Genomic DNA, 115,343 nt, shown 5'->3' with positions numbered 1-115,343 from the left:
GTCCATCCTTCTGGCAAACGAATGACACGACGGTCACAAAGCGGAGTCGTTCTTTGAAATAGAAAAAAGCCAATCGGTTTAGAGCCGATGTGCTGAAATATACGCGCTCTTTTTTGTAAGCTTTGAATTGGAAAAATACTTTTTGCTTTCACCCACGGCTCTGCTTCACAACCATATAAATAGGTTTCCCTAACCCATGAAGTATGAGCATGAGGCATGTTCATCCATTGACTATCTGCCAAAGTTAAACGCTGAAAGTGCTCTTTAAAGGGCTTCACACTAAACTGGCCACCACCAAGCTCAGTGAGTTGTTGAGTCAGAGAACCAGAAGCATACAACCATGTTTTCAACTCAGGATTTAAAGTCTTTTCCTGTTTAAGTACTGGTTGTCGTTTACGCATAATCTGCTCACATGAAAACTCGCACCTAGTTTACTCCAAATTTTTGATAAAAAACGTAGAGAATTCAATCAACATTCCAAGCAATAAAAAAGCCTGCATAAGCAGGCTTTTTTACAAAATATGTATTACAAGCTGTAGTACATATCAAATTCAACTGGGTGAGTAGTCGTGTTAAGACGACGTACATCTTCAGTTTTAAGTTCAATGTATGCATCAAGCATTTCTTTAGTGAACACGCCGCCTTTTAACAAGAACTCGTGATCTGCTTGAAGTGCTTCAAGAGCCATATCTAAGCTATGAGCAACTGTTGGGATTTTTGCTTCTTCTTCTGGAGGAAGATCATACAAGTTCTTATCAGCAGCTTCGCCTGGATGGATCTTGTTTTGGATACCGTCGATACCAGCCATTAACAATGCAGCGAAACCTAAGTACGGGTTCATCATTGGGTCTGGGAAACGAGCTTCGATACGCTTACCTTTAGGGCTAGAAACGTATGGAATACGGATAGAAGCAGAACGGTTACGTGCTGAGTAAGCAAGCATGATTGGCGCTTCGAAGTGAGGAACCAAACGCTTGTATGAGTTTGTAGATGGGTTTGTGATTGCATTCAATGCACGAGCGTGCTTGATGATACCACCGATGAAATACAATGCCATTTCTGAAAGGCCTGCATATTCATCACCAGCAAACAAGTTCTTGCCATCTTTAGAGATAGACATGTGAACATGCATACCAGAACCGTTATCGCCTACCATTGGTTTAGGCATAAACGTAGCTGTTTTTGCATATTGATGTGCAACATTCCAAACAGCATATTTGAACTGTTGAACTTCATCAGCTTTACGTACAAGTGTATTGAAGCTCACACCAATTTCTAACTGGCAAGAAGCAACTTCGTGGTGATGTACTTCTACACGACCTGGGCCCATGATGTCTTCGATTTTTGCACACATTTCTGCACGCATATCTTGTGAAGAATCAACTGGAGGAACTGGGAAGTAACCGCCTTTAACACGTGGACGGTGACCAGAGTTACCAGACTCGTAGTCTTTACCCGTAGACCAAGCAGCTTCCTCAGCGATTAATGTATGACGAGCGCCAGACATATCGATGTCCCATTTCACTTCATCAAATACAAAGAATTCTGGTTCTGGACCAAAGAATGCAGTATCACCGATACCTGTAGATTTTAAGTATTCTTCTGCACGGCGAGCAATCGAACGTGGGTCACGCTCATAACCTTGACCAGTTGAAGGTTCAATAACGTCACAAGTCACAACTACAGTTGGTTCAGCAAAGAACGGGTCGATAAAACCAGTTTCCGCATCTGGACGTAAAATCATGTCAGATGCTTCAATGCCTTTCCAACCAGCGATTGAAGAACCATCAAACATTTTACCGTCTTCAAAAGTATCTTCATCAATAGAATCAGCTGGGTAAGTTACGTGCTGCTCTTTACCCTTAGTATCAGTAAAGCGAAAATCGACCCATTTTGCGCCACTTTCTTGTATGAGTTGAAGGACCTTGTTCGCCATGCTCATTTTGCTCCAATGAAATTTTGTTGCACTTGTTAAGTGCGTGTTAGTTGCTGGTATTTATATAGCAATTCTCATACCAACTTTATAAGACTTACCTAAAACATTGAATTGCTTATAACTATCCATGATTTAGGCCCCTTGTCTTGAACCCATTATACTGTTTGCATAGTTAAATGCACCATATTCAGACATTTTCAAATTATGGCATACAAGAATAGCTCGAAATCGCCCTAATTTAGTGCAAAATTGTTGCGCTAATATGAATCACCGCATCAATATCTAACAGTAATTTGTGATCATAATACTTTCTTATATAGAAATCTGACTTTCTTACTGTAATGCTTAAAAATAATAATCTATTCCCGATAGAACTGTTAATTTCTAAATTAGACGATGGTATCTACAATATGCCCTTGCCAAAAAGGTTTGAACATAAATACGATTTCTAAGTAACTCTACACAATTTTTTTAAATAATATCAATTACTACTCTTCACTGCCCATCCATAGAAAGGTTGAGGTTTTAAAGTGTTAATTTAATTTTTCTTATCGTAGTTTTACGCTAGTGCTGGCCTGATCAGCTTTGGTGCGCCAAGAGGAATCTTTTCGACTGATAATTTCAACTTTCTAATTTTTTACCATTTGTTATATACCTTTTTTATACATGACCAACTTGCTTTTTCATTTTAAAAAATCTAAAAAATAAAACATAACTTTTTTTTATAATTAAACAAACTAAAAGTTTTGTTTTATCTAAACTACAAATATGTTCAAAGGATTTGAAATGAAGCATGAACTCGAACAATATGACAGAGCTTTTTTCGGCCATCCAAAACCATTAAAAACTTTATTTTTTACAGAGCTTTGGGAAAGATTTTCTTATTATGGTATTCGGCCTTTACTCGTTCTTTATATGATCGCAATGGTTAATGACGGTGGTTTAGGTCTTGACCGTCCAACTGCAGCCGCAATTGTTGGATTATTTGCTGGATCTATGTATTTAATGACCGTTTTTGGTGGCTGGATTGCCGATAACTGGCTAGGTCAGGCGCGATCGGTCTGGTATGGTTCTATTATTATTGCACTAGGTCATTTATCTATTGCCCTCACTACCATTTTTGATCAATTCTTTTTTTATTTCGGTTTAGTCCTTATTGTTTTAGGTACCGGATTATTTAAAACCTGTATTTCAGTGATTGTCGGAACGTTATATAAAGCTCAAGATAGTAGGCGCGATGCTGGTTTTTCCATTTTTTACATGGGGATTAATTTAGGTTCTTTTATTGCTCCTCTTCTTACAGGCTTATTAGCACGTGATCATAACTGGCACTTAGGTTTTGGAATTGGTGGCCTTGGGATGTTAGTTGCATTACTTATTTTTCGTGTATTGGCTGTTCCTCAGTTACAAACTTTTAATGAGTTACGTCAAGAAAATGACAATTGGAATAAACCTGTCGTACAAAACAAAAATGCACCAAAAATTGCTTTCTCCTTTTTACTATCTGTTGCAGTCGTTATTGCTCTTACCTTATTTGGTGTCATTCATATCAATCCGGTCGAGGTAGCAACTTATTTAACAGTTGGGATTGGTATTGGGATTATTGCTTATTTTGCATATTTACTGCTTTTCCTGAATTTAGAACAACATGATAAATTTAAAATTATTATTTGCTTTGTTTTATTAGCAGCCTCTGCCCTATTCTGGTCAGCTTTTGAACAAAAGCCCACAACTTTTACTTTATTTGCACAAGACTATACAGATCGTATGTTTTTTGGATTTGAGATTCCAACTGTATGGTTTGAATCAATTAATGCCCTATTTATTATTATTTTTGCCCCAGTTGCAGCATGGCTTTGGGCAAGACTAGGTAAATCAAATAAAGACCCAAGCTATATCAGCAAATTTATTATTGCATTGTTATTCGCAGCAGGTGGCTTTCTTGTTATGTCTTTTGCTAGTCGTTTCGCAATTGCTGGCGGGCTAGTTTCACCATTTTGGTTAGTAGGAACTTTATTTTTACTTACCATAGGAGAACTGTGTTTAAGCCCAATTGGGCTATCAACCATGACTAAACTTGCACCTGATGTCATACGCGGTCAAATTATGGGGCTATGGTTTACTGGCACAGCTTTAGGTAATCTCATCGCTGGTCTTATTGGTGGACATGTATCAGCAGATAATATTGATCATTTACCGAATCTCTTTATGCGATGCGTTTTGGCATTAGTCGTTGGTGCAATCGTGTTATTTTTATTAAAGAAACCTATTAATAGATTAATGAACAAAAGTACCAGTAAAGTTCAACCTGAGTTGGAAACTATATGAGCGTTTTAACTGTTCCAGAAAAACTTGAGAAACTTCGTCAACTCATGCGCAATCAGCATATTGATGCTTTGATTGTGATGAGTGCCGATCCCCATATGTCAGAATATTTACCAGACTATTGGAAAGTAAGGCAGTGGTTAAGCGGTTTTAGTGGTTCTGTTGGTACGCTTGTGGTGACCCAAAAGTTTGCAGGTCTATGGGCGGATGGTCGCTATTGGGTACAAGCCGAGCAACAACTCGCTGAAACTGGCTTTCAATTACAAAAACTGACCAGTGATGAAACTTCTACACATCTCGCTTGGATTGAAAAAAATCTACAATCAGAATCAGTCATTGTGGTAAATGGGCATACTTTATCCATTCAACAATTCAAAGCACTCGAACATACTGCACGAGTTAATAATTATAAACTTGAAACCCAGCAAGACTTAGTCGGAGAGATTTGGGTAGACCGTCCAGAACTTCCATCAGAAAAAATCCATTTAATGCCTGAAGGGTTAAATGCCCTCTCTCGTAAAGAAAAAATTCAGGCAATTCGCGAGAGCTTAGCTAACAAGAATATTGCGGGTCATTTTATTTCATCTTTAGATGATATTGCTTGGGTTTTAAATGCACGTGGACAAGATGTAGAGTATAACCCTGTATTCCTTTCACATTTGTATATCAGTACTCAACAGGCTGTTTTATTCATTGATAGCAACAAAGTTGATTCAACCTCTCAACAAGCTTTCAAAGCTGATGACATTGAGATTCGAGACTACGAAGATACAGCTAAGTTTTTATCGAATATTTCTGATACCTCGGTACTTTTAGATCCAGCCAAAGTCTCGATTTTTCATGAACAAGCCATCGCAAAAGATATTCAGGTTGTCTACGACATCAACCCAAGTACACTTTTTAAATCGCGTAAGCATGAAAGCGAAATTGCGCATATCCGTCACGCAATGGTTAAAGATGGAGTCGCGCTTTGCCACTTTTTCCACTGGTTAGAGAAAGCACTTCATCATGGTGAAAGTATTTCAGAACTCACTATTGATGAAAAGATTACAGCTTTCCGTGCGCAGCAAGATGGATTTATAGGGCCAAGTTTTTCAACGATTGCTGGCTTTAATGCTAATGGTGCTTTACCTCACTACCGTGCAACTGAAGAGCACTATTCATTTATTGAAGGCGATGGTCTATTGCTGATTGACTCAGGTGGGCAATATGTAGATGGAACAACGGATATTACCCGTGTTGTTCCCGTCGGGACACCAACAGAACAACAAAAACGTGACTCTACTCTGGTTTTAAAATGTCATATTGCTTTAGCAAAAACCATTTATCCCGAAGGTTTAGCTGCTCCGCTACTCGATTCAATTTGTCGCCATACGCTGTGGCAACATGGTTTAGATTATCGACACGGAACAGGTCACGGCGTAGGCTTTGCACTTAACGTTCATGAAGGTCCGCAAGTACTTTCTTATTACGCACCTATACATGCCCATAGCAAATTGCGTGAAGGAATGATTATTTCTAACGAGCCGGGCTTATACCATGAGGGACAATACGGCATTCGTATTGAGAATCTGGTTGCAAACAAACTTCACTCGGGATTTGAAAAAACTTACGGTGAATTCTTAGAGTTTGAAACGCTGACCCTTTGCCCAATTCATTTAGATTGTATCGTTGTTGATATGCTAACGAATGAAGAGAAAGACTGGCTAAATACCTATCACCAAATGGTTCAAGAAAGACTGGCCGAACATTTATCTGGCGATGTTTTAGATTGGCTGATCTATAACACACGTAAGATTTAATCTTCTTGTGTGACCAAGGCAGAATAGTTTTTTATCTCTAAGAAAAGCTTATTCTGCCTTAATTGTACTTATCTATAATTTCAAAAGACTCACTTCTTAAAGCCGTTTTTCTGCAAATTTCTAACGAATGAAATAGTTAAACTGGTTACTTCTTTTTTTGCTATATTAGCCCATTAGAAAGCGGCTTCTTATTTTAAAACCTAAAAAGCCTTTTCTGAAAACGGGTATCAATATGGGTAACTATTTTAGTCACTTATTAAATATATATTAATTATCATGAGGTTAAGTTCATCATGCTTCTAATGATCGACAATTACGACTCTTTTACCTACAACATCGTCCAGTATTTTGGCGAGTTGAATCAGGAAGTAAAAGTAGTTCGCAATGATCAAGTCACATTAGAGGATATTGAACGATGGCAACCTAAATATCTCGTGATTGGTCCTGGCCCTTGCTCTCCAAGTGAAGCAGGTATTTCAATTCCTGCAATTAATCACTTTGCCGGAAAAATTCCTTTGCTTGGCGTGTGTTTAGGGCATCAAAGTATTGGGCAAGCTTTTGGCGGAAAAATTGTAAGAGCCAAAACAGTGATGCACGGACGTTTATCTGATATGTACCATAGCAATAAAGGTATTTTCAGTAATCTCCCTAGCCCATTCTCGGCAACTCGTTATCATTCATTGGTGATTGATCAGCAAACTCTGCCTGATTGCCTTGAAGTAACGTGCTGGACCAACGAAGCAGATGGCTCAATGGAAGAAATTATGGGTATTAAACATAAGACATTGCCTGTCGAAGGTGTGCAGTTCCATCCTGAATCAATTTTGAGTCAGCATGGCCATCAAATCTTTAAAAACTTTTTAGATATTTATGCATAATTCAGCTTCGAATAAGTCATTTTAAAAATGACTGGATTTGATAAGTAACCTGAATAAAAAAGCCAACTAAGATCAGTTGGCTTTTTTCATGGCTGGAACAATTACAACTTTAATTGTTGCACAAGTGATCCATCTTGTTTAGCCACTAAAGATTCGCAGAGTTGAATACGCTCTTTGGTCTGTTTCAATCCTCTTTCAACCCCAACCAATTCTTTAGTTCGTGGTGCAAAAAAGTCATTTAACTGTGCCGCTTGTTGTTGGGTACAAGCTCCCCCACTAAACATAGCAGGGAAACGCCCAGCCGAAGATTTACCTAAACGATCAAACACGGCGTCATGATTTACTTTAAACCAAGACCATAGCCCCCCTTGCTCATCTCCATAATTATTGATTGAGTTGACCACGGTACGAACTTCACCGACTTTAACACGAGGGTTCAAAATCAACTGACGTGCTTGTTGGCGTGTTGCTTCTTGATTTGCTGAACCTAGGGCTGTAAGAATTGCAAGACGTTGTGTCGGTTGAGTCACGCGTTGTAGCTCTCCAGATAAACGATCAAAAGCAGGTTGGCCTTTTTCTTGTACACGTACAGCTAAAATAGTTGGCAATAATTCAGGTGTTACTTGAGCAAAGTTAAGCTGCTTTTGAGCAAAGAGAGCATCTGACTGTTTTAACAGTTGTGTACGAACTTCTGAAATTTGAATATCTAAAGCAAGAAATCTAACCAACTCACTACGCCATAAACTGTCTTCAGCTGGTTCACCTTTTTTGCTGACATAACCCAACTGATTTAATTTAGGTAAATATAAATTAGCTAAGACTTTTCTAAAATGTTCACGTTCAGCTTCTGTTTTCAATACATGACGATAAATCGTACTTAACTGGGAAAACAGCGCTGTACTAATTTGTCGGCTATTTGAATTGGCAAATTTCTTCGCAGCATCTACGACAGCCAATAAATTAATATCACCGTGGTTAAAAGCAGCTGAAATCGCGTAGGCGTAGGCCAACTGTTCAGTATTAGAAAGCTTTTCTGTAGCAGCAGTCAGACGAGTAAACTCTTTTTGTGGCAAACTAAATTGGTAATATCCTGCCGCATCTGCATTTGGAATATACCAACTGCCAAGGCTAGCACCTTTGAGTTCAATCTTGGCTTCTGCTTGATCTACCAATTCACATTGTACTTTACTACCTGCATTTGGAACTTCATAACGTACACATAAAGGTACACCCCACAGGCTTCTTGCATCACCTTTTGAACCCACAGGTAAGTAACGGCTTTGCTTCACATTTAAAAAGACTTTATTGCCTTCTTGCTGTAATGCGGTGTTAATTAAAGGCACACCAGGTTGATCAAGGAAACTTTTCATCGCTCTGGCAAAACGCTCACCTTGTCCAGACTGCTCTGCTAAAGCGCTAATTAAATCATTGGCTGTCGCATTACCATATTGGTGCTTATTAATATAATTGCGTACCCCTTGTTTGAATTTTTCCTCACCTAAGTAGCTTTCAAACATATTTAAAACAGCTGCACCTTTTTGATAAGTGATGCCATCAAAAGCCGTTTGAATATCGGCATTGCTTAAAATAGGTTGACGAATACGGCGCACACTCACCAAGCTATCACTTTTCATCGCATCGGCAGTATCTGCAATACGTTCTAGGTCAGCATTAAATTCCGGATGTAATTTTTGAGTGATTTTACTTTGCATCCATGTCGCAAAAGATTCATTTAGCCATAAATCATCCCACCACGGCATCGTGACGACATCACCAAACCATTGATGCGCCAGCTCATGTGCATTGACATTAAATGAATTCTGTACAAAAGAGACTGGCGAGTCCTTATCTAGCAACATCAAGTAATCTCTAAAAGTAATTAGCCCTGGGTTTTCCATTGCACCAGCGGCAAAGTCTGGTGCTGCCAGTAAATCTAGCTTGTCAAATGGATAACCAAAGGCAAAATAATCTTCTAAAGTTTTTAAAATGGCTGGCGTTTCAGATAAGGCATGCTGCATTTTTTCAGCTTTTACATCGGGTGCAATACCACGTAGCTGGATAGACTGCTTACGCCATGAAGTTGCACCAATATCAGGCCCTTTTTGTAATTGCCAAGGTCCGACAGCCAACGCAAGTAAATAAGTGGGTAGTGGTTTAGTTTGTGCAAAACTGAGTGTTTTCCAACCTGACTTATCTGCTTGCTCCGAAGTTTGTTGGGTATTGGCAAACCCTGAATATTTGCTTGGAATCGTCAAACGAATATTAAACGGCGTTTTAAAACGTGGCTCATCAAATGACGGAAATGACTGGCGTGCACTAATTGCTTCCATTTGAGTCATCACATAAGGTTTACCCTCAAACTCGATTTTATAAATACCGTCAAGTTGCTGGTCATACGCTGCATTAAAATCTAGAACAAGTTGATACTGTCCTGCGGGCAAGGTCTTGGCAAATTTAATTTTACTCACCCCATCTACTTCAGAGGCTTGCTCATATTTTGCCTTGGTTTTAGTACCCTCTGCCGATGTAATACTCACATCTTTCACCGTCAAAGATTTACCATGAATCCAGATGTGATCTGTGGCTTGAGCCAGTTTTAGATGAATCGTAGTTTTACCGGTATAGCCTTTTTGTGCGGGATCAATCTTAAAATCTAAATCATAAGATTCGGGTACGACCCACTCGGGTAATTTACCAATCGGGATTTGTTCACTGTTATTCGATGCAAAAATCTGTGTCGCAGATAAAGATAATAATGTTGTAAGTAGCAATCTTTTTTTAAATGAAGGCTTGACCAGCATAAGGGGTTTTATCCTCTGTAGTTTTAAATAAAAAGATGCAGCAAATGCTGTACCACTTCGCTGCATCCACACATCATTCTTAGAATTTATAGTTAAACTCCAACCAACCTTGACGGCCGAATGGTGAATATGATCCTACCGGATAATACGGCCAACCACCCGTATCATCTCGTTTCACTTTGTCAAACAAGTTATTAATAATGATTGAAGCAGACGCTTTTGGAGATATTTGATAAGTACCGCTCCAGTTCACTAAATACGTTGGGCTTAGATAGGCAGTCTGGTCGCCGTTTGGAATTTTGCCATAACGATTAACTAATACTGTTGATGCCCAATCACCAAAGCTCCAGCTGAGACTGGTATTAAAACGGTCACGCCAATCAGGAATGGTTAAATCTTTTAAATAGTCATCTTTCTCGCCATCTTTTGATTGTTGATATTCATGTTCTAGTACTCGGCTATAATTGATCGTCCAGAGAAAGTTACCAAAGCTGTCTGTTTTCCAGCGCCATCTGCTAGTGAAGTCAATCCCACGGGTATGGTCTGATGCAGCATTAATCGGAACAATATTAATATTCTTAATCACATTTGGATCGACAACTGCATTTGCAGGATTACGCTCTACACGTGCCAATGCATCAATACAGGCCGCAGAGTTAATATCTTGGTTGCCTAAACGACAATCTGCTTCTAAACGTAGAATTTTATCTTCACTTAAATTCGTCACAAGATTATCAATTTTGATATCCCAGTAATCAACGCTGATATCAAATTTATTGGTTGGTGACCAAACAAAGCCTGCACCATAAGATTTACCCTCTTCAGGTTTTAATTCTTTGTTTCCGGTTAAAGTATAGTTTGCCCCAGGCGAGTAATCTTTAAAGCTACATTTATCTAAAGGTTGTCCCGTTTGGCTACAACGTAAATAATCGGTCGTACTTGCGAAATAACCTTTTTGCTTATTTAAGAACAGATAGTTCATATCTGGTGCACGAAAGCTAGTCGCGTAGTTACCGCGCACCAATAAAGTCGGATGTGGTCTAAACTCGAGACCCGAACCGAAAGTTAACTTATCAATGCTGTTATCTGACAAAGCATAACGGTCATAACGTCCAGACAGCGTTAAATTTAATGGTTTCGCTAAAGGCAAGAATAATTCGGCACCGAGTGCTTGGCGTGTACGTGTGCCACTATATTCGCCACTAGAACTTGCATTATAAAACTCACCATTTTCAAGTGCCTGATCTGGCTTAATCGAAAAACCTTGACGTCCAATTTCAGCCACAGCCGCAAGTTTGGCAGTTCCTGCAGGTAACTTAAATACGTCACCATTCGCGCTTAAGCTCAAACTTTGTGCCCATGATTTATCTTTTTCTTTTGTTGTGCCCGAAATACTTTCAAATTCGTTTGCTGTCAGTGGTCGACTTAAACGATCTAAATGAGGTGAATAAATAGGAATACCATCTGCATCTGTGCCAAGTTGCTGACCTAAGAAATATTCATCAACATTCGAACGTAATAAGCCTTGGCGGCGTAGCTGACTGGTATAAATGGAACCATTATAGGCCGCTTCATAACTCCAGCTCGTCTCCCCAATATCGCCTCGAATTCCAAAATTTAAGTTTGAAGAAAGTTCTTTCCATTTTTTATTTACTCGCTCTACCCCGCCTAATTCTTCAGGTGCAAAACGACGATTCCAAATTTCATAATTTCCCGAATCTTGATTTAGGAAATAACCACTTGATCCACCTAAAGATGTCCATGTCGGACCACGCGTATTGTTTTCAATTTGATTGGCGCCAATTAAAAAATCGGCAAACAATTGAGTTTTATCATTTAACTCATAGTCTAAACCGAGATAACCATTTTGACTGCGGTTTTGGGTTTGAACAGTCCAATAAGTTGGTCGAGCCAAACCACTGGCACAATTGTCCGCCCCTGCTTGTCCAATATTACTGACTGAACCTTTGAATAAACCATTAAAGGCCTGACACCCACCAATGGAAAGATATTTTCCAGTATTGGCATTTTTACGACCTACAACTGTATCTGGTTTTTCTCCCAAACGAGTTCGACTCTTCATAAAATCCCGATCGGCTGCCCATATCGGTTCACGGCCGCTGAGTTCAATCCCATAAACAAGACTAAGCTCGTCTAAAGTTTTACTACCACTCAGTTGTAAACGTAAATTTTCACCGCCTTCTTTGGTTCCGCCTGCCTTGATATTAAATTGTGTGCCGTCTGTTTTCTTTTTCAGAATAATATTCACCACACCTGCAATTGCATCTGAACCATAAATTGCAGAGGCACCACCGTTTAATATTTCAATACGATCAATAATAGCAGTTGGAATATTGGCTAAATTCACGAAATTGACAGACCCATCGTATGGCACAGGATAATCTGCAACCCGATGCCCATTAATCAAAGTCAAAGTATGATTCGGTCCTAAGCCCCGTAAACTAATAGCATTAGCCGCAGGCGTAAAAGTATTTCCATAATCGGCGCCTTGTACAAAACCCGTGTTCTGCGTCAGGTTATTAAGCGCATCAAATGCATTACTAAACCCTTGTTTTTCAATATCGGCTGCGGTAATTACGGTCACACTAGTCGGGCCATCTTTTTGTGCTTTTGAAATCCGAGACCCTGTCACAGCAACACGGACTACTTTATCTGTTTTAGCTTGCTTTTGTGGTTGCTCTACAGCTTCTTGCGCATAGCTTTCCAGTGGATGAAACAGTGCAACAAATACAAAAATAAATGAGCGCTTATTTTTTAAAGCTCCTACATATTTCAAGTTATTTAAATACATATTTATTAATAGACAAAATAAAGATCGCCCTACTATATCCACTTTTATTTGGTTGATTTATACGCATTTTTCCTAGATATATTTATGTTTAAGATATACCAAATGGTTAATTATTTATCATAAAAACTCACAACAAACTAAAACCTTTTTCAATGAATAAATTCTGTTTATTAATCAAACTAAAGTAATAAACCAGCAAATTTTTTAAAACTCGTATCGAACAACAAAAATCTTTGGTTATTTTCTGCTAACATAGCTCCCCGTAGCTAGTGAAACATGGAACGCAACAAGCTGAACATCCCACTCTTGATCAACTTCACCTAAAAATTTTAATCATTAATGCTGTAAATCATGACTATGAATATCCAACAGGCGCTCAACCACATTACCAAGAACATTCATTTGACTCAGCCTCAAATGGAAGAAATTATGCGCAGCATCATGCAAGGTGAGGCAACCGAAGCACAAATTGGTGCTTTAATGATGGGCCTACGCATGAAAGGTGAAAGCATTGACGAAATGACAGCTGCTGCACGTGTCATGCGCGAATTTGCGATCAAGATCGATGTGAGTGATATCAAACACTTGGTTGATATTGTGGGTACTGGTGGTGATGGCCAAAATTTATTTAACGTCTCTACAGCTTCAAGCTTTGTCATTGCAGCAGCAGGCGCAACCATTGCAAAACATGGTAACCGTGGCGTTTCAAGTAAATCAGGTTCATCAGACCTACTTGAACAAGCAGGTATTCATCTTGATTTAGATATGCAACAAACCGAGCGCTGTATCCGTGAAATGGGTGTAGGTTTCTTGTTTGCACCAAACCATCACAAAGCCATGAAATATGCTGCTGGCCCACGTCGTGAACTTGGTATTCGAAGTATTTTTAATTTACTTGGCCCACTGACCAACCCGGCTGGTGTAAAGCGATTTGTGATTGGCGTATTTTCAGATGAACTTTGCCGTCCAATTGCCGAAGTGATGAAACAACTAGGTGCTGAACACGTGATGGTTGTTCATTCAAAAGACGGTCTTGATGAAATCAGTCTTGCTGCTCCTACTGCTATTGCCGAACTCAAAGATGGTGAAATTACTGAGTGGACGCTTAATCCTGAAGATGTGGGAATTGAGTCGCAAACTTTAAGTGGTTTGGTTGTCGCTGATGCAACAGCAAGTCTAAAGTTAATTAAAGATGCTTTAAGCAAAAATAAATCCGATATTGGTGAAAAAGCAGCAAACATGATTGCGCTTAATGCAGGTGCAGGCATCTATGTGGCGGGCATTACCAAAACTTATGCTCAGGCTGTTACATTCGCTCAAGATATTATCTATGGCGGACAGGCTTTAGAAAAAATGAGTGTTTTGGCTGAATTTACCAAAACATTAAAGCAATCTCAGGCAGATTAAGGATTTCTCATGATTAATATTCAAAATACCATTTTAGGTAAAATTGTTGACCGTAAACATGAGGAACTTGCTGCGCGTTTAAAACAACGTAATTTGCAAGATGTTGAAGAACTAGCAAAAGCTGCGACTCCAGTTCGAGGCTTTGCAAATGCTTTAAAAAATAAACGCCCTGGTGTAATTGCTGAAATTAAAAAAGCGTCTCCATCAAAAGGAATTATTCGCGCAGACTTTAATCCTGCCGAAATTGCCCAGCAATATGAACAAGCTGGAGCAGCATGTCTATCGGTACTGACCGATGTTGATTTCTTTCAGGGAGCAGATGAAAATATTGCGATTGCTCGCAATCATTGTGCCCTCCCTGCTTTACGTAAAGACTTTCTGATTGACCCATATAATGTAGTTGAAGCTCGTGCTTTGCATGCTGACTGTATTTTATTAATCGTTGCTTGTTTGTCTGACCAGCAACTCGAAGAAATGTCTAAAACTGCGTTTGAACATCAACTTGATGTGTTGGTTGAAGTTCATGATGAAGAAGAAATGGAACGAGCTTTAAAGCTTTCTGAGCAATGTTTATTAGGCGTGAATAACCGTAATTTAAAAACGTTTGATGTAGATTTAAATACATCCATTCGATTGAAAAAATTACTTCCGACCTCACGTTTATTAATCACTGAAAGCGGTATTGCGACACCAGATGATGTGCGTATGATGCAAGAGCATGATATTCACAGTTTCTTGGTGGGCGAAAGTTTTATGAAACAACCCCGTCCAGATCAAGCTTTTACTGCACTTTTTGGACAACCTCAAACGGTTTAATGAAGATATATGAGTAATAAAGATTCATCGCTTTCTAAAGAGCAACAAAAGTTATTGAAGCAATTTAAAAAGCAAATCTCCAATCCTCATTCAAGCAAAATCGCAAATCAGCCTGAGTCTAAAAAAGCTCAGGCTGAGTCTGAAGAATTGGAAGATACACATCTATTTCAACAGGCTGTTGCTGGCGTTAAACGCATCAACAATAGTAATGTTGCCGATGTAAAAACACCTCGTGCCAGAAAAGTCGACGCACAAACTCTAGCGAAACGTGCAGCCGCAGAAGGTGGCCGTGATACCGAGCATGCCGAGTTATCAGATACTCAAGCTGCTTTAAATCCAGTCACAAGCCAAGCAACGTTAAGCTATCGCATTGCGACTCTGCAACATAAGGTTTTTGAAGACTTAAAAGCAGGCAAGATGCGTTGGTTTGAAGCTGTAGATTTACACGGCTGTACCATTGAACAAGCACGTGACGCAGTTTTACAAATTATCCAGATGGCAAAAGATGAAAATCAAAATGTCATCAAAATTGTGCATGGTAAAGGCCCAGAAGCGGTCTTAAAAACCTATGTCAACGGATGGTTACGTCAACACCGTGATGTTTTGGCTTTTGTAAGTGCTCCAGAAAATCAAGGCGGCACAGGTGCTGTTCTAGTACTGCTTAAACGAGCAGAAAAAAATCCGAAGTTCGAACAAAAAAAATGATCCTTTGGGATCATTTTTTTACATCAAACACCTGCAATAATTGAGTAACAACTGCAATGGCAATCGTTGCAGGTTGTTTCGATGAAATCCCTTCTATACCAATAGGGCAAACTAAGCGTTGTAATGTTTCCGGAGTATAACCGCGTACTTGCATACGTTTCTCAAAAATAGCCCTTTTACTTTTTGAGCCAATCATCCCAACATAAGCAAATGGTTTTGTCGTAGGTTTCAAGGCTGCAAAACACAGTTGCAAATCTAATTGATGATCGTGAGTTAATATTAAAATTGCACCTGAACGGTCAAAATGCTCGATCTCGGCTTCAAGCGTATCAGTCGTTAAACATTGCACCTGTTGCAGTAAATCGGATGGGAAAATATCATCACGTGGATCAATCCATTTCACCCGAACACCAATAGGCAATAAACAACGGACGATTGCTTCACCCACATGCCCCGCACCACAAATCAGCACTTGCATGGCATATGCTTGAATCTGCTGGCCAAATTGCCATTGCTCACTGTTGGCAGAATGAAACTCGAAACTTGGTTGTTGTTCCATGTCCATAATCTGCCAAGTGGACACATATTGATGTGAGACGGTACGCCATATATGCCTTCCAGCTCGCCATGCTTGCAAACTCATGGATAAATCTGACGGGGTTACAGCGGGTGATATTTTTTCAAACAATAACCACATCACCCCACCACAACATTGCCCCAACCGAGCACTGAGGTTAAAGCGTTCAATACGCCTCACACAAGTTTCCGATTCTTTTAACATTGCTTTAGCAATATCAATGGCCTGAAACTCTAAATGCCCACCACCAATCGTATCTGACTGCTGCCATTGCTGTTGCAAATTAAACCGCAATAACATTGTTGCACCAACTTCCCGTGGTGTTGAACCATCAGCGCGGACCACTGTGACCAATACCATAGGTAGAGCATCGACTTGCCACGCTACAAAATCAGTCCACCATTGTAAATGTTGCATAATCTTCTACATTTTAGCTTGTGGACGGTTAGCCAAAGCTTGTCCCCGCCCAATCGCAATTGCACGTAAAATTTCTTCGGCAGTTGCCGGAGCATTGAGTACGAGCGGTGCATTTTCTGGAATAGCCGACTGTACAGCCTGACGAATTGCAGAGAAAACAGATAATGCCAACATAAATGGGGGTTCACCTACCGCTTTGGAGCGATAGATGGTATCTGCCTGATTTTGGTTATCAAACAGTTTGACATTAAAAATATGCGGCATATCAAAACTGGTCGGGATTTTGTACGTTGAAGGCGCATGGGTAAATAGGCGTCCTGCGTGCGGTCCTTGAGGCTGCCAATACAACTCTTCTGTCGTGAGCCACCCCATCCCTTGGACAAAACCACCTTCAATTTGTCCAATATCAATTGCAGGATTAATTGACCGTCCAACATCATGCAAAATGTCAGCACGTAATACTTTCATTTCTCCAGTTAAAGTGTCTATTGCGACCTCACTGACCGCTGCCCCATAAGCATAATAGAAAAATGGGCGCCCTAAGTGGTTGACCTGATCATAGTGAATTTCTGGCGTTTTATAAAAGCCACTGTCCCATAATTGCACACGCGCCATATATGCCCGTTGAACCAAGTCAGGAAATGTCCATGAATGGCCATTGGCTGTTGAAACCATACTATCTTCAAACTGGACTTGCTCTGCGTCACTATCACTTATGTTTGCTGCAAGTTTTGCCAGACGCTCTCGAATCTTAATACAAGCATTTTGAACAGCTTTACCGTTTAGATCTGCTCCACTCGATGCTGCAGTTGCCGAAGTATTTGGCACCCGAGAAGTGTCGGTTGCAATTAAACGAACACTATCGATTGGTAAACCCAACTCATGTGCAGCAACCTGCCGTACTTTGGTATATAACCCCTGTCCCATTTCTGTACCACCGTGCGTAATCGCAACAGTGCCATCCATGTACACATAGACTAGTGCACCTGCCTGATTGTAATGCACGGCGTTAAACGAAATACCGAACATTAATGGTGTTAGCGCAATACCACGCTTAATGATGTCATTGCTCTGATTAAAGGCATGAATGCTCTGTTTACGTTTCGCGTAATCGCTACTTTGCAATAATTCGGCCACCAGTCGAGGAGCAACATTATCACGGACTTCTGCCCCATAGTGCATACGGTCACGTCCGGCGCCAGGCTGCTCAGCAAAGAAATTACGCTGTCGAATTTCAACAGGGTCACAACCTAAATAACGAGCAATGTCATCAATAATATTTTCAATGACAAACATGCCTTGCGGTCCACCAAAACCACGGTATGCCGTATTGGAAACAGTATTGGTTTTACAACGTAAGTTACGTAGCTCAACCGCATTTAAATAATAAGCGTTGCCAATATGACAAATCGCACGTTCATTCACAGGCCCAGAAAGATCAGCCGAAAAACCACAATTTGAAGCCAATTGAACCTTCAAACCTTGCAAAACACCACTGTCATCAAAAGCCACAGACCACTCATAAGCAAAACCATGACGTTTGCCTGTAGCACTCATGTCGTCATCTCGATCTAAACGCAATTTACACGGACGACCTGTTTTTTGCGCTGCCAAAGATGCAATGCATGCCCACTGTGCCGACTGTGACTCTTTACCACCAAAACCACCACCCATACGGCGACTTTCCACACTGACCTGATGCATATTCATGCCTAGTGCATGACAAATCAGTAACTGCATTTCGGTTGGATGTTGTGTAGAGCAATAGACTTTTAAGCTCTGATTTTCTTGTGGAATCGCATAGGAAATTTGCCCTTCAAGATAAAAATGCTCTTGCCCGCCCAGTTCAATAGAACCTGATAGTAGATGTGCTGCGTTTTGAAATGCCTGCTCAACTTCACCATGGCTAAATTCTACAGGCGGTAAAACCCACGATTCTTTTTCAATCGCATCTTGAATGGTTAAAATCGGAGTTTCAGGCACATACTCAATTTTTGCTAAGCGAACTGCCTGACGAGCTTGCTGATAACTCTCAGCAACAACCACAAACAAAGCTTGTCCATAAAACTCAACCTGCCCCTCGGCAAAAATCGGGTCATCTTTAACAATTGGTCCCCAATTATTTTCAACCTCGATATCTTTTGCCGAAAAAACTGCATAAACACCATCAGCCTGACGTACGGCATCCAAATCAAACTTACTGATTTTACCTTTGGCACAACTTGAAAATCCGACCGCCAAATGCATGGTATTTTCAAGCTCGGGTAAATCATCAATATAAGTTGCCTGCCCCGTTACGTGTAAATGCGCGCTCTCATGTGGAATCGAGTCGCCTGCTTTAGCTGATTTTTTAGAAATATTTAAGTCAATGGTTTGATTCATGTTAGATCTCCACCATAGCAATCAAGTCATTCACACGAGTGATCGTTTGAGACAGGATTTTTTCTACATAAAACCGCTGTAAACAGTTTTTTGCGACGTGTAAACGATATGCCGAGCTAGCACGTCCATCATCTAAAGGCTGATAGTCTTGCGACAATGCCTCTTGTGCTTGAACCATCAATTCTGCTGTAAGTTGCTGGTCTTCCAATATCGCTTCTGCATATTTTGCACGTTTGGGAATAGCTGCCATACCACCAAAAGCAATTCTTACATTGTGAGCGACATCATCATTATCTAAATCGCATGAAATGGCTGCACATACCGCAGAAATATCTTGCTCAAAACGTTTGGCAATTTTATAGCTGGCAAATTTAAAACGTGTCTGCCCTTCGCGAAGCGGAATAACAATCGCCTCAACAAACTCACCAAGTCGTAATGCTGTTTTTTGATAATCTATATAAAAGTCTTCCAAAGCAATTTCACGAGTCTGTTCACCTACGCGCAAAATCAATCGTGTACCTAGCGTAATTAACGCCGGCATTGAGTCACCAATAGGCGAACCATTGGCAATATTTCCACCTAGTGTTCCTGCATTTTTAATCGGCATGGAAGCAAAACGGCGCTGTAATTCTTGAAAGTCGGGATAAAAATCTGAAATTTTAATGAGTGCATCACTTAAACTGACATTTGCTCCAATCGTTAAAGCATGGTCTGTGACTACAATCTTTTTGAGCTCTTCAACTTGACCGATATAAAGCATATCGCCCAAATCACGGCCCTGCTTTGTTACCCACAAACCGACATCTGTGCTCCCTGCAACAATACGCGCTTGCGGCAACTGCAAGCGTAATACGGCAAAATCCTGCAAAGTCTTTGGTGCAAAGAATTGTTGACCATGATCATTTAAATGTAATGCAGGTAATGTTCTGATCTCTTTTAATACATCAATTACTTTTTGACGTTCTAATACAACACGTGGATAGTCATAAGCTTTTTGTGCTGCATCTAAAATAGGGCGATAGCCTGTACAACGACATAAGTTTCCAGAAAGATAATCACTGATTTTATCTTTGCTTGGAGAATGTTGTTCATTTTCGTACATTGACCATAACGACATGATAAAACCGGGTGTACAAAAACCGCATTGTGAACCATGCATATCAACCATCGCCTGTTGTACCGGATGAAGTGTGCCATCTTGTACAGGCAATAAGCTATGAAGGTCTTCTACTGTAAATAAGGCTTTACCATCTAAAGTGGGTAAAAACTGAATACACGCATTCACACTGCGTAATTGCAGGTTGTCATTGACCAACTCACCAATCACTACTGTACATGCACCACAATCGCCCTCAGCACATCCCTCTTTTGTACCAGTCTGCCTAGTCTTACCAGTTTGGGTATATTCTCGTAGAAATTGTAAAACCGTCATTGTAGGTACTACATTTTCTACTTGCTGCTGACCACCACGGAAAAAGAAGGTGATTGGACGTTCTAACATGTTTTATCCTTATGCTTTATAATAATGCTTCTGTGCAAATATGATGCCATTACGCGATCATTTAGAACTTACCAATATTAAGCGCACATTTCATGTCCAAACACTTGACTATTAACGATAAAAAACATGAAATTTATTCATCTTTTATTAAGCTTGCGCAAAACCAAAATAAATATAGTGCGAGGATTTATGAACATCAGGTCATGTTTCTGATACAATGCCGAGCTTGTCTAATAGAGTAAATTTATACGTCTTATGTCAATGCAGCAATCGTACGCAAATATCCTGACTGCCGTCGGTGAAGATCTTGATCGTCCCGGCCTTAAAGATACGCCTGTGCGTGCGGCTAAAGCTTTTTCATATTTAACTTCTGGCTATAGTAAAACTTTAGAAGAAGTCACCAATAATGCTGTTTTCCCATCAGATAACCATGAAATGGTATTGGTGAAGAATATTGAATTCTATTCGCTTTGCGAACATCATCTCCTCCCATTCTACGGTCGTGTTCATGTTGCCTATTTACCGGAAGGCAAAGTTCTTGGCTTATCTAAATTTGCACGAATTACCGAGATGTTTGCTCGCCGTTTGCAAATTCAGGAAAATCTGACTCAACAAATCGCAGAAGCTGTCGCAGAAGTGACTGGTGCTCGCGGTGTTGCTGTAGTCATCGATTCAGCACATATGTGTATGATGATGCGTGGTGTAGGTAAACAAGAGTCTACAACCCGTACAGTTTCATTTGTCGGCGATTTTAAAACCGACAAAGAAGCACGTCGTGAATTTTTAAGTGCAGTACCAGAAAGCTATTAATCCAGTTTTACTGCCAAAATAAAAGCCCGACGAAGTTGGGCTTTTTTATATCTATTTAAAGCACTTAACCAATAAAACATAACAATTAAATTTGATGATTTTTGTTATAAAAGTACGCATCTTTATTTTTAAACGATTTAGAGTTAATCATGCGATTTAAAAAAATTTCTTGTCTACTTTTATCCCCGCTTTTTATTTTTAGTACCTCAATTTATGCGGGCAATACACCAAAAGACCAAGAAATTAAAAAACTGGTAGATCAAAATTTTAAACCTTTATTAGATAAATATGATGTGCCGGGTATGGCCGTGGGTGTTATTCAGAATAATAAAAAGTATGAAATGTATTATGGTCTTCAATCTGTCCAAGATAAAAAATCCGTAAATAGCAGTACCATTTTTGAGCTAGGTTCTGTCAGTAAATTATTTACCGCGACAGCAGGTGGATATGCAAAAAATAAAGGAAAAATCTCTTTTGACGATACGTCTGGTAAATATTGGAAAGAACTAAAAAACACACCGATTGACCAAGTTAACTTACTTCAACTCGCAACGTATACAAGTGGTAACCTTGCCTTGCAGTTCCCAGATGAAGTACAAACAGACCAACAAGTTTTAACTTTTTTCAAAGACTGGAAACCTAAAAACTCAATCGGTGAATATAGACAATATTCAAATCCAAGCATTGGTTTATTTGGAAAAGTTGTGGCATTGTCTATGAATAAACCTTTCGATCAAGTCTTAGAAAAAACAATTTTTCCAGATCTTGGCTTAAAACATAGCTATGTAAATGTTCCTAAAACTCAGATGCAAAACTATGCATTTGGCTATAACCAAGAAAATCAGCCGATTCGAGTTAATCCTGGTCCGCTAGATGCTCCAGCATACGGCGTCAAATCGACACTACCCGATATGCTTAAGTTTATTAATGCCAACCTAAATCCACAAAAATATCCAGCAGATATTCAACGTGCAATTAATGAAACACATCAAGGTTTCTATCAAGTCGGCACCATGTATCAAGCATTAGGTTGGGAAGAATTTTCTTATCCAGCGCCTTTACAAACTTTATTAGACAGTAATTCAGAGCAAATCGTGATGAAGCCTAATAAAGTGACTACAATTTCCAAAGAACCTTCAGTTAAGATGTTCCACAAAACTGGCTCAACCAATGGTTTCGGAACATATGTCGTGTTCATTCCTAAAGAAAATATTGGTTTAGTCATGTTAACCAATAAACGTATTCCAAATGAAGAACGCATTAAAGCAGCGTATGCAGTATTAAATGCAATAAAGAAATAATCGCCTTAGCTAAACACAAAAAAGAGAAATGAATAATTTCATTTCTCTTTTTTTAAGGGCGTATTCTTTAAAAGAACCAGACATATCCTAGACTTGATTTCATCCAGTCTTGATGGTTTTGTTGTTCATAATCCCAATTTAATCGAACGGCATTATTGCGATTAATCAGATACTGCCACTGCGTATTGACTCTCAAATTCCATTGATTTTGGTCTTCCCAATAGGGCAACTCAATTTGCACCACAGAGTTGAAACGCTCAAACCATTGGTTCATACAACCTAAAGTCGGGCCTACGCCTACACGCCATCCTTTATCTAGATTTGAACCTGTTTGTACGTAGGTCTGTAGTTGCCCATAGCAAATATGTTTGCGCTCATAGTCAGCAAGGCTGTAACCAACTTGTGCATTAAAACTTGCGACGCCGTGCTGTTTGCCTTCACTAAAGCTTCCATCATGAATGGCTTCCTGACGCCAACCTAAATTAAATCCCCAACTCAGCGGTGTTTTAAAAGGTTGAATCGGGTTATAAGAGTTCACTTCTAACAAATCAAGACGTTCTAGTTTTAAATGATCATCTCGCCACTGTGCATTACCATTTAAAAATAGTAATTGAGTACCTGCACGATATCCGCCTTGAGGATCTATTAAGTCATGGTAGGCTTGCCGATGACCAAGTTCGATAAACTTATCACCTTGCACCTCACCAGCTTTCACGGAAAAGTTACGTGCGTTATGGCCTTGAGTCGGTTCCTTTGTTGGTCTTTTTGGTTCTTGACGCTGTTTGTCTAAATCAATCTGACTTCTGAGCGCTAAAAGCTGACGTAACTGCGGCTGAGCAACACTTTCTTCTATTTTTCGGCTAATAAATTGGAGGTATAAATCATCGTAAGCCATCTCTAAAATCTTAGCCTGATCTTGCTCACTAAATGATTTTAAAATCTGAGAAGACTGCTGTGTCGGCATCATCGTAATTTGATGAGCCACCTTCGCCAGTGAAGCACCATGCTGATGAGCTTGTGCCAATAATTGAGTTTCTAAAGCAGGTCGATATACAGGAGCTTTGGTGAGTCCCTGCTGCTGCATTGATTTAATAGTTTCCATTGGAATGGAGGCATAAGTAAATTTTTCTTGTAAGTTAGATTCAGGTTTTACTAAATCCACTAATCCCAACAATCGATAGGCACAGTTATCACTCACAAAGTAATAAGGGAAACTCACATGTTGCATTTCCCAAATGTGAGACACCAAGAAACGTGTTTCCTCAGGAGTTAAATTTAGCTCATATTCCCATAAATCACGGCTTTCAAAATCGCCATATTCTTTTACTTTACGGTAATAAGGCATTAGTGAATATTCACCCGGATACTGCCCTGTTAAGCCTTTCCATGCATATGACCAGTTGTCGTTTCCGGCCACAGTTGCTGCATAATTTACAGCATAAGAAACTAAATTTAATTGTTGCTGATCTTTGGGGTCTAAACGCAATAAAGTGTGCCCAAACATGGAGCTTGGATTGCCCATAAAATCGGTTGCATAAATTAATGTCGCTTTGTAAGGCTTAATCTGTCCAATCCAGTTTTCAAATTCTGAACACTTTATTTGAGGCAATTCATTTTCTTGAATGCCGACTTTTCGTATGAGCCATTGGCTACGTGCAGGGAACTTACAACGAATCGACCGATTATCTTGAGCGGGCATAAATAATGCCGAGATATCCGCTTTCAACTCTTCTTTTAGATTATTTTTTCCATTTTTTGATAGGAAATAGCCAGAATAAGTGACCTCACTTTTCTGGTTTTTATTGGCATACATGAGCCTTTGCCATGTAATGTCTTGATCTAGATTTTGTTGTTCTGCGATTGACCAATATTTTTGAATAGATGGATTTATATCTGCTGAATACGCAATATTCACTGCCAAAGAGGCAAAAACTAAAACAACTGACTTCATTAAGCTCATCAATTTTTATCATTAAATATAAGAAAAACCCTGCCATACGACAGGGTTTTCAGTTTCAAACTTATACGTAAGCTTTTAAAACGTCATCTTTAGCCATTACAGTTTGTAATGATGCTAAAACTTGAAGCGTATTTTGGTTATTTGCAGAATAGATTTCACCAAAGTTTGCTTTTGAAACTTTAAAGAAACGGTCTTTGTCTTGAGGTTTAATTTGCATTAACTCAGCAAGTACGTTCAGGCTTTCACCTTGGCCTACTGCCATATCACGTGCTAAAGCTTCAGCATTTTCATTTGTGAATGTAACCACTTGCGCAGTTACTGTTCCGCCTTGACGGCAGCCTAAAGTACCGAAAGTGATCCCTAGTAATTGGTTAGTAAAAATACCGTTTGTTGTCGCAGCAAGAATTTTAGGCGCTACTCCTTTTTTGCCAGCCCATACTTGTGTACCCACACCACAACCTACGTCGTTGTCAGCCATTGCAACACTTGAACCAGCCGCTAATAACGCAGCTAAAGCTAATTTTTTTAACATAGATGTAAATCTCCAAAATCATTATTGATTGTTTCTTATGTGTTGTATTGTTATGTGTAACTTTTATTACACGCTATTAAAGATAGCGAGATGGTTGTGAATTAGCAATTAAAAAATAAACAATATGATAAAAAGTGCAAAAGAAAAATTTATCTTAAATTCCAGTTACCTTGATTATCTCGATGACCCAATATTTTAAGTACCAGTACTAAACTTAAGAGTAATAATAAATACCATGACCCCAGTTTACCCCAGCCCACCATATGCCAAGCATCTACCTGACTTGGATAGAGCCAGATTTTATAAAAAGTACTAATATTTTCAGCAATCCAGATGAGAAAAGCGAGTGTAAACAATACAGGCAACATCGGGATTTTAAATTTATGTTCATTGAGCTGAAAATAAAGCTTAGTCTTCCAAAAAATAAAAATACTGATCGCAAATAAAATATATCGGATATCAGGTACAAAAAATTTACTCATAAAGTTTATATATGAGAAAAATGCCAGTAAAAGCATCGTTCCAAAACTTGGGAGCTTTTCAAAAGAAACTTGAAACAGTCGAATTGATCGTGCAAAAAAACTACCTACAGCCGAATACATAAAGCCTGCAAATAAAGGCACAGTTAAAATTTTAAATACCGCAGGCTGAGGATATTGCCATGATGCAATCGCGGGATGCGTTAAAAATATTTCCATGACCATCGCCATGACATGAAATAAAGCAATAACTTTGGCTTCTGCCCATGATTCAAGCTTTAAATAAAGTAAGCAGATCTGGATTAACAATGCATAGATAAGTAAATAATCATAGCGATAAAAACCCATATATTCATGGCTTCCCATCGGCGCTGTTAAAGCAAAAGCAATTAAAAGCAGAATACCAAACAAGGCTGCCGAAACAGCCTTGCCGATAAAATGAATGGGTAAAATCAGATGGCGCACAAAAAACTATCCTAGATATTTAGCACTATACTCATGCACTGTATCTACAAAGATTTTTGGTTGCGCAGGGTCTACCCACTGGGTAATACCGTGGCCTAAGTTAGCAACGTAACCTGTTTTTTCACCGTTTGCGTAAGCATCGTCTAACATTGCTTTTACTGCTTTTTCAATTGAAGCAGCCGAGCCATATAAAACAGCAGGATCAAGATTGCCTTGTAACGCTACACGCCCAGAGACAGCATTTCGAGCTGTATTAAGCGGAGTAGTCCAATCAAGTCCTAATGCATCTGCACCAGTGGTAATCATTGGCTCTAACCATTGACCGCCACCTTTGGTGAACACAATAACAGGAATACGTCGGCCGTCTTTCTCACGCTGTAAACCTGCAATGATTTTATTCATGTAATTTAAAGAGAATTCGACGTATTCGCGGTGTGCTAATGCCCCGCCCCAGCTATCAAAGATCTGAATAGCCTGAGCACCTGCATCAATTTGAGCATTTAAATAATCAATGACTGAATCTGCTAAATGATCAAGTAAGGCATGCAAAACTTCTGGTTGTGCGTACATCATCTGCTTGGTGAAACGGAACTCTTTACTTGAACCACCTTCAACCATATACGTTGCAAGCGTCCAAGGACTACCAGAGAAACCAATCAGTGGAACTTGGCCACCTAAAGCAGAACGAATTGTACTTACCGCATTCATTACATAATCAAGGTCTGATTTTGCATTTAACTTGGGTAAATTCGCCACATCTTGTTCAGTACGTACCGTTTTTTGAAACTTAGGGCCTTCACCCGTTTCAAAATAAAGCCCTAAACCTAATGCATCTGGAATTGTTAAAATATCTGAAAATAAAATCGCTGCGTCTAAGTCGTAACGGCGTAAAGGCTGCAAAGTCACTTCGCAAGCAAATTCTGTATTTTTACATAGAGATAGAAAGTCGCCTGCTTTTGAACGTGTTTCACGATATTCAGGCAAATAACGTCCTGCTTGACGCATCATCCATACCGGTGTGGTATCTACAGGTTCGCGTAACAAAGCTCGTAGGAAACGATCATTTTTCAAAGTCGTCATTACCAATCTCTATATTCTTTATGTGGCAGCATCATATCAAAAACATAAAGATTTTTATAATTTCAATTTCACACAAAAAACTCGTCAATCTACTAAAAAATGCATATTTACACAAAAGTCTACTGCAAGCAGCAAGGTTTTCTGCAATACTTGCAACATGTTACATCGGGTCTATTGATATTCTTTTAACCACTAAATTGCCAATCTTGAACTCATAGAGATGAGTTATTGGTAGTTTTATGCACTTTTAGATTAGATCAAGTCCCTATTGCTTATATGAAAATTCTTAAGGTTGAATTACATGTTTGTTCGCTCATTACTCGCTATGAGTTTAAGTTGTATTATTGCTAATGTTGCTTTTGCTGCTTCAACAACTGAGCAACCCCTGAACCCTAAAAAGGTATCAGCTCCTGTAGAAGATCCGATTGATCCTTTAGCAGTAGATGCAGCTTCAACTGTAAAAGCTCAAGCTTCGACACAAATTACCGCTCAAGAACAAAATGACCTAAATCGAGCGTCAACAACATTACAAAATTTGCAAAAAACTGAAGACCCAAATGCCGAGTCTGGTATTGCTGCATCTACACCAGTAGCAGCTAAAACCACAACTGCCTCTGCTACAGCACAAGTACCTGCTGCGTCATGGACTTTAGATAGCTTAAACTCGGCTGAATGGTCTGAAAATATTGGTAAAGGCCAACTTCCAGTTTATGCTCGTGCGCATGTTATGCTCAATAATGCACATGCATCGCCAGGTGCGATTGACGGCATGAGCGGTAAAAACACATTAAAAGCAATCTCTTCATTCCAACAAATGAATGGTTTATCACCTACTGGTGAACTGACTAAAGAAACTTGGGATGTATTAGTTGCTAAACAAACCAAGCCAGCATTTATTGAATACACAATTTCTGATGCTGATTTAAAAGGTCCATATGCTGAGTCAATTCCTTCTGACTACGCATTACAGGCCAAAATGAAAGGTTTGTACTACACTCGTGTTAGCGAAATGTTGGGTGAGAAGTTTCATATTGATGAAGCTTTCTTAAAGAAAATTAACCCAACTGCGACATTCAAAAAAGCGGGTGAAAAAATCATTGTTCCAAACGTACGCAATGATTTACCAGAAGACATTCATTTGATTATTGCGCATAAGGGTGCAAAACAACTGTACCTCTTCAACAGTCGTAACCAAATGATTGCGTCATTTCCTGCAACAATTGGCAGTACTGATACGCCTTCTCCGACCGGTACTTACAAGGTAGTTGGTGTAGCACGTAACCCTTGGTATAGCTACTCACCTTCTAACTTCGTACAAGGTAAAAACTTAAAACCGCTTTCTTTACCACCTGGCCCAAATGCTCCTGTAGGTAATATCTGGATTGGTTTAAGTAAAAAATCTTTTGGTATTCACGGTACACCAAACCCGTCTTTAATTTCTAAAACTGCATCACATGGTTGTATCCGTTTAACTAACTGGGATGCTAACGATTTAGGTAATAAAGTACGTTCTGGCGTAACCGTTAAATTCTTAGAATAATCCTCTTAAATAAAAGAGCCTGCTTTATGCAGGCTTTTTTATTAAATTTTTAATATATCTCATTGGAATATTTAGTTATTGTTTTGACTATAAAAGTAAAACCAGCCTAGGTTTAATAATTACACAGCAATTTTTGTATTTAGAATATTTAGCATGGTTTGCATCTTAGCTTCTGTTTCTAGCCATTCAGCTTCGGCATCTGACCCTTCGACAATTCCAGCACCAGCATATAAGCGCATTTTATTTTCACTGAGTAGACCACAGCGAATCGTCACTACCCATTCTCCATTACCCTCGGCATCCATCCAGCCTACTAACCCCGTGTAATAATGTCGGTCATAACCTTCATGATCTAAAATAAACTTCTTAGCAACATGAGTTGGTGAGCCACAAACCGCTGGTGTTGGATGTAATTCTAATGCAAGGTTTAATGCATTCGGTGCCTGTTGTTTGAGCATACCTTGGAATTCTGATGATAAATGCAACATTGTTGATGTTTCTAAAATATCTGGAAATTCAGAAACCTTAAGCTCTACACAATGAGTGGCTAAATTTCTAATAATATTTTCAACCACAATTCGATGTTCATGTTGGTCTTTCTCAGAATGATTTAATTCTTGTTGGCTGACGAAATTTTTTTCGGAAATCTGAGATTTGGGTCTAGAACCGGCCAAAGGATTACTGGTTACAATACGACCTTGTTTTGATAAAAGCAGTTCTGGGCTTGCGCCTAGAATATAATTATTATGTTCTACTGGAATCACAAAATTATAAGCATTTGGATTTTGTTTTAATAAAGCAGCCAATAAGTTTTCTGGCTCTTGATGACGGTTGAACTCATATTCAACAGCCTGAGAAAGAACAACTTTTTCTACCTTCTTTTTCTCAAAAGCATCTAAAGCTAGCTGTACTGTACCTTCAAATTTTTGTCGTTGAATGAGTAATGACTTATTAATTATCTCAATGTTATTACGATTTTTTAATGAGTTAATCGTAGAAGATGTTTGTATTATTTTTTTATGATCAGCATAAAAATTTAAGCTACTTTTCTTTGTAATATCAAAAGGTATAGCACCAATTAAAACTGGATTTTGATGGCCTTGCTTTTTAATTTCTTCAAAACATTTTGCAATCTCATCATTAAATAGTGCCGTATTTGCTGCAGGTGTATTTACAGTTTTAATAAATTCGCTCACCTCAAGATAATAATTCTTCGTAGAAAAACATGAAAATTTCTTTTGACCGATATGATCTAAATTTTGCTCTACTGATATTTGAGTCTGCATCATCTGTATATCACCTCTCACATTGATTTTTTTTCAAGCAAATTCTGTAGTACTTCTTTTTAAATATATGGATATAAAAATACTGAAACACACATTAATGCAAATGATTATTATTATCAATAACAAATTTAGTTTTCAATGCAAGAAATTGTAATTATCTCGTTATTTGTATGAAAAAAATAAACTTTAACCTCTAGAGTTATCTCAATTAAACTTTCTTGTCTAAGGTAAAAATAAAGAAACGCGCCATCTAGCGCTTTAAATTTTATATTCTTAAAATCAATAATTTGCTTATATTTTAAATAAAATGCCTTAATGATACTTTCTTTAGCGGAGAATATTATCAAATATAAATATGCTTGATCTTTTAGTAGCTTTTCAATTTCTTCTTGCTCGTTTTTATTGAGAAAAACATCATAAAATTCATCTTTCTTTTGAAAAAAAATATGATGTTTTTGAGACTCTATATCGATTCCAAATATTTTTTCTTTAAGCGTGTTATTTCTAGCATATGCGATGGCATAACATGATTTTTTTGATCCAACATGACTAATCCCCCCCATCACTCCTTCGGGCCATAGGGGTTCCCCATGTCTACCTTGATAGACAATAGAATCTTGTAAATTGAGGCTTTGTAATGCATATTTTGCTGCTAAGCGCCCCGTCAAGAACTCTAATTGACGAATGAAGCGTGAGCTTTTTATATTCGGTGGAAGAAATATATTCAGCTCCTGATAGATATGATCAAGCTGAGGTATTTCTTTGATTTGGCTGAGCTGGACCTTATGTATATCTATCCCGAAAGCTGTTAGCTTTTCATATTGAATATTTATTTCATCCAGACATGAATTAGCCCCTCTATTTACTGGCTTCTCCGTATTCATAGCCTGCACTTTATTCAATATTCACGGTCAATGTTTCAACGATGGCAGCAATGTTTTCAAGCATCTTTATTCGGGTCTCGGGATTGAGAAAGTAGAAATGGTCCCCTTCAAACTCAATACTTCCTAACCAATTTTCTGTGTGTTGTTGCCATGCATCCATCATTCTTTTGTTAGGAATATCAGGGTCCTGTTTGCCATAAAATGCAATGATCGGAACCTCAGTCTTGTGTATGTTCTCGCTAAGCAATTGATCACTAAGATAGAAGTCATTACGAATGATTTTGAGAAAGAATGTGAGTGCATCCTGATTATTTAAAATTTCGTCAGGAAAATTATTGTATCGTTTTAATTCATCAATAATTTTTTCATCAGTTAGCTCATGCTTGTACCGCATATGTTGAATATAGTGATGCTCAGGTCGGCTACTTATAACGATTAATCTCAACTGATCAATTATGGGTTTTTCATTCAAATAATTGAGTACTTTCCAAATCAAGCCACCTCCCACACTATGTCCAAATAAAATGAACGGTGTGTCTGAGTAAGCTTGTATTTCATTGGCAATTTGCATAGCCAATAGATTAGGATCATCCATCAATGGTTCATTTATTTTTATACCATGACCCGAATATTCAATAGGAATAATACGAATATTGTCAGAGACCTGCTTTTTCCATGGATGATAAATACTCGCGCTACTCCCCGCAGGCGGTAAACAGAACATATTATATTGAGGTTTATTCATTTAAGAATTCTCCAAATATTAAGCATTTTTCTTTTATAAAAAATGCTTAAATCAGGTTTCTGCGCTATTTTTTTTAAACAGAAGTTGAAGCTAAATTGATAGTTTGAGTCGGTTGCCAAATGGCTGAATCACGATGTGTGACAAAAATAACCGTAGAAGAAAGGGCACGTATCGTTGTAACGATTTCCTGCTCAGTCTCTTCATCCAAGGCAGAAGTGGCTTCATCAAGTATTAAAATCGGCGCTTTTTTGAGTAATGCTCGCGCAATTGCGACTCGCTGACGTTCACCACCCGACAATGCGGTGCCTTGTTTACCAACCGATTGGTTAATTCCTTCTGAACTGCGGTCAATCATTGCCCCTAATGCGGCATCTCTTGCAGCCTTTTCTATTTCATCATCAGTTGCATCAGGTTTTCCTAAACGGATATTTTCAGCCAGTGTTCCTGTGAACAAAATAGGTTCTTGTGTGACATAAGCAATATTCGAGACCAAATCTTCATATTTCATTTGATCAAGAGCTATGCCACCAAGGATAATTTTTCCTCTTTGTGGATCATCAAACCGTGTAAGCAATTCAAGTAAAGTGCTCTTACCACTACCGCTTGGTCCGGTAACCCATACTCTGCTCCCCAATGCGATGTCGAGAGTCATATTTTCAAGTGCTGGCGCATAGCTAACGCCTTGTACCGAAATATGATGGCCAGTAGGAATTTGAGGGTGTAATGGCTCAGGCAACTCAGGTGGATGGGTGATCTGATTAAAGTTGCGCAGTGCAGCAAACAAATCATTGATATGTAACCCTGCGGTAGCAAGTTCACCTAATGGCGCTGCTGCACGTCCAATTAAGACGAGTAATGCCAACACCAAAGCAGCATGATTGACACCAGCAAGTACCAGATAAGTTGCCATCCCAGCAATCGGTAAAACACTTGCCAAGGTTGCAACAAAACTTGCAAATGCAGCAGCACGATTAATCCGTACTAATGTCTCTTCTTGCTCTTCCCAACGATGTTCTAGCCTTTGGACCGCACGTTCTGGTCCCGCGGCTGTGCGTAATAACTCAACATGATCAACCAATTCCAACGTTGCTTGTGAAGCAGCTAAATCGGCAGTATTACGTTTTTTATCAATATGCATGAGTGCACGTTGTACTAGGAATTGGGCAAATAAAGAGAGTAAAAGTAAGCTTAAAGCGACAAATGTTACGCCTGCTCCGGCAAGCATGCCTATTCCTATTGTTAAAAACAAAGGCATAAAAGGCGCATGTAAAAAGGTTTGCAATTGATGAGCAGGAATACTCATAAACCCAGGAATTCCCTGTCCAGCAATTGTCTTAATCTGAGCACGCTGTTCATTGGTAAACCAAGAGAGCTTAGCACGAGCTAAAGATTTGCCTAACTCAGCAAATAGGTCCCCTGCTAAACGGACACCCGTGAGGAAGCCAGCACGAGTGACTATAACTGTCACTAATATTGCTGCAATTGCACTGATGAGAACCCAACTTGGAGACCATTGATTGACAATTGCAAATGCCAATACGGTATATGCGATTGCTTCAATTGCTGCAACAATGATCCATCCGATACCAACAATAATTAATTTTTGTTTGGCCGCACGAGGAAGCATCGAAAAAATCTGATCTTTATTTAATTTAGCAGGAGTATTCATAAAGATTTCCCTGAGTCAGTTGGGCCGTTAAGCACTAACCTGTTGTCGGCATGAGCAGCTAAGGCAAGATCATGAGTGACCATGACGATGGTTTTATTCTGGTTTTTAGCTAAGTGGCTTAACTCCAATATTATTTTTGTCGAATTGGTCTGGTCGAGTGCGCTCGTTGGCTCGTCTAATAAAATAATAGGAGCTGAGGATAAAAATGCACGCGCTATTCCTATGCGTTGTTTTTCACCGCCTGAAAGTAAAGTTGCATCTGCATTTAAATCTACTTTTAATTGGGCCTTGAGTAATGCTTGCTCAAGTTGTTCATCATTTGCATTAACAGCAGATAAGGACAAGTTTTCTCTTACTGTGGTCGGTAATACATCTCCACCTTGTGGAATAAACAAAACCTTTTCATATCTTAGCTTTTCATGTAATTGCAAAATATCTGTTTTTGCTAATTGAACGACACCTTCTTGCAATACAGCGAACCCAGCAAGTGCTCGTAGTAAGGTTGTTTTTCCAACTCCACTCGGTCCCGTAATTGCAGTCATTGAGTTTTTTGGAAATGCATAACTTAATCGATCCAATACTTTTTGATTTTCGATTGCAAAGCTTGCATTAACTATTTCAAGTGTTACATCTTGCTCAATCTGTTGTAGATTGCCCGATGAAAGTACTGGCTCTTTTAAGAATGCAGATAAACGACTAGCTGCAGCCCGCCCAGCAGCGACATAATCAAGACCATGCCCTAAACGTAGCGAAGGTGTCACGATGGCCAAACTAAAGAAAAGTGTTGCAGCCAAGGTCATGCTGTCGTATTGATAAGCTACAAAATAGGCTATGGCAAAGGTTGCAACAGCTTGTAGCAATGCAGTGGCAACAGCAGCAAGGGTTGCGACTTTACTCACCCAAGACACCATATTTTGAGTGAAATTTTGTGCTGATTGAGTATAGGCTTTTAAAGCGCCAGATTGTTGCCCATATATTCGGTTATCACGAATGCCGCGCGCATAATCATCAGCAGAACCAATAATATCTAACATGACCTGCATACGCGCAGCACCATCCCGTTTTGATACATGGGGGACAATAATTAAATAATAAAGTGAAGCAATTGCCCCAGGTAATAATACCCAAAGGGCCATCGGGCCAACCAACACAACTAATAAGACAATGGAAACTAAAGGGATTACAGCAAAAATCGCAATTTCCGACGGTAAATGCGCCACCATATGGTGTAAGGTTGCGATATCGTCTGAAACCAGTCGTTTTAAGCTTTGGTCACCCTGCTTTGATAGGGTTGTGGTCGGTAACCGAATTAAATGATGAGCAATTTGACGACGTAATCGTGCCGAAAATCCAGCCTCTGCATCATGCACTAACCATGAAGCCAGTGCTGCCAATGCCGCCCCGACTATCCAAAAAACCGCTGAAAAGATCACCCAATAAGAAGATAAATAACCAATCAACTGAATCATGCCCCACAGGGCAGTTAAAATGGCTAAGCCAGAAAATACGGCAGCAAGCGTTCCTGCAAATAATTTAGGAAATGCTGGCTTGAGTGCAGGTGCCAAGGAAGAGTCTGTCATCAGATGAGATAACTTTAAATCAGACATGCTTATCTCTCTTTATATTCATAAAAAAAGCGGTACTTAAAATGAAATCTCGCTTCAGTTGACCAGCAAGAATTGCCTTTTTCGGCTTTAAAAAAGCATGAATAAGAAAATCATATAAAAAGTATTTTTTTAAAAACTTTAATTGCATCAAAAACTTCCTAACCACCCTATCCAAATATTTTTAGATCATTTTCTAGACTGTAAAAATTAATATGGATTTGTCTAAATCATCTTGATTGATATGACTAAAAACCAACTGTACGTTTAGAGGCACCTTGTAAATCAAAAATAACGTCGTCAATTAAGCTATCAATCTGACGTGTATCTCGGTGATGTGCCGTAGTAATTAAATGAGCCATATTTCCCGAGGTTGCCAGATAATGCTTTTTCCAGATGTGCTCTGAAGGACACGGAAATACCACAGTGATTGAATTCGGATTCCGCCAAGCAGGAATGCCCTCTGCCTGAAAGCGATCAACTGCGTACTGGGCCATTTTTAGGCAATGTTGAATTCTCTGTCGTCTTTGTAAATTAGTTTGGCTACGTATTGCTGCCCACATCAACAAGACAGTATGGCCATTGCGAGAACCACTAATGGTTTGATCACGTGTAGAGATATAGTCAACATCTACTGATATACGCTCTACATTTTGGCGTTTGGCCACAACAATGCCACACGGAATCGGTGAGCCAATCATTTTATGACCAGACACACAAATCGAGTCGATGCCATGAGCAAAGGAAAATGCCTGAGGATAATCGACAAAAGGTAAAATCATGCCACTCAAGGCAGCGTCGGCATGAATATAATAATCTCGGCGCATGATTCCAATTTGCGCTAAGCGCTCTTGAATCATTTCAATATCATCAATTGCACCGGTCATGGTCGTACCAATATTTGCAAAAATAATGGGGTGACTTTCTTTATTGGTTTTTATTTTATCGATTAAATCATCATAGTCGATTTCACCATTATCCAATGATTCGATCACACAAGATTTCATCTGCAATAATTTGGCGATTTTTCCAACCGAATAATGCGTATCTTTTGAGTAATATAATGTGGAATCAGGAAATAGCTCACGCGCCAGATAGCAGCCAAACATATTACCTTCTGTGCCACCATTAGTTACGTATCCCCAGCTTTCTTCAAAGGGAATTTGAAAAATTTCAGCAAAATACGCCATCACATCTTTTTCAAAATCAAAAGAATTCAATGCGTAATTGCTATAGTCTTTCCAATCACCACAATTATTAATAGAGAATTTGAAAAAACGAAATAAAGCGGAATAATCAAAATCTGCAGATTCAGGATACCCAATATTGAAGTATTGATGTTTTAAACAGTAATTCCAGAATGTCTCAATTCTCTCTTGATCAGCAGGCGATAAAATCATTTTTTGCTCCGTTAATATGACGATTACAAGTCGTCTAAGGAGTCGCTATCAAAGATATAAATTTTATGTATAAATTTAGCGACCAGGATTTGTCGTATGCCTTATGATGGCAACCCTCTACCCTGCAATCCTTTGCCGTGCATCAACCAATGACCACCAATTTGATAAAGTGGGTGTGCGTCCTAATTCTTCAAAACTAATATTGATTCCCTGTGCTTTGAGTTCCGAAGAAAACTGCATAATTCGTAATGAGTCCAATCCATAAAGAATCAGGTTTTCTTCGGGGTCTAATTCTTCTTCTTCAATAAGCTGCTGGACCTTTTGCTCTAGCCAAGGTCGTGTAATGCCTGTTGCCACCTGCCCCACTACAGATTCGGTATCAGTGACTTGACCACAACGTGAAGATACATATTTCAAAGCTAAGCGATGTTCTTCTTCTGAAAAATCGGCAACTGCATCGCCAACCAAAAAGGGTTGTATGTCACTCATAAAGGCTTCAATTGCCGTAACCATACAACCGATATGGGCATAAACACCACCAATAATGAGCTGATCACGATTCCAGCTTTGCATTCTTTCAAGCAAATCCGAACGTTTAAACGCGCTATAACGCCATTTCGTTAAGACAATGTCATGTTCAGCAGGAGAAAGTTGATCAATAATTTTTTGCTGATCGATTGTTGAGGCTGGCAAACCCGGTCCCCACATCGCATTCAGTAATGCTCGATCTGCCGCTGGTTGTTCATAAGGCTGTGCGGTATAGACAACAGGAACATTGTTCTGATGTGCCCAAGTTCTTAGTTGAACTAAATGATTAACAACTGTTTTAATTAATTCACTTTCAGCATCGTAAAAATTTAAAAAGTAACGCTGCATATCATGAATTAATAAAACTGCTCGAGAAGGATCTAACTGCCAGTCTGTTTTATTATTTGGATAACTCTCTCGTTTGGGCATGAGATAAGTGGAAATTTTTGAAATAGCCATATGCTGCTCAATATTTATTAAGATGTTGTAGATGTATTTAAAATGCTGCGAAGTTGTTTTTTGTCCACCTTACCGACTGCAGTCAGTGGCAAACTTTCGATTAATTTGATCTGGTCTGGAAGTTTGTATTGTGCAATACCTAACTCCATGAGATGGCGTCTGAGCACAACAGCTTTAAGTTCGGGATTCCGAGAAACAATAAAGGCACAACTTTTTTCACCGAATTGTTCATCAACAATTGCGACCAAAGCTGCGTGCATAACTTCTGGATGCAAAAGAATAAGTTTTTCTATTTCTTCCGAAGCAATCTTTTCACCACCACGGTTAATCTGATCTTTAATTCTTCCTACTACACGTAAATTACCATCCGAAGTACGCTGCACGAGATCGCCTGAATAGTAATAGTTGTCCTCATCAAAGACCTGTGAATTATGTTCAGGGCTTTGGTAATAACCACAGAAGGTATAAGGCCCCCGGGTCGCAAGCATTCCTATTTCACCTTCTGGAACCTCTTTATACTGTTCATCCACAATTTTGATTTCATCATCAGAACTGATAGGACGCCCTTGGGTCGTAAAGATTTGCTCATCGGAGTCATCGAGTCTGGTGTAATTGACCAAGCCTTCGGCCATTCCAAATACTTGTTGTAATTTACAATTGAGGACTTCAGGAACTTGACGGGCTAAAGATTCAGGAAAACTTGCTCCCCCCACTTGAAGCAACTTTAAAGACTGGATTTGATCTTTATATTGAGCTGCTTTTTCTAGCCACATAATGACAGCACTCGGCACTAAAGATGCCATATTGACTTGATGTCTTTGAATAATAGAAAAACAATTGAGCGGTTCAGGATTTGGTGCCATCACAACACATCCACCTGCATGTAAAACACCTAATGCACCGGGTGAACTCAACATAAAATTATGCGGAGCTGGCAGAGCACACAATAACCGGGTATTTGAGTTTAAACCGCAAATCTCGGCACTGGCCCGCACACTATAGTCATAGTCATTATGCGTGCGTGGAATAAGTTTTGGTGTTCCCGTACTTCCACCTGACAACTGAAAGAAAGCAACTTCATCAGCAGGTGTAGATGAAAAATCAACATAGGTCTCTGCTGGTGTTTCAATCCAGTCTAATAGTCCGAAATCGTTAGCTTGATGATTGAGCATCAAAATAATTTCAGGACTTAAATTTACATCATGAAGTGAGTCAATGAACTGATTATTGCTAAAGACTTCATGCTGACGCGAACCAATTAAAAGCTTAGGTTGAATCTGTTTAATAAAGGCATTTAGTTCATATTGGCGATGGCTATATAGTGCATTGAGCACAACCACGCCTGCCTTAAGCAAGGCAAAAAAGACAATATAAAACTCTGCAACATTGGGAAGCTGTACTAAAGCTGTATCACCCTTGCCCAAGCCTTTTTCAGCTAGTCGAGAAGCTAAATTTGTTGATAGCCGGTCCAGCTCGATATAACTCAACTGACGCTCACCACAAATAATTGCCGGCGAATGCGGGTGCAATTGAACCCCTACCGTTAAAATGCGCGTCAAAGGTTGGTCAATCCAATAACCTTTATTTCGATAGTGTTGCGCTCTCTCTGGAGACCAGCGAACAAACTCAATCAACTGTTTTTTCATGACATTCTAAATATTCAATTTAATTTAATGGTTATCAAGCTATTGATTCTTCGTAAATTTTCTTACATATCGGCATAAATATTTAATTTGAATACCGACAAAAGAAAATTCTTAAGACGGACAAGCTATATATTCACAGCAAAATTGGAAATGATTAACAAATGCAACTGGTAATCATTTTCATTTGTTTGTATGATGCTGAAACAAGATTAATTTGTCAACCGAGTTATCGTTCAATGTGTGAATTAACTTCGATGCAAGCAGCCTGCTGGTTTGGTCGCTCTGGCAACGCAACTTTAGGTGGGGTTGCTGCCCACCTCTATGCAGAATTTGACGGTCAATTTATTGATCTACAAAAATTACATTTAGCACTTCAACGACTTTATAAAGAACACACTATTTTGAGATTAAGTTTGAGCGCCGATGGCATCGCAAACATCATGTCTGAGAAGGCTCAACAGATATTAGAAGTCGATGATTTTTCAAAGCTTAGCGATCATCAAATTGAGCAAATGCTCATGCAAAAACGTGAGCAATGGACCCATCAAAAACTTGATTTAAGTCAGGGTCAAACTGCAAGATTTTCTGTAAGTGTTCTTAAAAATAATATTTTCCGTTTTCATGTAGATACGGACATGATTGCTATAGATCCGTCCAGTTTTTTGAACTTAATGGAAGATCTTTCTTTGTTTTATGAAGACCCAGAAATATCATTCTCCCATCCGCCTAATTTTTTTGACTGGTATCAAAAAATACGGACAGACCCTGACCTAAAAAAATTAAACCAACGAGACCGCTTATGGTGGAAACAACGTCTGCCTCATATTAGCCCTGCTCCGTCTCTACCTTTCATTAATCAAGAATTCAAAACAGCAAAAAGTGATCGTTTAAGTACGTGGTTATCGCCGGAAGAACGAAAAGCATTACAGCAACTTGCTAGAGAACAACACATTACTGTGACTAACCTGATATTAGGTTTATTTGCCTATACGCTTGGTCATGCAACCAAAGATCACAGCTTCCGATTGAATATTCCTACTTTTTGGCGCGAACCGGTTTTAAAAAATGTCGAAGGCACTATTGGCGATTTTGCTAATTTAGTCATTCTAAATGTCGATATGAAAGAGACAACTACCTTATCCGTATTCTGCAAACAAATAGCAAATCAAATGCTTGAGTTATTAGAGCATTCACATTATTCGGGTGTTAATGTTCTACGTGACCTATCCCGTTATCATGGTAGTGCACAGATTGCTCCCGTGGTATTTACAGCGGCACTTGATTTAGAAAATGATAATTTACTTTCCGAACGTGTCCGCCGTGTTTTTGGCTCAATGAATTGGGTCATTTCACAAGGGCCACAAGTTGCACTTGATGCACAAGTTGCTCATGTAGATGACGGTATTTTAGTTAACTGGGACATCCGTTTAGATGCTCTACCCAAAGAATGGATCACGAATTTATTTAAATCTTTCATTCATTTACTTAAAAATCTTGCAGCGCACCCTGAACAACTTAATACACAAATTATAAGCCCAGCCCAAAATACTCCATCAGATCGTACATCCCAAAAATCATTAAACGCGTTACAGCAAGCCTACCTATTAGGCCGAACTCAAGCCCTTCCTTTAGGTGGTGTTGCCATGCAAGAGTTTAGGCAATATCACGGCACAATAGATATTGTTTTATTAAGACAACGTTTGACAGAAATGGTACGGCGGCATGACAGCTTAAGAACCTATATTGATAAAAATAGGTTAATGCAATATGTAAGCGATCAAGTGAGTGTCAATTTAAAAGAAATAGACCTAACTACATGGGAACCTGAACGTGCATCTCACCACATCGAGTCCTATAAAAATAGTTATACGCATGAGCTATTTGATTTAAATCAGTCGCCTTGGAATATCACCGTCTTTTTATTAAAAAATAATCTACTAACGATTTTTGTCCGCTTTGATGCATTAATTTTAGATGGCCGATCTATAGCTTCACTTATGTTAGAGCTATTCGATGGACAACAACATGATATCCAAACGCAAATAGAAGAAAATGAAGCTGAAAATAGCGTATCTGTTCATCAAGCAGATATGACTTACTGGGAAAGAAAATTTTCTAAATTATCTAACATTCCTGCGCTTCCGTGGAAAACACCCTTACAGAATCTACCGACTTCTCGTTACCAACGTAACAGTCTAGTTATAGAAAAAGCCAAATTTAAACAGATGTCTAAAATTGGCGCAAAACATTCACTGTTTAAAAACTCAATCATCATGGCGATTATTTTGGAAGTGCTATCTCATTGGAACACTGACAAATCTCTATGTGTTGCTGTTCCTACACTTCCCCTCTATGCTGGACCATTTTCCAATAGCTCTACGTTTATTGCTGTTGAGTGGAAAACTTCAGATCAATTTGCTGAACAAGCAAACCGTTTGCAGACGGAAGTTTTAGAGGGTTTACAGCATCTTTCATTTTCAGGCGTTGATCTCGCTCGACTATTATTTGAAAAAGTTGGCACTGCTCCAGTATTACCGATTGTAATTACAAATGGTTTGTCATGGCCTGTATTATCTGAATCTCATCCTATTCAGCAACAAGATGGACTGACCCAAACCCCTCAAGTTGCAATTGATATTCGCTTTAGCACAAGAAATGACGGCGCTTTAATTTTCGATATTGATTATGCTCAAGAAGCATTTCCTCCCCACATGATTGACGATTTCTTGGATGCACTACAATTGGCAATCAAGCAAATTATTGGTTCAGAAATATTCAGTTTTGATCTCAGTAATTTTTTCAGTGAGCTTCAAAATAAACGACTATATTTTAAGAATAATGAGTCTGACCACTCATCTATACCCCTTGAAAATAATGCTAAACAGCAAAATCAACTACTCGATATTTATTTAGAAGTGATAGGCCACACACCAAATAAGCAAGTGGACAGCTCAACTCATTTTACTCATCTCGGGCTGCGTCCACATCATTTAAAAGTCGTTTCAAAACGTATCAATGAAACATACGCGATTCAGCTCTCACCTGTTCAACTTATTCAATGTCGCAATATTGCTGATGTAGAGAAACTACTAACAGCACATTAATTCGTATTTTGAACTTTCATCATTTTGGAAACAGATAAAGTATAAACATGAAAAAAATAGATATTACCGGAATTGGTATTGGGCCATTCAACTTAGGTTTAGCTGCTCTTTTGTCTCATCATCCCGAAATCAAAAGTGTATTTTTAGAACGCAAACCAGAATTTCGATGGCATGAAGGATTACTATTGCAAGGCACGACATTACAAGTCCCTTTCTTTGCCGACTTGGTTACTATGGCCAATCCTTGCCATCCCTTAGGCTATATTAATTATTTACATCAACATGATCGCTTACATCAGTTTTATTATTACGATAGTTTTTTAATTCCACGCCGTGAATACGACCATTATTGCCGTTGGGCTTCAAAACAATTACCTGATTGTCGATTTGGAGAAAACGTAAGCCATGTTGAATATGACGCCAAACTCGATAAATTTATTATAGAAAGTGAATCAGCCTCGGGTGAAAAACAAAAATATATAAGCCAAAATCTGGCAATTGGTATTGGGACTAAACCTCGAATTCCTACATGGCTAGAAACATGCAAGCACCCTTTAGTAAAACATTCTGCGGAGTTTGCAAAAATTCAGGAACAACTCAAACAGTGTAAACAGGTCACGGTTATTGGCTCGGGCCAGAGTGCAGCAGAATGTGTACTTGCTTTATTTAATTCACTTACACCAGAACAAGTAAAAGCAGGTGCATCTATTCGTTGGATCACACGTTCTGCCGGCTTTCACCCAATGGAATATTCTAAACTTGGACAAGAGTGCTTTACCCCTGCATATATGCAATATTTCCAAAGCCTGCCTAGAGATAAACGTCGTGATATTGCTGCTAGTCAGGGCCTGATCTATAAAGGAATTAGCTTCTCAACCATTGGCGATATATATGATGTGCTTTATGAACGTTCAGTGGGCGGTGAGAAATCCGGTTTAAGCCTATACACAAGCTGTGAAGTTGAATCGGTTGAACAACTTGAATCGGGTTCTCTGCGTTTAACCTGTTTGCACACCCAACTCGATCAACGTTGCGAATTAGAAACTGATGCCCTTGTCGCAGCTACAGGCTATGTTCATGATTGGCCTGAATGGTTCCAAAATATGAAAGGTTCTATTTTAGCGGTTGATGATAAAAATGATTGTATTGTTCAAGAAGACTTTACTGCTCTACGTTGTGATAAGGGACAAGGTCGAATTTTCATTCAAAATGCCGAGATTTTTCAGCAAGGTGTAGGTTCTCCAGACTTAGGGATCGGAGCAACCCGAAACTCAGTGATTATTAATCAATTACTGGGGCGTAATGCTTATCGAATTCCTAAACAGTCTTCTTTCCAGCACTATGGTTTACCAGAATAAAATATGAATATCATAAAAAACCCGCGATTGCGGGTTTTTTATTCGGTTGAAGATTACAACAAATTAAAAGTCATATGATACAGATAGCATATATGTTCTTGGTGCACCTAAAGCCAAATTCGATAGTTTAGGCATTCCCCAATAGGCTTTATTCGTCAAGTTATTGATGTCTGCTCTAAAAGTAATAGGATGATTTGAGATTGAAGTTTTATATCGTGCACCGACATCGATCAGCGTACGACCAGGAATATGCAATGTATTTTCTTGATCGATATACTGTTTCGAAACTGCGGTTGCATTGCTAGATAAAGTTAAAACGCCTTGTGCAACTTCACTATCCCATTCAACACCTAATTTCCCTTGTGTTTTAGGGACACCTACGGCCATATTTCCTTCATTGCTTTGGATGGCTGTTTTAGTCACTTCAGGTTCAATATAAGATGCACCGCCCATCAAACGTACATTTTCAATTGGTGAGCCAAAGAAACTCCATTCAATCCCTCGATTACGTTGCTCTCCCCCAGACGTATATATATTAGTTACTAAATCAGTGTAAGCACTTGGTTTTTTGATTTCAAACAATGACAAGGTATGCGCAAATGTACCTTGATCAAACTTCACCCCAAATTCTGTTTGCTTTGTTTTGTAAGGTGCAAATATTGTTGGATAGTTTGCCGCAGTAAGGGGGGCGGCATCACCTTTGGTTAAGCCCTCGATATAGTTTGCATAAATCGAAACTTTATCTGTCGCTTTAAATAGAATTGCGGCGCCTGGTGTCGTTGCATTCTTTTTATATTTAGTCAAAGTCGATGTCGGTACAAATAAATTACTACTTTCTACCTCTTGATAACGCACACCTAAAGTTAACTGTAAGCGATCTTCAATAAAAGATAGGGTATCTGCCAAACCGTAACTATTTAATTGCAATTCAGAATTAGATATTAGGGGTGCATTAAAAGGGACAGCTTTCCCCCAAATTGGATCATAAAGATTAGTCGTCCATTCAGCTCCTGCCACATTTCTTACCCCATAATCATCTTGATTATGTTTGTAATATGTCGCATTGACTACCCATTGATGTCCTACTGCTCCGGTATTAAATTTTCCTTTCAGCCCTACATCTGCCGACTTTTTTTCAACATTAAATGCCAGTTGACCAATATTTGTTTGGAGGGTTCCATTGTTATCTAAAACTGTTGCTGACATCGCACCATTATATTTATATTCTGTTTTACTTTGTCCATAGGTTGCGTACCCCATCACGTTATTGGTCAGATCATATTCACCGCGTATCATGGCGCCCTTGTCTTTAATGTCCACAAAAGACCAATCTGGATTGAGTAAAGTCTCAGGTTTAGGTGGTTTCGGAATCGCTATATTTTTTCCGAGGTTGATGCCTCGTGTTACGCCATCCACTCGATCTTTAGATGTGTAAAGATCTGTCGAAACACGTGCACGATCACCATGCCAATCCATTCCTAATGAAAATAACTCAGTTTTCAAATCCTGTTTTTCTACTGGTCCAGAGCCATCCCGATATACCGCATTTGCTCGCACACCGAATTCTTTGTCAGCACCAAATCGTCGCCCAAGATCTAAATGCCCACCAAACTGAGAGTCAGACATATATGTCGTAGTCAAACGTGTTAATGGTTCATCCGTTGCACGTTTGGTAGTGAGGTCAACTGTCCCACCAATGGAACCTGTTGGCGGCATTCCATTGAGTAATGCAGAAGGACCTTTAAGTACATTTATTTTTTCAAACATTTCAGGTGAAGTTCGATAATAAGGGGTTATACCAAACAATCCATTCATAGACATATCACTCGGGCTCGACTCAAAGCCACGAATATAATAGTTTTCACTCCAGCCACCACTTGCCGCATTGGTGAACACGGATGGATCTGTTTTCGCAATCACACTTGTTATATCTTTTGCCTGTTTATCGGCGATATATGTATCCGTATACGCAATGGTATTAAACGGGGTTTCCATAACGGTTTTATTACCTAAAAAGCCAACTGAGCTTTTCGACGAAACCTGCCCTCCCGCATAAGTATCATCTTGTTCAGCTTTTACGGTAATTGCTGGTAAAGCTGCTACATTTGTTTGAGCAGCTTGTTGTTGTTCTAGAGTTTTTGTTGAATTATCAATAACAGCAGCATAGGTATTTGATGCACATAGTACAAATACAGTGCCTAATGCATAGCCTAATCGAAGGGCCATTTGTGCAGATGCAATACCATTTAATACAAAAGAACGCTGATTAATTCTTTGATCATTCCCACTTTTAAAATTACGGTTATCGCTAACGTTGTTCATTGAAAGACCTTTAATGTTGTGTTTCATTTTTTATTGACTATCTGCTTAAAATTCATAGCAAAATAGTGAAAATTTATGCTGTAAAATTTGATTAAGTGATGTGCGTAAAAATTTATTGATAGCCTTTTTTCACGTCTTCCATCACTATTTTGAGTGAGGTTGGGCTTGCAGCCGTGGTGTACCACGCATCGGCATCGACAAAAATGACACGACCGTTTTTCCACGCTTTGGTTTGACGTAATAATGGATTTTCAACACTGGCAGCATTAATGTTTGAGCGATGTTCCATCACAGCAGTTCGGTCCACGATATAGAGAATATCTGGGTCCGCTTTTTTGATGAATTCACTCGAAATAGGTTGCCCATGTAGACTTGTATCCATCACACCACTTGCAGGCTTTACCCCAAAAGCATTAAAAATAAAGCCATAGCGTGACTGAATACCAAAATTACTAAATGCCCCATTGTTATGAAGAACGACTAACGCTCTTTCTGGGCGATTGGTCGTTACGGCTTGTACTTGCTTCACCTGTTCATCGAGTTCAGAAACTTTCTGGCGGGCTAAATCTTCTTTATTAAATATTTTTCCTAAGGTCATCATATGGTCTTTAACCAGACCAATATGATTACTCTCACTATTGTTGAAGTTAATATCGTAGTGAATGGTCGGGGCAATTTTTGACAGTTCCTGATACTGATTAACGTGTAATGGCGTCATCAAAATCAGGTCTGGCTTTAATGTATATATCCGTTCCATATTGGGCTGTACAATTGCACCCAAATCCTGAATTTGCGCATCTTTTTTATATTTTTCCAAAAAGTGTGGAACATAATCTTTTGGCATTCCCATAATCGGGACATTCAGTTGATCTAAAAAGTCAGCTTCATTCATATCAAGTACGGCAACGCGTTGCGGTAAATGATCTATCACCGTAGTCCCAAGCGCATGTTTCACCGTAATCGGTTCTGCTAGCTTCTGAGAAGCTTGAGTGGTATCTGCAACTTTTTGATCACATGCTTGTAGAGTGACAGCTGCCGCTATGATGAGGGCTACTCCCCCATACTTTTTCTTCCAGTTCATATGTATTCAAGCTCCAGATGAGTTGAAGTAATTACACATACAGCCACGCTCACTGTATGTAATTTCAAAATCAAGCTCGTACAGATCATTTAATTGCGCCTCTGTAATCACTTGTTCGGTTAACCCACTGAAATGAAGCTTGCCGTTCTTCAGCGCGACAATATGATCCGAATAATTCGTGGCAAAATTGATGTCATGAATAACTAAAATCACAGTGCGCCCTTGTTCATCACATAAGCGCCTGAGTGCGCGCATAATTTGAACGGCATGTTTCATATCAAGGTTATTTAAGGGTTCATCTAACAAAAGTACGTCTGTTTGCTGTGCGATCGTCATCGCCAAAAAGGCCATTTGCCTTTGACCACCACTAATTTCATCTATGTAAGATTTGCGCAGTGGTTCTAAAGAAAGAAACTCAATCGCCTCATCAACCACCTGACGATCTTGCTCGGTTAAAACACCACGGCTATAGGGAAAGCGTCCAAATGACACCAGCTCTTCGACGGTTAAGCGCAAATTAAAGCCAGGTGCTTGCCGTAAAGTCGCGACATGCTTGGCGTAAACAGCGGTTTTAATATCCGCAATATTTTGATGATTAAGAAAAATCTCGCCTTTATCTGGTTCAATTAAACGTGCCATCATCATGAGCAAAGTCGATTTTCCAGCTCCATTTGGACCAATGAGTGACGTCACCTGACCTGTAGGAAATTCAACATTTACGTCAGTCAGTACTGGCTTATTTCCATATGACTTATTGATATTCTTGACATGAATCATGCAACACCTCGGGTACGAACCGTCAGCGCAAGGAAATAAATGCCACATACGAGATTGACCAAAATGCTGACGGTCGTTTTGTAATTAAAAACGTGCTCAACTAAAATTTGAGCAGCAATAAATATGGCAATCGTGATGGCACAACCCATGGGCAGCGTTAATTTATGCTTATAACTTCTTGCTAGTGCATAAGTAATATTGGCAATGAATACGCCCATAAATACTGTCGGGCCAATCAGACTGGTAGATACCGCAACCAAAATAGCGATCAGGGCTAAATAGAAGCTGACATAGCGGTGATGATGAATGCCTAATGAAATGGCTTGCTCACGTCCTAAAACGAGAACATCCAGAACAGGGAGTGCTTTTCTACCGAGGAATAGAACAATGACTACGGCTAGGCTGGCATAAAATAAAGTTTCTGGTTGAGAGCGATTAAACGAAGCATAGCTAAGGCCTTGGAAAACAGAAAATTCACCAGGGTTAATTTTGAGTTGAATAAATTGAGTAACCGTCCCGACGACCATCGTAAGGACTAATCCTAAAAGCAACAGGAGAAAGACATCATTTCTGCCATATGGCAATAACCACTTATGGATTACCCACGAATAAAGCAGCATTAAAACGATTGAGATAAAGAAATTACCGTTTACCCCTAACTGGTTTAATCCATGCGTTCCCCAAAAAAACAACAACAAAACTTGCCATAAGAGATAAATCGCTTCATAGCCCATAATGGAAGGGGTCAAAATACGATTACCGACCAGTGTCTGAAAAACAATCGAGGAAAAAGCGACACAAATACCGGCTATCACAATCGTGGCAAGACGCAGAAGTCGATTAGGAATGACGTAATCAAAATCTAGTCCTGAGTTTAAAAATAAAAAACTTATTGCTAGGCAGATGACAATCAGATAAATCATCCATAGCTTTGTAATACGCATTATCTGAACTCCCTCAAAATGAGGATGAGGAAAATAATTCCCCCCACACCACCTGCGGTAAGTCCGATTGGCACTTCAAATGGATAAATAATCGAGCGACCAAGAATGTCGCAAATCAGTAATAGAGACGCCCCACCTAAAGCCACAATGGGCAAGGTTTTAGCTAAGTTTTCTCCGTATTTCAGTGCGACCAAATTGGGAACTACGAGCCCGACAAAAGGAATAGCACCAACCGTAATTACTGTGGTCGAAACTGTAATAGCAACCAGTATTAAACCAATCGCGGCTATAGCTGCATAACTGAGCCCTAAGCTAGAAGCCATCTCTTCACCCATACCAATCACGGTAAAGCGATGTGCGAAAAGATAAGTCAGGACAACAATCGGAAAAATAATGTAAATAACTTCATAGTGACCTTGGACAATTTTTGAAAAATCTCCTAAAAGCCACCCTTGCATACTTTGTAAAATATTAAAGCGATAGGCATAAAACTCAGCTAAGGCACTCAGTACACTGCCGTACATCAAACCAATAACCGGTACTAAAACCGTATTTCTAAAACGGATCCGACGGATAATTGCGATATAAATTAAGCTGGCAATAAAACAAAAAATGATCGCAAATATCATCTTACTCAGCGTGCTGGTTACCGGAACTAAAGTTAACGACACTAAAATTCCCAGTTTGGCAGCATCTAAACCGCCCGAAGTTTCCGGTTCAACAAACTTGTTACGCACAATATGCTGCAAGATGACACCACATACCGCCAACCCGATACCGGTAAGCACAATAGTGATTAAACGAGGGATACGGCTGGCTGTAAGAGTGAGCCAACTCTCATGAGAAAAAGAAAATAAGTTAGACCACTGTATTGGCTCAGCCCCGAGCAATAACGAGCAAATACATAAAAGGATAAAAATAAAAAATAAGCCGAATCGCATCAGTGGCGTGCCCCACTTGAGCGTAATAAAGCCGATACAAATTGCAAATTTAGTCCCATCCAAACAAAGCGAGGGAAAATTTGTTCAAGATTTGATGGGCTTATTAACCTTTCATGATTGAATATTCTCATGAAAATTCCTCAATTTTATCGAGACAACAAAATAAGTTCCTTTTGAATAGTCACAATCACAGCCCTATTCTGAGGATCGTTTTTTTCATCTTTAAATTATTTTTGCCGAACCAATTTCGAATTAAATAAATATTAATCAATTACTTATTATTTATTTTCTATTTTAAAAATTCGTCATTCTCAATTGGCATCATCTTCTTGCAAATAATAATCTTGATGTAAATGAGAATCAATTATAGTATGTTTAAAGGTAAAATGTAACCCTACTGTTACATCAGTACAGTTCATGTGGACATCAACTCATTAGAAAAAGGTCAATTTTTGCAAACAAGCAAATCTATAACATTATGAATTATATGAAATTTAATCTAATGTAAAAAATTTGCGAAATAAAAATTGATGAAAATAGCCATTTGATAAACCAGGATTCATTTATGTTGGAACAATTTTCCAAATCGCCCTCTCTCCTTTCGGTTACTGATTACGAAGAACATATCTGGATGTTGCAATTACAGCAGCCTGAACAAGTTAATCGACGTTTTAATCTGTGGAAAGTTAATCAAGGTTTAGATATTCAACTGCTGATTAAAGCAATTCAAGACATTATTAAAAATACACCTGACTTAAATGTCCGTTATAAATTTAGTGACGAAGGCGATTTATACAAATATCCATTTGATGATCATTCAGCTTGCCTAGAATTAAAAAAGAGCAATACAGAACAAGTATTTGAGCAGGTAGCTACCTTAAAAGCGCAATCATGGAATGCAGAATTTCATCCCCCTTTTTTTACAAGTCTCGTAGAAACTGAACAAGACTATTTTCTTATTTTAGCGCTCCATCCTATTCTTGATGAAAGCTATCAAAAGTCAGATTTCATTCAGGCCATACAAAATCGTTATCAACAATATTCACCCAATAATATGCCATTGGTACTGACGGAAATTGATATCTCACATCATCTAGATACAAGTTTCGCAAAAGCGCCAGAACAACCTAACCAAACTTATGTTTCAGAAATTATTTTAGAAGAGTTCCGAAATACTCTCGCTGAACCCGAAATGAGCCAACATGATGACTTTTTTGATTTTGGCGGCCATTCACTATTAGCAACACGAATTATTGGAAATCTACTTAATAAACATGGAATTGAGATTCAATTTAATGATTTCTTTAAATCTCCATCTGCTGCTGATTTAGCCCAATATGCTTTCGTTAAATCTGCAAAAACTGAAAAATCCACCTTACAAAGTGTCGATAAAGCCCCGCTTACTTTAGCTCAAGATTTCCTGTGGCAAGCTTATTCTGCGTTCGATTTTAGCCCAATTTATAACTTGCCATTTGCCGTAGAATTCCTTGAAGAAATTAATGAAGATATTTTCTTTCAAGCCTTTACAGATATTGTTGAGCGCCATGCAGGTTTACGCACAATTTTTAATAGCGCCAATGGTCAAACCTATCAGCAGGTTGTTCCTACGTCTGAAGTTAAACAATTCAAATGGTTTTGGAACAGTGCCGAAAGTCACGATGCAACGCTTGCAAGTGAAGCTTCATATAAATTTGATTTAACTCGCGAACTTCCCTTAAGAATTCGCTTAATTCGAAATGCTAAAGGTCGCCAAACTCTATCGTTTTTAGTTCACCACATGGTAATTGATGAATGGTCTTTAAATACCATTATGGCTGACCTTGCGCATGCTTATCTTGCTCGCTCAAATGCTCAAGCTCCAAACTGGAAGGCACCTGCCCAATCTATTCTTGATTTTTCTTTACTCCAGCAAAAGCAAGGCATCAACCAAGACCATCTAAATTATTGGACTAACCTGCTAACAGGAGCAACCAAAGGTCTAAGTCTCCCTGTTTCAGAACATGAATTAAATGCTGAAAAGGAAAAACCTCCAGTCCAATGGCTCGAACTTAAATTTGCACCAGAAATGTATGAAAAGCTCCTCGCATTTTCGAGACAACACAGCTCTTCTATTTTCGCAGTTCTCTATACTGCTATCGCCAATGCGTTACAGCAACAAGGCGATTTAAGAGATATTGTGATTGGTACTTCTGCTTCTGGACGAACTGATCCTGAGTTTTTTGATACGGTGGGTTATTTTACGACCATGGTTGCGCATCGCACACAGTTTAGCCCTTCAGATTCATTCCAATCATTGCTCCACAATATCAGCACAATGATTAATACCTCGATGGCCTATGCAGATATTCCAATCAACCATATTCAAAATGCATTAGGAATGAGCGCCGATGAAGGACTGTTATTTGATGTGTTTATTCATATCCATTCAAATAACGCTTTAAACGGCGCGCTCAAAACACCTCAGGGACAAGATCTTCCTTATCGTCAGATCTTGCCAGAACGTGATGAATCGATGTTCGGATTACATTTTGAAATTATGGAAAATGTGATTGATGGACAACATCAGTTAAGCATGATCATTACGTATCAAGCCCACCGCTTCCCGACAGCAACAGTGCAAAGTATCTGTGAAAAAATTAAGGCAACCTTAGCTCAAATCTAGTTGCCCTAAAACCCACCATGTGCTTAAAAGCAAACATCTCGACTCTGCTTTTAAGCACATTTCAATTTTTCTATTTTATTTGCTGCTCTACTTTATTCACCACATCCTGAATTGTTTTGCAGCTAATGAGTGTATAAAAATCAATTTCTGTATTGAGCTTTTGAGAAAGTTTCTGAGCAATACTCATGAGTTGTTTCGGACGAATGCCTATCGCTAATATTTCACTTCTATAAAAAATATCCATTCTTTCAGCTTGGCTGTCAGCGATGCATTCACGGAAAACCGATAAGACCGAATCTCCCACCCCAGCGACTGATGACAGTGTTTTAGTGGAATTTGTAGACAACGTAGAAGATACATAAATTTTCCCCTGAGCGATTTCTTGCACAGCTTTACGATCAATTTTTCCATTTCGGGTCAGAGGTATGGTTTCGACGGCCAAATATTTCGAAGGAATATGTGAACTCGGCAAATGCACTTTTAAAAAGTTCTTTAATTCTGGGCTATTTAAGCGAGTAGTTTTGTATTTATTTTCTAGGCTATAAACGGCGACTAACTCTTGAGTTTCAGTCGTTGGATGTACACAACTTACCACTACACAGTGATGAATATACGGATTCTTCGTTAAAGCATTTTCAACCTCGGCCGCAGAGATTCTCACGCCTTTTATCTTTAAATAACCTTCCTCACGTCCAGCAAAAATAATATTTCCATCTTCCCTAAAATATCCTTGATCACTCATGCGAAAAGCAGTTTGAGTTTCATTTTCACTCACTTGAATTTCAACGAAATCTTTATAATAAATCTCCCCATCAAGTAAATAACCATTTGATAAATTCAGGCCGGTCATATACATCGTACCGACCTCGCCCATTTGGCAAGGTTTTAGATTTTCATCCAAAATATAATAACGGTTATTTTCTAAAGCTTTTCCATACGGAATAATTTCCTGATCTTGCTCATTTATTTCATGCCATATACTCCAAATTGTGGTTTCGGTAGGTCCACCTAATGAAAATAAACGAGCGTTAGGCAATTGTTCTCTTAACTTTGCTATAAGTGAAGGTTTGATATAGTCGCCGCCTTGGGCAATTAAACGCAAAGACTGTAATTGTTCTTTTTGAGCTACACTGAACAGCATATCGACAATAGCAGGCACACTGCTCCAAAGCGTAACCTTGTAGCGATCTACTAAATTGGCCCAGACAACAGCATTTTTACTTTGCTCAAAGGATGGCACCACCAAAGTTGCGCCCACTGCCATTGAAGCAAAAACATCAAATACCGACATATCATGATGAAACGGTGTTACCGCCATAATCACATCATCCGCAGTAATTCGCCATTCCGAGATCGTCTGTTGTAGCGTGTTTTCAGTGGCTTGGTTATTTAAGACCACACATTTCGGAGTTCCTGTACTTCCCGAAGTATATAAATAATATGCTGGAAGTCGGTTAATTTCGGCGTTAAAGCTCGGTTCAAACTCAGTTGTAGCCGATAAAATTTCGTTAATATTTAGGTTTTGAACACCTGCAATGGATGAGTCACTCACCACAACATCTGCCCGACTATTTGTCAATAAATAGTTCAGTCTCGACGGCGGCGAATCCATATCTACAGGTAGCCAAATGATGCCAGTAAGCGCACATGCCAAAGCGGTATAAATATGCTCAGGACTTTTTCTCAAGCAAATTGCAACCACAGACCCTGTCGCCAAATCTTGCTTTTTTAGCGCATACATGACTTTGGCGACCTGAGCCCCTACCTCAGCATAACTAATGCTACGGTCTTCAAAAATAAGTGCTGTTCGATTGGAATTTTGATCAAAAATATTTTCATAAATTCGCTTTAAGAAATTTTCTACGTTGTTATTTTTATCATTCATTTGCCCTAAATTTTGACTCAAATCTTTTAGCATTTATCTTGGTCCTCACCCTATTCTTTATGCAATACCACCCCACCTAATATTCAAAACAAAGTTATAAAAATGTCGTCTTTATCGCTGTTTGTTCGAATAATAGATATCCCAGCACAATAATACAAATGATAATCATTTACAATTAATATTAAGAGAAATATCAATTTTCCCCCTTTAAAAGCCATTTATGAAAAATGATAAATATCAAAACAATAAGATAATTTTTAACCTTAGGTCTAATCCTTTAGAGGTCTATATTTATGATCTAAAAACCACAATTAATAATGATTATTATTTACATTTGGAGCCAACTTGGTTATCGTAATGAATAGAGAGACTACATCTATATCAATTATTACGCTCTATAGTAATCATGAAGCTTGGGTTATATGTATGACAAAAATTGCAGAAAAATCGAAACAAGAATATGGCGACTTACTAAAAGAAAAAGACCATTTACAAGATATGGAACAACTTGAGATGACCATCGTCTCCATCCATACGCCGTATCCGTCCATTGTAAGAATTCAAGGAAAAATCAACACTTTACAGCCAGAGCTTTGGCAAGCTCCCAATTTAGCAATTCGTTTAATTGTGAGCAATCCGCCAGAGGGTCAACCCATCTCACGCGTCTATACGGTCCGTTCTTTCAATCCTGTAAACGCTCAAATCGAAATTGATTTTGTTAAACATGAAGATTTAAGCCCAGCAATGGAATGGCTTAATTCGGCTCAAGTGGGTACAAAAATCGGGCTTATTGGCCCCCGCCCTCATTTCATTCCCAATTTCATACATAAAAAACATGTGGTCATGTTTGCCGACGATACGGCTGTACCTGCGTTATATTCAATATTGAATGAATGGGAAAATGGCGTAAGTGCTGATATTTTTATTGAAAGTTTTGAAAAAGATATTGCTACCCAATTACCCCGTCATGACTACGTCAAAATTCATTCGTTCCATAAAGAACATCACACGCCACAAAAAGGTCTTCTTTTAAAAGCAGCATTTTCGCTAAAAACTTATGAAAATATTACGATTTGGGCGGCATGCGAACGCAAAGAAGCCAGAGCTTTACGCCAGTTTTTTCTAGAAGACAAACAGTTTAATAAAAATGACGTGCGTATTGCTGGCTATTGGAGAGATGGCGTATCAAGTTCAGAACTAGACATACTCCGTGCTCAACATTATCAAAAACATATTCAGCAAGGTAAGACGTTGAATGAATATGATGACCTTGATCTAGCGAATTAAGATCAGCAATCATTTGAATAAAACCTGCTTTGTGCAGGTTTTTTTATGGGTCAACATACATCTATAAATATAAAACTATACGACCATATCAATTATGCAACGACATGTTGCAGTTAACCTATTTTTTAGCCCCACATAGAACATTACTATATTTCTCAAGAGATAAATAAAAATTTGGGAGATTAGATCATGAATGCTTATCTACATCGTAGTGAAGATCGAGGTCATGTAAAAGCAGGCTGGTTAGAGTCTTATCATAGCTTTTCATTTGGTAGTTGGTACGACCCTAAATATATGGGTGTAAGCGCTCTACGTGTAATTAATGACGACCAGATTGATGCGCATAATGGTTTTGGTACGCACTCCCATGACAACATGGAAATCTTAACTTGTGTGCTAGATGGTGCAATTTCACATCGCGACACGATGGGAAATGAAGGCCAGATTAAAGCAGGTGAATGGCAACTTATGAGTGCCGGCACAGGTGTTGCCCACAGTGAAATCAACAACACTGATACGCCTGTACATTTACTACAAATCTGGATTATTCCTGATGAAAGAGATGCAGAGCCAAATTACCAGCAAATTAATCTTGACCCGCGTAAAGATCCAAACAAATGGCATTTAATTGCAGGGCCTGATGCAAATGCACCAATGCATATTCGCCAAAATGCAGAAGTAAAATCTGCCGTATTGGAAAAAGGACATGAGTTAACTGTTGATACGGTTAAAAAAGTGAACTATGTGCACGTGATTTCAGGTGTAGTTCGCATTGGTGATCAAGAAGTTAAAGCAGGCGATGCTTTAGTTTTTGAAGATAAAGCGACAATTCACGCAACTGAAGACAGTCAATTTATCTGGTTCGATTTACCTTAAATCATAAAAAAGCCCTTTGCATAAAAGGGCTTTTTTTAATCTCCCCCACCACCGCCATCACATCCTCCTGAATCTGAAGATGATGATGAACAGTCATTTGAGTAACTAGAGCTATGATGATGACTCGGGCTATTATCGTGAAAATGATGTGTTGAAGCAGATGAATGATCATGCTCACCAGATGGTGAATAATTTTTTAAATTTCTAAGTAGCGCGATTAAACAAATGAGTCCAATACTAGAAAAAATTACTATGAATATAATAATAAATAACTTCAAATAACGACCTCCTAGATCAAGCTATAGAGATGCTTGTTGTGTTCCCATTTATTATATGAGTCATGTTTAATAAACAAGTTGTTTTTTTGATAGATAAAAGTTGCATTAAACCAACCCCGCCAAAAAACAATCCAGCACTTTTTCTTTCTCGATTGCCGCATCCGAGCTTAAAAGCTGAATGATTGCGCCTTCAATCATATATAAAAATAATTTGGCATCCTGAAAAGTCGCATCATTTTTAAGTGTTCTAAGCTGGCTATAAATTTCATTGATGAGCCACGTTCTATACCTCACTGCGGTGATATAGGCTTTTGGATAGGTCAGTTTGGTTTCAAAAATTGCTTTAAATAATAGATAGTAAAGCCCCTCCAAATCGGTGTGTAAGACATAAAGTTTCTTAAGTTTATCCTTCACGTTTGTACTTTGATCGTACTCAACAATTGAGACTACTTTTTCTTTTAAGCGTTCTTTTTGCACGATCAAACAGATTTCAATAAATCGCTCTTTAGAATGAAAGTAGTTATAAAAAGTTGCTTTTGGAGTGTGAGACTCTTTCACGATTCGGTCGATGCCCACTGTGTGAAATCCGTGATGGTGAAACAAATGAATCGATGTATTAATGATTTGGATCGCACGTGTTGAGAGAACTAAATTTCGCATATTTTTACCGTTATAAATTCTTGTTGTTTCTAAACGAGATACTTTTTTGGGAGAAAAAAAGGCATAGCAAAGCCATAAAGACTGTGCTTGGCACATCTCAAGTTTTATAGTTAATGCAAGTTTTTGAGCCGTAATGACTTAAAGCCTGAAAACCCTAAAGGTCATCAAGCTGCTTTAAATTTTTAAGTTGTGTCGTTATAGCTTTTGGCAAAGGCTGCCAAGAAATAATGAATGTGCAAAGCCAACTCCTTTTTATTGGGAGTTCTGCCAGACATTTATAGAATTATGGTGGCAGAACGGAAGAAGGTTGACAGACTAGTATTATCTCAAACTAGCACACCCGAGGGTGTCCCTCTCCCGTCCTACCGCTACGGGAAAGGGACGAGTAGCTACCACACAAGACTATTCCTCAGAAGAAATAACTCTGATGCGGGAGATAATATTCAGCCTGTCAAAGCCGGCTGGCAATGTGGCCAGCAGGCAAAGCATAGTGCTCTGCCCTTTAGCAGTCAAGCACACAAAATGACATTTGCTTTAAATTAGATCATTAAAAAGTAAGGATAAATAATGAGATAGTTATTGTTAAAGAGGAGTTTATAAAGGTGGGGTTTTTGAGGGTATGTGGGATTTATGAATTAGGAATGCATTATTAAATTTATAAGATTATATTTTTCACTATATTTCGAACCTTTTTACACAAACCAATAAAAAAGCCCCAAACCATTATAGTTTAGGACTTTTTCAAGTCATATAAAGTTATTCGAGTTTATGTGACTTTAAACCTTGATAGGTATATCTAATTTAAAATAAGAATACTTATTTATGTTAGATATATAATTATAGAATAAATTTTTATACCTAGATATTTTTCATTACACCTAGTTGGGAAAATTTTGCTTTTAATCCAGTTACCAGAATTCTTGTATCAATTTCACCTAAAGCATTTCTACTATATTTGAGTGGTGTTATACCATTAAAATCTGTTGGTACTTTAACATTGACATTTTTTGGTAAAACATAAAAAGCTCTTTCTTTGCCTAGTCTACCAAGAAACATTCCTAATTCTAATACTACATTATCTCTAGGTGCTTTTAAGGAATCACCTCTACTAATAACATCATCATCATCGCTAAATATCGCTAATGAAAAATCAGATTTTTTAACATGCTCTTCTAAAACATTTAAAACATTAGATCCAGCATCAAATCTATTCGTATCTGACCATAATTGTACTTCTACTTCTACATGTTCCAAATTGCACAATATACTTTCTGCAACAGGTAGGGATTCTACGCTACTAATGATAAACAATTTAGGTATTTTATTGACTTCTCTAACATGTTGATTACGCTGTTTTATTTTAAATGTAATATCACGTAACAATGCAATATACATTTTAGTATGGCTATCTAGAATTTTTTTAAATTCCAAATAATCTATACGTAAAACAGACATATCTGTGTGCGCTTTAATTGTTGCTAATCTAGGAGCACTAGGGTTAAGAATCGTCATTTCCCCCACAGCATCAGTTTCAGACCTTAAATAAGAAAGTTCGTTCCCATTAATTATAATTTGAGCTGAACCAGACAAAATTAAATAAATAAACTGATCAGTAGCACCTTGCTCAATTAGAATTGAACCCTGTTTAAATTCAATAAGTGACCCTATATTAAATAATTCAGCAGCTATAGCATCATCATATTCAACATATTTATGCTTTCTTAATTCTGAAATTGCTAAAACAGAATCTCTAACATAGCGTTCATGAATCGACATTACATCCCCCTAAAAGACAATTTAACTCACAATCTTTCATACTATTACAGCACTCCACCTTTCCTGATGAAATAAAACTGTCCCAAAATTCTCGCTCTGCTTTAGCTCTCAAAAAGTCGTTTATAGCTACTGTATAAATTATTTGGGCGCACTTAGAAGAGCACTTTCCTATACTGCGATGTTTTTTTAAACTGTAAGCATCACAAATACAAGAATATCTTTTATTCAAAACCTTTTCTTTATTGCCAACTAGAATCAAATTTCCCTCAAAGTAAATGTGGTATAAAATTTCTTTTTTAATACCAATTTCTTTTACCTGTAAATTATCAAGTGTTATACCTAATAAGTTCTTTTCAAAAGCTAAATAATGTTCTTCGACCTTACTTTGAAAAATTGCTCCATCACCGTGAGCCCATTGTTTAGTAGGCCATTTTTTACTAATTTCACATTCATGTTGAGCTACTAAAAATTCTTGAACTATGACTATCCACTGCTTTATTGATAATTTTGCAATATCAGAATCTAATCCAAGACAAAAGAAACCACCATAATTTATGTGTCTGGTGGGACAAAAACTTGGAAACCTATTATTAGCAGCTTTTACTTGTAGCTTACCTTCGATCGAATGAACTTCTAACTTTACATTCTGAGAACAACCATCATCTAAATAAAATTTCTGTTCAAAACAAATTACATGTTTATTAATCTGCTCAACAAAAGTTCCTTTCTTATGAAGATAAGCAACTAAATCATCAATTTTTAGCATGTGCTTTTAATTCAGTCTTAACATGAGGGGTAGTCTCATACAGGCTGTGTTTCTTAACTTTTCCTTTATCTTCTGAATCTTGTTCAGCTTTCTTAATAGAAGCAAAAGTTAAATCCTTTGCAATTTGATTTGAAAATAGTGCATCGTATTTCTCACTAAGATGCTTGAAAGCTTCATCCCCGATTTTTGTAGCATTACCCTTACAAACTTTTTGAGCTTCTTCAGATTCAATAGTAGATATACCAATAGCATATCGGGAAGTGTTATCACGCTTTCCAATTCTTGTTAAAGATACATCACCAATCTCATATCCAATTGCTAATCCCAAGTTATTTAGACCATCAATATCGAAAGATTCTTTTAATTTTTCTAGACACATGTTAAAGCTACTTCTAATACCAGCAACAGCCTCAGTAGCAACATCCACTGATTTATTAGAATCCGTGTCTTTATGTGAACCTTCGCAAATTAAACCATGTAAACAATCTCCAATAAAACGTACACGGCGACCTTTATAGTCACGACTTAATGAATCATCCATTTCTGATCTTAAAACGTGCAGTGCTCTTACAATATTCGCTTTACTTTCATTCGAATCCATATTGGTACTTACGAAATTTGTAAATCCATCTATATCTGCATAAATAGAAACAATTTGCTGATGTTTTGCTGATTTATAATACAAATCATCAAACTCTAGATCTTTAAGAGGTGGTGTAGTTCTACTAAAACTGAAATCACTTAATTTTTTGTCATGGTTTTCAAGTTCTTTCATGACGTCATCAGAAGTTAAGTCTAAATCTGCGGCATCTTTACATGTTTGTATTTCATCAGATTTTAATTTTACTTTTTTAGAATCAGCAGCCTCAGTGAGCCCAATGATATCTCTTGCATTATTAGTAAGATAAATACCTATTTTTTCACCACAGGCATGTTTTGCTGCATGATTTGCAGGATCTCCTAGAAATAAAGGCTCTTTATTACTTTTACGACCATTATTAACGGCTAAAGATATCCCTGAATCTATACCAATACGAATTTCTGCAGGTTCGATGGCTTCATCACCATTAATTTCTCGCTTTTGATTAACTGATTCAATAATTAAATCCGCTATAGCTATAGCCTTTTCAACCCGAGCCCTCTCCGATTCCACACCATAAGGCTTAGCAATAACTGCATGCAATCTTTGATTATGAAAATCTACAAATAAACTATCTGTCCGATCTAATATAAATTTGATAGCTCGAACATGTGAATCAAAAAAACGTATTGCCCGTTTATGTGTTGTAGATGACTCAGTACCATTTACAGTAGTTAATAACCCCTGTAAATTGAGAATATCCACATACATATGTACTGCATTCATTTCATAAGCTTCGTTGACTTTTATCTTTGATAAGCTTTTTTCTTTGGTATAAACCTTAATTGTAACCTCTTCTACAGCAGCACTTAGGCTATCAATGTGATCTTCAGCACGTGTTTTATCCCATTTGTAATACATGGTAATTATTCTCAAGGTTTATGTTATTAATTGTTATAAGGGTAACTTATTTTTTTTCAAGTTAAAAACATTTAATTTTAGTTATTTACAAATAAAAAAACAAAGTAATCTATTTTAATGAAAAAAAATTATCCTACTTTTAAATCAGTTTGCTGGAGTGTTATTTAATAGTTGATTAATCAATTAATGAAAACACAAATGCCATATCTATTACATAAGATTATAAAAAAGCCCTAAACCATGATAGTTTAGGGCTTTTTCAATCATATAAGCTATTCGAGTTTATATGACTTTAAATCTTGGTAGGTATATCCAGACTCGAACTGGAGACCTCTACGATGTCAACGTAGCGCTCTAACCAACTGAGCTATACACCTAGAATGGAAAGCATAATATTCATTTTTCAAAAGCAAAACAAGTGATTTGCCATCGAAAAAAATACAAATGAGCAGACTTTAAGCAAACTCTTTTTCATTTTCCAAAAAAGAAAAACGGTACATGGTTTAACCACATACCGTTTCTTTAGCTGAATATTAATCTCAACTTAACAAGGGCATTTCTTTAAATTACCACCTGCAGATGGATATCTCGAATCAACACAATGACGGTAGAAAGTCGTCGCATCCATTGGGGTTAAATCAGGATGATGAGCTTTCATGTGCTCCAGATAAGTTTGGTAGTCTGGAACCCCAACCATCAGTCGAAAGCTTTGCTGCAAACGCTGCCACAAGGTTGCAATGCGCGACCAGTTCTTTGGAGAAAGTAATAGCTCTTTTTGCGAGAGCACTGTCATTTTGATGATTTTCGCAATAATGACAGTTCCATTTTTTGCAAATTTAAAATTCATCATTACTCTCCTCGTGGGGTTACCACTTTCGGATCAGCATATACAGCTGGTGCTTCATGAGCAGTTGGTGTTGGGCTTGCTAACGCACGGCGCACAATACCAATTGCAGCAATCACCATCACAATCGCAACGATCATGAAGAAGCCACAAAGTGCAGCGTTGATTTGATTCGACATCACAATCGTCTGCATTTCTTCAAGTGTTTTTGCTGGTTTAAGAATTTCACCACGCGCAATCGCATCTGAAAATCTATTCGCTTGTGCCAAGAAACCAATCTTTGGATTTTCGTGGAAAATCTTTTGCCAGCCCGCAGTCATACAGGTAATGAACAAGAAAATTGTTGGGAAAATCGTTACCCATACATATTTTTCTTTTTTCATTTTAAACAGAATAACTGTACCCAAAATGAGTGCCATTGAAGCCAACATCTGGTTACCCACACCAAATAAAGGCCAGAGTGAATTGACACCACCTAATGGATCAATCACACCTTGATAGACGAAGAAGCCCCATCCACCTACCGCAACAGCAGTACCTAGCAAATTACCAAAGAATGAGCTTGAAGATTTAACCGCAGGAATAACAATACCCACAGTGTCTTGCACCATGAAACGACAAGCACGAGTACCCGCATCGACAGCAGTTAAAATGAATAATGCTTCGAATAAAATCGCAAAGTGGTACCAGAACGCCATCATTTGGCGGCTGTTAAAAATTTCCGAAATGATATGTGCCATACCAATCGCAAAGGTAGGCGCACCACCTGTACGTGAAAGAATCGAGCTTTCACCTACTTCTTGAGCCAACACGGTTAGCATTTCAGGCGTAACTACAAAGCCTAAATTACGCACAGCTTCTGCCGCAGATTCTACAGTTGTACCGAGTACAGCCGCAGGCGCATTAATTGCAAAGTACACACCCGGGTCTAAGACAGTTGCACAGATCATCGCCATAATACCGACGAAAGATTCCATGAGCATGCCGCCATAACCAATCACACGAATGTCAGCTTCGTTATCAACAAGTTTTGGTGTGGTACCACTTGATACAAGCGCATGGAAACCAGAAATGGCACCACAGGCAATAGTAATAAATAGGAATGGAAATAAGCTACCAGAGAATACAGGACCAGTACCGTCAATAAAATGAGTCACTGCTGGCATTTTCAATTCAGGTAATGCAATCACAATACCAACGGCCAAGCCGAGAATGACACCAATTTTAAGGAAGGTTGATAGATAATCACGTGGTGCTAACAATAACCAGACTGGTAAAACTGATGCGATAAATCCATAAATGATTAAGCACCATGTCAGCTGTGTTCCTGTTAAAGTGAAAAATTCACCCCAGTAGGGATCTGCTGCAACCTGTCCACCATAAACAATGGCAAGCATCATTAAAACGAAGCCGATAATAGAAACTTCGGCAATACGTCCCGGGCGAATAAAACGCATGTAAACGCCCATAAACAATGCAATTGGAATCGTCGCTGCAATACTGAAAACACCCCAAGGACTATGTGCAAGTGCTTTCACCACAACTAATGCCAGTACCGCAAGGATAATAATCATTACCCCAAGCGCACCAAGCATGACCACAATACCGGCAAAAGAACCGAGTTCTTGTTTTGCCATTTCACCAAGTGAGCGACCGTCTCGACGTGTTGAAATAAATAAAACTAAAAAGTCTTGTACCGCACCCGCCAGAACCACACCGACCAATAACCAGATCGTTCCTGGTAAAAAGCCCATTTGTGCAGCCAAAATTGGTCCGACTAATGGCCCCGCTCCTGCAATTGCAGCAAAGTGGTGACCGAAAAGCACATATTTATTGGTGGGAACATAATCCAGACCATCGGCTAAACGATGTGCTGGGGTTAAACGTCTTGGGTTTAATTCAAATACTTTAGTTGCAATAAATAGACTATAAAATCGATATGCGATGCTATATACACATGCTGCAGCAAGTACAAGCCAAACCGCATTGACATGTTCACCACGACTGAGTGCCAGCATCCCAAAAGAAATTGCACCTATTATTGCCACTAGGCTCCAGACCAGCTTGGAGGGAAGCGTAGATTTCGCTTGCATTGTGTCCATTCTTAACCTCTCAATAAATAACTACAGCATTTTTATATTGTTATGTACTGTTTCTCTTAATCCCTGTGACTCTACTCCTCCTTTTTCTTTTTTCCTCTTATACTTTCGCATAAAAAAAGGGATGATTTACATCATCCCTTCGATAATAGTGTATTTTTTAACTATTATGCACGCTCTAAATAATCGCCAGTACGAGTATCTACACGAACGCTTTCTTCTTGCTGAACAAATAACGGAACACGAACAACTGCACCTGTTTCAAGTTTAGCTGGTTTACCGCCACCGCCAGATGTATCACCACGTACACCCGGATCAGTTTCAACAATTTTCAATACAACGAAGTTCGGTGGGCTTACTGTTAAAGGTACGCCGTTGAACAACATAATTGTACATTTTTCATTTGAATCGTCTTTTAACCATTTGGCAGCATCGCCCATAGCAATTTTGTCTGCCGCGATTTGCTCAAAAGATACAGGATCCATGAAGTTCCACATTTCACCATCGTTGTATAGGTATTCCATTTCAACTTCAACGATGTCAGCTGCTTCTAAAGAGTCACCTGATTTGAAAGTTTTTTCTAATACTTTACCGGTTTTAAGGTTACGTAATTTTACACGGTTGAACGCTTGACCTTTACCTGGTTTTACATATTCGTTTTCCATGATTGAACATGGGTTACCATCAAGCATAACCTTAAGGCCTGCTTTGAAATCATTTGTAGAATAATAGGCCATGAAAGGCACACTCCAAACTTAACAAGTCAACTATGCGATATAATGCGTTGTTGCATTATCTTAATCGTGTCAAATGATAAACTATTTATACCAAGAGCAAAACTGGCAATCTCAACTGAGTGACCTTATTACTGATCCTTCGGAATTGCTAAGCCTACTCGAGTTATCCTCAGAACAGCTATTATCGGGTGCGATTCTGGCTTCTGAAAAGTTTAAATTGCGTGTTCCTCGTGCGTTCGTCGGAAAAATGAACGCTAAAAACCCGCTTGACCCGCTTTTGCTACAAGTATTACCTCATCATTTAGAACTCGAAGAACATCCTGAGTTTGTGACTGACCCATTAGGCGAAGAAGCAGCAAATCAATTACCGGGTGTATTACATAAATATAAATCGCGTTTTTTATTAACCTTGACTGGTGCTTGCGCCGTACATTGCCGTTATTGCTTCCGTCGTCATTTCCCCTATCAAGAAAATTTGCCAAAAAATGAAGATTGGCTAAATATTAAAAACTATATTGAAGCAAACCCGAACATTAACGAGATCATTTTAAGTGGTGGTGACCCGCTTACGCTTTCTAACCGTAAATTAGCACTTTGGTTAGAACGCCTATCATCTCTCAAACAAATCCAGATTCTGAGAATTCACTCACGGGTCCCAATTGTTATTCCTAACCGGATCGACGAACAGCTAATTTCTTTATTAAAAAACAGTAGGCTGCGTATAGTTCTGGTGGTACACTCAAACCATGCTTCTGAACTCGATGACTTTACTTGTTCAAAATTGTTGCAGTTATCCGACCATCACATTACTGTACTAAATCAGGCAGTATTGCTGAAAGGTGTCAATGACTCTGCACAGACGTTAATTGATTTAAGTTATCGTTTATTTGAAGCTCGCGTTATGCCTTATTACTTACATGTTTTAGATAAAGTAAAAGGTGCACAACATTTTGATTTAGAATCATCCGAGATAGATGATATCTATCGTGACGTGTTAGCGAACCTACCGGGGTATTTGGTTCCTAAACTCGTCAGGGAAATTGCGGGCGAAAAGAATAAAACACCGCTTTTTGGGGCTACAACTTTTTGAGTTATATAATAAGTGATGATGAATAATGCGCTGTCGGACATTTTTCACAATCAAACCGAACTCACTCGTGAACGGTTAAGCTTTTGTGAAGCCAATATTAAAGATCTTAATGAATGGGTCACTACCCTTTCTATTATGCAACTCGGCGATACGTCAAAAGCATTATTCACAGCCATTTTAGAGCTCAATGAATTAAAATGTAGTGAAACCTTACGTTTCGATCTCATACAAACGCTTCATCCGACCATTAACAATGTACTCGCCAGCCTAGAGAAAAACTTCTTTAACCAAGGTGTGATTAGTACAGATCGTAATGAGCACATTATTGAATTAGCAATGTTGCTCCGCTGCTATTTCGCCAGTATTTATTTAAATATTGCGCAAAATAGTCATGAGCAGCTACAGCATCAAAAGTTTTCAATCTTTGCCTACAAGCAAAAAAAGAATTTGCAAACGGCGCGTACTTTATCGACGTTTCATGCACTTCAACAATTAACGAGTCTCCTTTATCAGCAGCACATGCTTTATAGCGAGCCTCTTAAAGGTCAATGGTTAATAGCGCATCAGCTCTATGAAACCGCAGTTCAGCACAAATATCATCTCATCAATATCAATCATATTCAGGGCATACAGCACCCTTTAGCGAATATTACACAAGCTTATGCCCAGTTGATTTTGCTGGATATTTTAAATACGAACCAGATTCGTCAGTCAGAAATTCAGGCATTATTTCAATGTAGTTTTGACTGGGCAAGAATGATTCATATTTTGCCGAAAGATACTGCTTTAACGAAATATGTGGTTGACCCAAATAAGGACCATCCGCCTGTTTATAATACAAAGCGTAGCTCTAACTTTAACCCTAGCATCTTCATCGGTACGCAAGCTTTACTTGAGCATGTCACTGCAACCATGCATAAAAATGCTCAATATATTTCTAAAAATGAAAAGTTTTATTTAAGCCCAGCTTTAAAGTTTCATGTTCAAACGATTTTAGGAACCACGGCTCAACGTCGTCATGAACGTTATGAGTACAATGCAGAGCTCCAAATTTGTTTTGGTTTAAGCACTGCCCATTTCTATCTATCAAAAGCAAAAAACTTTGAAGAAACGCTACAGCTTAACCATAACTATAACTTACAAAGCGAAGCTAAAGTTTTATCCAACTTAGAGAAAAAAGAACAACAAACCAGCTCTTATCAACGCTTAAGTCGTGAAAGTAAAACCATTTATCAAACCACCGTTCTCGATATTAGTGTTAATGGATATCGTATTAAATGGTCTGGCGAAGCACCAAAGAACTTAAGAACTGGTGAATACATTTTAGTTAAAGAAACTTTGCATGGACAATGGCGTGGCGGTGTAATTCGCTGGATTAAACAATCGACCGAAAAATCCCTAGAGTTAGGTTTAGAGATTTTGTCACAAGCCATGTTCCCTTGTTCAGTGCATATTCAAGCTGAGCGCCATACTCGCAATTATCATCCCGCACTATTACTACAAACACAAAATCTAGAAGAAATACAAAATACGCTTATTTTACCGGGCTCTCAAATTTTTAGAGAGCAACAAACAATTCATTTACGATTGGGGACAGAAGAAATCAAAGTGTATCTACTCAAAGCACAACTCATTACGCAAAGTTTTATTCAATTTCATTTCGAACTTTTGAATGAGCAGCAACAAGGTCTGCTTGATCAGTTCATGATGAAAAAGGGTAATAACTCTAGCACTCAAGATTTATGGGAAGCACTAAAGTGAGAAACTCTTTATTATCTAAAAAGTTAAAACGTACTGAAACACGTTTACTCATTATTGATGACAACCAGCTACGTTATAACCAGATTTTAAATTTATTATTGGGGAATGATTATCAAGTTCAGGCATTATTACTTGATGATTTAAAAAGTTTTGAAAAACAGTTAAATACGCCGTGGGATGCTATTATTTTTGGTCGTGCTTATGACCTAAAAATTGAACAAACTCTCTCCCTCATTCAAGCATCTGAGCAGCCAAATTTACCTGTTTTATTATTACAACCTGAAGATTATCAGCCTCAGCAATATCAGACTTATATTCAAAAAGGTATTTATGATGTGGTTCCATTAGAACCATTAGATTATTTTTATATCACTCTTATTCGGACCTTGTCATATAGCCACTTATTGCAGACTGAACAACGCCTGACCAATGAGTTAGAAACAATTCACTCCCATACACAAACATTGGTCAATAACAGCCATAAAGCAGTTGCCCTTTTTCAAGAAGGCATGCATGTTAAGGCAAACACAGAATACCTCAACCTTTTTGGGTTTAAGCAAGAAGACGAGATTATTGGCCTGCCAATCTTAGATGTTTTACAACCTGATGATTTAAATGTTTTTAAACAAAGATTTAAAAAAATTTCATTAGGCCAATTTGATCAGGCCCGTTTTGAAATTCAGAGTCAACATGCAGCAATCGCAGGTAACAATGCTCTAAAACTAGAGTTTATTCCTAGTCAGGAAGAAGATGCCGTACAGCTAACCATTGACTACCAACTGGATTTAAAAACACCTGCAAATACACTTTTTGCAGAAAAGAGTTATGGTGTACAAACGCCTTGGCAACAAATTAATCGGCAACTATCGACCTACCCTGCTCAAGCCAATGCTTTAATTTTATTTAAATTAAATCAGTGCCCAGAGCGAGTATTTCAACAAGATTGGCAAACTCCTGCACAATATTTCAATCAGCTGCACAGTTTCTTAAAAGAACACGCGCAAATGCCGATTTTTAATATTGAACTTGGCGCATATGTTGGCGTTTTACAAGCTGAAAACAGCACAGTCCTTAACTCCCAACTGACTAGTCTGCAAAGTTTGCAAAAAGAGCATTTATTAAAGATTAATGAGCTTAACTACTCGATCCAATTTAAGCTGAGCTATGCCCCAATTACTGAACCTTTAAATGAAGATAGCTTTTCAAGCTTACTTGCTCAAACAAGTCAGCAAGAGTTACCTAAGGCGCAGGCAGAAATTGAGTTGGCACCAACCATCGATATTATCGCTCCCGAGCCTGTCAAATCTTCTATATCGCTTGATCTAAGCCTTGAGCAAGTCGATGCTCCTTTGCAATCTTCGTTATTGCAGCAATTAAAGCAGCAGCTAGCTCGAAGTGAAATTCATTTAAAATATCAGCAAATCTACGATAAACACGATCAAGAAACCCATAACTATGAGGTGACTAGCGGTTTTATTAGCGATGATCAATGGTATGACATAAATGACTTGGCTGAATTAAGAGAAGACAGTGAACTTTCTATTCAATTAGATCGCTGGATTTTGGTTGAGGCATGTAAGCAACTACATAACTTTATTACTCAGTACCCGAAAGCTAAACTGATTATTAACCTGAATATTGACATCTTGCTCAAAGATAAATCTTTCCCTGAACTCATTTCGAAATTACTCACTATTATTGGTAGTAAGCTTGAAAGCCCACTGGTTTTACAATTTTCAGAACAAGCAATTCAGCCTCATCTTGCAATTGCTCAGCAACACATAGCTCGCCTGCGTCAACACGGCGCAGAAATTTCGATTCGGGATTTCAGCTCTTCTATGTATAGCGAATCAATATTGCAACAACTAGACGTTCAATATTTAAAACTGCAATCGAAGAAAACTGAGCTATTAAACTCAGATGATGGTCTAACACGCTTACAAGAAAAGGTTTTGAACTATTTGACTGTAAAACCTGTAGGGATTTTACTGAGTGATCTAGATGATATGAACTTATTTGCCAACGCATGGAATGTGGAAACGCGTTTCTTGCAAGGTCGCTATTTCCAGAAAAAACTTGATCGATTAACAGACGTACAAGACCAATAATGGTCTTGTACTGAAAAACAAAAAACGGGCATAAAGCCCGTTTTTTGTTTCGTATTGCAGTATTAACGCTTGATAGAGCGAGACATACCAGCAAAACGTTGTTTGAATTTGTCGATACGACCACCAGTGTCTACATTCTTTTGCTTACCAGTGTAGAATGGGTGGCAAGCTGAACATACGTCAAGGTAGATAGTTTCTTTACCTAAAGCAGAACGAGTTTCGATTACGTTACCGCAAGAACAAGTTGCAACTAATTTTTCATATTTTGGGTGAATATCGGCGCGCATCGTCGATTACTCCTAATTGGAAGAAAGGCTTAAGCTGTCATCGCAATTGATCACTCTCAACTAAGTTGAGGACAGGCTCAAAATGAGCAGATCAACACCACAACAGACCATTCTTTTGGCCCACCGAAACCTCTAGGGTTAGAGCTAAGCACAACAAGTGGGCAACATTATACGTTAAATAATTTTCTTTTGCGAATTAATCTTTCGATTTAGCCCAGTAATTTGCAATCACGCCACACACCATTAATTGGATTTGGTGAAAGATCATAATAGGCAAAACGATCATGCCTAATGGTTGGCCAATAAATAAGATTTGCGCCATCGGAACACCACTTGCCAAGGTCTTTTTAGAGCTACAAAAGAAAACCGTAACTTGATCTGCTCGGTTAAAACCTAAAGCACGTGGTAGGTAAAGTGCTAATAGCATAATGACTGTTAAGAGCACTGAACACGCAATTGTTAGAATGAGTAAAGTTTTCCAACTTACTTGATGCCAAAGCCCTGCCACTACTGCTCCACTAAATGCGCCATACACCACCATCAAAATCGAGCCTTGATCGAATGCTTTAACAATACTCGGAACTTTTGCCATATAAGGGAAAATATAAGGACGTAATAATTGACCTAAAATAAATGGCACTAACAGTAATAATGTAATTTGTATAATTGAAGTCGTCGGGTCAAATCCATGTTGGCTTTGGCCTAAAATAAAGAAGCTCACCAATACTGGCGTAATAAACATACCAATCAAGTTTGAAAAAGATGCACTGCACACCGCTCCCGCCACGTTCCCTTTTGCAACCGACGTAAATGCAATAGAGGATTGAACTGTAGAGGGTAAAAAGCACATAAATAAAAAACCCCAGTAGAGCTGTTGACCTAACAGAGGTAATAAAATTGGCTTAGCCAACAGACCAATCACAGGGAAAATAAGGAAAGTAAATGCAAAGACAAGTACATGCATTTTCCAATGCAAAATACCTTCAATTACAGCCTCACGTGATAGTTTCGCACCATGCAAAAAGAATAAGATTGCAATTGCGACTGTGGTCAGTGTATTGAAATATTGCGCTGCTTGACCACTGACTGGAAAGAATGTTGCGAGTAGTACCATTCCAACCAATAAAATTGTAAATCGATCAAGCGCCAATAACTTCAGCATAGCCATATCCTATGATTATTTTAGATAAATAAAAAACCCAGTTGATAAATTGACCATTTGGTCAAGCCTTCATCATACTGGGCTAAAAAAATAAAGCTAGACTTTTAAGAACTAATTCTTAAAGCATCACAGTCAATTTTTAGTTATTTGTCGCATTAGCATCTTGTTGAATCAATTCGACTTTATAGCCGTCTGGATCTTCAACAAATGCGATAACAGTAACACCACCTTTCATTGGCCCCGCTTCACGCACAACTTTGCCACCACGTGCTTTAATTTCTTCACACGCTTTGTAGGCATCATCAACACCAATGGCAATGTGACCGTAGGCATTGCCTAAATCATAACTTGATGTATCCCAGTTATGGGTAAGCTCAAGCACGGTATTGGTTTCTTCATCGCCGTAACCAACAAATGCTAGTGTAAAGCGCCCTTCTTCATAATCACGCTTACGAAGTAACTTCATCCCTAATACTTCGGTATAGAACTTTAAAGATTGTTCTAAATTGCCTACTCGCAACATTGTATGAAGCATTCGCATGTTTATTCACCTGCCTTTTCTGATTCATGTGTTTGATGATCTTTTAGCAGTTTTCCAACCCAAACCACTAAGATCAAGATTGGAATACCAATAAGAGTTGTCATCAAAAAGAACTTTGGGTAACCAATATTACTGACTATGGTACCTGAATATCCACCCAAAAGTTTTGGAGTAAGTGTCATAAGTGAACTAAAGATTGCATATTGAACAGCTGTAAATGAGACACTCGTTAAACTTGAAAGGAATGCAATAAATGCCGCACCAGCCAAACCAGAAGCTAAATTATCGACAATAATGGCAAAATAAAGCCATAAAGAACTATATGGTTTAATGACCTTACCGCTGACTTCCACTGGTTGACCAGAAAGCGGATCAATATAAGCTACCGGTTCAATATTCACATCAAGTTCACTTGCCGCTTTTTGATTTGAGCTAACAGCATATGGATGAGATGCAGAAAGTATTTTTTGTTCGCCATCCATTATAGCTACGTTAAGCTCTTTACTTGTCGATGCCACTAGTTTTTTCGCATCAATAGCAGCACTGAAAACACCTTTTTGATCAGTCATTTTTGCATCAAAATTTTGCCCATCAAGGCTAATGATAATTTTTTGCGTAGGAGTTAATGCTTGTCCAAAGTATTGCCCTCGAACCACAACACTTCCCTCACCATCTTTAAGTGAGACCTGATCATTGCCCATAACAGGTAAAATTTGTAGAGGTGATTTAGCTGAATCAGTTGTCAGTAATGGCTGAGTACGTGTAACAGGCGCTACATCATTTGAAGCATAAGCAGCTTTTACTTCAATTTGTTTTGTTCCGCTAAAAGCAGAACTTGGTACTTCTAATTTCCACAACCCGACTTCGTCTGGCTTGACTTGATAGCTATGTTCACCAACTTTTACATCTACCATATCTAATGGCTGACCAGATTTTACTAGTCCAATAAAAATTAAATTGGTAGAGCTAGCCAAAACAGCACCGACAAACATCAGTTTCATAATGTTGATGCGCTGTGCTAAAAGACCACCTAAGAAACCGCCGACTAAACTAAATAGTACTCCATAGATTTTAACTGCTTCTGCAATTTGCTCTTTACTGAAGTTAAGATCTTGGTAGAACACATTAGAAATAACACCAGCAATAATGTCTGAAATACGGAAGAAACCAATAAGTAGCAACAACACTAATGCAAGTTTGACACCATAGCGTTTAAAGAAATCTAGAATTGGTGCAATCCATGTCTCTTTAGCCATTTGCTGGTTAACTACACCAATTTTAACGAGTAGATAACCTACAAAAATCGCAGCAGCAGTTGCAGTTAAAAATCTTAAAGCTTCTAAACCAAATAACGCAGCACTGTCTTTAATATTGCCAGCTTGTGAAATGGCCTCGGTGACCTGTCCCGAATAAATATACGTGACGACGAATGAAATAACGGCAATAAAAAATACGAGAACCAAACGGTAGTAATCACTACTCTTATAATTTTTATAAACTCGATTTACAACAGGCTCACGCACAAGTAGGGTCGTGATAATACCCACTAACATAACGCCTGCCATGGTTAAATAAGTCGTTTTCCAAGCTTCGTAAATGTAATTACCTTTAGCAGTTCCCAAGTGGGCAGCTAGAAATAATGCCCCCGCTCCAGCCACAATCATGCCAATTCGGTAACCCGCATTATAGGTAGAGGCCAAAACCGTTTGCATTTCTGTTTCTGCTAATTCAATACGGTAAGCATCAATCACAATATCTTGGGTTGCTGCCGAGAAGCCGAGTAACACAGCACCTACCGCCATTTGGATAAGATAACTTTGACCTAGAGAAGGATCAGAGAAAGCCATAATACAAATAGCAAGAACGATCAAACACTGTGCAATTAACAACCAAGCTCGTCTTCGACCTAATGTTTTAGTTAAGACAGGCACAGGTAACTCATCAATAAGAGGAGCCCAAACGAACTTAAAAGAGTAACCTAGGGCAGCCCAACTAAAAAAAGTGACTGCACTTTTATCAATGCCCGCCTCTCCAAGCCATAAAGAGAGACTAGAGAAAATTAATAAAATCGGAATTCCGGCAGAAAAACCTAGAAACAGCATAATTAATGCACGGCGATCTAAAAATGCTTTAAAAGCCGAGACCCAACCCGAAGCTTGTGTGGTCATTCGTTTTTTATTTTCCATAAATTATAAATGTGCCTATTCAAACCCTTCTTACAATTGCTTTCAAGATTCTTTATGCAATCAATTTTGTTTTGGCGATAAAAACGGCAAGTTTGCTTGATATTTTATGCTAAACCTGTATACCTTTAAGCTTCAACCTTCGTTTTCTTTTGCTGGATATCAACAGTGACACAAAAACTTGATCAAGTGACTATCTCAACTTTATCACTCGCTAAAACAAACACCACAAACGTCACAATAAATGCATTTCCTTCAGCTTTTGAGCAACCTGATATAAAAATGACTTTGGATAAAACAGCCTTAAAACCCGAACAACTTACACATATTCCAGATTTTGAAAAAATTCCAGCTTCTACAAAACGTATAAAACCGCTTAATAACTTTTTAGGGCAAGACCGTGCCAAAGCATCGGTAGAAGCAGGGATTTCTTTACCCTACTCTGGCTATAACATTTTTGCAGTAGGAACAGCAGGCTTGGGTAAACGCACCATGATTAAGCGTTTACTCCAACAACATGCGAAAACAATGCCTACTCCAGATGACTGGGTATATGTCTATAATTTTAAGCAGGCACGCCAACCACTTGCTCTACGCTTCCCTGCTGGACAAGGAACCAAGTTTCAACATGCCCTTCATCAAACTTGGCAAATTATTTTAAAACAGCTTGAACGCCGTTTTAGTGCCGAGACCTATCATAACCGTATTGAGCGTATCCGTGAGGAAACTGGAGATGAGCAGCAACAAGCGCTTGTCGAGTTAACCAAAGAAGGCGAAGAGCTCGACTTAAAACTCATCTCCCGCAATGAAAAGCATGGCTTTGTACCTGTACAAGTAAAAGATGATCAGGTGCAAGAACTGACTCAAACAGAAATTGATGCTTTAAATACTAAGCAACGTGCTGAAATTGCAGCGAATGTTCGCTACATGGATAAAAAGCTCGAGCGTCTTGGTTTGCATTTAGGTGATTTAGAAGATGACGCACGTGACAAAGTCTCTGTGTTAAATCGAGACATCGCGACCCAAGTGGTTAAGCCACGCATGGATTTGATTTTAAATAAATATGGTCAAGTCAAAGGCCTTGAAGATTATTTAAAACAATATGCTCAAGATGTAATTGATAATGTTGAACTCATTTTAGAGCAAGAAGAAGATGACTTTGCTCCGGCAATGTTCAATCGTGTGCCTGCACGTTATCAGGCCAATGTAATTGTCTCAAACAAACCAAACAGTGGTGCACCGGTTATTTTTGAAGATTTCCCAACGCACTACAACTTGCTTGGTCATGTTGAACAACTTACTCACAACGGCACAATTACCACAGATTTCACTCTCATTCGTCCAGGTGCTCTACATCAAGCGAATGGTGGCTTTTTAATGCTTGAGGCCGAGCAATTACTCGAACAGCCTTATGCATGGCAAGGTTTAAAGCGTGCCTTGAAATCAGGTCAGCTCAAGCTTTCTTCTCTTGAACATATGCTGACGTTAACAGGCTCTATCTCGATTGAACCTGCTGCTGTTCCGCTTGATATTAAAGTGGTTCTTATGGCAGAACCTGAAATTTATTATGAGATTTTAGAAGTAGAACCAGAGCTTGGCAGTGTCTTTAAAATTCGTGCAGATTTTACCGATACTCTGCAACGTAATGATGAAAATGAACAAGCCTACATGCAGCTAATTGCTGATTATGTACAAGCGGATAAATTACTTCCGTTTGATCGCAGTGCTTTAGCAGCTTTACTTACCGACTCAAGTCGTCAGGCAGAAGACCAAAGCTCACTGTCGTTACATGCTTCAACTTTGGGCGACCTCATTCGCGAAGCACATCACCATGCTTTTAAAGCCAATGAAAAGCTTGTAACTGACCAGCACATTAACTTGGCACTACAACACAGACAGTATCGCTTAGGCTATTTAAGAGAACTTTACTGGCAAGATCTGTCACGTGGAACTCAGTTAATCGAAACTTCTGGTCATCGTTTAGGTCAAATCAATGCCCTCTCTGTCATTCACTATGCAGATGTTGAGTTTGGTTTACCTTCACGTTTGACTGCATCAGTTTATCAAGGCGGCGGCGATATTCTTGATATTGAACGTAGTGTAGAACTTGGTGGTTCACTGCATGCCAAAGGCGTGTTACTCATGTCTAGCTTCTTGAAAGCTCACTTTGGTCGTGAACAGATTTTACATTTCTCTGCTGCTCTAGCCTTTGAACAAAGTTATGGACAAGTAGACGGCGACAGTGCAACAGTTGCCGAGCTTTCTGCATTAATTTCAGCAATTAGCCAAATACCAATTGATCAATCATGGGCAATTACCGGCTCTATGAACCAGTTAGGCCAAGTTCAACCAATTGGTGGTGTAAATGCAAAAATTGAAGGCTTCTATGATGCTTGTAAACTACAAGGTTTAACTGGCAAACAAGGTGTCATTATTCCACGTCAAAACATGCAGCATTTGATGTTACGCCAAGATGTAATTGATGCGGTACAAAGTGGTCAATTCCATATCCATGCAATTGATACGATTGATCAGGCGCTTGAGATTTTAATGGCCCGCCCTGTCGGTACACTCGACAAAAAAGGTAAGTACAGTAAACACTCTATTTATGCTGCTGTAATGGAGCAACTCGAATATTGGCAAGCCATTGAAGATGGCGCAGAAATTGAAGAGGAGCCAAAGAAGAAAAAGAAAAATAAGAAAAAAATTAAGAAGCATGAAGAACTTACTGCGGAAGATTTGCCGCAAGAAAGTGTAGAAGAAGTCGCAACCTTAAAACAGAAATAATAAAAAAGGGCCTGTCCAATACAGGCCCTTTTTACTTTTAGAGGGGCAAAATTAGCGAACGATTTGGATCGCTCGTCCTCCTGCTAACTGACTAAAATATTGTTTAAGTGCCTCAACACAGCGCTGAATTTTCATTGGCTGTTGGTCATGCTTGGCTACTTCTGCATACAAAGTAAAAGTTGGTAATTTCCAATCTGGCATGAGTTCAATCAAAGAACCATTTTTTAACTCTTTTTGAGCATCTAAATATAAAATTCTTGCAATACCATGTCCTTGCTGACATAACGCTTTTGCAACTTGTAAATTATTGCTCTGCAAACGGCTTTGCATTTCAACATTAAGTGTTTCACCCGTTTTTACATGTTGAAAATGGAAATGGTGCGCGTCATTCATGACATTAATTGATAATAACTCATGATCTCTTAAATCATTAGGGTGTACAATTGGACTAGATTGATTCAGATAACTTGGAGAAGCTACTAAAATCTGATCGACAAAAGCCATTGGAATGACAGAGCTACTTTCTTCTACCGGCGTAGAACTCATGCGTACTGCAATATCAATTCGCTCTTCAATTAAGTCGATATAACGATGCCCAACTTCAAAATGCACAGATAAACCGCGATGAGCTGACATCCAGTGAGATAACGCAGGAATGAGGTGCTGAACTGCTAAATCAGGAGTAGTTGCGATACGCAAATCCCCAATTAAGTCATCCCTCAACTCATTAATTCTGATTTTCCCCCTTTCAGCAGCCGCCAACATTTCTTGACAGCTTGAAAAAAAAGCCTGTCCGGCTTCTGTCAAACTGAGTTTACGCGTGGAGCGATGTAATAGAATTACATCCATTTCATGCTCAAGGGATCGAATCTGCTGGCTCACCGCACTTGTTGTAATTCCTAATTCACGTGCCGCACCACTAAATGAACTTTTTTCAACCACACAAGCAAAAACACCCATCGCACGAAGCTGATCTAACATAGGTTTCCTCAAATCTAATTCTAAATTTATAAAAAAATGCTTATTGTTGTAATGAAAGCAACCAATTATATTATACGAGGAAACCTAAGTTTTATGCATTAGCTATTTTGGTAAAAGATTTATAGGATTAATTGGTTTTCCATCCAAACGGATCTGGAACTCAAGCATGACCTGAGAAGCCCCAGTAGAGCCCATCTCGGCAATTTTTTGTCCAGCAGTTACATTATCACCGCTTTTCACCAACATCTTGCTATTGTGGGCATAGGCACTGATATAGCCGTCAATATGCTTAATTAAAACCAGATTGCCGTATTCTTTTAAGCCATCAGCTGCGTAGACAACTTGACCATCTGCTGCGGCATAAATAGGGTCACCCTGATTTCCACCATAACGGATTCCTTTGACATTATTTGCCAAATTAAACCCTTGAATCACTGGCCCATTATTCGGTTTTATCCAGCGCAAACTAGAATTTGGTGCAACCGAAGTCACTGTCGTATTCGTTGACGGTGCGGTCGTTGTAGGCTGAGTTACCGGTGTAACAGGTTGTGTGGTTGGTAGAGCAATGGTTTGACGTTTGATTTGCTCAGGTTGTGCCATGACTTGCGTAGATACTGTTCTTGGTGAAGAACCTTTCTTCAAACGCAAAGACTGATTAACATAAATACGATATGGCGGAGCAATATCATTCATTTCGGCAATACTAATATAGTCGAGGCCATAACGCATTGCGATACCACTTAAAGTATCACCTGAACGAACTGTGTAATAGTTAGGGGCCATTGCATAGCGAGAACTATTATTAATTTGTGGTTTAGAAGCACCCCCTGCCATAGCAACGGTAAAACCTACAGCCACAGACAACAACATAATTTTCATTATTTTGTCTTTTTGGATATGCACTCTGCTTTGTTGCCCAATTAAATGCATTGATCTCCCTCACTAAATGCTACAAATCATTTCGGCTAAGAGTACCAAAAAAGTAAGAGGAAACACGTTCCTCTTTTTCTTTATTCACAAAGTTATAACATTCGAGGCGAATTATTGACTCAAACTGATCTGTAAATCTTCTAAAACAGCGTAATTTGTTGCATCCATTTGAATAGGAGTAACACTTACATAACCGTTTGCAACGGCAAAGAAATCAGATTGAATCTGGCTAGAAACACGTTGCGGATCTGTAACCGCCTCACCTGCTAATCCAATCCAGTAAACTTGACGGCCTCGTGGATCGACATGACTGGTAATAGGCTTAGATTGAGCACGGCGACCTTGATATGTAATCTGCGCCCCTTTTAACTGTGGCACGTCAGGAATGTTGATATTAAAGATATGTCGTGGAGGTAAAGCTGGTAATCCGCTTGCAATAAAATCATGTACCCATTTAGCAGCCTGAGCATAATCTTCTTTATTGTTATAAGCACGCACATCAGGCCCCGCTAAAGACACAGCAATTGCGGGTTGTTTCATTAAACGACCTTCAAATGCAGCCCCTACCGTTCCCGAATATAAAACATCATCACCTAAGTTCGCGCCACTATTGATTCCGCTCACGACCAAGTCAAATTCAAAATCAAACAAACCATTCATGGATAAATAAACACAATCTGCTGGTGTACCATTCACTGCCCAGACATCTTCGGCAATTTGAATGGGACGTAATGGTCGATCCAATGTTAATGCACTTGAGAAACCACTTCTTTCACTTTCTGGTGCAACCACAACCACGCGTCCAAGTGGTCTTAATGCTTCAGCTAAAGCCTGTATACCTGGCGCAAAAACACCGTCATCATTCGCAATTAAAATATTCACTAAAATCTTTCTCTACAAATAAACCTAAAGGTTTTCACAATTGAAATATTTGTTGAATTATATATATTTATGCCTCCATAGCATTATAAAATTGTGAAAAAATGAAAACTTTCGCTCCTTTTTTTCAGGTATTGGGGATCAGTATCACATTGTGTACGCAAGCGGTTTTTGCAGATGAGGATATCTCAACACAAGAGGCTGATAGCTTAATTAAAGATGACATTGCCGCAACGCAAGTTTTGCAGGAAATCTGCCCAGCTTTTGTCGGAACAAATAAAAAACTTGAGTCAAACGCTCAAAAAATTATTGCGATGTATTTAAGTGGTTATTCAAATAAATCAATGACCTTAGCGACTTTACAAAACGATGCTGAATTTAAAACTTTATTAAATGAAGCACGTCTTGCGGCAAAACAAATGGATCATCATGAGCAACATGAGCTCTGTGAAGAGATCGTTAATTATAAAGAATAGATCTTACTCTCTTGTGATATAGAGACTTATTCATTTTGGGTTTTCTGTTTGCCCTTAAGCAGAAAACCAACATAACAATACATTTTTTTCATTTTTTTAAATTCTAAATTGGTTAAGCTAACGGCATATTTAGAAATTTTATTTTGGGTTATCGATGTTTATGAAGAAAAGCTTAGTTCAATCGCTCTCTTTGGTTTTACTTATGAGCATGGCAACAGCTGGTTTTGCTGCTGATAAGAAGAAAACAACTGAAAAGAAAACCGAAAATGAAAATGTTGTTGAAGTCACTCCACAACAAGGCACGACTCCTGAAGAATTAGCTGCAATTCAAGTGCTTTCTGAAATTTGTCCAAGTTTGATTGGTAAAAAAGACGCTGATTTTGCTCAAGGCTATGAACGTTTAGTTAAAGACTACCTACCAAATGAAACTGATGCTGTTTCTGCGTTAGAAAAACGTAGTAAAGACAAAGCTTTCAAGAAATACTTAAAAGAAGCACGTAGCGATGCGAAAGCTGCCGGTAATGAACAAAACACATTAGTTTGCCAAGACGTGAAAGCATATCAATCGCAAAACTAAATTAGTAAAAACTCTTGAGTTACAATACTGTTTGAAAAAGCCGACTTCTCCCGTAGAAGTCGGCTTTGCTTTATCCTAAAATGCTAGGCTCTTCTGCTTCATACAAGATATTGGAATTACCTAGAATGACTCGAAAAAGCGCTATTGCTGCACTACTCCTCTTACCAAGTTTTTCTTATGCAGCAACTGTCTTATCAGCTCCGCCAGAATTAAATAATAAGTCTTATGTATTAATGGATTATGAGACAGGCCAAATTCTCGCTTCTAAAAATGAAAACGAAAAGCTTGCACCTGCGTCTATGACAAAAATGATGACCAGTTACATCATTGAACAAAAATTATTAAAAGGTGAACTCACTGAAAATGAGCAGGTTCGTATGAACGAGTCTGCATGGTGTAAAGGAAGTAGCTCTGAATCATGTATGTATGTTCCTTTAAATGGTACAGCGACAGTTCTAGAAATGCTCCGCGGTATTATTATTCAGTCAGGTAATGATGCATCAAAAGCAATGGCTGAACATATTGCAGGAAATGAAGGCACGTTTGCTCATATGATGAATCAGGAAGCAAAACGTATCGGCATGGTGAACACCCAGTTTATTAACTCGACCGGTATGCCAGCTGAAGGCCACTATTCAACTGCAAAAGATATGGCTGTGTTAGCACAACATATTATTAAAGACAGTTCAAAATACTATCCAATTTACTCTGAAAAAGAATTTACTTTTAATGGTATTAAACAAGGTAACCGTAATGCCTTGCTTTACACCGACCCAAGTGTAGATGGTTTAAAAACAGGTCATACAGATGAAGCGGGCTACTGCTTAACTACTTCAAGTAAACGCGGTCCAATGCGTTTAATTTCAGTGATTTTTGGTACTCCAAGCATGTCTGAACGTGCCGATCAAACGCGTACCTTACTGGCATGGGGCTTTGCAAACTTTGAAACTGCAAATGTTCAACCAGCCAATCAAGTTCTTGCAAAAGCAAAAGTTTGGTTTGGCAAAGAAGATGAAGTTCAAGTTGGTTTAGCTGAAAACTTTAGTGTGACTATGCCTAAAGGTAAAGCTGATGGCATTAAAACTCAATTAGTCGTTCAACCTAACCTAAATGCGCCACTTCAAAAGGGTCAAGTTGTGGGTAAACTTGTTGCTAGCTTAGATGGCAAAGTAATTGCTGAAAAACCGTTAGTTGCATTAAAGCCAGTTGAAGAAGCAGGTTTCTTTGCTCGTTTAATCGACCATATCAAGCAATTCTTCAGCAACTTATTCTAATTTTAGAATAGTTGAATTAAGCACTCATGCTATTTAGCCTGAGTGCTTTTTTATTTTATAATTCGACTAAATTTTATTTTGATACTACTTATGGCAAAGAACATTCGTCCTTATCTTGAACACCACCCTCAAGTAGATACAACATGTTATATCGATGAAATGGCTGTTGTGGTTGGTGACGTTAGCTTAGCTGAAAATGTTTCTGTCTGGCCTTTTGCAGTCATCCGTGGTGACGTAAATAGTATTCAAATTGGCAAAAACAGTAACGTACAAGACCATTGTATGTTGCATGTAAGCCATAAAAATGATGCCAAACCGAATGGCTCACCTCTGATTATTGGTGAAGATGTAACGGTTGGACACCATGTGACTTTGCATGGCTGTACCATTGGCAACCGTGTTTTAGTCGGAATCAACACCGTTATTCTAGATGACGTAATTATTGAAGATGATGTGATGATTGGTGCAGGAAGTTTAGTTCCACCTCGCAAAGTCTTAAAAAGCGGTTATCTCTATGTAGGAAGCCCTGTACAACAAGTGCGACCACTCACTGAAAAAGAACTGGCGTTCCTTCCTTATTCAGCAAGACATTATGTAAAAGTGCAAAATAATCATAAAGCTGCACAAGCAAATCAGGATTAATTATCTATCTTGATTATGAGTAATAAAAATTCTGCTTTTTAAACGATATGGTTTTGTCGTATTGCTTATATCGTTTAGCAGATCACCGTAGCCAAAAACCCCTAAATTTCGTATTATACGTCTTTTAAATCATGGTGCTTTTTTATGGCCGCGTGGACTCCTCATGTCACTGTTGCTACAGTCGTAGAAAAAGACGGACGCTATCTGTTTGTAGAAGAACATAGTGAAGGTTTTGTACACACAGTATTTAACCAACCTGCTGGTCATGTGGAATGTGGTGAGTCATTAACAGAAGCTGCCATTCGAGAAACACTTGAAGAAACAGGCCATCATGTTGAAATTGATGCCTTGCTTGGTATTTATACTTATACCCCGCCAATGTTTCCCGATCGCACCTATTACCGTTTCTGTTTTCTAGCGCATGTAACTCAGGTTGAAATTGATCCTCAACTCGACACAGGTATTATCGCTGCTGTGTGGATGACACCCGATGAACTTAAAGAATCTGCCCGTGCCCGCAGCCCTCTTGTGCTAAAAGCAGTTGAAGATGCTATGAAAGGCCACCATTATCCTTTATCGCTTATTTATGAGCACCCCTTCTCTCCCTCATTAACTTCTCATTTGGATGCCTAGTCCTATGCAACAACGTGTCATCGTCGGTATGTCTGGTGGTGTAGACTCTTCTGTTTCTGCAGCACTTTTACTTCAACAGGGTTATCAAGTTGAAGGTCTTTTCATGAAGAACTGGGAGGAAGACGACGGCACGGAATACTGTACGGCAATGGAAGACTTAGCCGATGCCCAAGCAGTAGCTGATAAAATCGGTATTAAGCTGCATACAGCAAACTTTGCTATGGAATATTGGGATCGAGTGTTTGAACTTTTCCTAGCTGAATATGCTGCTGGTCGCACGCCAAACCCCGATATTTTATGTAATAAAGAAATTAAATTCCGTGCATTTTTAGATCATGCCATGACTTTAGGTGCAGACTTCATCGCAACGGGTCATTACGCACGCCGTGGTGAAACCGCATATAACTCTAAAGGCGAAGCATACGCACCATTATTACGTGGTGTAGATAACAATAAAGACCAAACCTATTTCTTGCACGCTGTTCATGGTAGAGAAATTAATAAAACATTATTTCCAGTAGGCGAAATCGAAAAACCTGAAGTTCGCAGAATTGCTGAAGAACTTGATCTTGCTACAGCCAAGAAAAAGGACTCAACAGGAATCTGTTTTATTGGGGAACGTCGTTTTAATGACTTCCTTAAACAATATTTACCCGCTCAGCCTGGGAAAATTGTACTTGATACAGGTAAAGAAGTTGGTGAACATCACGGTCTGATGTACTATACGCTCGGTCAACGTGGCGGAATTGGTCTAGGTGGTTTGAAAGGTGCAGCTGAAGGTGCATGGTTCGTACTACATAAAGATCTGGCCAATAATCGCCTCGTTGTTGGTCAGGGACATGAACATCCACTCATGCAAAGTACTCAACTGTGGAGTGAGTCAATTGACTGGGTAGCTGGTGAACAAAATATTCCAGTTGGAGGATTACGCTGTACAGCTAAAACGCGTTATCGCCAACCTGATCAGGCATGTACAATTTTTATTGATGAAAACACTGAACACGGTGTTCGCGTTGAGTTCGATGAACCGCAGCGTGCTGTTACACCGGGTCAAAGCGTTGTATTTTATTCAGATGAAGTTTGCTTAGGCGGGGGTGTCATTCACCATACAAATGCCCCTACACCAAATTTTATTTAAGGGAATGAATGGCATGGTGGAGTTACCATTTCAACAATCACAAGCCTTGAATGTTCGCCAAAACCGTGCCCTTGCCTTGGCTGGGGTATTTCAGGCCACCCAGCTCACCCATATGACAGCCATGACGGGTCAGCAAAGTATTGGTGAAAGTGGTAACTTCTATTTTGAACTATTAATCAAAGCAAGTTTAAATATTCGCCCTACAGCCAACAATGGTGTTCAAACCTTAGATTTTTTTAATCAGTTGGCAGATATTTCTTTAGGGCTTAAAACACTCGAAAATTGTATTACTCAACCTTTTTCAAACATGCCTAAGTCTCGCCTTCCAAAAATGGGCACGGCCAAATTGCCAATGTCCTATGCGATGTCACTCTTACAGCTAGAAAAAAAGGTTTATAGTAACCCTGAATATGTCGCAATCATTGAAAAAGCTCAGCAGAAAATTTTAAAACAGCTGTCTTTTTTTGATAATAACTACTTACACCCGAGCATTTTAGCTAATTTGGCGCAAACTTATGTTGATACGGCTGGCCAGATTAATCCACGCATTTTAGTTCGTGGTAATGCAGAAGCATTTAAAGATACCAATCATACTAACCGCATCCGTGCTTGTCTGTTTACTGGCTTGCAAATGGCCCATTTATGGCGACAACTCGGCGGTAGTTCGTGGAACATGATTTTTAGCAAACGTAAATTGCTACAGGATATTCAAGCACTTGCTCGTTTACAGTACCAAGTCGTTTAAGACTATAAACGAGATTTTTTTAGTTTTATGTTTATTCCAACATTAAGGAATCGTTATGAACGCTTTAACCGCACTATCACCATTAGATGGACGTTATGCCAGCAAATGTGATGCGCTACGCCCTTTTCTTTCTGAGTTTGGTTTAATCCATGCTCGTGTCACTGTAGAAGTGCGTTGGTTACAAGCACTTTCTAACCGTCCGGAAATTGTTGAAGTTGCACCTTTTTCAAACGAAACAAATGCAGCTTTAGATGCAATTGTTAGCAACTTCTCTGAAGAAGATGCAAATCGTATTAAAGAGATTGAACGTACGACTAACCATGACGTTAAAGCAGTTGAGTATTTCTTAAAAGAGAAAATTGCTGGTATCGCTGAATTACAAAATGCGGGTGAATTCATTCACTTTGCATGTACTTCTGAAGACATCAACAACTTGTCTCACGCGCTTATGCTTAAAAATGGTCGTGAAGTTTTAGTATCAAGCATGAAGCAAATCCTTAATGCAATCTCTGCTTTGGCAACGACTCACGCTGAACAACCAATGTTGTCTCGTACACACGGTCAAACTGCTAGCCCAACAACTTTGGGTAAAGAAATGGCGAACGTGGCATACCGCTTAGCTCGTCAAATCAAACAATTTGAAAACGTTGAGTTACTTGGCAAAATCAATGGTGCTGTAGGTAACTACAATGCTCACCTTTCTGCTTATCCAGATGTTGATTGGGCTGCTCACGCACAAGCTTTTGTTGAATCTTTAGGTTTAACATTCAACCCTTATACAACTCAAATCGAACCACATGACTACATGGCAGAGTTGTTTGATGCGTTACGTCGTTTCAATACGATTTTAATCGACTTTAACCGTGACGTATGGGGTTACATCTCTTTAGGTTATTTCAAACAAAAATTGAAAGAAGGCGAAGTTGGTTCATCAACAATGCCACACAAAGTTAACCCAATTGACTTTGAAAACTCTGAAGGTAACTTAGGTATTGCAAATGCAGTATTGGCTCACTTAGGTGAAAAATTACCAATTTCTCGCTGGCAGCGTGACTTAACTGACTCAACTGTATTACGTAATATGGGTGTTGGTTTTGCACAAAGTTTAATTGCTTTCGATGCGTGCTTAAAAGGTGTTGGTAAACTTGAGTTAAATGCAAACCGTTTAAATGAAGATTTAGAACAAGCTCAAGAAGTTTTAGCTGAACCAATTCAAACTGTAATGCGTCGCTACAACATTGAAAAACCATACGAAAAATTAAAAGCATTAACTCGTGGTCAAGCAATGACGCGTGACATGATGGTTAATTTCGTAAATGGTGATGAGCTTTCTCAAGTACCAAGCGAAGAACGTGCGCGCTTAGCTGAACTTACTCCTTCAACTTACACAGGTAATGCAGCTGAACAAGCGAAACAAATTAACGATTTAATTAGCAAAATCTAATTAAAAAGTTTACAAAAAGCGGAGCTTAGGCTTCGCTTTTTTATTACACTCATATAAATCACAATAAAGACTTCATAAAATGATCGAAAAACAATTCAAACTTAAACACTATATTGCTCTTGGCTTGCTTATGATTGCGATTGTCATTTCAGCTATTCAGCCTCTTGAATTTGAAGCCTATTTACTTCACCAAGCGGGCACTGTGTTTATGTTGATTTTGCTCTTTGTTATTTTTAAGAAGATTGGACTCGATTTTTTAAGTTTTACTTTCTATCTGCTGTTTTTGCTCATCCATATTGTTGGCGCACATTACCTGTATTCATACGTTCCATACAATGATTGGATACAACAGGTATTCAATTTTAATTTAGATCAATACATGGGTTGGTCCCGTAATATGTATGATCGTTTGGTTCATCTTGCCTATGGTATTTTTCTCTACCCTCTTACTTATCGCGTGTTTCAAGTGTGGTTACCATCAGTAAAGCCATTCAGTCTTTTTTTGCTAGTGGTTCAATTTGTAATGGCATCAAGTGTTTTATATGAACTTATTGAATGGGCAATTGCTATTGGATTATCTCCCGAAGAAGCCGAAAATTATAATGGGCAACAAGGCGATATGTGGGATGCCCATAAAGATATGCTGTTAGCAACTATTGGGGCAATTTTCTATGGACTTCTTGCACTGATGCTTCCATCTAAAACAAATAACTCATAAATAAAAAAGCGCTCAATGAGCGCTTTTTTTAAGATCACTTTAGACAACAGGATAGGTTTGTTCTAAAAGGCTTTGTAAAACTGAAGAAGTTGTATCAGGTAAAACATGCTCAAGATTGGCAGTGATATTACTAGCGTTCGTAGTTATATCACTCTGATCATTTACCTGAGTAGGCTTTAATGCCGCTGAAGACAAAAGAGTTTCAATTGGGTCTGGTTCACTAGACGTAGAGCTTTTTAACAAATCATCTATTGGCACAGATTTCTGCTGCTGGCTATCCGTTTCATTTGTTGTGCTTTGTACTAACTTTAATGTATTTAACCCAACACTATCAGCAACAGATACAGTTTCTGTATGAGCAGTATCAACAGCTACCTCACTTAAACTTGTAACCTTTGGAGCGACCACATAAAACGTAAATGGTGAACTCACTTCACTTGTAAGGCCTGCTGCATCTGTTTGAGTTAAAGTAATCGTATGTTTACCAATTGCTAAGTCTTTATCGAGTGTAAAGCTCCATGATCGACTACTACTTACATTTACAATCCCAATAGCAACACCATTATCATAAATGGTTAAAGTTGCATTTGCCTCACCTGAGCCTGTCAGCTTTGGTCTTGCATCGTCAGTTTCTGAACCAGCAGTAATCGCACCTTTTAGAGCACCAACATCATCATCCACACTGTTTAAAACAGGTTTTGCAGGTGGTGTTGTGTCCTTAGTACCAATAATATCAAGAACCTCAGATTTATTTCCTGCACTATCAATAGCCGCAACTGAAGCATGTTTGTTATCAGTTAAAGCAGGCGAAATCGTAATTGTAAATTTTCCATTTGCATCTGCCGTTCCCGTACCAATGACCTTACCTGTCGTATCTTTAATTTCAACTTTTGCATTTGCTTCGGTTGTACCTGTTACGGTTGTTCCATCAGCATTAATTTGAGCAGCAGGTTTATCAGGTGCAATAGAGTCATAACTTGAAGAAACTTCTAAAGGTTTAGAGGTATTACCTGCTGCATCTTCAACAACAACTGTTGCCTTTTGTGACTCTTTTAATGCTGGAGAAAGTGTAATTTGAAATTCGCCTTGAGCGTTTGCGGTACCCGTACCAATCACTTTACCATCAGCATCTTTTATCTGAACTTTTGCATTAGGCTCAGTTTGTCCTTCAACCGTGGTACCTTCTTTATTGACTTCAACTAAAGGAACATCTGGAGCGAAAGTATCCTTTCCGGCAATAATTTTAGTTGGTTCAGATTTATTACCCGCTGCATCTTCAGCTATAACTTTTCCACCCGCGTCACTTGTCAATGGAGGAGTAAGTTTTAAAGAAAAAATACCATCTTTATTCGCAGTTACAGTGCCTAGTACATTACCACTAGCATCATAAACAGTGATTTTTGCATTTGCTTCAGTTTTACCAGTTACCAATGAGCCATCATCACTCAGCTGAGTTTGGGGAGCATCTGGAGCAATTGTATCTTTGGTACCTGTAATCGAAGCAGCAGTGGACTCACTGCCACCTTCACTTTGAGCTGAAACATTTAATTTATTTCCATCTGTCAAAGGTTTATCGAGCTTAATCGTAAAATTACCACTTGCATCTGCGTTACCTGAAGCAATTACATTTCCACTTAAATCTTTAATATAAATTTTTGCATTAGCTTCGGCTTTACCAGTGACCGTAACAGCATCATCTGCAAGTTTTACTTCTGTTGGTTTCGCAGTGGTTGGAACATTAACAGGCGAGTCATCTTTGTCATCATTATCAAAAGCCCAAAGATATAAACCTTCAGCGGCTAAAACCGCTAAACCTGCTTTTAGCACGTTACCCATCGAAAAAGTTGGGGAATCATCAACCGCCATTGTCGAAGCTGGTTGGCTCGTGCTGGTATAGGCTAAATCTGTGACATGGTTTAAACCTGTATAGTCGATTACCTTGCCCTGAGCATCAAATTGTGCTTCAACAAATTTTCCATGTTCAGTCGGAAGAACAAGTGAATGTTCTGTTGTATTCGTTGCTTCATTAAAGAAATTTTCTAAGACAATAGTCTCTCCATTTTTTAAATGGACGACTAGATTTCCACCTTGTTTTTCCACCGATGCTATATCTTTTTGACTTACGCCAATTTGAATAATAGAAGGTTTACTTAACACGACCTTATTGAGCTGACCATCTTGCAGAACGTCCAAACCCTCTTTGGATGCTACAATTATTCTTGTCATTATTTCCTGTCCTAAATTTCAGTTATATTTTTAAATGTCTAACTTTTTAAATATTTCATTTAAAAGCTATTTTATTGCTGTTTAAAATATCAAAACCATGTGGTTATCACAATTCAAAAATTATATTTATCAATATTTATTTTTTACTTTCCATTAAAAATCTAAGCACATTTAATCAGACAATTTTGAATATTAACTTTATAAAAAAACCAGCATTTAAGCTGGTCTTTTTATAACATTTGAATTATATAAACTTATAGTTTTGGATCACGTACCTGTACAAGCGTGGTGTTCGCTTTTGCTAGGCTTTCCATGACTTTGCCGATTACAGTAGGAATCAAACTATCGGCCATTTGCGCTGCTTGTAAACCCAGCTTTTCACCTAAAGTCGCTTTCTTACGTGTATTAATGACATACACATCATGTTGCGGCAATAAAGCTAATAAATACTCATCAGATGTTTGTAATTTATCAACAAGGTTAAGATCTAGCGCATCTTCACCATACCAATGTTCACCTGTCGCCACTTTATCGACATTAAGCTGTGGGCGATATTTTTCTACAAAGTGCTTAAATAAAACATGAGTTTGTTGCAGCTCTTCTTCGAACTTGGCTTTACCTTCAGGCGTATTTTCACCAAACATGGTTACCGTACGCTTATACTGCCCTGCTGTGTAAAGCTCAAAATCCACATTGTGTTCTTTTAAAAGACGATTAAAGTTTGGAACTTGAGCAACCACACCAATTGAACCCACAATAGCAAACGGCGCTGCAATAATTTCATTTGCAATACATGCCATCATATAGCCACCACTTGCAGCGACTTTATCCACACAAATCGTTAAATGAAAACCTGCATCGCGTAAACGCACCAACTGAGCTGCTGCTAGACCATAACCATGCACCATACCACCTGGGCTTTCCAGACGAACTACAATACGATCACGTCCAGCTTTAGCAGTTGCTAAAATCAGGGTAATTTCTTCACGCAAGTTTTCAACTGCCGAAGCTTGAATATCACCTTTGAAATCTAAAACAAAAATCTTCTGATTATTTTTACGGCGAATTTTAGCTTCTTTAGCAAGTTGTTGAGCTAATTGTAAAAGTTCTAAACGGCTTGCCGTAGTTTGCGCAATTTTTTTTCTCTGTTCATTGACACGTGCATTTAAATGGCTGACACGTATTTCCGCAGGGAGTTTAGGCAAATGGAATAACATAAAATTCTAAGCTCATAAGTTTATCTTTATAGCCTTAAGATGTGGTCCTTTTGATTAAAATTCAATAGCGATTTTGCAAAATAGAGTCATTTTCATTTATAAAATAAAAAAAAGAGCACATGGCTCTTTTTCTTTTATTGTTTACTAATCAACCGAAGCGACCAGTAATATACGCTTCCGTTAACTGATGGTCAGGTTGAGTAAAGACTTTTTCAGTTGAGTTGACTTCAATTAAATCACCTAAATGGAAATAAGCAGTACGATCAGAAACACGTGCCGCTTGTTGCATTGAGTGAGTCACAATCACAATTGTGTATTGATTCGACAATTCAGAAATAAGTTCTTCTACTTTTGCCGTTGCAATTGGATCGAGTGCAGAACACGGCTCATCCATTAAAATCACTTCAGGACTAACAGCAATGGTACGTGCAATACATAAACGTTGTTGCTGACCACCTGATAAACCTGTACCTGGTTGGTTCAAACGGTCTTTAACCTCATCCCACAAACCAGCTTTACGTAAGCTATTTTCAACAATTTCTTCAAGGTCATATTTATCACGCGCTAAACCGTGAAGTTTAGGCCCATAAGCCACGTTGTCAAAAATAGATTTAGGGAATGGGTTTGGCTTTTGGAACACCATACCAACCTGAGCACGCAATAATACAACGTCTAGATTTGGATCATAAATATTGTGGTTATCGAGGGTAATTTTACCTGTTACGCGGCAACCATCAATCGTATCGTTCATACGGTTTAAGGTACGAAGAAACGTTGATTTACCACAACCTGAAGGACCAATAAATGCGATCACTTCATTTTGGTAAATATCTAGGTCAATACCCTTGATAGCTTCAAAATCACCATAATAAACATGGGCATCTTGTGCACTAATCTTGATTTCGGTTGAGTTCTGCTTTTTTGAAGTATGTGGTTCAAAATGCGAAACATACGAAGTGCCATGATTCAGCGGTTTATCTGTAAATTGCGATTGTTCAGTATTCACTAACTTATCCTTTTCTAAGGAATTCGTAATATCAATAGTATTCATGATTTATCCTCTATTACCAACGCACTTCGAACTTTTTACGTAACCAAATTGCAAGACTGTTTAAACCAATCATTAATGCAAGTAGTACGATAATCGCAGCGGCAGTACGGCCTTCGAAGAAGTTACGCAACTCATTACCTTGCCATAAGTAAACTTGGACAGGTAAAGCAGTTGCTTGATCAAATGGAGTTGATGGAATACTTGCAACGAATGCACTCATCCCGATTAAAAGTAAAGGTGCGGTTTCACCAAGTGCATGGGCAACCCCAATAATTGCACCTGTCATAATGCCTGGTAATGCCAACGGTAAAACATGATGGAAAATCGTTTGGAACTTAGAAGCTCCCAAACCAAGTGCTGCTTGTCGAATAGAAGGTGGCACTGCTTTTAATGAAGCACGCGTGGTAATAATCACTGTTGGTAGTGTCATTAAGCTTAAAACCAAACCACCCACCAGCGGAGCTGATAAAGGCAAATGCATCCAGCCAATGAAGATTGCAGCACCAAGTAAACCAAATACGATAGAAGGAACAGCAGCAAGGTTATTAATATTTACTTCAATAATGTCGGTAAGAACATTTTTTGGAGCAAACTCTTCGAGATAAATTGCGCTGGCAACACCGATTGGAATCGCAATGATGATCACGATGAGCATCATGAACAATGAACCCATGAATGCACCTGCAAGACCACTAATTGCTGGTGAGCTACGTGAGTCAGGGTTCTTAAATAAGTTCAAGTTAAATGTACTTTCAAGAACGCCTTTTGCTTTTAAGTCATCGGCAAGCTTACGCACTTCTGGATCGAGTTGTTGCTGATCATCTGGTAATGAACGATCAATATTACCTTTTAACCAAACATCGACGTTTGCATCACCTAAGAAGGTAATATTTTCTTTTTTACCAATGAGTGATGGATCTGCAAAAACCATATCACGTAGGCGATAAGCTTCCGAGCTTGCATATAAGCTGCTCAGATAGTCACGTTGTGATGCAAGTGCAGGATCTTTAGCAATCATTCCATTTACAATGATGCCATCCCAATCGACCATACCCATTTTAGTTTGCCAATCAACATAACGTTCTTGGTAATGTGCAGGTGTTTCACCTTGAGTACGTACAGGTACTGGGCCTGCATCAATCACTTTAGGGTCAAAGTAAATTGGAACATTCATACTGGTTTGCCAAAAAGCAGGTAAACCTTTTGCCAAGATACTACCGAACAAGAGAGCAACGAAAGCAAGACCAATAATGACTGCCGAGAAACCCGCAAAACGGAAAGCTTTTTCTTTGCGATGACGTTTAGCCAAAGATTTTTCAATAACCTGTTTACGTCGTTCACGTGTTTCGGCAGCAGTTTTCGGATCAAATACGTTCTGATCCATAGGAGACGATGTATTTGATGTACTCATTCGTATTGCTCACGGTATTTACGCACAATGTACAGTGCTACAATATTTAATCCCAAGGTAATAACAAATAGTGTTAAACCTAGCGCGAATGCAACCAATGCTTGTGGACTTGAGAAGTCTGTATCTCCAGTCAACTGTTTTACAATAGTTACTGTCACTGTCGAAACAGCTTCAAATGGATTTGCGTGTAAAAGTGGACTGTTCCCTGCTGCTAAAACCACAATCATGGTTTCCCCAACAGCGCGAGAGACTGCCAATAAGAAAGCGCCTGTAATACCCGGTAAAGCTGCTGGTAATACAACTTGACGGATTGTTTCAGACTTAGTCGCACCAAGTCCTAAAGAACCGTCACGTAGTGCGCGCGGGACTTGAGTAATAATGTCATCAGACAAAGATGAAACAAACGGGATAATCATAATTCCCATTACAAAGCCAGCAGTTAAAGCACTCGTCGCATTAATCTCTAAACCAATATATGCACCCGCTGCTTTAAAGAATGGTCCAATAATCATCATGGCAAATACACCATAAACAATTGTTGGAATACCAGCTAAGACTTCAATTGTTGGTTTTGCCCATGAGCGGAACCATGGTGAAGCATATTCAGCTAAATAAATTGCGATCATTAATCCAACTGGTACAGCAACGAGTAGAGCGATACCACTAACCATGAGCGTACCCCATAGCAATGGTAATAAACCATAACTGCCTTCAGCATTACCAGAAGTACTAAAGCCCGGATTCCATTCTGTACCAAAGAAAAAGTCCATTGGACTGACAAAACGGAAGAAGTGCATTGCTTCACCAAACATCGACATTACGATACCGATGGTTGTCAAAATCGCAACACCAGAACATAAAATCAAACCAACATTAATGGCACGTTCAACTTGGTTACGAGCACGATATTGTTGGCTGATTTTTTTCTTTGCCCAAACCAACCCCAATAAAGCAGCACAAATTACAACAGCAAATTTGGCAAAAGAGCCAATGGTTTGAAATTTTGCAAACTGTTGAGCAGCAGCTAATTCGTAGGCTGCCGGTTTATCGCTTACCCCAAAACCTGAAGCAATTGATTGAACACGATCAACCAATACACTTCTACCCGCTTCATCAAGAGAAGCACTTACAGACGCCGGAATATTATTAAAAATAATATGATTTAAAATACTTGGTTCAACCAAGTTCCAAATGATCAAAATTAAAAAAGCAGGGATACCGCACCAAAGACCAACCAGTGCGCCATAATAACCAGGACGAGAATGTAACGTCGCCGAGTTGCTTCCCTTACCTGCTATGTTACGGCTCTTTCTCAGCCCAAGTTGATATGCAATTGCCACGAGGGCTAACAACACACCGATAAGTAGCAGATTCATGTACTCTCCACTGTTTTCTCAATTGTCATAATTTGGAAAAACAAGTTAGACAAAAAGGCTGATGAACTCTTAAGATCACCAGCCTTCATTCAAACTAACTTATTTAACAGTTTTACCTGCTTTAAAGTCAGCCAAAACTTTTGCACGTTCAGCATCAGACATCGCGATTAAACCATCACGTTCAGCTTTAGAACCTTTACCAGTTGCTTTCTTGCTTACGAAATATTCTACATATTGCGGTAAGCCTTTAACTGATTTTAAGTGTTCGCCTTTCACGTAGAAGTACAATGGGCGAGATACAGGGTATGTACCATTCAATACTGTCTTCTCAGATGGAACAACGTTGTTTACTGTTGCCACACGTAACTTGTCACGGTTCATGTCATAGAAACTTAAACCGAACACGCCTACTGCGCTTGGAGAAGTCTTTAAGCGAGCCAATGTTTCTGTATAGTCGCCAGCGATTTCAATTACACGGCCATCTTTACGGAAAGTAGAACATGCTTTCTTCTGAGCATCTTTATCTAAGCTCTTGAAGTATTCATATGCTTCACAACCAGCTTCAACCATTTTCTCTTGGAAAACTTCACGAGTACCGTGGTTAGATGCAGGGATTACAAGCGTAATCGGTTCATTTGGAAGTGTTTTATCAATTTGATTCCAGTTTGTATATGGGTTTGGAACCAATTTACCTTTTGATGGTAACTGTGCAGCTAAAGCAGCAAACACATGGTAAGGTTTTAATTTATAAGCTGCTTTGTGTGAGTTAGACGCGAATACAATACCGTCATAACCGATTTTGATTTCTTGAATTTGTTTTACACCAGCTTTGTTACAAGCTTCGATTTCAGTGCTTTTAATTTTACGAGAAGCGTTAGCAACGTCGATCGTGTTATCGCCAACACCTTGACAGAATTGTTTCAAACCAGCAGAAGAACCGCCAGAACCAACTACAGGAGTTTTAAATTGAGGGAAAGTATTACCAAACTCTTCAGCTACAACGCTGGCAAATGGTAATACAGTTGAAGAACCAGCAATTTGAATCGTATCACGAGCTGCATTTGCAGTCGTTGTTACAGCTGCCCCAGTTACTGCTAACGCAATTGCGATTTGACGTGGATTTAAGCGCATTCTGTTCTCTCTCATTAATGCAATAGGTTGTACGTCACTTTTTGTTGAGTGCTTGTACGCTCTTCGATAGCTGCATTGTGAATAGAAAATATGACAATTAAGTTACAGTATGATGACGCTTTAATGATTTCGATATTGTTAACTGTCACATTAATATTTTTTATGTACTATCAATTAGTTATTTTAAATATAGAGATTATTTTACCCTCTCTATCAATCTATATTATGACATTAACTAAAAATATTAAATTTTTATTTTTTATAAAATATAAAAACAAAATGTATTATAAATATATTAAAAAACGGTAATTTAGTGATTTATTAATTTTATTATTTAAATATTTTCTGTCATTAAAATTATTATTAAAAATTTCTAGAAAAAAACAATTTCTTTGTAACATGAAAATAATATGACAAGAGATAAAGGGTTACCAACCTTAAGGCTGATAACCGCAATATCATTGTCAATTTAAAGGATCAATTCGATTGTACTTCTGGCAGAACAACTATTTTTTTACGATATTTTAAGAAGTACATCACAGCTAAAACAGCAAGCCAGATTGGTCCTAAAATAACTGCCAATCTCATATCTGGAGTCATTGCCATAATAATAAGAATAAAGCATACAAAGCTAATGGTTAAGTAATTACTCCATGGACTCATAATACTTTGGAACTTAGTTTGACGTTTTTGCAATTTCATTGCTTTAGTAAATTTCAAATGCGTCACTGAAATCATGAGCCAGTTAATGACAAGTGCAGCCACCACAAGCATCATGAAGAGCTGAAAAGCTTGACCAGGAATCAGATAATTCACGACCACACATATTGCTGTAATAGATGCAGAAACAACTGCTGCTGGAACCGGAATACCGCGACTGTTTACTTTTTTCAAAATTGCAGGAGCATTACCCTGCTCTGCCAAACCATGCAACATACGGCTATTACAATAGATACAGCTGTTATAAACTGAAATAGCAGCAATCAAGACCACAAAGTTCAGAACGTTCGCAACACCGTTACTATTGAGTGACTGGAAAATCATAACAAATGGACTGCCGCCTTCTGCCACCATGTTCCATGGATAAAGACATAAAAGAATACCGATTGCACCGATATAAAAAATTAAAATACGGTACACAATCTGATTTACTGCTTTAGGAATAGTCATTTCAGGTTTCTTCGTTTCAGCTGCAGCAATACCAATTAATTCCAATCCGCCAAATGCAAACATAATGACAGCTAAAGCCATGACAAAACCGTGAATCCCGTGCGGGAAGAAACCACCGTGTTGCCATAAATTTGCAACACCCGCTTGCGGACCTGCTGAGCCTGAAAGTAAAAGATAAGCACCGAAACCAATCATGCTTAAAATGGCAACAATTTTAATGCAGGAAAATAAGAACTCGGATTCCCCAAAAAAGCGAACATTTACCAAGTTAATGCCGTTAATTAAAATAAAGAAAAATAAAGCAGTCAGCCATGTCGGAATTTCAGGCCACCAAAACTGTATAAACGTCCCAATCGCACTCAATTCAGCCATACTGACGAGTACATATAATACCCAATAGTTCCAGCCAGACATAAAACCCGCCATTTTGCCCCAATATTTGTTCGCAAAATAACTAAAAGAACCACTGACCGGCTCTTCAACAACCATTTCACCTAAATGGCGCATAATTAAAAAGGCAATAATTCCTGCAATTGCATATCCTAATAAAATTGAAGGACCAGCCAATTTAATTGTTTGTGAAAGACCTAAGAATAATCCTGTACCAATCGCCCCTCCGAGTGCGATGAGTTGAATATGCCGATTGGATAAGCCTTGTTTTAACTCGTGCTTATTGTTTGCATCCATAACATTATCTCCAATGTTGGTGTCACTTCCTGTACACCTTTATTCAGCACCATATCCGAAGGCCAGAACCCGACCTTCGGAAATAAGTAGCTTTAATATGAGTCCATTTAATTTTTGAGAAGACTTGTCCTGTCTTCTATTTAAAAAGAGATTGCATCCTTACATTTAATCGGTTGGGAACGCTCCTTTAAAATTTCGTAACCGCGATCACCGTAGTCAAAACGAGCAATCACAGAAGCAAATTTTTTCAAACTTACCGGTGCATCCATTGCTGGTAGTTTCAATTCAATAAAGGTTAATTGATCATTTTGCTGAACGTTGTCTAAAACGCTCTTCAGCTGTCCAGCAGTCTCAACCACATAAGTTGTATGGCCTTTTTTACCGTTAAATACCGCTGGAATTTCAGTGTATTTCCAGTTTTGCACATCGTTATAGGCAGCGTTTTCACCCATAATTAAACGTTCAATGGTGTAGCCGCCGTTGTTCAGCAAGAAAATAATTGGTTTTAAACCATGACGAATAATCGTAGAAAGCTCTTGTACCGTAAGCTGGAATGAACCATCACCAATAAATAGAATTTGACGACGTTCAGGAGCAGCCAACAAACTACCAAGCAAAGCCGGTAAGGTGTAGCCAATAGAACCCCAAAGCGGCTGAGCAATATATTTAGCTGTGGCAGGAAGTTTTATTCCTGACAAAGCAGAGTTTGATGTCCCCACTTCACCAATAATCACATCATCTTCTTTTAAGAACCCTGAAATGTAATTCCAAAGCACATCTTGGCTTAGCTTTTGCTGAGCTGGAGCTTCAATTACTTTCTGTGGTTGTTTTTCAAGAAGAGGTATTGTCGATTTACGTGGCGCAACTTTTTTATTTAGCTCGACAAGTAATTGTCCAATTTCAATACCCGGAAAATCCTGACCAAAAATATTAAAGCCATAAGATTTAATTTCGATGTAGTTCTTGGTCTCAATTTGATGCGTAAATACAGCTGAGCCTACATCGGTAAAGCGCGCGCCAACACCAATTAAACAGTCAGATTGTTCAATGATATTTTTTACATGCGGTTGGCTTGCCCCACCCACATAAGTTCCGATGTAACGAGGTGAGCCTTCATCCATAATATTTTTTGCAGTATTCATGCCTGCAAATGGAATTGAGCATTTTTGAGACAAATCATTTAAAAGTGAAGTTACACCAAAAACTGAAGCTTCATTATCTATTAAAAGCGCTGGACTTTGAGCATTCTCAATAATGTCACAGAGTTTGTTTACCACACTTTGTAATAATTCAGGTTCAACAGCTGGGTAGCTTAAGTCGAGCGGACGCTCAGATACTTCAATTTTAACGTGAGTAATATCGCCTGGTAGTTGAATGTGCACAGGACGGCGTTCAAGAAAACACTGACGTAATACACGGTCAATTTCAAAGGCTGCATTTGCTGGAGTTAAACGTGTTTGGGCAACTGTGAACTCTTTCATACAGTTCATAATATTGTCGTAGTTACCATCGACAAGCGTGTGATGTATTAGTGTGCCCTTTTGAACTGCATGTAAAGGCGGAATACCTGAGATATGAATAAGAGGTACATTTTCTGCATAGGCACCTGCAATACCATTAATCGCACTTAAGTCACCTACACCATAAGTGGTTGCCAAGGCAGAAAAACCGTTAATTCGTGCATAACCGTCTGCTGCATAGGCAGCATTTAATTCATTACAATTTCCAATAAATTCGAGTTGTGGGTCTGCTTCAACTTGTTCTAGATATGAGAGGTTAAAATCACCAGGTACTCCAAAAAGATGTTGGATACCCATTTGTTTTAAACGAAGATTTAAAAAGTCACCGATTTCTATGAACATTGCTCTATATCCTTTGAGACCAATTTTTATTCCATAGAAAAATAATATTTCATCTATCTTTTAGATTTCGTGCATAATGAAAACGCATTTTAATAAAAATACATGATTTGTGTATCATAAAAGGATTTTATGCAATGGATAAGTTCGACTGGCAAATCATTCAGGCACTACAAAAGAATGGACGGCTCACCAATCAGGAAATAGGAGATTTAATTGGTTTATCTGCTTCACAATGTTCAAGAAGAAGGCAGCTACTTGAGCAAAAAGGCATAATTCTAGGCTACACGGCACGCATCCAGCAGCAGGCACTAGGCCTAGAAGTTACAGCAATGATTCATATTAATTTAAGGACACACGAAGCAAAATCACAGCAGGCTTTTCAAGAGCTCATTGAAGCTGAAGACAATATTCAGGATGCATTTTCAATTAGTGGTGATGCAGATTTTATTTTAAAAGTCGTTGCTGAAAATTTAGAACAGCTTTCTCAATTTGTGACTGAAAGATTACTTTCTTATAATTTTATTGGTCATATAAAGTCTTACATCGTTCTTAAAAAAATTAAAGAACAGAATCATTTTTTAATCAAACCTAAAAGCATGAGCTATCATCACTCTCAATAAACTAACTCAGCTTTTCACTCTTAAAAGTGAAAATAAAAAGGCGGATACTAGATCCGCCTTAAAATTAATATTTAGACTTTACTAATATGGACAGTTTGTCCAATCGTATTTTCAAGCAAGCCTTCCAGACCAAATTCAGCACCTAGACCAGACATTTTCCAGCCACCAAAAGGTGCATGAGGCAGAACCTCCGCATGGGTATTAATCCAAACAGTACCACATTGAAGCTGACTAGCGTAAGTCTGAGCGGCTTGAATATCTGACGACCAGATTGAACCACCCAAACCAAACTCACTGTCATTGGCACGAGCAATAGCATCGTTGATATCAGTATATTTTAAAACAGGCAACACTGGTCCAAATTGCTCTTCTTGCACCACGCGGCAAGAATCAGAAACTTCAGTCAAAATAGTTGGTGCAATAAAGTAGCCCTGCTCTGGTAGCTGCTGTTGCCCAGAAAGTGCTTTTGCTCCTTGAGAAATCGCATCGGCAATAAGTGCCTTCACTTTGTTATATTGCATTTGGTTTTGTACTGGACCAAATGTTGTAGAAGATGCCATGCCGTCACCCACAACTTGGGCGTTGGCAATATCAGCTAACTTTTGAGATAAAGCTTCATATTGGCTTTCATGCACATATAGACGTTTTAATGCCGCGCATGTTTGGCCTGCATTTAAGAACGCCATGTTAAAAATCTTAGCTGCAATTTCATCGATATTTGCATCTGGCAATACAATACCCGCATCATTACCACCCAACTCTAAAGTTAAGTGTTTTAGCTGCTGAGCTGCCCCAGCCATAATGTGCTGGCCTGTTCGAGTTGATCCCGTAAACACAACTTTTTGTACATCTGGATGAGAAGATAATGCTTCACCAATCTCACCAGCACCAACCACAATCGAAATTACACCAGCAGGAACTTCTTGCTGAATGATTTCACATAAACGCAAAGTCGATAGTGGTGTGTATTCAGAAGGTTTGCTAATCACAACGTTACCCGCACGCAATGCAGGCATGATATGCCAAACCGCAATCATGAGAGGCCAGTTCCATGGTGTAATTGAAGCCACTACACCTAATGGTTGACGATGGCGCTCAATACGCTTGGTTTCACTGTCTTCAATTACTTCTATAGGTAAATCCATCGCAGCCGCATAACGCGTCCAGCCAATTGCGCCCTGCACTTCCATTTGAGCAAGTGCGAGTGGCTTACCTTGTTCAAGCACAACCAACTCTGCGAGCATTTCAGCGTGCTTTTCAATACCATCAGCAATCTTGTTTAAGATTGACTTACGCTCATCATGGGAAACTTGTTGCCAAGCTTTAGATGCTTGTTTAGCTGCACTCACTGCCTGATTTACCTGCGCAACCGATGCTTTTGCACAACGTGCAGCAGTTAAGCCAGTAGCAGGGTTAAGAATTTCTAGTTCACCTTGTTCACCTGAACAAAGTTGACCACCAATAATGAGTTTAAATTCATTGAGCATATTCGCTTGTTGCATTTCTTCTTCCTTGTCTTAATTGTAATTACAGCCACTTACTTTTTTCAGTTAAAGCGGGATTATTTAAAGTGAGTACGATATTGATATATCAATGCGACCCAAAATATCGGGAACATACCAATACAATAAGAAATTTGCTCCCCATAAATCATGCATAATTATTTTTGTTTTGTGAAAATATGCATGATTTGTGCATGTATTCTTTTCTTCATACACAATTCAAATAAAAACAATCTGCAATAAAAAAGCCCGGTAATAAACCGAGCTTTTTTGTTATCAACTCAATTAGTCGATTGGTGGTACATAGTTACCAGAAGCAATTGCATCTTTAATGCGGTCAGCTTCAGCCAATACTTGACCTAAAAGGTTTTTAACGTTTTCAAATGTCACAACAGGGCTTAATGTTGTCATTTTCAATGACTGTACATTACCAACTTTTGTTACACCGATATTTGCCTCACCACGTGCAAACAATTCGTCTGCTACGTTTTGGTTCAAGCTATCGATAAACTCAGCTGGGTAGCCTTGTGGAACAACGCGGAACAATACCGAAGCAAACTGTGGTTCAACTAAAAGTTCTAAACCGTCAGTTGCCTTGATGTAATCTGCAACTTCACGAGTCAGTTTTACACCATGGTCAATCATTGAACCATAAAGGTCTTCACCTAGTGATTCGATTGTCATCCACAATTTCAATGCATCAAAACGACGAGTCGTTTGTAACGACTTAGACACAAGGTTTGGTACACCATGCTCTTCGTCATAAGCAGAGTTCAAGTATTCAGCTTCGTAGTGCATGAAACGATAGTTCGCTTCATCTTTCAACAAGAACGCGCCACAGCTAATGCTTTGGAAATAATGCTTATGGAAGTCGAGAGTAATTGAGTCAGACAACTCAATACCATCAAGCATTGCACGATAGTCATTTGACAGAATTAATGCACCGCCCCATGCCGCATCGATATGCATCCATGAACCATATTTATTGGTAGTTTCACGGATTTTCTTCAATGGGTCAATTGCACCGGCATCAGTCGTACCTGCTGTCGCAACGACACAAGCAACAACTTTACCTTCAGACTGAAGATGCGCCATCGTTTTTTCGAGAGCATCTACATCCATCTGTGCATTTTCATTCACAGGAACAGTCACAACTGACTGGAAACCCATGCCCATCATTGCCATGTTCTTTTGCACAGAAAAATGTGCATTTTCAGAACAAATGACTTTGACATTTTTCATTGCATCGGCAGGAATACCATCACGCTGTACAGACCATGGGTTACCATTTTCGTCTTTCCAGTTTTTCGAGATGCACCAGTCACGAGCAAGTAACACACCCATCAAGTTAGATTGAGTACCACCAGAAGTGAAAACACCTGCTTGACCAGAACCATAACCTACTTTTTGACGCAACCAATCAATGAGCTGAACTTCCATTAATGAACCCGCTGGGCTTTGATCCCATGAGTCCATAGACTGGTTAGTTGCATTGATTAACACTTCCGCGATCTGACTCATCACCATGGTTGGGCAGTGTAAATGTGCTAATGAATGTGGATGGTGTACTTTCAAGCTTTTATTCAAGAAAAGCTCAATCATACGTTGAAGAGATTCTTGTACACCCATACCTTCTTTTGAAGGTTGGAAAGAAATTGCTGAACGCAATTCTTTAATGCTACCACCAGTGTACATCTTTTCATTTTGCAACCATGCTGAAACGGCTTTTACCGCTTCGCCCATTGCTGACTCATAGTCAGCAATGGATTGTGCATCATTGCAGAGTAACGCTTTACGATGTTCTGCAAAATCCACCATACTTATGCGCCTCGTACTGCAACCAATGCTTCTGCAATTGCTTTCTTAAAGCGAGCAACTACTTCAACACACTCGTCTTGAGTGATGATAAGCGGGCAAAGTAAACGAATTACTGTGCCGTTACGACCACCTTTTTCAAGCAATAATTTATTGTTGAAACAAGCAGTTTGAATTGCAGCAGCTAATTGTGAGTCAGCTGGATGCGAACCGATACGATCAGCTGGTTTACGCTCGTCAACAATCTCAACACCGATCATTAAACCGCGACCACGTACGTTACCGATACATGGGAATTCTTGAGCTAATTTTTTAAATTCAGCTTGTAAGAAGTCACCACGCTCTTGCGCATTTTGAGCAAGATTTTGTTCGCTAATCGTTTTTAATACGACAAGACCAGTACCCATAGCAAGTTGGTTACCACGGAAAGTACCCGTGTGACCAGCAGGCTGCCAAGCATCAAATTTACGTTTAATACCTAATACTGCAAGTGGTAAACCACCACCTACTGCTTTAGACATTACAACAACATCAGGTTCAATACCTGCATGTTCAAATGCAAACATTTTGCCCGAACGTGCAAAGCCAGCTTGAACTTCGTCTAAAATTAAAACGATGTTGTGCTTTTCAGTCACTTCACGGATTTTTTGCAACCATTTTACTGGAGCTGTAACTACGCCGCCTTCACCTTGAATCGCTTCAAGAATAACAGCAGCCGGTTTTGTTACACCGCTTTCTACATCTTCAATAAAGTTTTCAAAGTAGTAAGTTAAGGCGTCAACACCAGCTTCACCACCTAAACCAAGTGGGCAGCGGTATTCATGCGGATATGGCATGAATTGTACGCCTGGCATTAAACCGTTAACTGCATTTTTTGCACTTAAGTTACCAGTCATAGCAAGCGCACCATGGGTCATACCATGGTAACCGCCTGAGAAACTGATTACTGAGCTACGGCCAGTGTAAGTCTTAGCAAGTTTGATTGCTGCTTCAGTTGCGTCTGCACCTGCAGGACCACAGAACTGCAAGCAATATTCTTCTTTACCACCAGGTAAATATGCTAATAATGCTTCAGTGAATGCATCTTTTAAAGGTGTGGTTAAGTCTAAAGTATGCAATGGCAAACCACTTGCCAATGTATCTTGAATACTTTGAATCACCGCAGGATGATTATGACCTAAAGCCAATGTACCTGCCCCAGCTAAACAATCAAGGTACTGTGTACCTTCAACATCAGTAACCCAGCATCCTTGTGCTTTCGCTATCGCTAACGGTAATTTACGTGGATAGCTACGAACATTTGATTCCATTTGACTTTGGCGAGTCAAATAATATTCGTTAGTAGCATTAGTGGCAGGGTTAACGGAAGTAACGCTCATATCGGATTACCATCTCTGATAGGGGTAGAAAGAAATAAGTCTGGTGACGATTGGTCCTTTGACTCGGTGCTTTATAGAACTAGTAAAGACACTTATTTTATATCTTGTAACTAGGAGCGCGATGATACCTAATTTTACAAGAAAAAAAACGTCTTTTATGTACTTTACTCATCTAATCTTATTGAAAAAATGTATCATCCCAATAGTTATGATGAATTATCATCATACTATGTGACAACCTAAAGAAAATATTCTTTTTTTATATTACTTTGATTTTTTAAGTTACATTGAAACACTTTAATTTTAAGCTTTTAATTTTTAAAGACTTTATATTTACCAAAATTTAAAAAAACCTGATCTGAATATTACAAATACGCCACAAAATCTGCAAAAGTTATGCATAAGTTATGTTTAACATTTCCTAATGAAAAAAATTAAATTTATATTAATTTTTAAAGGAAAAATTTATGCGTACTTTAGCCGTATCCACCCTTCTTTTAGGTTCTCTCCTTAGCCCTTTAGTTTTTGCTCAGGATGACAATGCTTTGAACTACAATATTGTAAATGTACAAGCGGAAGCTTCTCGCCAAGTTTCTAATGATGAAATGCATGCAACTTTATATATTGAAAAAAGTAACAAACAACCAGCCGAGCTTTCAAACCAAATTAATCAACTGATGAATCAGGCACTTAATGTTTCTCGTAAATATCCACAAGTAAAAGTGGAAACTGGTGCTCAAAGCACTTATCCAATTTACGATAACGATAGCAATAAGTTAAAAGAATGGCGTGGCCGCGCTGAAATCCGTCTTGAAAGTAAAGACTTTAAAGCTGCTAGCCAGTTAGTAAACGAATTACAGCAAAACTTCCAAACTCAATCAATTAACTTTACGGTTTCTGATGAACAACGTAAAAAAGTTGAAAATGAGTTAATGGTAGAAGCATCTAAAAACTTCCAACAACGTGCTCAAATGTTGACCCAAGCTTGGAATAAAAACCAATATAGTTTGGTCACTCTAAACCTGAACACGAATAACTATTTCCCACAACCTGTAATGCGTGCCAGCATGGCTAAATTTGCTATGGCCGAAGCTGCACCAGCTCAAGACATGGCAGCTGGTGAGTCTAAAATTACTGTGAATGCAAACGGTTCAATTCAGTTTAAATAATTTGTTTCTCTAAAAAAAAGCCCTGATTAGTTCAGGGCTTTTTTTGACTTATTTTTTAAAAGGTAAAGCATATTTAAAGATACGGCCTACCACTTGTCCAAACTGTTTAGCCAGACTCGCATTGTTATAATTTAGACCATATTTTTTACATACAGCTTCAACTTTTGGAGCCATTTGGCGATAACGACGCGCTGGGATATCAGGGAATAAATGGTGCTCAATCTGATGGCTCAAATGTCCGCTTAAAATATGTAATGCTTCTGAACCTTTCAAGTTAGAAGAACCACGAATCTGGCGCATATACCAGTGACCACGGCTTTCTTCTTGTAAAACAGACTTTGGAAATACTTCCGCATCTTTTGTGAAATGACCACAAAAAATAATCGTAAATGTCCAGATATTACGAAGACCATTTGCAACCAAATTACCAGTGAATACAGGTAAAGCTGCTGGACCTGCAATTAAAGGGAAGAAAACATAGTCTTTAAAAAGTTGTTTTCCAATCTTTTTATTAACAGGTTTTAACTCTTCCAAGAATTTTGCCATGCTCTTACGTTTATAAAGGACACGTCCAATTTCAAGATTCTGAATAGCTACGCCCCATTGGAACAATAAACAGAATGGGATGCTATAAACAGGTTGAAGTAAGAAACCCGGCTTCCAGCGTTGCTCTGGGAATAAACGAAGTAAACCGTAACCGATGTCATCATCAATACCTTTAATGTTGGTATAGGTGTGATGTTTATAGTTATGAGTTTGGCGCCAGTTATCAGAAGTACCGACAGTATCCCACTCGTAAGTTTGACCATTAAATTTAGGATCGTTCATCCAGTCATATTGACCGTGCATCACGTTATGACCGAGTTCCATGTTTTCCATAATTTTAGAGAAGCCTAACAGACCTGTTCCTAAAATCCATGCTGGTGGGAACCAACCTGCAAACAAACATGCTCGGCCTAAAAAGCTACTATAACGAATTGCAGCATAAACACGGCGGATATATTTAGCGTCTTTCTCACCCAAATCATCCAATACTTCTTGCTTGATCTGATCGAGCTCTTTTGCAAATGCATCAAGTTCTGCTGGAGTCAAATCTCGATTTTTAGGATTTTTAAAATATTCGACTTTCACTGGCATATTCATAAGAGTTCTCTCTTAAAGATCAATAACTAGATCGGATTTTGCTGAGTTCACACAAATTTTGAGTAATTGGCTTGGTTCAGTGTTTTCGCTACCGTTAAGTAAATTACGTGTTGAACCTTGGGATTTATTACAAACACATTTATTACAAATTCCCATACGGCAACCATGAGTTGGTTTAAGACCTTCATGTTCAAGGCTAACCAGAATTGACTGGCCTTTAGGAATTGCAATCACCTTATTAGACTGGGTTAATGTGACATTCACATAACCAATATCATCGGCAGAGCTTTCATTTGTTAAGCTAAATGCTTCTGTTAAAACGGCTGGAGCGTTTTCAAATAACTGCTCAACAGACGCTACAAAACCAGAAGGACCACACGCATAAATTGTGCTGTTTTCTACATCATCAACTAATGCTAAATGCTCTGCATTTAAACGTTCATCATTTGGGGTTTCTTGTGTATAGAAAACCTGATAATTAAAGTTCGGATATTGCTGCGCAACTTTTTCAAAGTATTCAACAAAAGCTGCATCTGAACGTTGTTTCACCCAATATAAAAGTTGCACCTGAACTTTATCTAACTGCTGGCTTTGTTTAATCGCAGTAATCAAGCTCAACATTGGGGTAATACCACTACCCGCAGCCAACATAATTAAATTCGGTGTTTTGATGTTTTGTTGCATGTCACCATAAGGTTGACCAAGCTCAAAAACATCACCGATTTTGCTTTCAGAAATAAACCAGTTACTCACGATACCATCAGCAACTTTTTTTACGGTTAAACGTAAGTGCTGCGCATCTATTTGCGTCAAACTATAAGTACGTTCATAGCGACGACCAGCAATTTCTACAATTACAGGATGATGCTGGCCTGCAACGCCCATTTTTACTAGGCGGTTACATTTTAGCGTCAGGCTCACCATGTCGTGAGCGACAAATTCTTTTTTTACAATTTGAACAAGGCCATGTTTTACAGACCATAAAGGATTAACTTTTTGTAGCCAGAAATTAGCCATTTCTTTATCAAAGATGGCTTGTGTCAATGAATTGAATAGAGAATTTCTCTTTTCGATTGCTTGCATAATTGAAGGCTCTGTCGCTCTTTTTTAATTATTATACACATGTATATATATTTGTATATACACCCGTACTTTTAATTACAATTTCACAAGTTCAGCTTCTAAGGCTATAATCCTGAGAGTTTACAAATATATTGAACAGCATGACCCAATCTTCACTTTCTCAGAACCTGAATGACACACCTCAACAACAAGATGTCATTGAAATTAAAACAGCTACGCGTTCTGTTGGAAGAAAAGCGACAATTACTAAAGAAGAACTTTTTCAGGCCGCTTTAAACCTCATTGGTCCGCAAAAAAGTATTGCTTCATTGAGTTTACGTGAAGTAGCTCGAGAAGCAGGAATTGCCCCAAATAGTTTCTATCGACATTTTAAAGATATTGATGAATTAGCAATTTCTCTAATTGACCGCGCAGGTATCGTTTTACGTAAAATTATCCGTCAGGCTCGCCTACGTGCTTCTTTACAAGAAAGTATTATTCGTAGTTCCGTCGATATTTTCCTTCAACAACTCGATGCCGATGAAGGTAATTTAAGTTTATTACTACGTGAAAGTTTTACAGGTTCTGCTTCTTATAAGGCTGCCGTAGACCGCCAGCTCAACTTTTTTCAGCAAGAGCTACAAGAAGATTTAATTCGTCTTGAACGGTTAAATAACAATCACCTGTATCACCCAGACCTTGTTGCAAAAGCAATTACTCAACTTGTGTTTCACATGGGCGCCAAAGTGATTGATTTGCCGATCAATCAACGTGCAGAAGTTGCTGAACAAACTATGATTATGATTCGGATGATTTTAGAAGGCGCACGTCATCTAGATGAAGCAAAAATTCGCTAAAATGATCTAATGAATGGCTTGTTGATGAACAGGCCATTTTTACATCTAACTCCTCTATTTTCCAATAAAAATATAATTCACTGATTGAAGCGAATAGCTTGCCAGAGTATAAATAATCATTCCGTTTGCTCTTTCTCCTATATTCCCAACGATCTCAGGGATCCACATGCAAAATTTGAATAATCGTCAAAGTCTGATTGCAAGCTACATTCTAATGGGCATCTTTTTGCTTTCGGTTATCCCATTACATCTATTAGCAAGTTTTTTTGCAGGCTTTCTCATTTATGAAATTATTATTAGTTTAAGTTCGGTTGTAGAACGTTATATTGATGGCCAAAGAGCCCGTATTTTTATTAGTATTTTACTTAGTATTGTCACCATCTCACTTATTGGTTTTTTCATAACGAGTCTGATTAGTTTCGTTGTATACGATCTAAAAGGCGTCGGATTACATAGTATTAATAGCAAAGTTGATCAAACCCTCCTTCATTTGCAAGCAGAGATCACAAAATATCTTCCAGGTTATATTCCTGATAGCGTGACAGATCTAAAAGACGAAATCTTTGCATTTATGAAAGATAACGTCACCACCCTAAAAAACACCAGTTCCGATATTTTGCATAACTTCGTGACTATGGTCATGGGATTAATTATTGGTATTTTGGTGGCAATACATGGTTTTCATCGCCGTACGCCTCAGCCTGTTTTTAAGTCACTGCTTATCCAACGTATTCAAAAATTATCAATTTCATTTAAAAATGTTGTTTTTGCCCAAATAAAAATTTCAGCTATTAACACGCTGCTCTTTATTTTATTCGCCTTTATTTTATTGCCGCTTTGGGGAGTTCACCTTCCTTTTGCAAAAACTTTAACCATTTTGACCTTTATGTTTGGACTGATTCCAATTTTGGGGAATCTACTTTCAAACACTTTAACGTTTATTGCAGCTCTTACCATTTCCCTAGGGCTAGCAGGAGCAGCATTACTTTATCTCGTTCTGGTTCATAAACTTGAATATTTTATTAATGCTAAAATTATTGGGCATAAAATCAATGCAAATGCATGGGAAATTTTATTAGCAATGCTAGTATTTGAGTCAATTTTTGGCTTAGGCGGTTTAATCGCAGCTCCAATTTTTTATGCTTATTTAAAGCTAGAATTAAAAGACGCTGGTCTTATCTAACTCAAAATCGATGTATAAAAAAAGCGCCCTCTCGGCGCTTTTTTTATTTTGAGTGAAGTTATGGCTTAACCACAACTAACACCTGAATTGCTTCTGGTGTAACAGTTAAACCATCAAGTAAGCTCAAGCCTTCTTTTTGCAGTTTCTGTAAACGTTCAATTTCGTCTTGACGAATACTTGGGTTGAACTGTTTGAGATAAGTTAAACGGTCAATTTCATATTGCCATTTATTGCCATAATGTTCCTTTGCTTGTTGCTGAAGCTGCGGTAAATCAACTTTCGCAATCTCTAACGCTTGTTTATAGCGCTGCTCAATGATATCACGGCGGGCTTTAACTACTTGACGGCAGCTATTGCCATCTAAATGGTGCAAATAAGGTTTTAAAATTGTTGGATCAATCTTTTCAGATAAGTCCTGACCATTTTCACTTAACAATACACGGATAAGCTGTTTCGGCAAGCTTGATGGCAAGTTCAAAGATTTAGGTGCAACAACATCCACTTTAAACCAGACTTCAATTAATACTGAACCCTGCTTTAAAGCGTTAGATTTGAGTACAGCAACATTGGTACTACCAAACGATTGTGTACGGATCATTTCCATAACACTTTCAATGAATGGATGCTCTAAAGTTAAATATTGAGCATCTTCACGAAGCTGAGCTTGATCACGATAGAAAGTTGCTGTCATACCTTCTTCGTCTAATGCCAAACCTTGCACTTGCATTTGGTCGGTCGGTTTAATAATCACCGTACCATTACTTTGCTCATCAAAGTCGATATTGGTTGATGACATGAAACGCTTCACAAACATTGGTAGCGTAGTATTGTCATCATAGTCTTCAAGGGCCTGAACAATTTCTTGTGCCACAATTGGACGACATGAATTATATTCAAGTAAACGGTCTCGGCCAGCTTGAAGTTCAGCTTCTAAGGCTTGACGTTGAACATTCACCTCTTCAAGCAAATCTTCAAATGTTTGACCTTGGTCTGCAAGTAAACAGTCTTTTAATTCAACAATAAAATTCTCTTGCAGCGTTTGCGCTGTCGGAGAAATATTGCTGAAAATATTCAGTGCTTCGTTATACCAACGGAACATACGCTCTTGAGCTGTTCCCACAAGGTATGGCACATGAATTTGGATACGGTTTTCTTGACCAATACGGTCTAGACGTCCAATACGTTGCTCTAAAACATCTGGGTTAGCTGGTAGATCAAATAAAATTAGATCACTGGCGAATTGGAAATTACGGCCTTCCGAACCAATTTCCGAACACAATAGAATCTGCGCGCCATAGCTTTCTTCAGCAAAATAAGCAGCAGCTTGGTCACGTTCTAGTAAGCTCATGCCTTCATGGAACATTGCAGTACGAATGCCTGCATGCAAACGCAACACATTTTCTAAAGATTCAACTACTGGTCCGCTACGCGCAATTAAAAGCACTTTTTTATGCTTAAGATCTTTGCGTAAAATTTCCATTAACCATGGCACACGCGGATCATTTTGCATCCATGAACCATCAATTTGCGCTTCTTCAGGCCACATCTGCTCACGCAGTTTGCCATCTTTTGACCAATCTTCTGGTGCTGGTAATGGTGCTGGTTGACAATCACGACCTGGGAAGCCCTGAATGGCTTCACGTGTATTACGGAATAAAATACGTCCAGTACCGTGACGGTCTAATAATTCGTGAATTGCCCTAAAGCGTTGATCTGGCTGGTCTTCAATGCTGTGACCTAATAAGCCTTCTAAAGCAGATAAATGCTCTGGTGTTAGAGCTTGATCCGACATGAGCACTTCAGCAATTTTTGCAGTCTGCTGGTACTGAGTCTCCTCATCTAAGAAGCGCTCTAAACTACTAAAACGCTGTGGATCAAGTAAACGTAATCGAGCGAAATGACTTTCTACACCTAATTGTTCAGGTGTTGCAGTGAGTAATAGTACACCTGCTGTATTTTCAGCGAGCTCTTCAATTAAATCGTAGCGATCATTACCGCCTTCTTCTTCGCTCCACATCAAATGATGTGCTTCATCGACGACGAGCAAATCAAAACCAGCTTCTATGGCTTGTTCACGCAAATCATCATGGTCAACCATTAAGTCAACACTGGCAATAATGCATTGCTCAGTCAAGAACGGGTTAAGCTCAGGATCATGTTCTTTAATAGATGCAGTACGCGTTAAATCAAACAGAGAGAATTGCAAGTTAAAACGGCGACGCATTTCAATCATCCACTGATACTGAAGAGAATCAGGGACTAAAATCAGAATTCGTTCTGAACGACCAGTTTTAAGTTGTTGGTGGATGATTAAACCAGCTTCAATTGTTTTACCTAAACCAACTTCATCGGCAAGTAAAACACGAGGTGCAAAACGTTTACCAACTTCATGTGCGATATAAAGCTGATGAGGAATCAGGCCAACACGTGCACCGACCATCCCACGTAGAGGACTGGTCTGCATTTGTGCTTGCATGAGCATCGCTTCAATACGCAGATCATACCATTCTTTATAGTCAACTTGACTTGCAAGCAAACGATCTAAAGGTTTAGATAATTGAATTTGCGCGCCAATACGTGTTTCATTGAGTGCTTTACGCTCTTGCTCGCCATTTTCTAAAGTACGAACAACGTTGTAACGCAAAACGCCATGACGATCTTCAACAGACTCAACGATCCACTTCTGGCCTTCTTGATCTTGAACTTCATCATTCGAATTGAAGATGATACGAGATAGTGGAGCATTATTACGTGCATATACACGTGTCTCATCACTTTTGGGGAATAAAATGCTGACAGATCTTTCATCTACATCAATAAGAACACCTAAACCGAGCTCAGTTTCTGTGTCTGATAGCCAACGTTGACCAATAGCATACTGCTGCAATTTTTCCACCTTTCTCTCAAGTTCGCACTACATATTGTACGATGCAAATTAGCTTATTTTTGCATCTTTTTATGTAGTCTTTAAAGCAAAATTTTGAAGCAAAAACCAATTAAATCGCTTTGCTACAAAAAATCACGCATTAAAATTTTTACATTAAAACGGTACAGGACAGTCAAAAGTTAATGTTTCTGCTGTGACAGGATGATTAAAACTTAACTGCTTGGCATGCAAGCATAAACGCGGAACAAGTTGCTGCTCCGGTGTTGCATACAGCGTATCACCTACAATTGGATGCCCAAGATATTGCATGTGTACACGGAGTTGATGAGATCGGCCCGTAATTGGTATTAATTTCACACGAGTTACAGGCTGTCCCTGAATCTGAAAATGTTCTATGGCCTGCCAATGTGTTAAAGCAGGCTTGTTGTGAGAAGCGTCGACAATATGTAAAGGTGGTCGGCTTGGGTCATAGATGACAGGAATATCTACAGTCCCCTCACCCTCTAAATGACCTGCGACAAGCGCTTCATATATTTTTGAAGTCTGACGATCTTGAAATTGACGTGCAATTGCACTTTGACCGTGCTTCGATAAACCAAATACTAAAATACCTGAAGTATCTCGGTCTAGACGATGAATGAGCAAAGTTTTAGGTTCAATCGCAACCAACCTTGTCAAAACGCTATCATGTAAATCACCCTTACCAGGAACACTCAAGATGTCCGAAGGTTTATGAATCACCATAAAATCATCATCACGATAGATCAGATGTTCACTTAGAAAATCACTCAAAGTTGTATTCCCAAGGTAAGATGAAAAACAAGCGGGCAATAATAAAAAGCTTACGTCCGAATTACAATGCCGTTCGGGTAAATTAACAGCAGAATTTGCAAATATTATGGATCACTTGAGGTCTATAGTCAGTCAAGGCTTCAATAACTGCATAATATGTTGCAATGTCGGTGCTTGCATTATCTCTTCAGCGCTTAAGCTCGCACCATTTGCACGCCATAGATCGACTAGATAATTCACAGCAGACTGATCTAGTCCGTAGTTTCTTAAATCAATTTCAGGATAGATCTCCATAGGATGTCGCCCCAACTGTTCAGCAATTGCCAATAAGATTCCTTTATCTGACAAGATATAAGAGGACGGCGTACTTAAAGACCATAAGCGTATTAAGCTGTGCGTATTTAAATGTTTTATATGGTCAAAACTGATCTTTTCAACCCATTGGATATGCTGCTCTAGATTAGCCGCCAAGATCGCATCATTTACAACACTGACCTGATCTGTAATCGATAAAACAAGCTGCATGACTTGTTTAAACAGAGGCGACAAATCACCTGCCATCATAACTTGGGCTTTAGTATTTGATGACAAACGCTGACCAAGCTCCAACATGGTTTGTTGAAGCTGAGATGTCTCAATAAAAATGATTGGAATTTCGAGTGATTGAGCGCGCTTAATCAACAATTCCAAATGATTCGCCAATGGTTGCTCAGACCAATCTGGTCGTAGTTTAAGCTCATTGAGCCCAACCATGAGCAAAATACTTTGCGCTGACTCAATTGACCAATTTGAAGTACTTGCAGCTAATTGGATTTTTCGAGGTAAGGGATAAAACATTGTTCTCTACAAATATAAAAATAGGTCAAATTAAAAAGCCCGTTTAACACGGGCTTTTTTGCTTACTTCATTTCAGTGAATGTTTCTTTTGCAGCCTGAATCGTAAATTCAATATCTTCATCAGAATGTGCAGATGAAATAAAGCCTGCTTCAAATGCTGAAGGTGCCAAGTTTACCCCACGCTTTAACATGCCATGGAAGAACTTTTTGAAAGCTTCAATATCACATGCCAACATTGAGTCAAAGCTTGTAATATCTTCTTGGTCAGTAAAGTAAAGACCGAACATTGCGCCAGCTTGCTGAGTCTTAAATGGAATACCCGCTTCATCAGCTGCAGCTTGTAAGCCTGCAAGTAGCTTTTCAAGTTGAGCAGATAATTTGCTGTAAAAGTCAGGTTGGCGTAAATGTTTAAACATCTCGATACCAGCACGCATAGCAAGTGGGTTACCAGATAATGTTCCTGCTTGGTATACACCGCCTAAAGGTGCGATACATTCCATGATTTCACGCTTACCACCAAACGCACCAACTGGTAGACCTGCACCAATAATTTTGCCTAAAGTTGTTAAATCAGGTTTAACATTATAAACCGATTGAGCACCACCTAAAGCAACACGGAAACCTGTCATCACTTCATCAATAATGAATACAGATTTATATTCATCACAAATATCACGAATGGCTTGTAAGAAACCGTCAATTGGTTTCACCATATTCATGTTACCCGCTACTGGTTCAATAATGACACCCGCAATTTCATGGCCGAACTTAGCAAAGCATTCTTTTAATGCTGCAATATCGTTGTAAGGTAACGTTAAAGTGTGTTTAGCAAAATCAACAGGAACACCTTTCGAAGTCGGTTCACCCTCACCTAAAGTAAGTAAGCCCGAACCTGCTTTTACTAAAAGTGAGTCAGAGTGGCCATGGTAACAACCTTCAAACTTCACAATTTTGTCACGGCCAGT

General features: G+C 38.7%; 88 protein-coding genes and 1 tRNA gene (2 of these 89 only partly in view). 31 read left to right on the top strand and 58 right to left on the bottom strand.

Features of this window, described 5'->3' with window-relative positions:
* Together J580_RS13700 and glnA are read right to left on the bottom strand one after the other, a co-directional pair.
* A protein-coding gene (locus tag J580_RS13700) for a chorismate--pyruvate lyase family protein (RefSeq protein WP_032004566.1) crosses the window boundary here: on the bottom strand, window positions 1-401 show its 5' portion. Its footprint begins 109 nt before the window's first position; only the first 401 of its 510 coding nucleotides appear in the window; the start codon lies at window positions 399-401; the stop codon falls past the left edge of the window.
* A 125-nt stretch (window positions 402-526) separates the two neighbouring features.
* On the bottom strand, window positions 527-1,942 hold the full coding sequence (gene glnA / locus J580_RS13695; protein WP_002052696.1) for a type I glutamate--ammonia ligase: 1,416 nt from the start codon (window positions 1,940-1,942) through the stop codon (window positions 527-529).
* A gap of 762 nt (window positions 1,943-2,704) precedes the next feature.
* Between glnA and J580_RS13690 the strand changes: the two genes are divergently transcribed.
* The 3 genes from J580_RS13690 to J580_RS13680 all read left to right on the top strand — a co-directional run bounded on the left by J580_RS13690 (window position 2,705) and on the right by J580_RS13680 (window position 6,941).
* Window positions 2,705-4,264: a peptide MFS transporter gene (locus tag J580_RS13690; protein ID WP_078225155.1), complete on the top strand. Its 1,560-nt coding sequence runs from the start codon at window positions 2,705-2,707 to the stop codon at window positions 4,262-4,264.
* Entirely contained in the window at window positions 4,261-6,063 is a 1,803-nt protein-coding gene (locus J580_RS13685) for an aminopeptidase P family protein (protein WP_032004564.1), read from the top strand. The genes J580_RS13690 and J580_RS13685 overlap by 4 nt, the downstream gene beginning before the upstream one ends.
* 293 nt (window positions 6,064-6,356) lie before the next feature.
* Window positions 6,357-6,941, top strand: coding sequence for an anthranilate synthase component II (locus J580_RS13680; protein WP_032004562.1), 585 nt, complete (start codon window positions 6,357-6,359; stop codon window positions 6,939-6,941).
* Between the two features lie 101 nt (window positions 6,942-7,042).
* Here J580_RS13680 and J580_RS13675 read toward each other — a convergent pair whose 3' ends face one another.
* Window positions 7,043-9,814, bottom strand: coding sequence for a M1 family metallopeptidase (locus J580_RS13675; protein ID WP_081403650.1), 2,772 nt, complete (start codon window positions 9,812-9,814; stop codon window positions 7,043-7,045).
* Window positions 9,815-9,821: 7 nt separating this feature from the next.
* Window positions 9,822-12,554: a TonB-dependent receptor plug domain-containing protein gene (locus tag J580_RS13670; RefSeq protein ID WP_032004559.1), complete on the bottom strand. Its 2,733-nt coding sequence runs from the start codon at window positions 12,552-12,554 to the stop codon at window positions 9,822-9,824.
* Window positions 12,555-12,911: 357 nt separating this feature from the next.
* On the opposite strand from J580_RS13670, the gene trpD reads away from it, so the two are divergent.
* The 3 genes from trpD to J580_RS13655 are packed head-to-tail and all read left to right on the top strand — an operon-like array spanning window position 12,912 to window position 15,482.
* Window positions 12,912-13,961, top strand: a complete 1,050-nt coding sequence (trpD, locus tag J580_RS13665) for an anthranilate phosphoribosyltransferase (RefSeq protein ID WP_002118605.1) — start codon at window positions 12,912-12,914, stop codon at window positions 13,959-13,961.
* 9 nt (window positions 13,962-13,970) lie between these two features.
* Window positions 13,971-14,777 (top strand): indole-3-glycerol phosphate synthase TrpC, encoded by an 807-nt coding sequence (gene trpC, locus J580_RS13660; RefSeq protein ID WP_032004557.1) that lies wholly within the window; start codon window positions 13,971-13,973, stop codon window positions 14,775-14,777.
* A 9-nt stretch (window positions 14,778-14,786) separates the two neighbouring features.
* Window positions 14,787-15,482, top strand: a complete 696-nt coding sequence (locus J580_RS13655) for a Smr/MutS family protein (RefSeq protein ID WP_032004555.1) — start codon at window positions 14,787-14,789, stop codon at window positions 15,480-15,482.
* A gap of 10 nt (window positions 15,483-15,492) precedes the next feature.
* On the opposite strand, the gene xdhC is transcribed toward J580_RS13655, so the two are convergent.
* Genes xdhC through xdhA form a run of 3 tightly spaced genes read right to left on the bottom strand, consistent with a single transcriptional unit; the run spans window position 15,493 to window position 20,359 of the window.
* On the bottom strand, window positions 15,493-16,476 hold the full coding sequence (gene xdhC, locus J580_RS13650) for a xanthine dehydrogenase accessory protein XdhC (RefSeq protein ID WP_032004554.1): 984 nt from the start codon (window positions 16,474-16,476) through the stop codon (window positions 15,493-15,495).
* A 6-nt stretch (window positions 16,477-16,482) separates the two neighbouring features.
* Window positions 16,483-18,858: a xanthine dehydrogenase molybdopterin binding subunit gene (gene xdhB, locus J580_RS13645; RefSeq protein WP_032004552.1), complete on the bottom strand. Its 2,376-nt coding sequence runs from the start codon at window positions 18,856-18,858 to the stop codon at window positions 16,483-16,485.
* Between the two features lies 1 nt (window position 18,859).
* On the bottom strand, window positions 18,860-20,359 hold the full coding sequence (xdhA, locus tag J580_RS13640; protein ID WP_032004550.1) for a xanthine dehydrogenase small subunit: 1,500 nt from the start codon (window positions 20,357-20,359) through the stop codon (window positions 18,860-18,862).
* A gap of 261 nt (window positions 20,360-20,620) precedes the next feature.
* Here xdhA and folE point away from each other — a divergent pair, with 261 nt between their 5' ends.
* Both folE and blaADC read left to right on the top strand, forming a co-directional pair.
* Entirely contained in the window at window positions 20,621-21,169 is a 549-nt protein-coding gene (gene folE / locus J580_RS13635) for a GTP cyclohydrolase I FolE (RefSeq protein ID WP_002118643.1), read from the top strand.
* 149 nt (window positions 21,170-21,318) lie between these two features.
* Window positions 21,319-22,470, top strand: a complete 1,152-nt coding sequence (gene blaADC, locus J580_RS13630; RefSeq protein ID WP_032004548.1) for an ADC family extended-spectrum class C beta-lactamase — start codon at window positions 21,319-21,321, stop codon at window positions 22,468-22,470.
* Between the two features lie 67 nt (window positions 22,471-22,537).
* Here the strand turns inward: blaADC and J580_RS13625 are convergent, their stop codons facing one another.
* The 4 genes from J580_RS13625 to hemE form a co-directional block, all read right to left on the bottom strand.
* Window positions 22,538-24,430 carry a DUF4105 domain-containing protein gene (locus J580_RS13625; protein ID WP_032004546.1) on the bottom strand — a complete coding sequence of 631 codons (1,893 nt, stop codon included), beginning with the start codon at window positions 24,428-24,430 and terminating at the stop codon, window positions 22,538-22,540.
* Between the two features lie 61 nt (window positions 24,431-24,491).
* Window positions 24,492-24,962: a DUF3015 family protein gene (locus J580_RS13620; RefSeq protein ID WP_003650547.1), complete on the bottom strand. Its 471-nt coding sequence runs from the start codon at window positions 24,960-24,962 to the stop codon at window positions 24,492-24,494.
* Window positions 24,963-25,111: 149 nt separating this feature from the next.
* Window positions 25,112-25,906, bottom strand: a complete 795-nt coding sequence (locus J580_RS13615) for a DUF817 domain-containing protein (RefSeq protein ID WP_032004545.1) — start codon at window positions 25,904-25,906, stop codon at window positions 25,112-25,114.
* Between the two features lie 6 nt (window positions 25,907-25,912).
* Window positions 25,913-26,986, bottom strand: a complete 1,074-nt coding sequence (gene hemE, locus J580_RS13610) for a uroporphyrinogen decarboxylase (RefSeq protein ID WP_032004544.1) — start codon at window positions 26,984-26,986, stop codon at window positions 25,913-25,915.
* A gap of 301 nt (window positions 26,987-27,287) precedes the next feature.
* On the opposite strand from hemE, the gene J580_RS13605 reads away from it, so the two are divergent.
* On the top strand, window positions 27,288-28,526 hold the full coding sequence (locus J580_RS13605; RefSeq protein WP_032004543.1) for a L,D-transpeptidase family protein: 1,239 nt from the start codon (window positions 27,288-27,290) through the stop codon (window positions 28,524-28,526).
* Window positions 28,527-28,645: 119 nt separating this feature from the next.
* Here the strand turns inward: J580_RS13605 and basJ are convergent, their stop codons facing one another.
* The 8 genes from basJ to basE all read right to left on the bottom strand — a co-directional run bounded on the left by basJ (window position 28,646) and on the right by basE (window position 38,747).
* Window positions 28,646-29,815: an acinetobactin biosynthesis isochorismate synthase BasJ gene (gene basJ, locus J580_RS13600; protein WP_032004541.1), complete on the bottom strand. Its 1,170-nt coding sequence runs from the start codon at window positions 29,813-29,815 to the stop codon at window positions 28,646-28,648.
* Window positions 29,816-29,940: 125 nt separating this feature from the next.
* Window positions 29,941-30,696, bottom strand: a complete 756-nt coding sequence (basI, locus tag J580_RS13595; protein WP_032004540.1) for an acinetobactin biosynthesis phosphopantetheinyl transferase BasI — start codon at window positions 30,694-30,696, stop codon at window positions 29,941-29,943.
* A gap of 10 nt (window positions 30,697-30,706) precedes the next feature.
* Window positions 30,707-31,441, bottom strand: a complete 735-nt coding sequence (gene basH, locus J580_RS13590; protein ID WP_032004538.1) for an acinetobactin biosynthesis thioesterase BasH — start codon at window positions 31,439-31,441, stop codon at window positions 30,707-30,709.
* 73 nt (window positions 31,442-31,514) lie between these two features.
* A complete protein-coding gene (gene barB, locus J580_RS13585; protein ID WP_032004536.1) occupies window positions 31,515-33,110 on the bottom strand; it encodes an acinetobactin export ABC transporter permease/ATP-binding subunit BarB in 1,596 nt (531 codons plus the stop codon).
* Window positions 33,107-34,717, bottom strand: a complete 1,611-nt coding sequence (gene barA / locus J580_RS13580; RefSeq protein ID WP_032004534.1) for an acinetobactin export ABC transporter permease/ATP-binding subunit BarA — start codon at window positions 34,715-34,717, stop codon at window positions 33,107-33,109. Before barA ends, barB begins: the two co-directional genes overlap by 4 nt.
* A gap of 245 nt (window positions 34,718-34,962) precedes the next feature.
* Entirely contained in the window at window positions 34,963-36,114 is a 1,152-nt protein-coding gene (gene basG / locus J580_RS13570) for an acinetobactin biosynthesis histidine decarboxylase BasG (RefSeq protein WP_032004531.1), read from the bottom strand.
* A 117-nt stretch (window positions 36,115-36,231) separates the two neighbouring features.
* Window positions 36,232-37,101, bottom strand: a complete 870-nt coding sequence (gene basF, locus J580_RS13565; RefSeq protein ID WP_032004530.1) for an acinetobactin biosynthesis bifunctional isochorismatase/aryl carrier protein BasF — start codon at window positions 37,099-37,101, stop codon at window positions 36,232-36,234.
* 17 nt (window positions 37,102-37,118) lie between these two features.
* The gene (basE, locus tag J580_RS13560; RefSeq protein WP_032004529.1) at window positions 37,119-38,747 is read right to left on the bottom strand and encodes a (2,3-dihydroxybenzoyl)adenylate synthase BasE; all 1,629 of its coding nucleotides are present in this window, start codon (window positions 38,745-38,747) and stop codon (window positions 37,119-37,121) included.
* 161 nt (window positions 38,748-38,908) lie between these two features.
* Between basE and basD the strand changes: the two genes are divergently transcribed.
* Together basD and basC are read left to right on the top strand one after the other, a co-directional pair.
* The gene (gene basD, locus J580_RS13555) at window positions 38,909-41,851 is read left to right on the top strand and encodes an acinetobactin non-ribosomal peptide synthetase subunit BasD (RefSeq protein ID WP_032004528.1); all 2,943 of its coding nucleotides are present in this window, start codon (window positions 38,909-38,911) and stop codon (window positions 41,849-41,851) included.
* Between the two features lie 47 nt (window positions 41,852-41,898).
* Window positions 41,899-43,209 carry a putative histamine N-monooxygenase gene (gene basC / locus J580_RS13550; protein WP_032004527.1) on the top strand — a complete coding sequence of 437 codons (1,311 nt, stop codon included), beginning with the start codon at window positions 41,899-41,901 and terminating at the stop codon, window positions 43,207-43,209.
* Between the two features lie 63 nt (window positions 43,210-43,272).
* Here basC and bauA read toward each other — a convergent pair whose 3' ends face one another.
* The 5 genes from bauA to bauD all read right to left on the bottom strand — a co-directional run bounded on the left by bauA (window position 43,273) and on the right by bauD (window position 49,274).
* Window positions 43,273-45,558, bottom strand: coding sequence for a TonB-dependent siderophore receptor BauA (gene bauA, locus J580_RS13545; RefSeq protein WP_171071980.1), 2,286 nt, complete (start codon window positions 45,556-45,558; stop codon window positions 43,273-43,275).
* 85 nt (window positions 45,559-45,643) lie between these two features.
* Window positions 45,644-46,612, bottom strand: coding sequence for a siderophore-binding periplasmic lipoprotein BauB (gene bauB / locus J580_RS13540; RefSeq protein ID WP_032004525.1), 969 nt, complete (start codon window positions 46,610-46,612; stop codon window positions 45,644-45,646).
* 6 nt (window positions 46,613-46,618) lie between these two features.
* Window positions 46,619-47,389 (bottom strand): ferric acinetobactin ABC transporter ATP-binding protein BauE, encoded by a 771-nt coding sequence (gene bauE / locus J580_RS13535; protein WP_032004524.1) that lies wholly within the window; start codon window positions 47,387-47,389, stop codon window positions 46,619-46,621.
* Complete coding sequence (gene bauC, locus J580_RS13530; RefSeq protein WP_032004520.1) at window positions 47,386-48,333, bottom strand: ferric acinetobactin ABC transporter permease subunit BauC; 948 nt, start codon at window positions 48,331-48,333, stop codon at window positions 47,386-47,388. Before bauC ends, bauE begins: the two co-directional genes overlap by 4 nt.
* Window positions 48,333-49,274: a ferric acinetobactin ABC transporter permease subunit BauD gene (bauD, locus tag J580_RS13525; protein WP_032004518.1), complete on the bottom strand. Its 942-nt coding sequence runs from the start codon at window positions 49,272-49,274 to the stop codon at window positions 48,333-48,335. The genes bauC and bauD overlap by 1 nt, the downstream gene beginning before the upstream one ends.
* A 631-nt stretch (window positions 49,275-49,905) precedes the next feature.
* Between bauD and basB the strand changes: the two genes are divergently transcribed.
* Window positions 49,906-51,936, top strand: a complete 2,031-nt coding sequence (gene basB, locus J580_RS13520) for an acinetobactin non-ribosomal peptide synthetase subunit BasB (RefSeq protein WP_081403649.1) — start codon at window positions 49,906-49,908, stop codon at window positions 51,934-51,936.
* Between the two features lie 70 nt (window positions 51,937-52,006).
* Here basB and J580_RS13515 read toward each other — a convergent pair whose 3' ends face one another.
* A complete protein-coding gene (locus J580_RS13515; RefSeq protein WP_032004515.1) occupies window positions 52,007-53,854 on the bottom strand; it encodes an AMP-binding protein in 1,848 nt (615 codons plus the stop codon).
* A gap of 393 nt (window positions 53,855-54,247) precedes the next feature.
* Here J580_RS13515 and J580_RS13510 point away from each other — a divergent pair, with 393 nt between their 5' ends.
* Window positions 54,248-55,108 carry a siderophore-interacting protein gene (locus J580_RS13510; protein WP_032004513.1) on the top strand — a complete coding sequence of 287 codons (861 nt, stop codon included), beginning with the start codon at window positions 54,248-54,250 and terminating at the stop codon, window positions 55,106-55,108.
* A gap of 189 nt (window positions 55,109-55,297) precedes the next feature.
* Window positions 55,298-55,984 (top strand): pirin family protein, encoded by a 687-nt coding sequence (locus J580_RS13505; RefSeq protein ID WP_005068005.1) that lies wholly within the window; start codon window positions 55,298-55,300, stop codon window positions 55,982-55,984.
* Window positions 55,985-56,019: 35 nt separating this feature from the next.
* On the opposite strand, the gene J580_RS23935 is transcribed toward J580_RS13505, so the two are convergent.
* From J580_RS23935 to efp, 9 genes are all read right to left on the bottom strand, one after another.
* On the bottom strand, window positions 56,020-56,262 hold the full coding sequence (locus J580_RS23935; RefSeq protein ID WP_079748461.1) for a hypothetical protein: 243 nt from the start codon (window positions 56,260-56,262) through the stop codon (window positions 56,020-56,022).
* 105 nt (window positions 56,263-56,367) lie between these two features.
* The gene (locus J580_RS13500; protein ID WP_032004510.1) at window positions 56,368-56,922 is read right to left on the bottom strand and encodes a TetR/AcrR family transcriptional regulator; all 555 of its coding nucleotides are present in this window, start codon (window positions 56,920-56,922) and stop codon (window positions 56,368-56,370) included.
* An 858-nt stretch (window positions 56,923-57,780) separates the two neighbouring features.
* On the bottom strand, window positions 57,781-58,698 hold the full coding sequence (locus J580_RS13495) for a TIR domain-containing protein (RefSeq protein ID WP_032004507.1): 918 nt from the start codon (window positions 58,696-58,698) through the stop codon (window positions 57,781-57,783).
* Window positions 58,685-59,464 carry an E2 domain-associated cysteine-rich protein gene (locus J580_RS13490; RefSeq protein WP_032004506.1) on the bottom strand — a complete coding sequence of 260 codons (780 nt, stop codon included), beginning with the start codon at window positions 59,462-59,464 and terminating at the stop codon, window positions 58,685-58,687. Before J580_RS13490 ends, J580_RS13495 begins: the two co-directional genes overlap by 14 nt.
* Window positions 59,451-60,965 carry an adenylate/guanylate cyclase domain-containing protein gene (locus J580_RS13485; RefSeq protein WP_032004505.1) on the bottom strand — a complete coding sequence of 505 codons (1,515 nt, stop codon included), beginning with the start codon at window positions 60,963-60,965 and terminating at the stop codon, window positions 59,451-59,453. Before J580_RS13485 ends, J580_RS13490 begins: the two co-directional genes overlap by 14 nt.
* Before the next feature lie 300 nt (window positions 60,966-61,265).
* Window positions 61,266-61,342: transfer RNA gene (locus J580_RS13480), tRNA-Val, on the bottom strand.
* A 167-nt stretch (window positions 61,343-61,509) separates the two neighbouring features.
* A complete protein-coding gene (locus tag J580_RS13475) occupies window positions 61,510-61,815 on the bottom strand; it encodes a YbdD/YjiX family protein (RefSeq protein WP_000980869.1) in 306 nt (101 codons plus the stop codon).
* Window positions 61,815-63,911, bottom strand: a complete 2,097-nt coding sequence (locus J580_RS13470) for a carbon starvation CstA family protein (RefSeq protein ID WP_005068001.1) — start codon at window positions 63,909-63,911, stop codon at window positions 61,815-61,817. The genes J580_RS13475 and J580_RS13470 overlap by 1 nt, the downstream gene beginning before the upstream one ends.
* Window positions 63,912-64,075: 164 nt before the next feature.
* On the bottom strand, window positions 64,076-64,645 hold the full coding sequence (gene efp, locus J580_RS13465) for an elongation factor P (protein WP_002118666.1): 570 nt from the start codon (window positions 64,643-64,645) through the stop codon (window positions 64,076-64,078).
* Window positions 64,646-64,718: 73 nt separating this feature from the next.
* On the opposite strand from efp, the gene epmB reads away from it, so the two are divergent.
* From epmB to J580_RS13450, 3 genes are read left to right on the top strand one after another with little or no spacing between them, the layout of a single operon-like run.
* The gene (gene epmB, locus J580_RS13460; protein WP_017387258.1) at window positions 64,719-65,735 is read left to right on the top strand and encodes an EF-P beta-lysylation protein EpmB; all 1,017 of its coding nucleotides are present in this window, start codon (window positions 64,719-64,721) and stop codon (window positions 65,733-65,735) included.
* A gap of 15 nt (window positions 65,736-65,750) precedes the next feature.
* On the top strand, window positions 65,751-67,496 hold the full coding sequence (locus J580_RS13455) for a hypothetical protein (protein ID WP_032004504.1): 1,746 nt from the start codon (window positions 65,751-65,753) through the stop codon (window positions 67,494-67,496).
* Entirely contained in the window at window positions 67,493-69,604 is a 2,112-nt protein-coding gene (locus J580_RS13450) for an EAL domain-containing protein (RefSeq protein ID WP_081403671.1), read from the top strand. Before J580_RS13455 ends, J580_RS13450 begins: the two co-directional genes overlap by 4 nt.
* Window positions 69,605-69,666: 62 nt before the next feature.
* Here the strand turns inward: J580_RS13450 and rpmE are convergent, their stop codons facing one another.
* From rpmE to J580_RS13430, 4 genes are all read right to left on the bottom strand, one after another.
* Entirely contained in the window at window positions 69,667-69,891 is a 225-nt protein-coding gene (gene rpmE, locus J580_RS13445) for a 50S ribosomal protein L31 (RefSeq protein WP_001200845.1), read from the bottom strand.
* A 196-nt stretch (window positions 69,892-70,087) separates the two neighbouring features.
* A complete protein-coding gene (locus tag J580_RS13440) occupies window positions 70,088-71,059 on the bottom strand; it encodes a bile acid:sodium symporter family protein (RefSeq protein ID WP_080749848.1) in 972 nt (323 codons plus the stop codon).
* Between the two features lie 133 nt (window positions 71,060-71,192).
* Entirely contained in the window at window positions 71,193-71,594 is a 402-nt protein-coding gene (gene gloA / locus J580_RS13435; protein ID WP_005067992.1) for a lactoylglutathione lyase, read from the bottom strand.
* A 2-nt stretch (window positions 71,595-71,596) separates the two neighbouring features.
* Window positions 71,597-73,780, bottom strand: a complete 2,184-nt coding sequence (locus tag J580_RS13430) for an AmpG family muropeptide MFS transporter (protein WP_081403648.1) — start codon at window positions 73,778-73,780, stop codon at window positions 71,597-71,599.
* Between the two features lie 165 nt (window positions 73,781-73,945).
* Between J580_RS13430 and J580_RS13425 the strand changes: the two genes are divergently transcribed.
* Window positions 73,946-76,564, top strand: a complete 2,619-nt coding sequence (locus J580_RS13425) for a Lon protease family protein (protein WP_005067989.1) — start codon at window positions 73,946-73,948, stop codon at window positions 76,562-76,564.
* A 51-nt stretch (window positions 76,565-76,615) separates the two neighbouring features.
* Here the strand turns inward: J580_RS13425 and J580_RS13420 are convergent, their stop codons facing one another.
* The 3 genes from J580_RS13420 to surE all read right to left on the bottom strand — a co-directional run bounded on the left by J580_RS13420 (window position 76,616) and on the right by surE (window position 79,357).
* Window positions 76,616-77,545: a LysR family transcriptional regulator gene (locus tag J580_RS13420; protein ID WP_002118686.1), complete on the bottom strand. Its 930-nt coding sequence runs from the start codon at window positions 77,543-77,545 to the stop codon at window positions 76,616-76,618.
* 102 nt (window positions 77,546-77,647) lie between these two features.
* Window positions 77,648-78,475: a peptidoglycan DD-metalloendopeptidase family protein gene (locus J580_RS13415; protein WP_031968531.1), complete on the bottom strand. Its 828-nt coding sequence runs from the start codon at window positions 78,473-78,475 to the stop codon at window positions 77,648-77,650.
* Between the two features lie 111 nt (window positions 78,476-78,586).
* Complete coding sequence (gene surE / locus J580_RS13410) at window positions 78,587-79,357, bottom strand: 5'/3'-nucleotidase SurE (protein WP_002118784.1); 771 nt, start codon at window positions 79,355-79,357, stop codon at window positions 78,587-78,589.
* A gap of 101 nt (window positions 79,358-79,458) precedes the next feature.
* Here surE and J580_RS13405 point away from each other — a divergent pair, with 101 nt between their 5' ends.
* The 9 genes from J580_RS13405 to J580_RS13365 all read left to right on the top strand — a co-directional run bounded on the left by J580_RS13405 (window position 79,459) and on the right by J580_RS13365 (window position 87,001).
* Entirely contained in the window at window positions 79,459-79,830 is a 372-nt protein-coding gene (locus tag J580_RS13405; RefSeq protein WP_005073292.1) for an MCR_0457 family protein, read from the top strand.
* Between the two features lie 154 nt (window positions 79,831-79,984).
* The gene (locus J580_RS13400) at window positions 79,985-80,407 is read left to right on the top strand and encodes an MCR_0457 family protein (RefSeq protein WP_081403647.1); all 423 of its coding nucleotides are present in this window, start codon (window positions 79,985-79,987) and stop codon (window positions 80,405-80,407) included.
* A 125-nt stretch (window positions 80,408-80,532) separates the two neighbouring features.
* Window positions 80,533-81,681, top strand: a complete 1,149-nt coding sequence (dacC, locus tag J580_RS13395) for a D-alanyl-D-alanine carboxypeptidase PBP5/6 (RefSeq protein ID WP_002118558.1) — start codon at window positions 80,533-80,535, stop codon at window positions 81,679-81,681.
* Window positions 81,682-81,771: 90 nt separating this feature from the next.
* On the top strand, window positions 81,772-82,323 hold the full coding sequence (locus J580_RS13390) for a gamma carbonic anhydrase family protein (RefSeq protein ID WP_014207309.1): 552 nt from the start codon (window positions 81,772-81,774) through the stop codon (window positions 82,321-82,323).
* A 144-nt stretch (window positions 82,324-82,467) separates the two neighbouring features.
* Window positions 82,468-82,956 carry an NUDIX hydrolase gene (locus J580_RS13385; RefSeq protein WP_002119006.1) on the top strand — a complete coding sequence of 163 codons (489 nt, stop codon included), beginning with the start codon at window positions 82,468-82,470 and terminating at the stop codon, window positions 82,954-82,956.
* Window positions 82,957-82,960: 4 nt separating this feature from the next.
* Window positions 82,961-84,094 (top strand): tRNA 2-thiouridine(34) synthase MnmA, encoded by a 1,134-nt coding sequence (gene mnmA / locus J580_RS13380; RefSeq protein ID WP_032004497.1) that lies wholly within the window; start codon window positions 82,961-82,963, stop codon window positions 84,092-84,094.
* Window positions 84,095-84,107: 13 nt separating this feature from the next.
* Window positions 84,108-84,839, top strand: a complete 732-nt coding sequence (gene hflD / locus J580_RS13375) for a high frequency lysogenization protein HflD (RefSeq protein WP_002118587.1) — start codon at window positions 84,108-84,110, stop codon at window positions 84,837-84,839.
* 55 nt (window positions 84,840-84,894) lie between these two features.
* Window positions 84,895-86,283: an adenylosuccinate lyase gene (purB, locus tag J580_RS13370; RefSeq protein WP_032004495.1), complete on the top strand. Its 1,389-nt coding sequence runs from the start codon at window positions 84,895-84,897 to the stop codon at window positions 86,281-86,283.
* Between the two features lie 79 nt (window positions 86,284-86,362).
* Window positions 86,363-87,001, top strand: a complete 639-nt coding sequence (locus J580_RS13365; RefSeq protein ID WP_032004494.1) for a DUF2238 domain-containing protein — start codon at window positions 86,363-86,365, stop codon at window positions 86,999-87,001.
* A gap of 39 nt (window positions 87,002-87,040) precedes the next feature.
* On the opposite strand, the gene blp2 is transcribed toward J580_RS13365, so the two are convergent.
* The 8 genes from blp2 to J580_RS13325 form a co-directional block, all read right to left on the bottom strand.
* Window positions 87,041-89,227: an Ig-like repeat protein Blp2 gene (gene blp2, locus J580_RS13360; protein ID WP_032004492.1), complete on the bottom strand. Its 2,187-nt coding sequence runs from the start codon at window positions 89,225-89,227 to the stop codon at window positions 87,041-87,043.
* Window positions 89,228-89,481: 254 nt separating this feature from the next.
* Window positions 89,482-90,444: a protease SohB gene (sohB, locus tag J580_RS13355; RefSeq protein WP_005067965.1), complete on the bottom strand. Its 963-nt coding sequence runs from the start codon at window positions 90,442-90,444 to the stop codon at window positions 89,482-89,484.
* 148 nt (window positions 90,445-90,592) lie between these two features.
* Window positions 90,593-91,495: a phosphate ABC transporter ATP-binding protein PstB gene (pstB, locus tag J580_RS13350; RefSeq protein ID WP_032004490.1), complete on the bottom strand. Its 903-nt coding sequence runs from the start codon at window positions 91,493-91,495 to the stop codon at window positions 90,593-90,595.
* A gap of 13 nt (window positions 91,496-91,508) precedes the next feature.
* The gene (gene pstA / locus J580_RS13345) at window positions 91,509-92,906 is read right to left on the bottom strand and encodes a phosphate ABC transporter permease PstA (RefSeq protein ID WP_032004488.1); all 1,398 of its coding nucleotides are present in this window, start codon (window positions 92,904-92,906) and stop codon (window positions 91,509-91,511) included.
* Window positions 92,903-94,282 carry a phosphate ABC transporter permease subunit PstC gene (pstC, locus tag J580_RS13340; protein ID WP_032004486.1) on the bottom strand — a complete coding sequence of 460 codons (1,380 nt, stop codon included), beginning with the start codon at window positions 94,280-94,282 and terminating at the stop codon, window positions 92,903-92,905. Before pstC ends, pstA begins: the two co-directional genes overlap by 4 nt.
* Window positions 94,283-94,381: 99 nt before the next feature.
* Window positions 94,382-95,413 carry a substrate-binding domain-containing protein gene (locus tag J580_RS13335; RefSeq protein ID WP_002118975.1) on the bottom strand — a complete coding sequence of 344 codons (1,032 nt, stop codon included), beginning with the start codon at window positions 95,411-95,413 and terminating at the stop codon, window positions 94,382-94,384.
* 477 nt (window positions 95,414-95,890) lie between these two features.
* On the bottom strand, window positions 95,891-97,270 hold the full coding sequence (locus J580_RS13330) for an amino acid permease (RefSeq protein ID WP_032004485.1): 1,380 nt from the start codon (window positions 97,268-97,270) through the stop codon (window positions 95,891-95,893).
* A 140-nt stretch (window positions 97,271-97,410) separates the two neighbouring features.
* Entirely contained in the window at window positions 97,411-99,132 is a 1,722-nt protein-coding gene (locus J580_RS13325; RefSeq protein ID WP_032004484.1) for an alpha-keto acid decarboxylase family protein, read from the bottom strand.
* Window positions 99,133-99,266: 134 nt separating this feature from the next.
* On the opposite strand from J580_RS13325, the gene J580_RS13320 reads away from it, so the two are divergent.
* Window positions 99,267-99,752 (top strand): Lrp/AsnC family transcriptional regulator, encoded by a 486-nt coding sequence (locus J580_RS13320; RefSeq protein ID WP_004700117.1) that lies wholly within the window; start codon window positions 99,267-99,269, stop codon window positions 99,750-99,752.
* A gap of 71 nt (window positions 99,753-99,823) precedes the next feature.
* On the opposite strand, the gene J580_RS13315 is transcribed toward J580_RS13320, so the two are convergent.
* The 3 genes from J580_RS13315 to J580_RS13305 form a co-directional block, all read right to left on the bottom strand.
* A complete protein-coding gene (locus J580_RS13315; protein ID WP_032004483.1) occupies window positions 99,824-101,254 on the bottom strand; it encodes an aldehyde dehydrogenase family protein in 1,431 nt (476 codons plus the stop codon).
* A 285-nt stretch (window positions 101,255-101,539) separates the two neighbouring features.
* A complete protein-coding gene (locus J580_RS13310) occupies window positions 101,540-103,072 on the bottom strand; it encodes a pyridoxal phosphate-dependent decarboxylase family protein (protein WP_032004482.1) in 1,533 nt (510 codons plus the stop codon).
* Window positions 103,073-103,074: 2 nt separating this feature from the next.
* On the bottom strand, window positions 103,075-104,448 hold the full coding sequence (locus J580_RS13305; RefSeq protein WP_002118718.1) for a diaminobutyrate--2-oxoglutarate transaminase: 1,374 nt from the start codon (window positions 104,446-104,448) through the stop codon (window positions 103,075-103,077).
* A gap of 467 nt (window positions 104,449-104,915) precedes the next feature.
* On the opposite strand from J580_RS13305, the gene J580_RS13300 reads away from it, so the two are divergent.
* Window positions 104,916-105,617 (top strand): SIMPL domain-containing protein, encoded by a 702-nt coding sequence (locus J580_RS13300; protein ID WP_014207320.1) that lies wholly within the window; start codon window positions 104,916-104,918, stop codon window positions 105,615-105,617.
* Between the two features lie 48 nt (window positions 105,618-105,665).
* Here J580_RS13300 and J580_RS13295 read toward each other — a convergent pair whose 3' ends face one another.
* Window positions 105,666-106,760: a fatty acid desaturase family protein gene (locus J580_RS13295; protein ID WP_002118415.1), complete on the bottom strand. Its 1,095-nt coding sequence runs from the start codon at window positions 106,758-106,760 to the stop codon at window positions 105,666-105,668.
* A gap of 12 nt (window positions 106,761-106,772) precedes the next feature.
* Window positions 106,773-107,843 (bottom strand): ferredoxin reductase, encoded by a 1,071-nt coding sequence (locus tag J580_RS13290; RefSeq protein WP_017399288.1) that lies wholly within the window; start codon window positions 107,841-107,843, stop codon window positions 106,773-106,775.
* Between the two features lie 140 nt (window positions 107,844-107,983).
* Here J580_RS13290 and fabR point away from each other — a divergent pair, with 140 nt between their 5' ends.
* Window positions 107,984-108,679, top strand: a complete 696-nt coding sequence (gene fabR, locus J580_RS13285; RefSeq protein WP_002118668.1) for an HTH-type transcriptional repressor FabR — start codon at window positions 107,984-107,986, stop codon at window positions 108,677-108,679.
* A 166-nt stretch (window positions 108,680-108,845) separates the two neighbouring features.
* Window positions 108,846-109,862, top strand: a complete 1,017-nt coding sequence (locus J580_RS13280; protein WP_005067939.1) for an AI-2E family transporter — start codon at window positions 108,846-108,848, stop codon at window positions 109,860-109,862.
* A 58-nt stretch (window positions 109,863-109,920) separates the two neighbouring features.
* Here J580_RS13280 and rapA read toward each other — a convergent pair whose 3' ends face one another.
* From rapA to hemL, 4 genes are all read right to left on the bottom strand, one after another.
* The gene (gene rapA / locus J580_RS13275; protein ID WP_032004481.1) at window positions 109,921-112,758 is read right to left on the bottom strand and encodes an RNA polymerase-associated protein RapA; all 2,838 of its coding nucleotides are present in this window, start codon (window positions 112,756-112,758) and stop codon (window positions 109,921-109,923) included.
* A 144-nt stretch (window positions 112,759-112,902) separates the two neighbouring features.
* Entirely contained in the window at window positions 112,903-113,541 is a 639-nt protein-coding gene (locus J580_RS13270) for an RluA family pseudouridine synthase (RefSeq protein ID WP_032004480.1), read from the bottom strand.
* Between the two features lie 132 nt (window positions 113,542-113,673).
* Window positions 113,674-114,378, bottom strand: coding sequence for a phosphopantetheine-binding protein (locus tag J580_RS13265; protein WP_032004479.1), 705 nt, complete (start codon window positions 114,376-114,378; stop codon window positions 113,674-113,676).
* 62 nt (window positions 114,379-114,440) lie between these two features.
* Window positions 114,441-115,343 carry the 3' portion of a glutamate-1-semialdehyde 2,1-aminomutase gene (gene hemL, locus J580_RS13260; protein ID WP_032004478.1) on the bottom strand. 396 nt of this gene lie beyond the right edge of the window, so the window shows 903 of its 1,299 coding nt (coding positions 397-1,299); the start codon falls outside the window, past its right edge; its stop codon occupies window positions 114,441-114,443.

Origin of the sequence: Acinetobacter sp. 1542444 (assembly GCF_000581835.1) — a bacterium.
Taxonomy (GTDB): domain Bacteria; phylum Pseudomonadota; class Gammaproteobacteria; order Pseudomonadales; family Moraxellaceae; genus Acinetobacter; species Acinetobacter pittii.
The sequence above is the reverse complement of the archived record's forward strand: the minus strand, read 5'-3'. Positions and strand labels throughout refer to the sequence as shown.

Coding starts and splice junctions, on each gene's coding strand:
- bauE (WP_032004524.1), bottom strand. CDS start 47,389: ATGATTCATGTCAAGAATATCAATAAGTCATATGGAAATAAGCCAGTA.
- blp2 (WP_032004492.1), bottom strand. CDS start 89,227: ATGACAAGAATAATTGTAGCATCCAAAGAGGGTTTGGACGTTCTGCAA.
- folE (WP_002118643.1), top strand. CDS start 20,621: ATGCAGCAATCGTACGCAAATATCCTGACTGCCGTCGGTGAAGATCTT.
- barA (WP_032004534.1), bottom strand. CDS start 34,717: ATGTCTGATTTAAAGTTATCTCATCTGATGACAGACTCTTCCTTGGCA.
- J580_RS13690 (WP_078225155.1), top strand. CDS start 2,705: ATGTTCAAAGGATTTGAAATGAAGCATGAACTCGAACAATATGACAGA.
- J580_RS13385 (WP_002119006.1), top strand. CDS start 82,468: ATGGCCGCGTGGACTCCTCATGTCACTGTTGCTACAGTCGTAGAAAAA.
- J580_RS13310 (WP_032004482.1), bottom strand. CDS start 103,072: ATGGTGGATTTTGCAGAACATCGTAAAGCGTTACTCTGCAATGATGCA.
- purB (WP_032004495.1), top strand. CDS start 84,895: ATGAACGCTTTAACCGCACTATCACCATTAGATGGACGTTATGCCAGC.
- J580_RS13620 (WP_003650547.1), bottom strand. CDS start 24,962: ATGTTAAAAAAATTAGCTTTAGCTGCGTTATTAGCGGCTGGTTCAAGT.
- J580_RS13685 (WP_032004564.1), top strand. CDS start 4,261: ATGAGCGTTTTAACTGTTCCAGAAAAACTTGAGAAACTTCGTCAACTC.
- dacC (WP_002118558.1), top strand. CDS start 80,533: ATGACTCGAAAAAGCGCTATTGCTGCACTACTCCTCTTACCAAGTTTT.
- pstB (WP_032004490.1), bottom strand. CDS start 91,495: ATGAATACTATTGATATTACGAATTCCTTAGAAAAGGATAAGTTAGTG.
- J580_RS13510 (WP_032004513.1), top strand. CDS start 54,248: ATGACAAAAATTGCAGAAAAATCGAAACAAGAATATGGCGACTTACTA.
- J580_RS13400 (WP_081403647.1), top strand. CDS start 79,985: ATGTTTATGAAGAAAAGCTTAGTTCAATCGCTCTCTTTGGTTTTACTT.
- basC (WP_032004527.1), top strand. CDS start 41,899: ATGAAAAAAATAGATATTACCGGAATTGGTATTGGGCCATTCAACTTA.
- J580_RS13470 (WP_005068001.1), bottom strand. CDS start 63,911: ATGGACACAATGCAAGCGAAATCTACGCTTCCCTCCAAGCTGGTCTGG.
- J580_RS13490 (WP_032004506.1), bottom strand. CDS start 59,464: ATGCTAAAAATTGATGATTTAGTTGCTTATCTTCATAAGAAAGGAACT.
- bauD (WP_032004518.1), bottom strand. CDS start 49,274: ATGCGATTCGGCTTATTTTTTATTTTTATCCTTTTATGTATTTGCTCG.
- basB (WP_081403649.1), top strand. CDS start 49,906: ATGTTGCAATTACAGCAGCCTGAACAAGTTAATCGACGTTTTAATCTG.
- glnA (WP_002052696.1), bottom strand. CDS start 1,942: ATGAGCATGGCGAACAAGGTCCTTCAACTCATACAAGAAAGTGGCGCA.
- J580_RS13500 (WP_032004510.1), bottom strand. CDS start 56,922: ATGCGAAATTTAGTTCTCTCAACACGTGCGATCCAAATCATTAATACA.
- J580_RS13495 (WP_032004507.1), bottom strand. CDS start 58,698: ATGTCGATTCATGAACGCTATGTTAGAGATTCTGTTTTAGCAATTTCA.
- J580_RS13430 (WP_081403648.1), bottom strand. CDS start 73,780: ATGGAAAATAAAAAACGAATGACCACACAAGCTTCGGGTTGGGTCTCG.
- J580_RS13605 (WP_032004543.1), top strand. CDS start 27,288: ATGTTTGTTCGCTCATTACTCGCTATGAGTTTAAGTTGTATTATTGCT.
- sohB (WP_005067965.1), bottom strand. CDS start 90,444: ATGTTATTCCATTTGCCTAAACTCCCTGCGGAAATACGTGTCAGCCAT.
- J580_RS13655 (WP_032004555.1), top strand. CDS start 14,787: ATGAGTAATAAAGATTCATCGCTTTCTAAAGAGCAACAAAAGTTATTG.
- xdhC (WP_032004554.1), bottom strand. CDS start 16,476: ATGCAACATTTACAATGGTGGACTGATTTTGTAGCGTGGCAAGTCGAT.
- basF (WP_032004530.1), bottom strand. CDS start 37,101: ATGGCTATTTCAAAAATTTCCACTTATCTCATGCCCAAACGAGAGAGT.
- basD (WP_032004528.1), top strand. CDS start 38,909: ATGCAACTGGTAATCATTTTCATTTGTTTGTATGATGCTGAAACAAGA.
- bauB (WP_032004525.1), bottom strand. CDS start 46,612: ATGAACTGGAAGAAAAAGTATGGGGGAGTAGCCCTCATCATAGCGGCA.
- bauC (WP_032004520.1), bottom strand. CDS start 48,333: ATGCGTATTACAAAGCTATGGATGATTTATCTGATTGTCATCTGCCTA.
- basE (WP_032004529.1), bottom strand. CDS start 38,747: ATGAAAAAACAGTTGATTGAGTTTGTTCGCTGGTCTCCAGAGAGAGCG.
- fabR (WP_002118668.1), top strand. CDS start 107,984: ATGACCCAATCTTCACTTTCTCAGAACCTGAATGACACACCTCAACAA.
- pstA (WP_032004488.1), bottom strand. CDS start 92,906: ATGAGTACATCAAATACATCGTCTCCTATGGATCAGAACGTATTTGAT.
- J580_RS13625 (WP_032004546.1), bottom strand. CDS start 24,430: ATGAGCTTAATGAAGTCAGTTGTTTTAGTTTTTGCCTCTTTGGCAGTG.
- xdhA (WP_032004550.1), bottom strand. CDS start 20,359: ATGTTAGAACGTCCAATCACCTTCTTTTTCCGTGGTGGTCAGCAGCAA.
- J580_RS13365 (WP_032004494.1), top strand. CDS start 86,363: ATGATCGAAAAACAATTCAAACTTAAACACTATATTGCTCTTGGCTTG.
- J580_RS13295 (WP_002118415.1), bottom strand. CDS start 106,760: ATGAATATGCCAGTGAAAGTCGAATATTTTAAAAATCCTAAAAATCGA.
- J580_RS13485 (WP_032004505.1), bottom strand. CDS start 60,965: ATGTATTACAAATGGGATAAAACACGTGCTGAAGATCACATTGATAGC.
- J580_RS13330 (WP_032004485.1), bottom strand. CDS start 97,270: ATGGATGCAAACAATAAGCACGAGTTAAAACAAGGCTTATCCAATCGG.
- barB (WP_032004536.1), bottom strand. CDS start 33,110: ATGAATACTCCTGCTAAATTAAATAAAGATCAGATTTTTTCGATGCTT.
- J580_RS13680 (WP_032004562.1), top strand. CDS start 6,357: ATGCTTCTAATGATCGACAATTACGACTCTTTTACCTACAACATCGTC.
- J580_RS13515 (WP_032004515.1), bottom strand. CDS start 53,854: ATGCTAAAAGATTTGAGTCAAAATTTAGGGCAAATGAATGATAAAAAT.
- pstC (WP_032004486.1), bottom strand. CDS start 94,282: ATGAATCTGCTACTTATCGGTGTGTTGTTAGCCCTCGTGGCAATTGCA.
- mnmA (WP_032004497.1), top strand. CDS start 82,961: ATGCAACAACGTGTCATCGTCGGTATGTCTGGTGGTGTAGACTCTTCT.
- J580_RS13320 (WP_004700117.1), top strand. CDS start 99,267: ATGGATAAGTTCGACTGGCAAATCATTCAGGCACTACAAAAGAATGGA.
- blaADC (WP_032004548.1), top strand. CDS start 21,319: ATGCGATTTAAAAAAATTTCTTGTCTACTTTTATCCCCGCTTTTTATT.
- J580_RS13420 (WP_002118686.1), bottom strand. CDS start 77,545: ATGTTAGATCAGCTTCGTGCGATGGGTGTTTTTGCTTGTGTGGTTGAA.
- J580_RS13475 (WP_000980869.1), bottom strand. CDS start 61,815: ATGATGAATTTTAAATTTGCAAAAAATGGAACTGTCATTATTGCGAAA.
- efp (WP_002118666.1), bottom strand. CDS start 64,645: ATGGCCTATTATTCTACAAATGATTTCAAAGCAGGCCTTAAGGTTATG.
- J580_RS13390 (WP_014207309.1), top strand. CDS start 81,772: ATGGCAAAGAACATTCGTCCTTATCTTGAACACCACCCTCAAGTAGAT.
- rpmE (WP_001200845.1), bottom strand. CDS start 69,891: ATGCGCGCCGATATTCACCCAAAATATGAAAAATTAGTTGCAACTTGT.
- J580_RS13505 (WP_005068005.1), top strand. CDS start 55,298: ATGAATGCTTATCTACATCGTAGTGAAGATCGAGGTCATGTAAAAGCA.
- J580_RS13265 (WP_032004479.1), bottom strand. CDS start 114,378: ATGTTTTATCCCTTACCTCGAAAAATCCAATTAGCTGCAAGTACTTCA.
- J580_RS13440 (WP_080749848.1), bottom strand. CDS start 71,059: ATGGCTATGCTGAAGTTATTGGCGCTTGATCGATTTACAATTTTATTG.
- J580_RS13280 (WP_005067939.1), top strand. CDS start 108,846: ATGCAAAATTTGAATAATCGTCAAAGTCTGATTGCAAGCTACATTCTA.
- J580_RS13405 (WP_005073292.1), top strand. CDS start 79,459: ATGAAAACTTTCGCTCCTTTTTTTCAGGTATTGGGGATCAGTATCACA.
- epmB (WP_017387258.1), top strand. CDS start 64,719: ATGATAAACTATTTATACCAAGAGCAAAACTGGCAATCTCAACTGAGT.
- hflD (WP_002118587.1), top strand. CDS start 84,108: ATGGTGGAGTTACCATTTCAACAATCACAAGCCTTGAATGTTCGCCAA.
- J580_RS13305 (WP_002118718.1), bottom strand. CDS start 104,448: ATGAGCGTTACTTCCGTTAACCCTGCCACTAATGCTACTAACGAATAT.
- J580_RS13300 (WP_014207320.1), top strand. CDS start 104,916: ATGCGTACTTTAGCCGTATCCACCCTTCTTTTAGGTTCTCTCCTTAGC.
- xdhB (WP_032004552.1), bottom strand. CDS start 18,858: ATGAATCAAACCATTGACTTAAATATTTCTAAAAAATCAGCTAAAGCA.
- J580_RS13415 (WP_031968531.1), bottom strand. CDS start 78,475: ATGCATTTAATTGGGCAACAAAGCAGAGTGCATATCCAAAAAGACAAA.
- J580_RS13290 (WP_017399288.1), bottom strand. CDS start 107,843: ATGCAAGCAATCGAAAAGAGAAATTCTCTATTCAATTCATTGACACAA.
- basI (WP_032004540.1), bottom strand. CDS start 30,696: ATGAATACGGAGAAGCCAGTAAATAGAGGGGCTAATTCATGTCTGGAT.
- J580_RS13670 (WP_032004559.1), bottom strand. CDS start 12,554: ATGTATTTAAATAACTTGAAATATGTAGGAGCTTTAAAAAATAAGCGC.
- basG (WP_032004531.1), bottom strand. CDS start 36,114: ATGATTTTATCGCCTGCTGATCAAGAGAGAATTGAGACATTCTGGAAT.
- J580_RS13455 (WP_032004504.1), top strand. CDS start 65,751: ATGATGAATAATGCGCTGTCGGACATTTTTCACAATCAAACCGAACTC.
- J580_RS13335 (WP_002118975.1), bottom strand. CDS start 95,413: ATGCGCTTAAATCCACGTCAAATCGCAATTGCGTTAGCAGTAACTGGG.
- J580_RS13315 (WP_032004483.1), bottom strand. CDS start 101,254: ATGCAACAAGCGAATATGCTCAATGAATTTAAACTCATTATTGGTGGT.
- hemE (WP_032004544.1), bottom strand. CDS start 26,986: ATGACGACTTTGAAAAATGATCGTTTCCTACGAGCTTTGTTACGCGAA.
- basJ (WP_032004541.1), bottom strand. CDS start 29,815: ATGATGCAGACTCAAATATCAGTAGAGCAAAATTTAGATCATATCGGT.
- basH (WP_032004538.1), bottom strand. CDS start 31,441: ATGAATAAACCTCAATATAATATGTTCTGTTTACCGCCTGCGGGGAGT.
- J580_RS13325 (WP_032004484.1), bottom strand. CDS start 99,132: ATGTTCATAGAAATCGGTGACTTTTTAAATCTTCGTTTAAAACAAATG.
- trpD (WP_002118605.1), top strand. CDS start 12,912: ATGAATATCCAACAGGCGCTCAACCACATTACCAAGAACATTCATTTG.
- trpC (WP_032004557.1), top strand. CDS start 13,971: ATGATTAATATTCAAAATACCATTTTAGGTAAAATTGTTGACCGTAAA.
- gloA (WP_005067992.1), bottom strand. CDS start 71,594: ATGCGAATGCTTCATACAATGTTGCGAGTAGGCAATTTAGAACAATCT.
- bauA (WP_171071980.1), bottom strand. CDS start 45,558: ATGAAACACAACATTAAAGGTCTTTCAATGAACAACGTTAGCGATAAC.